Origin of the sequence: Pseudoalteromonas sp. SR45-6 (genome assembly GCF_014163545.1) — a bacterium.
GTDB lineage: Bacteria > Pseudomonadota > Gammaproteobacteria > Enterobacterales > Alteromonadaceae > Pseudoalteromonas > Pseudoalteromonas rhizosphaerae.
In genome coordinates, this window is the sequence record NZ_JACJDM010000002.1 from 111,788 (window position 1) to 213,195 (window position 101,408).

Genomic DNA, 101,408 nt, shown 5'->3' on the forward strand with positions numbered 1-101,408 from the left:
TATGTCTGCTATTTGGCGCATGCAGTATTATTTTATCAATTTTAAATTTATTTTGAACTAAAGTACCTTGGGGGCGTCTACTATTATGCTTGTTGTTGAATTGCAGTCAACGCAGGCATCATGTTGATTCCCTAGTTTTAGTTACTTATTTTAGTAATATTAGGCCAGCTCACCTTGAGCTGGCTTTTTTTATATTTCATTCTTTTACTTATCCCTTTAATAAACAATTGCTGTAATAGTACGTAATGTTTATTTTGCCTTTTTGTTTCTAAAATACTGTTATCTGGCCGCAATTGTTTGCGGATTAACCCATGAATACATTGAATGTTAATTTTTTGTTTCATTTTGATTTGGTTGTGTCTATTATAGAGAATTGGTTGTAATATCAATAGTTAGACACATACCTCATCATTCGATAAAAGGTAGTGAAAATGGCTTATTTAATTAATAAACATACAAGTGAATATTGTTTTTTATATGCGCATCATAGTTTTGGGCGCTTTCAATATTCTGTAGATACACTTGTCAACGATCTGAGTGTGTCGAAAATACACACTATTATTGAGTGGTTGAATGGTAAGTGGTATATCCGTGACTTAAGCCTGAATGGTACTTGGTTAAATCATAAGCGTTTGGTGAAGGATGACTCTGAAGAACTAAGTATTGGCGATAAAATTTATTTTGCCGGTAATTCAGAGGTCACTTATGTGGTTAAAGATCTCAGTGCTCCTACAGACCAATTAATCAAGTTAGATGACGAGCAAAGTCAAACAGCCGAGACAATTAAGCTTAATCATTACCACCTATTGCCTGAGCAGCAACCTGATAGCGTGGTTGTTTTTGAGCAAAGTAGCGGCCAATGGTTGTTAGAATCATTACACGATGATGAGTTTACGATACGAGAAGTCTTAGAAGATCATAGTATTATTACCTTAGGTGGTGAACAATGGGTGTTTCTTTCTAGTCATCTGGAAGTTGCAACCCAGATGAGCTCCGTACCACAATTGTATATTAGTGATTTAGACTTTATTTTTAACCTAAGTTTGGATGAAGAAACATCAGAATTAAAAGTTCAACATCACAATAATAATAAAGATTTTGATTTGCATGTTCGCTGCCATCACTACTTAACCTTAAATTTAGCGCGCTATAGAGCTTTAGATGCTAAAAAAGGAGTATTACCAGCTAACCAAGGTTGGGTAAATACGGAGCAATTAGTGAAAGATTTAGGTGTCGACATGCGCTATTTAAATATACAGATACATCGTGCTCGCAAGCAGTTTTCAGAAGTTTTAGTAAATGTTCATGATGCTGAAAATATCATCGAAAGACAATTGCGAAAAGTACGGTTTGCTGGCGCATCCTTTATGATTTATAAAGGGTGTGAATTAGAGAGTACCTCGGATGTCGTTAGAGCATGAAACAGTATTAAAATTTAATAAAGTCATCACTAACTATAAATTAATTAAACTACTTAACCAAGGAGGTATGGGAAGTGTGTATCTTGCAGAGGATACACGTTTAAAGCGCTATGTTGCGATTAAATTATTAAAGCCTACTGAGCACTCAATAGAACATAGCGACCCCTTGGTTGAAGCGCAGCTGCTTGCTCGTTTAAATCACCCTAATATTGTACAAATACATGATGTAATTTTATATGAGCAGCAAATTTGTATTGTAATGGAGTACTTAAAAGGCAAAACATTACAGCAGTTTCAACATCAGCACGTCACCACACTCTCCGAAAAGCTTAATTTATTAGCACAACTGTGTGCTGGTCTAACCCATGCCCATAGTCAAGATGTTATGCATTGTGATTTAAAGCCTAGCAATATTTTAATTGATAAAAATGAATTGAAAATCACCGATTTTGGTATTGCAACATTACAAAATAAGCCGCTTGGTGAGCAACGTGATGAATCCAGTTGTGGCAGTGCTAGTGCGATGTCGCCTGAGCAGCTTAATAAACAGCCGTTAGATTTTCGCAGTGATTTATTTTCTTTTGGTATGCTGGCCTATATGTTTATTAGTGGCCGTCATCCATTTGGTGAAGGATCTGCGCAAACGATTGCTAATAATATTGCCAACGGTAAAGCGTGTAATGCACATGAGATCATTCCCAAGTTACCTAATGAATTATGTGATTTACTAAATCAATTATTACAACGAAAAAAAGACCGCCGCCCTGTTGATGCTCAAAGTGTAGAGCGTAAGTTACAAGCCGTTATTATAGCTATTAAACAGCAAGAAATTTTGGCGCAAGACACAGTTCCACTAGAGCAACTCGCATTACAAAAAAAATCGCCTAAAAAGGCTGTTTTTTTAGGGACTTTGCTTTGTATTGCCGTGGTTGCAACAGGCTTAATGTATAAGCTGCAAGTGCATAAACCAGCAGAGCACTATGTTGCATTTTTACCTCCGGTGGTAAAATCAGCCGCACTGTTATCCGCAGATACAAATATGCTCAAAGCCACAATTGATGATGCTATTAGGCAAAGTATTATTAATAGTAAGCAGTTAAATCTTATTTCGCAGGATGAGGTTGCGCTCATTTTACAAAGCGGCAATGCTAAACTTACTTTTACAGATAAGTTACATAAATTAAAGCAAGCAACGGGTGCACAAGAAGTGGTGACCGCTGAGCTTAATTGCATGCAACCGCAATGCTATTTAACGTTAGTTCGGCTCGAGGCGCCAAATTGGACGGTAAAAGCGCGTAAGCAATGGCCCATTGTAATTGATAGTTATAATCAGATGTACCATTTAAGCAGTCAGCAATTAACAGCGCTTTTCCCTGATTTTGATAGTAAATATATTGCAATGGCGCAGCTTAGTGACAAAGAACAAATAGAACATATTGAGCTTTATCAAAAAGTGCAGCAAGTTGGTGATTACACTGATCAATTATTTATGCGTATTAAAGAGGCTATAGAACAAACCCCGCAGTTATATGCCAACTATGAGTTATTACGTGAAGTCGCCCTGAGTTTATATCAGCAATCACAGCAAGCAGAGTATTTAAATATTGCCAGTAAATTACTTTTTAACTCACCAACTGCGTATCAAAACACCCCTGCATTTGCTACAAATGCAATGCTAATCGCGGTTGCTAGGCAAGATTGGTTAACTGCGAAGCAGTATTTAGCTAAAGCTGAACAAGTTGGAGCAAGTTCTACCGCTCTTTATGAACTTAAAGGTTTATTATATTTACAACAAGATCAGTTGCCTGAAGCACAGCAGGCGTTTGAACTTGCATTAAAAATACGAGCAAATCCAATAATAAAGCAAAATTTAGCGCAAGTATTATGGTGGCAAGGTCAAATTGAAGAGGCAAAGCAGCTGCTTAATGAAGTTATAAGCTTAAGTTCTCAAAACTATATGGCAAATCAATTACTGGCAGATATAGCCCTAACAGAAGGTGATTTAGCCATTGCTATAAAGCAATATAAACAGGCAATTGAGATTAAACCTGATAGCATAGATTTAAGTAACTTAAGTATTGCTTATTCGTTACAAGGAGAGTTTTCGCAAGCATTAATAGTTGCCCAACAGGCGGTTGATATAAACCCAGAGCATATCAGCTTTCGCCTTAACCTAGCTGATATTGAAAAGGTTTTAGGACTTAGTGAGTCATATCCAGCTAATTATTTAAAGGTAGTTGAGCTGGCGCAAGATCAACACACCCTTGATAGTTATTTAGAAGTCGCACAAGCATACAGCCAACTCGGCGAAGCTAAACTTGCCTTGCAAGCACTCAATAAAGCAATAAGTATTGCGTCAGATCATAATGAATATGTGTTCACTGCAGCGCTTGTATATAGTGTGATTGGTGAATATCAGTCAGCGTTAATGTATATAGAAAAGTCATTAATGATAGGCTATCACCCTATGTGGTTTAATTTACCCTGGTTTAAACCTTGGTGCCAAAAAGAAGAGTTTATTGCGTTAATGCAACAATATGACTCTTCTTTTCGTTGTGCTAGTGCTTTATATTAGTATGTAGCACCAGGCCTACGAACAACAATTTTAGGATCTTGTGACATATAAATTTTGCCAGAAGGCACATGTTTAGCTGTATACCTAAACGAAATAGGTAAATACTCAGTTTCTTTGCCTTCGGTTACTTCAACAACTTTTTCAAGATTGTCTTTATCTACACCGTTAAATTCATAGGTCGGCTCTACTTGAGCAATTCTTAAAACTAAAGTGTCGTCATCAGTGATCTCGGTAGATATATTATATTGGCAATTGCTATCTGCACCACAATATTCAACACCATTCCCATAAAATTCCCAATCGGCAGCCACTGACGGATCTAGGCTGATAATAAGTTCTACGTATTGTCTTTTTTCAGTGCTTATGAGATCGTTTTTTCCTGCATTATTAAACAAAACACTCAGCGACTCAGTCGGATTTGTTTCGTTATTAAAAAATGTTAACCAATTTTCTTGTGTATGAGGTAAAACAGTCAACGTTTTAACGGAAAAGTAGTTATCTGCTTTACATTGCACTTCAATATTTGGGGTTTTGATATCGTTCATTTTTTCAGTCCTTGTATTGTTGTATAAGTAAAACCACTTGTTGGTTTTTATTATTGTTCTGAGTGTAGAATAAAATTGTTTATATAACTAATTAAGATGGGTCTTTTGTAATGCTCTGTAATGATTTTTAGAGTCATAAAAAAGTAAAAAAACCTATCGTGGTATTTTTAGATTGGCTATCATGAAGTGTCTTTTGGTTAATTAAAGTTTATTTATGTATATACAGTTACTTACAAACATTGATTGGGTAAGTGTTGGGATTGGTTTTAGTGTTGGCGCGGTGCTTTTTAGTGTTATTTATGCAAGTCGTGGTAAGCGACTAACAGCAGAGCTAAGTGAGCAGCAGCAACAACTAGCTTTATTGCAAACACAGTCCAATGAAAAACAGCAGCAATATACTGCCTTGATAGATGAACACGATTTACTTAAACAAAGCCACCAAGAACAACGCGACGAAACTCAGCACTATAAAACCCGCTTCACTGAGCAAGAAAAGCAAAGCCAGCAATACAACCATTATTGGCGCAAGGCTGAAGCTGATTTAACAACACTACGAAGCGAATACAATGCCCGTGATGTTGAGCTCAATAATATGCGCACTATGCTTGAGCAAAAGCAAAGCCATTTTGAGCAGCAGTTACAACATATTAAAGAAAGCAAAGAGCAACTTAAAAAAGAATTTGAAAACCTTGCTAATCAAATACTCGAAGAAAAATCGCAAAAATTTAAAGTCCTTAATCAAGAAAGTATTGAGCAGCTGTTAAAACCTGTCCAAGGTGAGTTAAAAGGCTTCAGGGATAAATTGGAATCAATTCATGTTGAAGATCTAAAACAACGTGAAGCTCTGAAAATAGAGTTATTACATCTACAAGCGAAAAGCCAAGCAATCACTGAGCAAGCAGACAGGCTCAGTAACGCATTACAAGGGCAAAAGAAAACCCAAGGTAATTGGGGCGAACTCATGCTTGAAAACGTGTTAGACAGCGCAGGGTTGCGCGCTGGTACTGATTATAAACGCGAGGTATCGTTTAATACCGAAGAAGGCCGCCTTCGCCCTGACGTGGTGGTGTATTTGCCTCAAGGTCGGCATTTAGTGATTGACGCTAAAACCTCGCTAAACGCTTACACCCGCTACGTAAATGCAGATAATGAACTGGAGTCTCAACAAGCAATTAGAGAGCATGTTGAGGCTGTAAAAGCGCGTATTAATGAGCTGGCGAGTAAATCATATGATCACTTACCAGGGCTTAACTCTCCTGAAGTGGTGGTGATGTTTGTGCCGATAGAATCAGCCTTTGTTGAAGCACTTAAGTATCAAAGTGATATTTATCAACAAGCGATAGAAAAGAATATTCTGGTTGCCACCCCCACTACCCTTTTAACCAGCTTAAATATTGTGAAACAGTTATGGCGCTTTGAAGAGCAAACTAAATACTCCAAAGAGTTGGCTAATCGCGCGGAGCGTTTTTATAGCAAGCTCAACGGCTTTTTAACCAGCATGGAAGGTGTTGGTAAACAGTTAGATAAAGCCAAAGAAAGCTACGATAAAGCGTTTTCGCAGTTATATCGCGGTAAAGGCAACCTAATAAAACAAGCCTCAGAATTTAAAGAGCTTGGTGTATCAGTACAAAAAGAACTACCCGCCGAAACCTTAGAGCGGGCGCAATTAGAGCTAGATGAATAAGGAAATTGTATGCAGATCATTCGTGGTAAAGAATTCACCGCAGCAAAGGCATGGGGAGCTAAAAATATTGCCAATATGAATGGCATCACTACCCGTTTACATTGGACTGATAAACCCTATAAATGGCATATTAATGATGGCGAAGAAGTCTTTGTGGTGCTTGATGGAGCCGTTGAAATGTTTTACAAACAAGATAGCGAGACGCACTCAACTGTACTGCAAAGTGGTGACATTTTTTATGCCTCAATAGGCACTGAGCACGTAGCCCACCCTATGGGTGAAGCGCGTATTTTAGTGATTGAAACGCAAGGTAGTGTTTAAGCTGCTAAAGTTTGATATTTAATTGCTGGGCTTTTTAGACCAGCTTGTATAACCTTTACGGCAGCTAGCCAGCTAGAATCGAATTGGATCAACAAATAATTATGAAAGATTTTATAAATAAAGGAATTGTTAAGCTAAAATCGACATCTAATAAAATGTTTGATGAATTAAATAAAGGCTATGTATTAGCAAAAGAAATGATTGAAGGTCTGCCTATTTTTATGTCATTTGAACGCTTTGGTACGCAAACCCCTACGTCATTTGATGAAAAGCATTATTTTGTAATTCCTTTCGCACTATCGGAACATCAATTCGCTTTACACACCATGCGTTATTTGCCAAACGGCGTACCTGAGATTAATAACTTACCTAAGCGGCGTATTTTTCATTTTCCTAATGAGCATGCTGAGGCCGGACTTCGCCATTACATGCTAAACAGTGCTGATGCAATTATGCGTGATCAAGCTGTCGGGCAAACTAATTCATTACAGTCGCTTGCTAATGATATTGATGCCTTAGATAAAAAGCTCACTTACGGAATGCTTTTGGTTGGTGGCTTAGCGGCTATTGCAAATCCATTGTTAGGAGCCAGCATTGCAGCTAAAGCTATGCTGCCAAGTATCACTGGCCTACTGAATAAATATGGTGTGCGTGCCTCTGCCGATAAATTGTCTCAATATCAACTTGAAAAAGAAATCAAAGCAGCCCAAAGCAATATAATTGCAGAGTTTGAGGCCGCAAATACGCTACAGTTGATCAACCCTATTTTACAAGAGTTAGAGTTAACTCTTAGAACGACTGAAGCTGAGCATGATCCTATCAGTTCTTTTAATTTAGCAGATGGCTCACTATCAGAGTTTAATGACGACAAATGGCGTGAGTTAACCGAAGTAGCGATTTGCCATGTCTATAAAGATGTTTATGATGATCCCTCATTACATAAACAAGCAAACTTAGATGCAAAAGACTTAAGGTGGTTAAAGTTAATGTTCGATGCAGAGGAAGCTAAGGAAAACACATTATGAATATTGCTATTTATATTTACGATGATGCCGAAGTGCTGGATTTTTCAGGGCCATTTGAAGTGTTTAGCACGGCAAAGCGTTTAGCAGACAATAACTGGCAGGTATTTTTTGTAGCCGAGCATGCCGGGCCGGTTATTGCCCGTGCAGGTTTTAGTGTAAACCCCCATTACAGTTTTGCTGATCACCCCGCTTTTGATGTGCTGATTGTTGTAGGTGGTTTACATACACATGAGCTTGAAAAGCCAGCCGTAATAAACTGGATCAGAGAAACCGCTGGCGCTGCTAGCAAAGTTGCCTCGGTGTGCACCGGCGCTTTTTTACTGGCCAAAGCGGGTTTACTTGATGGTTTAACGGTGACAACTCATTGGGAAGATCAGAGCGATCTTGCTGCCATGTTCCCAGCTCTAAATGTGATCGCAAATAAGCGTTGGGTGTCACAAGGTAAATTAACTACTTCTGGCGGTATTTCTGCGGGTATTGATATGAGCTTAGCCCTAGTTGCAGAGCTAATAAGCCCAGCACACGCAGAGCTAACAGCAAAGCAAATGGAATATCAGTGGCATAAAAATGTTTAAAGCCGCTGTTGAATAAATTCGTGCATGTAATCACGTAAACAAACCGCTTTTTTACTAAGTAAACGGCCGCTTGGCCAGATAGCATAAATTTCGCGATTATGGCTTTGCCATTGTGGCAGCACCCTGACAAATTCTCCCGTTGCCAGCTCGTTTATAATTTCAAATCGAGGTAATAAGCCGACCCCTTGATGATCTGCCACTTGGTACTTAACAAAACTAGTATCGTTATAAATACTGCTAAAGCGGCACATATGTGTATAGCTTGCTCGCGTAGTTATGTGGGTGAGTGGCCAGTTATTTCTCAGCGTTGTGCCAATTAAGCGATGTTGTTTAAGATCGCTAGGTTCAGTGAGCACGGGTGCATTGGTTAAATAGCTTGGGGTCGCTACTAAAATAGAGTCGGCTTCTGCGAGCTTTTTTTGCTGTAATAACGAATCAGCTTGAGGGCCGATCCTGAGCGCTAAATCAGCTTGGTTTTTAATAATATCGTCAAGTTGATTACTTAAAATCAGCTCCAACTGAATATCAGGGTATTTCTTGCAAAACGACAACCACATCGGCTTTAAAAAACCATGACAGATATTCAGTGGCGCGAGCACTTTTAGCTTACCACTAAGTTGTTCTTTTTGTTGATTAAGTTGATAACGAGTTTGTTCAAATTGCTCAACTAAGTTGGCATAACTTTGATAGTACACCTGTCCTTGTTGTGTGAGTGTGCATTGGCGTGCAGAGCGATGCAGCAGTTTTTGCCCAAGGCGAGATTCAAGGCGCTGTAAACGCCGCGTAACTGTTGCCGCAGGCAGCGATAAATACTCCCCCGCTTGAGACAATCCTCCTTGTTGTACTATGTGCACAAACAGCACTATATCATCTAGCATGATTCCACTTTTGCAATTTAAGTTTGATTAAAGCTTTGTATTTAACGTTTTTGTAAGTCTATATCATAGTGACTTAGTTTTCAGCAAAGGGTGACATTATGTTTTCAGCGATTGATTGGTTAGCAGTGATCGTTATAGGGAGCGGTGCAACCGCGATACTTGATCTGTGGGCGTTGCTACTTAGTAAATTTGGTATTAGCTCTTTAAACTTTTGTATGGTGGGGCGCTGGCTATGCTTTATGCGCTATGGCAAGTGGCAACACCTAGCTATTAATAAAGCCGCTGTGCAACCGAACGAATGCGCAATTGGTTGGTTTAGTCATTACTTTATCGGGGTTATTTTTGCGCTGCTATTTTTATTACTGATGCCAGATAACTGGCTTGCAGCGCCAAGCTTAATGCCTGCGCTGTTGTTTGGGCTGCTTAGCGTTGTTATCCCGTTTTTTATTATGCAGCCTGCGCTTGGGCTTGGCATTGCTGCAGCTAAAACGGCAAAGCCAATGGCTGCAAGGCTCAAAAGTGCACTATCGCATGCAATATTTGGTATTGGCATGTATTTAACTGCGGTTGCGCTGTTACAGTTGAAGGGGGGGGAATGCAGGCTGAATATTGGTTAAAGCGCTGGCAAAGCAATGACATTGGTTTTCATGACGGTAAAGTAAACCCTAGTTTAGATCGTTATTTTACTAACTTAAATTTACCTGCTAGTAGCCGTGTGTTTATCCCTTTGTGTGGCAAAACAGTCGACATTCATTATTTGCTTAATAAAGGCATGTACGTTGTGGGTGTTGAACTCAGTGAGCTTGCTGTTCGGCAGTTATTTATTGAGTTAGCGCTCACGCCAAAAGTAACTAAGCACGGTTTACTTAGCGCGTATCAGGCCCAGGGGATCTGCATTTGGGTGGGGGATGTATTCGCTTTAACTGCAGATCATTTAGGTCATGTTGATGCTATTTATGATCGCGGCGCATTGGTGGCGCTGCCATACGCTATTCGTAATCAATATGCTCAGCACATAATTACCTTGAGTAATGCTGCACCACAGTTATTGATCACTTGTGTGTATGATCAATCTAAGCGCTGTGGCACACCTTATAGTGTTTCAGCGGCTGAGATACAGAGTAGTTATGCAAAGAAGTACAGCCTAAAAATACTCAGCTGCGAGAAGTTAAGCCAAGGTATTAAGGGCGTGACCCCTGCCAGTATCGTGGTTTGGTTGATGGTATCTAAACCTTAATAAATGCACTTTAGCTGTGCATTTTTGTGGCTAGTTAATTTGGATTTGTGCGTGCATTATAATAACCACATTGATTAATTAAGGGGTTAGTATGCAACAAACAAATGTTTTCTTTTTATCTCATGGCGGCGGCCCATTACCGCTGCTTGGTGAGCCAAGCCATAAAGAGATGGTGACTTGTTTGCAATCAGTTGCCGCTAAAATTACTAAGCCTAGTGCTATTTTAATGATCAGCGCTCACTATGAAGCAACCCCTATTGCAATCACAGCCTCAGCAACACCTAAATTAATTTATGATTACTACGGCTTTCCCGAGCAGGCGTATCAGTTAGCTTACCCTTGTGCTGGTGAGCCAAAGCTTGCTGAACAACTGCAGCAGGCTTTAAAAAGCAATGGTATTGCTACCAACCTTGATACCCAACGAGGCTTTGATCACGGCATGTTTGTACCATTAAAAATTATGTTTCCTGAGGCAGATATTCCATGTGTACAAATTTCGCTAAATCCAACCCTTGATCCCGCAATGCACCTCAAAATTGGCCAAGTGTTGCAGCAAATAGAGTATGAAAATTTATTGATCATTGGCTCCGGCTTTACCTTTCATAACATGCAGGCTTTTTTTGCTAAACAAACAACGGCTATGCAAAAGCTCAACCAAAGCTTTGAGCAATGGTTAATTGATACTTTAGCAAGTCCTAAGCTTGCAGAGCCTGAGCGCACGCAACGTTTAACGAACTGGAAACTAGCGCCAGGGGCACAATTTTGTCACCCTCGAGAAGAGCATTTACTGCCTCTGCATGTATGTTATGGCGCGGCACAACGAAGGTGTGAAAACGTATACGAGTTAGAAATTTCAGGCAAAAAAGCCAGTATGTACCTGTGGCTGTAACTTTGCTTGCAGGCTTTTGGGTTTAACCTTATGCTTATTGCGACAAACGTTCAGATCTTATAAGTAATTTTTGCTAAAGTGTTGCTAATGCGACTTGTAAATAAATACACGCGCGCTAACCCCTTTTAGGATCACTACATGAAATTACTTAAAACCTCTGGGCTGGTTTTGTCGGTACTGGCTGGGCTGTCACTGTTTGGCTGCTCTGTAACACCTGATTCTACGGCTACTACAACAATGACACAAATTAGCAATCCACTGTCGCTTGAACAAATCTATAAAGATAAATATTTCAAGGCACAGCGTAGCACTTACTTTAAATGGCTTGATGATGGCACCGGTTATACAGTACTTGAAGAGCGTGAAAGCGAAAAAGATAAAAAAGACGACGCTGAGAATGCCAAAGCTGATGACGAAAAAGAACACGGCGTAAAAGGTAACGACATTGTATTTTACAATGCCGATGGCACGGGCCGTAAAGTATTAGTTGAGTTTGAAAAGCTACTGCCAGAGGGCGCAGACGAGCCATTTGCAATCGAAAGCTATCAATGGTCAAAAGACGGTAAATGGCTGATGGTATTTACCAATAGTGAGCAAGTTTGGCGCTCTCGTAGTCGCGGGGATTTTTGGTTACTCAATCTTGAGACCAATCAATTACAGCAATTAGGTGGCGCAGATGTTGAACCAACTAAATTAATGTTTGCTAAGTTCTCACCAGATAGCTCAAAAGTGGCTTACGTGCGCGATAACAACATTTATATGCAAGCGGTTGGTAGTAACGATGTAACAGAGCTTACCACCGATGGCAGCGCCACCATTGTTAACGGCAACTTTGATTGGGTGTACGAAGAAGAATTCACCATTGCTGATGGCTTTCGTTGGAGCCCAGATAACAAATCAATCGCCTATTGGCAGCTTGATACTAGCGATGTGAAGTTTTTCACTATGATCAACAACACTGATGAGCTCTACCCTACTCTTAAAGAGTTCCCTTATCCTAAAGCCGGTGAAATCAACTCTGCAGTACGTGTTGGTGTGGTGAGTATTGCCGACAAACAAACCCGCTGGGCAAAACTTGAAGGCGATAACCGCGACCGCTATATTCCTCGTATTAGCTGGGCAGGCACCGGTAAGGAATTAATGATCCAAGACTTAAACCGCCCGCAAAACCACAACAAGGTTTGGCTGTTCGATTGGCAAAAACAGCAATTGACCAAAATTTTAGAAGATAAAGACGATGCTTTTATCGAGTGGTTTTACAAAGCCAACTGGTCAAAAGATGGTAAGTTCTTTATTTGGCACAGCGAGCGCGACGGCTGGCGTCACCTTTATCGTGTATCTCGCGATGGTAAAACCATTATCGATTTAACCCCAGGTGATTACGATATTGTTGATATGCTGGCGCTAAACGAAGATAAAAACGTGATGTATTTTACCGCTTCGCCAGACAATGCAGGTCAACGTTATTTATTTAGTACGTCTTTGGATGGTAGTAGTAAACCTGTACGCGTAACGCCTGCTGAATTTCAAGGTTCAAACAGCTATTACATGTCTAAAGATACCTCATGGGCAATGCACTCTTACTCACAATTTGGCACGCCGCCAACTAAAGAGATCATTAAAGTAAGCGATCACAGTAATGTTAAAACCTTAGTTGAAAATAAAGAGCTGAAAGAAAAACTCGCAGAGCAAAGCTTACCAAATCACGAGTTCTTTAAAGTGAATGCGCAGGATGGCACTGAGCTTGACGGCTACATTATGTTCCCTAAAAACATGGATAACAGTAAAAAATACCCAATTATTTTTTACGTGTATGGCGAACCGTGGGGCTCAACAGTGCAAGACCGCTTTGAAGGCGACAGCTACTTGTATAAATCACTATTAACGCAAAAAGGCTTTATTGTGGCATCGGTTGATAACCGTGGCACGCGAGCACCAAAAGGCCGTGATTGGCGTAAATCGATTTATAAAAAAATCGGCTCAATCACAGTACAAGACCAAGTTGATGCGCTAGATGCCATGGCAAAACGTTGGGATGTAATAGATACCGACCGTGTTGGTGTATGGGGTCACTCAGGCGGCGGCAGCTCAACCCTTAACTTATTGTTCCGCCATGGTGATAAATTTAAAGTCGGTATTGCCTCAGCGCCGGTGCCAGACATTCGCTTGTACGACACTATCTACCAAGAGCGTTATGCAGGTAATCCTAATACAGACCCTGAGAGTTACGACAACACCTCGCCAATTACCTTTGCGAAAAACCTAACTGGTAAACTATTGCTTATTCACGGCACAGGCGATGATAATGTACATTACCAAGGCTCAGAGCGTTTAATTAACGAGCTTGTTAAGTACAACAAACAGTTTGAGTTTTTCTCATATCCAAATCGCTCACATAGCTTACGAGAAGGCAAAGGCACCACCTTGCACTATCACACCATGATGGCCGATTTTTTTGAAAAAAACTTACTAAATAAGTAATTACATTAAAAAAAGTTAAAGGCTAAAAAGCCACACGTTAACCATTGTTTGCGTGTGGCTTTTTTAATCAAAATGTAACGGGGGTTTACAGCTAAGGTAAAGCTTTTGACCAGTAGAGAGTTAATTTGAAGCAGTGTTAGTGAGCCCTTTAACTTTTTAGATTTCGTTTTTTAATGATTTTATTTTGCACTGGCTAAGTATTTCATCAACAGTATTTGCTATTACATTAGTTGGCACCAATTCCTGTTGATTAGAAGCGTTTAGTGCATTTAATGAAAGAGTGAACATCTCCTCGTCGCTTGCTGCTGACCAAAAGCCTATTAATCTATAATGCTCATTAAACGTAGCTTTCCAAATTGATAGCTTTGCAGTACGTTGCTCCCAAATATAGTTTTTAGAATGTAATAAAGTCACCGTATAAAAAAGCTCCTCTTCCCACATTTTTTCATATCTTTTGTGTGAGTCTTCCACAATTTCAATCTTCGATGCTTCTTTCGCTGAGTTTTTAAATAAAATAGAGTCGTGCTCAGGTCTTATAACTCCTACTGTAACGGTTATTATTTTATGTTCATCTATAAGCTGAAAGTCATATTTGAGGTCATTATCATACTTTTTCTTATTAATTGTGACTGCTTGGCCCTCGATAGAGGATATTTCGCAAAACATACTCGACTGGCTACGCCCATGAGCACTCAATGAAATGAGCAATAAAATTAAACAAAAAAAACTATATTTTGAAATATTGTGTATCACTAAACGATCCTTTTAAATAATTAGTACAAAGAGTTAGAGCTTACATCTGTCTTAATTATTATCTAAAAACTAGACGGAAAGAATAGCATTAGATAAAACCTACGAGCAACGAGGCAAACCATCTGAATTGATGTTTCACTCAGATCAAGGAAGCCAATACGGCGCAAAGAGGTTTTAGTAAAAGTTATTGCGTTACCGGATAAAAAAGCATGAGCCGCCGAGGGAATTGTTGGGACAATGCGCCGATGGAGCGCCTATTTAGAAGTTTAAAAACAGAATGGGTTCCCTCATTGGGTTATAGTAATTATCAAGACGCTGAAAAAGATCTTAGCTTCTTGATGAATTATTATAATTGGCGCAGGCCACATAGCCATAATCACATGGTGTAGCAGAAGAAAAACTTAATTCACTGCTTGGAATTAGTTGACCACAACAAACACAATCTTACCGTGCGTATTTTTAACCAAATCGTAACGGGGTTTACAGTGGGTGCTTAAATCGCCGGTAGTGTTACTGTACTTTATTACCTGATATGGTGATTAAGCTGAGCGATAAAATCGCGTTTTAGTAACGATTTAAACAGGAGTCATTAATGGCAACTACACTGGCGTTTGATGTATACGGTACACTTATAAACACTCATGGCGTGGTGTCGTTACTTGAAAATATGGTTGGCGATAACGCACACGCATTTTCAACTACCTAGCGTGAAAAACAGCAAGAATACTCATTTAGATGGAGCTTAATGCAAAACTATATGCCTTTTTCTGTGTGTACTGAGCATGCGCTTGATTATGCCTGTTTACTGCACAATGCCCGAAAAGACTTGGCAAGATCTTCAAACGTCGATATTGTCGTAAGGGCTTATCAGACTGTTTGGAAGTCATAGTCGAATACACAATAAAGATACAGAGTAGATAGCCATACCCTGTACCTTTGAGCGTTTATTCCCATCTTTTTAAGTAGTACTCACCCGCATCGTTCTCGTCTGCATATAAATTTTCTTCATATTCAAAGGTTAACGGGTCGGCATCGACTACCTTATACACTTCCCAGTAAACATGCTTAGCATCTTTTGAAAAACGATCGGCTATTACAGTGAAAGTGTTTGGATCTGCACCCTCAACTACAACATTATAATAAAAAACCTGAGATCCTATACGGACAAATATTTTTTCATCTTCATCAAGAATAACCACATCTTCAGGTTCAACACCGACAAGTTTATTATTTCTGCTATACACTTCGTTATTGTAAGCATAAAAATTATTTGTAATGTCTTCAACATCATCAGTAGGAACCAGAATCACCCGCGTTGGGCTTAAGTGAAGAGAATTCCATTTCCACATCTTCTCAAGCTCGCTGGCATCAGACCGGCTCACTTCTGCCACCGTTCTATTGTCAACAATATAACCGTTGTAGTAAACGTGCTTACCATCTTTGGCAACAGAATCATTTAATACTTTAAATGTAGATGGATCACTTTCTGGAATGGGTGTATTAAAATAGTACGCTTGATTTTTATCTTTTCTGTAGTAAGGCGTAATCACCGTAAAGCCATCGGCTACCATGCCTTCAACAACCTCACCATGTGAATAAACATGCTGTCCGTCTACGGCATACTCATCATTAATAATTTTAAAACGACTGGCTTCGTTACTAATTATTTTTCCCTGATAAATTACCTGCTCACCATGACGAATATAACGCTCGTTCGCATTTTTAATCGCTTCAGGCATTGTTTTACGTGGAAATTTGTCATCGATGTAGTAATATAAATATTCTTTATCCATGGCGTATGAGCCCAACAAATAAGAGAACGAAGCGGCGTCTGCACCTTCTATCATTTGTCCATAACAAAAAACTTTGCCACCACTAACAAGATAACCAGATTCATCTTTACTTGTATTAATACCCGATGTTATCAACTGAATTGAATTAGGATCAGCACCCTCAACCCGTCTTCCGTTGTAATAAACACTATTATTATCTCTAGCGTAAGACTGACTAATCACACTGAACGTATCAGGGTCAGCTCCTTCTACTGGAGAGCCTCCAATTTGGAAAAAATTGCCATCTAAAACATAAACAACTTTACCGTCTTGTAGGTAATATTGATTGCTAATTTTACTATCAAAAGCAGTCGCGTTATGCGTGCTAGGATTATTAACATATAAGCCAATAATAAGAGCAATTAAGGCACCAACAAGGGGGATGACTAAAAATATAATTCCAATCCATATGAGTATTTTCATTTATCTTTCCATAGCTATTAAATATATCAGCGGATAAAATAACATATTTATAGCGCCATGTTTAACGGGCTGCTAATGATTAACACAAGATGAAGAGGGCGTTCATAATTCTATGCCATAACATAGTAGGCAATTTAAAAGATCATTTCGAAAGAATGAATAACCCCTAATTGCTTAGTGTGAACTTACATAGAAACCCAGGGGAGCAAATATTGACTTCAGACATAATATTTATTGACTGACCCTTTATCCTTATTTTGCCTATTAGACAAAGTCTAAAGCAATAAGATAAATCAGTAACCCCCTACTTTTAGCTATTACTTAATTTGATTTATAACTAGCATTTATAAATTCAACAGCCCTTCTACCCATTCTAAAACTAGGCGTGTATCTCGGGTTTGAAAACGCTGTTTATTGGGTATGTAATAACAAAACTCAGATTCAACTGCTTGAGTATTAAAGTTTTTAAGTAACTCGGTGTTTAATAATCGTTGTACTAGCGTGGTTGAACAAAATACCAGTCCTGAGCCTGCCATAGCTTCTTGAATGCCAAATAGCTCTTGGTCGAAGGTTTTAATAATAAACAAAGCAGGATCTAAGTTGTTTTGAGTAAGCCATTGTTTAATTGGAGGCTCACTTAGCGCGTTGTTTTTCCATTTTGTGGTATAGAGCGTAACAGGGCCATTTTGCCATGGGATATCGGCGGCTTTGTATGAGCCAAACAGGTTAAAATGTTCGGTTTTTATAATGTCATCTGCGTTTATATTGCGCTGCTGGCCAAAGCGAATGGGTAATGTGTGCAATTGTTTGTCAATGGCTTCACTGGTTGATATATCTACCTCAAGATTGGGCTGACTTTTTGATAATTCCTGCAATGCGGGTATTAAGCGCAGGGCGGCCAGTGACGAGGTGGTGGTTATTTTAACTGTTGCCCCTGTGGCTTGCACAGTTGCCAGTGCTTGGTCGATGCGGTTAAAGCCGTCACTTGTGGCCGCACTTAAATATTCACCAGTGGGAGTGAGAGTGATCTTTCTTACTTGGCGGTAAAATAAATCCACATTTAAACGGCTTTCAAGATTATTTATATGGTGTGAAATCGCTGTTGGCGTGAGTGAGAGTTCATCAGCGGCGGCTTTAAAGCTGCCTAAACGCGCTGCAGCTTCAAAGGATTTAAGCGCTTGTAGTGATACTTGCATAAGTGATATTGGCAAATAATAAAATTGACTATAGATGAGTATAACTTATTTATAGCTGAGGTTAACTCGTTTGTGAAAAGCCTCTGTTAGTTGGATGATGACCGCACAATTACTAACAGGATAAACAGCATGACCACCCTACTACACATTGATGCAAGCATCAGAGCCGTTAAAAATGACAATCCAGATCACGATTCAATCTCTAAAAATATAGCTAAGCGTTTTATAGAGAGCGTTACTCAGCAGCAAAGCATAGATGAGTATATTTATCGTGATGTAGGTGTGAATCCGCCGCCTTTTATTACCCAAGACTGGATAGGTGCGGTATTTACTCCTGATGATAAAAAGACTAATGAGCAAAAGCAGTTACTGGCGTTGTCAGACTTACTCATTGCAGAAATTGCTGGTGCTGACATTATTGTGATTTCCTCGCCTATGTATAACTATGGTATGCCAGCGCAGCTGAAAGCCTGGTTTGATCTAGTTGTTAGGATCAACAAAACTTTTGATTTTGATCTGGCCCGTGGAAACTTTCCGCTGCTGCCTTTACTTGGCGGTAAGACTTTGGTTGTGATCACCTCAAGCGGTGAGTTTGGTTTTGAGCAATGTGGTATTCGTGAGCATATGAGCCATTTAGTGCCGCACTTACGTACGTTGAGCAAATATTTAGGCGTGAGCACAATTCATGAAATTGCCTGTGAGTATCAAGAGTTTGCCGATACTCGTCATCAACAATCACTAGAAAATGCTTACAGTCGAGCTAAAGAGCTTGCGCTGCATCTCAGTTATGTTGCTGCTTGAAAGCTCTTATTTAACGGCTTCCTGAAACTGCGCTAAGTCTAGCTTTGTTACGGCTATGTCTTCTTTGTTAACTGCGTAGCTTATAAATAAGCTTTTTTGCCAAAGATAACTTTTTGGGTAGCTGTAACCAATGCGTTTGTATTTACCTTGATACTGCATGGTCGGTAGAGTTTGTTGGTCACGAAAAGTCATAACCACGTTGTTTGCTTTATTGATAAACCAGCTAGGCTCTAGCTCATCGCTAACATATTTACTAAAAGGCCGGTTGTTAGGCTTTTAAATCCTGTTCAATAACGCCTTTTAGTGACGTGCCTGCTTTATTTAATACCGATTTAAACTCACCCCAATTTATGCCACCTTCACTTTGGCTATATAAAACATGTGTATTTGGGCCATCTTCGTCTTTTTTTGAGGATTGCATGAGGTAATTATCGTTATGTATCATTTCGATACTAGCAAGCCATTAACTCAGCGGCTACTGGGTTTGCATAAGCTAGCTTTAAACATTAGTTGCTTGTATTATTTTTACTCAAAACGTAATGGGGGTTTACAAAAGCGATCTTTGTTTACGTGTGGTAAATTCAAAAACTTATATTCTTAATGACAAGCTAACTACCACGCGGCGGCCAAATTCTTCAGCTTTGAGTAATGAACTGGCGCCGTCAGTTTTTGCTGTACGGGTGAGTGTTTCATTGGTGGCATTAAATAAATCTAAGCGCAGGCTGGCATTGGCTGAGTAAAACCAGCTAAAGCTTAAATCTGTGCTGGTGTAGCCTTCAACATAACTATTGGCATTATTACTAATGTCGTGTTGCTCCAAAAAGTCACTACGGTAATTAATATTAAATGCAGCTTGCCATTTATCATCACTGACCAAAAAGCGCAGGTTACCTGTCCAGTCAGAGACTCCTGCAACTTTTAAGTGATTGCCAGCTAAGGTGCTTACATCAGCTTTGTTTATATGGGTGATGCTTGCTGATAATTGGCTTTGTAAGAACCACTGGCTATATTGCGGTAATTGCCACTGGCTACTTGCTTGTAAGCCATTGACTTGAGCTTGGCCATCGTTAGTACGTTGCAAAGAGTTGTAATGCTGGCCTTGATAATTAAAGCTTGCTGCTTGCTCAACAATAAAGTTATTCATGTGGTGATTAAAGCCCAGCAATTGTGCGCTGACGCTTGGTTGTTGCCAGTTAACGGAGAGGGTACTAGTGTTGGCTATAACCGGTTGCAAATTGGGGTTACCAAGCTCTGCATAAGGTAGACCTCCTGAGTTTACATGCAGCTTTGGGTTTAAATCTGAGTAATTCGGCCGATTTAAAGAGCGGCTAAAGCCTGCCCGCCATTGCCAAAATTGCGAAGGCTGCCATTTTAAATTAACTGACGGTAACCAAGTGCTATCATTATTGCTGCTATTGATGGGCGCTAATTCCCCTGTTGTTGCATGCTGTGAGCCTTTTGTTTCACTTAATGTATTGCTGTATCGCAAGCCTGTACTTAACGTTACTTGCTCAAATTGCCACTTTGAAGAGATGTATCCTTCCTTTGATACAAACCTTACTTTGTAACTATTTAATCGGTCACTATCGCTCATTTCAGCGAACGATAAATCAATATCATAAAGTTGAAAAAGGTCACTTTTTGGGATTAGCCAAGGCTGTACATCTGCGTTGATAAACTCAGCTGAAAATTTATTAGTGATTGGTTCAAGCCAACGACCATCTAAATTAGGTAGTTGCTCTAAAGCCGAGGGCGATAAACTTATATCTTTGCGGGTGTAGTCATAATTTTGAGTTGAATGTAAAAAGCCGATATCCAGCGCTTGTAAGCCCCAATAATTTTCACGACTCCAATGACTATCAATGCCCCACTCGTCCACTTCATTAAGCACATTAATAGTGCGTTTGCTCATTTGATTAATATGTGAGTAGCTACTTACCAACCCTAGGTTGCCTGCAAAATTAAAGCTATCAACAGATTTATTTTGTAAAACTACGTTTGCCTGCATAGGCGAAATAGCCCCATGAACGCGAGAGATAGGTTCTTTGGTTTTACTGTTTGCTTTACTGCTACTGTAAAATGGCGAAAGCGTTAAGGGTAAATGCGCACTTGGTTGCCAGTTAGCATCAACTTGTATGGTTTGGTTGGCATAATATAAGTTGGATTCTTCACGGCTAGTTTTGGCATTTACATCGTTAAACACAAATTGGTTTAAGCTATTATTTTCATCGTTAACCTGTGCTTGAGCTGACTGACTTTGTGGGTTAATTGAAATACGGTGCTCATCAAACGAAAAGTCAGTATCTGATCTAAACCACAGAGTATTAAGCTTTAAACGCTCAGTAGCTTGCCAGGCTAAAGCGCCATAATATGTTGCGCGAGTGCGATCTTCGTTTTCTATGGTCAGTGCTAAGCCATCTGTAGGCACCAAGATGTTTTTATTAATATCAGGCCATTGGTAAGGCTGCGGTGCGCCGCCATTTTCTCCCCAGTGCCAGGTTTCAAACTGAAACTGACGTTGCAGACGGTTTTCATAGTTCATTTTTACCATCACAGCTAAGTCACCATCTGCTGTTTTGGCATTGCCTGTTAATCCAAAGCTTGGTTGAAGGTTTTGTTCACCTTCAAGCGCAGCGGTGGTGAGCATAACTTGTAGGTTATTGTCTTGATAAGCAAGGGGGTCATCGCTGAGCAAGTTAACTGTAGCGCCTACTGCACCACTAGGAAGGCTTGAGTTTGTGGTTTTATACACCGCGATATTTGAAAATAATCCTGCGCTAAATATATCAAAGCGATGTTGTTGCCCATATTGGTTTGAATTTCGAACGTTTTCGGTATTTGCAAGGCGATGACCATTAAATAGCGTTAATTGATACTCAGCACCCAATCCCATCGCATTAATATTGAGGGCTTCACCGCGATCGCGGGTAATGCTTATGCCGGGTACTGCTTGTAGTGCCTCGGCAAGATTTTCAGCTGGCAGTTGATTGAGCATTGCGCCTATTGCTATTTCGCTTTGCCCTACATAGTTACTCTTTATTTGTTGGGCGTAGTTAATTGCTTGTTGGTAATTGTGGTTATAGGCATCACCATTGGATGGTGTAGGTAATGACTCGGTTACTGTTACTTCTTCAATCACCTGCGTATTGTTAGTTTCGAGTATTGATATTGCCGTTGCTGGTACTGATGTTGCGGTTTGAAAAATAACGATGCCAGAAGCGGTTTTTTGCCAGCTTAATTGCCTAGGAGTCAGCCATAAATCAAGAGTTTGCTCAAGTGTGGTTTGAGTACTGGGCTCAACGGTTATGCCTGCTAGTAATGAGGTGTTGTATATTATCGCAGTGGAAAACCGTTTAGATAGGTCAGTTAATTGCTCTATTAAACTGGCCGTTGCGGCATCTGCTGCAATAGAAAAAATCGAGAGTGCTACACATAAAAAACTGCTTATACGTAACATCTATGAACGGCCTTGCTACTTCATTAATAAAACGACAGTGTGCAGAATATAAATGAACAATTTATGACAATGCCACCAACTGCAAAAATATGCTCAAACTAGTTTGTTGGCGACAATACAATACTGTCGTCAAAGCGATTAACCTCAAGCTGGTTTAATTGCGCGATTAAAGATGCCGCGCCAACGACATCGGTTGTTTTAAAACGACCGCTGACTCGTAAGTTAGCATCCACATTACTCAGAACTAATGGTTTGTCGGTATAGCGATTAAGTTGAAAAATAGCATCATTAATGGTGACATTTTCTAAATCAAGCCAGCCAAGTTGCCAATCAGGCTGCTGTGCTTTAAATGTACTTACAATAATATGATTATTATGAACGCGAGCTCGCTGCCCTTTTACTAATTCTACTCGCTGTGCGTTATCTGGTGTGGTTACCGCCACCTTGCCATGAAACACATCAATTGTGGTTTCGCGTAGGGTTTTATCGATATTAAAAGCGGTGCCTAATACGCTTATTGTTGCGTTACCGGTATTGATGGTGAACGGGCGATGTTCATCACGTTTTACTGAAAAATAAGCTTCGCCTTTACTCAGGGTTGCTTGTCTGGCTTTATCGTTTTCATTAAATTGCAAATTAGTGTGTGTATTTAATGCAACTTCAGAGCCATCTGACAAAGTAACATCAGTGGCTTCAGTGGCAAAATACTGTTGTGCAGCAACGAGCGAAGAAGCTTCAGGGGTTACCTCTGAGCTTAATTGCATAACGCCAACCACGGCCACAATAATACTGGCTGCAAGCGCACTTCCCCACAACCAAAAAGGCTTTTCTTGGCTAGGTTCTGCCTGTGTTGGCTGATTCACTTGTGTTTGTGAGTCTAATTTTTGTAATGCTGCAATGAGTGCGGCATCTTGCCAAATCGCTTGCTTAAGTGGATCTTTATTTTCATCGTCATGTTTGGATGAGGTGACCATGTTATTTCTCTATCTATCTCTATTATTGATATAACGACTTAACGTTCATTAAGGGGACACTTAGTCGGCAATAAATTCGCTGATTGCGTCTTTGAGCATATCCATCGCGCGGGAAATATGCTTTTTTACCGCTTCTTCTGATAACCCTAAGCTTTGCGCTATTTGTTGGCGGCTTTCGCCATGTAACCGCCTTCGAGTAAACACATCACGACGTAGCGCAGGCATTTGTGTGAGTACCTGTTGATATAAACGCAGTCGTTGCTCATGGTCGAGTAAGTTTTCAAGGGAAAGCTCTGTACTTAATGGCTCATGCTCTAGGCACTCGGGATATTTACTTTGCTCTTTGTGATGGTCAATCACTAAATGATGTGCCATCCGATAACCATACGCTAGTGGGTTATCAATATGATCGGTACATTCTATTTTTAATGCTTTGAGCAACAATTTTTGAAATAAATCGTCCGCATCGGCTTGTTCACCAACCGCCCGACGAAAGAAACTTTTTAATGCATCTTGATTCGCAATAAAACATTTAACCAATGGTCGATGAGATTGACTTTGCTTGCTTGCAAGCGATAGAGGCGGTTGTGTTTGCGATATCATTTTATTGTATTTACAGCATTTTCCTTTAATTAGGCGCCATACTAGAGCAAAAAAGTGGATATTGATGTGATCATTTGATGACATTTTTATGAGCGCGCTGTCGCAAAACCGACATAAAAACTTCATCAAATAAATACGTCCCCTATTAAATTTTTGCACCGTCATTAGAAGCGAAATCAATTTAAAGTCGTAATACATACAACAGGACCAACATGATGACTAAGCGAATTTTTACTCTATCACCGTTAGCATTAGCACTTAGCTCGTTATTTGTAGCACCAAGCTATGCACAAGAAACTGAAAAAGAAGATCAAGCGATGGAGCAAATCGTCGTAACCGGTAGTTATATTAAAAGCTTAGAGCAAGCGATTGATTTAAAACGTAGTAATATTGGCTTTTCTGATTCGATAGTCGCTTCAGATATTGCGGATTTTCCTGAGCAAAACTTAGCCGAAGCGCTACAGCGTATGCCAGGGGTGACTATTGAGCGTAATAAGGGCTTAGGTCAAAAGGTGAATGTACGTAGTTTACCGAGTGAATTTACGTTCGTATCAATCAATAATCTTGCTACGGCATCGGGCAGTGGCGGACGTGATGTTGAATTTGATATGTTTGCCTCTGAAATTATTCAAAGTGTTACTGTAAAAAAATCATCAACGGCTGCGGATGAAGAAGGCGGTATTGCAGGTTCAGTCGCAATCACAACAGCAAGACCATTTGATTATGACGGCCGTAAGTTAGTGGCATCGGTCGAAGGGGCTTATAACGAAATATCAGAAAAATCAGATCCTAAACTAACCTTTTTAGCCAGTGATACATTTGGTGATTGGGGGGCACTTGCCTCGTTTGCATTCTCTCAACGGACTAATCGTACTGATAGTAATTCAGGGATCGATTTTCGTCCCCTTTCTCGATTTTTAGAAAAGAAAGGCTCATCGCAATGGCAATCTGACCAAGCTGCGGACGTATTAGAGCGTGATACCGGTATAACAATTAATGATCGCTTTGATAGTGATGAAACAAGCCGCGTGGTGTTTTTAAATAAAGTAGGCGATCGTTCATACTTAACAGAGCAAGAAAAATGGGGTGCAACACTGTCATTACAATATAAACCTAGCAGCGAATTTAGCTTAACCTTTGATGGCTTACTGGGTAATTTTGATGATCATGAAGACGAATATGATGCATCCGCTTATGCCGCATCAAGTGTTAGCTCTTTAGAACGCATTAATCAATATGATAGCTCTACGCTAGGTGATTACGGTATCACTGTTCTAACCGACGTTGACTATGCGGCTACTCAACACGAATTTTTAAGTAAAGAACACAGTAGTGATACTGACTACCAACAATTTAGTATTGCAATGGACTGGGTTGTAGGTGACTGGGATATATACGGTTTAGTGGGTTATAGTGGCGCAGATAAAACAACCGAATCCACTAATTTAAAACATACAGCCTATCGTGCAACACGTTCACGTTATACCAGCACAGGCGCAGAGACTATACCAAGTAATAATCCTGATACATTTGATATGTATAACTCACCTGAGGCTTATTTATTTGACTATAACGAAGTTAATCTTGAAGCAATCTCAGATGATAAATATGCTGCTCAATTGGATTTCTCTCGCCAATTTAGCTTAGATTCCTTCCCTGCGTTAACCAAGTTGCAGTTTGGGGCGCGGTATACCGACAAATCAAAAGAGCGTAATTATGGTACTAACCGAGCAACAGGTCCATCAGTAGGTGATACCTCTTGGGTAGGCACGCGTACGTTAGCTGACAGTGAACTAACTAATATTTCAGATTTGGTTAATGGTGGCGAGTATCTATCTGACGTACCGTCTAAACAAGGTTGGAGTCAAATTTCTAATCGTTATGCTCGTAACCAACTTAGATATGAAGGCTTTGGTGTTGATTTCGAACCAGACCAATATTATCAAGTAGAAGAAAAAACCACGGCTATTTATGCAATGGCTGATTTTGCTTTTGATATTGGCGATATGCCCGCAACCTTGAATACCGGTGTGCGTTATATTGATACTAAAGTTGATTCATCAGGTTATCACCAAGTACAAAATGATGATGGCTCAACATCTTATACGTCAACACCAGTCTCTAAAAGTGGTGGTTACACTGAAGTACTGCCAAGTATTAACTTTACCCTTGAGCTTAATAATGACTTAGTTTTACGTGCTGCGGCATCACAAACGCTTATGCGTCCATCATTAACGGATATCGCTTATAAACGTACAGTGAGCTTAAGTGAGTTTAAATATCGCGATGGTAACCCTGATTTAAAACCAACCTATGCTGATCAATGGGAACTGGGCTTGGAGTGGTATTTAGAAGATGGCGGCTTATTAGCGGTTTCTTACTTTGAAAAAGAAATTGAAGGCGTCGTACGTGAATCACTCACTGGTGTTGTTAATGGCGTAACTAAGTACAATGATAATGGTACTGTTGACGGTGTTTATGATTTTGATGTTTATCAAAAAGTGAATGCCGAAGGCTCGTATGATGTTAGTGGTGTTGAGTTTATTGCACAAATTCCATTTGCTCGTTTTAGTAGCATGTTAGAAGGTTTTGGTGTCAATGCTAACTACACGACATTAAATAACTCCTTAACGGGTGCATCTGACTTAGGTATCCCTACCCCGCCAGAGGGGCTTGCAGATGAAACCTACAACCTGACTTTTTATTATGAAAATGAAAGCTTTGATGCGCGTATTTCATATAACTATAAAGACAAATACGTAGAGTACATTGAGCGTGATATGTATCCAGTTTATCGTGATGCGTATGGTCAAACAGATGTCTCATTTGGTTACAGCATTAATGATTCAGTAAAATTCACATTAGAGGGCATTAATATTACCGATGAAGCGACTAAAGGATATACATTAGATCCAGCTTTCCCATCAATGTATGAGTTCTCTGGAAGACGCTTTGCATTAGGTGTTCGCGCTATATTTTAATATATTATAAAGCTAATAACCGGAAGCATTTTGCTTCCGTTTTTTTGTTTAAAGTGTTCCAGTCACAGGATATTTAAAATGAAGTTTCTCATTTCATTGCTCATTTGTTTGAGCAGTACACCGCTTTTTGCTGCGCCGGCTACAAACACCCAAATAGCCTTTGTGCCCGACATTCACTTTCACGATATTTATGGGGACTTTTCTGATGCGGGGTTTGCGGGCATACCAGTCGATAAAGCAAAGGATGCGGTGAGCATTCGCAGCATGCAGGCGCAAATTCATTCAACTCGCTTATTTAATGAAAACTACTTTGCGTTAATCGCCACCCTTGATGATATTGCCGCTAAAGGCGTAAAACTAGTTGCCCTGCCTGGGGATTTTACTGATGATGGCCAACCTGTGCATCTTAATGGTTTAAAAACGATACTAGACGATTATGCAAAAAAGTACGGTATGCGTTTTTTTGCTATTCCAGGTAATCATGATCCGGTTCGGCCATTTAAAACCGCCGGCGGAAAATCAGACTTTTTGGGTTCTAAAGGTCAGCAAATTGGTATTTATTCAACCGATCATCCTCGTTGTGAACATGTAGCTAAAGATAATCACTCATTAGTATGCAGCGATAAAATCGCGCATGCTGGTTATCAAGAGCTTGTAGAGATAATGGCACCGTTTGGTTTGCAGCCAGATAGCCGCGACTTACTCTGGGAAACGCCATTTGGTGAGCAGGTATCGCTGGTTGAACGTAGTTATTCGCAATGCGCGAAGAATAATAAAGCACGTTGTAAACAAGTCCCCGATACCAGCTACTTAGTAGAGCCTGTCACTGGGCTTTGGCTATTGGCAATTGATGCGAATGTGTATGTTCCTGAGTTTAAAAATGGCACGTTAGTGTTTCAAGGATCTGGCAATGCGGGTTATAACAAAGTATTGACTGAAAAACCTTATTTGATGAAATGGATCACCAATGTTGTTAAACGCGCGAAAGAGCAACATAAAACCTTAGTTGCGTTTAGTCATTTTCCGATGGGGGAGTTTTACGATGGCCAAACGCAGTCGATTAAATCTTTGTTTGGTGAGTCTGCATTTCAGCTAGCTCGAGAGCCTGAACTTAATACCCGTAAGTTGTTAGCAGAAACAGGTTTAAAGCTGCATATTGGTGGCCATATGCACATGAATGACACTGCAATTATTGAAACTGAGCATAATACATTATTTAATATACAAGCCCCTTCGATAGCGGCTTATCGGCCTGCTTACAAATTAGTTACTCTCAATAACCAACTCGCTAAAGTCGATACAATAACGATTGATGATGTGCCTCATTTTGATACGTTATTTAGCGCTTACCAAACAGAGCATGACTATTTACAAAAGAATGCGCCTGCACAAGTATGGGATAAACGTATTTTAACGGCTAAGAACTATCAAAGTTTTAGTAAGCAACACTTACAAGCATTGGCGAGGTGGCGATTTATCCCTCGTGAGTGGCCCGCGGACTTTCGCGATAAAGTACAGAAAATGTCGTTATTAGAGGTTATTTCCTTACTGAGTGATGACAGTGGGCTATCAAAAGTACAACAGCAACAATTGCAGACTAAAACAGTGCTGGATTTTATTGCTGATTTTTATTTAGTGCGTAATGCCGGCTCACTGGCTTTCGCTGATATAAGTGAGTCCACACAACAGACTTACCAAACTATGAGAGAATTATTAAATAGCACGGCTGAATGTAAAAATAAATTGGCTAGAAAAAGTAATAATGACGGGACTCTTTGTCAGCTAAAAATAGCACTTACGCAAGCTTTCTCTATTTATAGTAATCTTAGCAATGCGCTACCTGATCAATGTCTAATCATTGATATGTCAAAAAAGACATCACTGCATGACTGCAAAGATAATTAAGTAATTCTGTTATCAAGTTAAACAAGCATAAAAAAGCGCGAGAATATTAACTCTCGCGCTTAAGTTATAAACTGTTTTTTTGCTCTAATTAAATATCAAAGCGGTCTGCGTTCATTACTTTCACCCATGCATTAACGAAGTCTTGTACAAAGCGCTGTTTGTTATCGTCTTGCGCATAAAATTCAGCAAGGGCTCGTAAAATAGAGTTAGAGCCAAACACTAAATCTACGCGGGTCGCGGTCCATTTTGTATTACCGGAGCTGCGCTCAACAATGTTATACGTGCTTTTACTTGCCGGTTCCCAGCGATAGTTCATATCGGTTAGGTTAACAAAAAAATCATTGCTTAATGTGCCTACATTATCGGTGAATACACCATGCTGGCTGCCACTGTGGTTAGTGCCTAGTACACGCATCCCACCAAGTAGTACTGTCATTTCCGGGGCTGTTAACCCCATAAGTTGTGCTCGCTCTAAAAGTAGCTCCTCGGCTGAAACGGCATAATCTTTTTTCTGCCAGTTTCTAAAGCCATCATGAATTGGTTCTAATACATCAAACGACTCTGCATCGGTCATGTCGTCGCTCGCATCGCCGCGACCTGCTGCAAATGGCACGGTGATATCGACACCCGCGGCTTTTGCAGCTTGTTCAACTGCAGCAGTACCGCCGAGTACAATTAAGTCCGCTAAACTCACCGGTTTGCTTAAACTTGCTTGTACTTTTTCAAGGGCCGTTAACACCTTAGCAAGTTTTTCTGGCTCGTTACCTTGCCAATCTTTTTGTGGGTTTAAGCGAATGCGTGCACCGTTGGCACCACCGCGATGATCAGAGCCACGATAAGTACGGGCGCTATCCCATGCGGTGCTGATCAAGTCACTGGCGCTAATGCCTGCATTTAGCAGTTTGTCTTTAAGCTCGCTAATTTCAGCATCAGATAAGGTGTAATCGACGCTTGGGATGGGATCTTGCCAGATCAAATCTTCGCTTGGTATATCTGCACCTAAATAGCGAGATTTAGGGCCTAAGTCACGGTGAGTGAGTTTAAACCAAGCCCGTGCAAACACATCAGTGAAATAGTCAAAATCATTATAAAAACGTTCAATAATTTTGCGATAGCTTGGGTCCATCTTCATTGCCATATCGGCATCGGTCATAATCGGGTTTAAGCGAATTGATGGATCTTCAACATCAACAGGTTTATCTTCCTCTTTAATGTTTACCGGTTCCCATTGGTTTGCACCCGCTGGACTTTTGGTAAGCTCCCATTCGTAATTTAACAGTAGATAGCAATAACCGTTATCCCATTTAGTTGGGTGAGTTGTCCACGCACCTTCAATGCCTGATGTCATAGTATCGCGGCCGATACCGCGTGAGTTGTGGTTATTCCAGCCAAGGCCTTGCTCAAATACATCTGCGGCTTCAGGCTCTGGGCCAACGTTCTCTTCGCTGCCATTGCCGTGGGTTTTCCCCACAGTGTGACCGCCAACGGTGAGTGCTGCCGTTTCTTCGTCATCCATTGCCATACGGGCAAAGGTTTCGCGCACTTGCGCTGCCGTTTTTAGCGGATTAGGCTCTCCATTGACCCCTTCAGGATTTACGTAAATTAAGCCCATTTGCACGGCCGCTAATGGGTTTTCCATGGTGTCTGGTTTTGCTACGTTGTCATAGCGTTCATCACTTGGGGCAAGCCATTCTTTTTCAGCGCCCCAATAAACGTCTTTTTCTGGATGCCAGATATCTTCGCGTCCGCCGGCAAAACCAAAGGTTTTTAAGCCCATCGATTCATACGCCATGTTACCGGCTAAAATAATTAAGTCAGCCCACGATAATTTATTGCCGTATTTTTTCTTGATAGGCCAAAGTAAGCGGCGTGCTTTATCGAGATTGGCGTTATCTGGCCATGAATTTAACGGCGCAAAACGTTGGTTACCTGTACCGCCACCGCCACGTCCATCGGCTAAACGGTAAGAGCCTGCTGAGTGCCACGCCATGCGGATCATTAACCCACCATAATGGCCCCAATCTGCTGGCCACCACGCTTGGCTTTGAGTCATTAGGTTTTTTAAATCTGTTTTTACTGCTTCAAGATCTAATTTTTTAAATTCTTCGGCGTAATTAAAGTCATCGCCGTAGGGGCTAGGTTTGCTATCGTGTTGATGAAGAATGTCTAAATTTAAGGCCTTTGGCCACCAATTAGTATTGGAATTAGACGTTTGTGTGTTGCTACCGTGCATAACTGGGCATTTGCCCGCACCTGAATTGCTCATTTTTAGCTCCTTTATCGGAATATAAAACTCGGTCTATAAATCGCTATGTTGAAAAGCTTAGTTCATAACAATTAACTTGCTACTGAATGTAATACTTTGATTGATAAACCTTGTTGAAGTTCATCCCTTATACCAATATAGAATATTAACGATTAAAAACTAGATCTAGATCAATACTTTAAAACGATTGCAGCCATCTATAAATTAGATGCAGTTTCCTAAAGTAAGTTAGCTACAGCCATGCAAAACCCTTTTTTAATGGTGGGCCCTTTTGAAAATTAACATCAGTACTTAAGCTATAAATATAGCGCGCTAATCAACTGTGGCAGTTTGCTTATAAATATTTAAAATTAATCCAATTGTTTAAATTAAAATGTTACTTTCTAAACAGCTATTAAAATAGGGTGGAAAATGCATGATTGACTTTATTGCTGTTTTTATTACTTTTTTTGCTGTTATTGACCCCATAGGCACGGTGCCAGTATTTGTTGCCGTGACCGAAAAGTACGATGCAAAAACGAAACGGCGCATTGCACTAATGGCTACATTGGCTTCGGCCGCAGTGCTGATATTTTTTGTCGTGATTGGCGAAATAATCTTAAAAGCCTTATCTATTCCCTTACCTGCGTTTCAAATTTCAGGGGGAATTGTTTTATTTTTATTTGCATTGAGTATGATATTTGGTGATAGCAAACCCGAAGAAGAGCTCAAGCTGCTTGTTAAATCGGATAAAGAAACCGCTATTTATCCGATTGCTGTTCCCTCGATTGCCAGTCCTGGCGCTATTTTAACGGCTGTATTGTTAACAGAAAACGCTATTTTTAGTATTTGGGAACAACTGCAAACAGCGTTAGTTATGCTATCTGTTTTGCTTGTGGTTTATATATTAATGCTGTTATCGGGCTATATCAGTAAAGTGATTGGCAGTAGTGGCGCCAGCGTTATTAGCCGTGTGATGGGGCTAATTTTATCGGCAATTGCTACAACAAATATACTCACAGGGTTTACAGAGTATTATAAATCGGTGGTAGTTTAATGTATGGTTGATATTAAAGTGTAACAAGGACTTATTGTGTACAAACTATTTTATTACCCGCTCAACGCCAGTATGGCGCCGCACTTTATCCTCGAAGAACTGCAAACTGATTTTGAATTAATTTTAGTGGATAGAAAAAACGAGGCTCATAAAGCAGCCAGTTATTTATCCTTGAACCCCGCAGGGCGAATACCTACATTATTGGACGGTCAACAAGTCGTTTTTGAAAGTGCCGCTATCTGTATTCATCTTGCTGAAGCACATCCTGCTAAGATGCTTATTCCGCAAATAGGTGAGCACAATCGAGCTGCGTGCTTGCAATGGATGATGTATCTAACGAATACCTTGCAAGCTGAGCTCATGGTCTAATCGATAGCAGTCATATCAGTGCCATTGTCGCTGCACAAGAAAAGCGAATTGCCGACATATTTGCTTTACTGGATGCCCAGCTGGAAAATCAAACATTCTTAGTTGGTGAGCAACTTAGCATCTGCGATTTTTACTTGTTTATGCTTGCGATATGGGCGGATGAACTAAAACAACCACCGCTTTCTTTTGAGTACCTCAACAAGTATTTACGTCGCTTAGCTAAGCGAGAGTCGATTATTAACGTGTGTAAAAAAGAAAATCTCAGTTTGGTTGATTATCAATAATAGGAATTACAATGAAAGTTTATGGAAGAACAACCTCGTTTAACGTACAAAAAGTACTCTGGTTTCTGGATGAGCTGGGCATGAGTTATCAGCATATTGAAGTGGGTGGTCGTTTTGGCGGCCTTGATAGTGATGACTTTTTAGCATTGAACCCGTTGCAAAAAGTGCCGGTACTTGTGGATGGCGATAATGTTATTTGGGAGTCGCACAGTGTACTACGCTATTTGGCGGCAAGTTATGGCACTACAGATTGGTATTATGCATCGCCCTATCAGCGTTCGTTATATGAGCGCTGGATGGATTGGTCACAGGTGATTTTTCAACCTGCTTTTATGGCCACATTTTGGGGCTATTACCGTAAAACGCAAAAAAACCGTTGTATGGAGCAAATCACACGGGACATACAAGAGTGCGAGCAATGCTTACAGATAATTGAACAACAGCTAAGCCATGCCCCCTATCTTGCCGGTGGTAAAATGACCCTGGCTGATATTTGTGTAGGAGCCATTTTACATCGCCTAACATCTCAGGGGTTAGCAATAACATTGCCGGAGCGAGTGACTCAGTGGTTTGAATTACTAAAAACCAGAGCTGGCTATCAAAAATGGATTATGAGTGATTTTACTGAGCTCCAAGGGCGCGAAGACTTTTAATTTTGTTTTAACGCTTTTAACTAAACAAGGATTATAGTGAAATATTTATTATTAGCTGCGATGCTACTTATCACTTTTAGTAGCGCGGCCGAACAGGCATTTGAAATACCCAGAAGCTCGGTGGTTAAACTTATCGATCAGCAAAGCAAGCTGAGCTATCCAGTATTTATAAAGCTCCCGCGAAGCTACAGTCGAAATAAGGATAAAACATACCCTGTTGTTTACTTGCTCGATGGCTCGTATGCGTTTCAAGTGGCATCGGGAGCGACACGTTTTCCTATGAACAGCGGTAAAATGGATGAAGCAATACTCGTTGCCATTGGTTATTCGCAAGGATCTAAAGGCTCATCAAGCCGAATACGTGATTTCACCCCAAGTAAAGCCAAAGATTGGCAGTTAGAGACCGGTAAAGCCGCGCAACATATCGATTTTATAGCTGATGTGGTGTTTGAACATATGAAAGCTAACTACCGAATAAAGCCAAAGCAACGTACTTTAGTGGGAAATTCTCTTGGCGGTTTATTTGCCGCTTATGTGCTTTTTACTCAGCCTAATATGTTTGAAAGTTACATTATCGGTAGCCCGTCGGTGTGGTTTGATAATGAGAGCATACTATCTCAGCCGATTACTAAAGCTAAGCAAAACGTTAGGGTTTACTTATCGGTAGGTAGTAAAGAGACACCTGAATTTGGCGAAGGGCAAGATATGGTAACGGGAGCGAACAAGCTTGCTGACAAAATACGGCAAAGTAATGATCAGCAGGTGCAATTGCAGTTTTCTATAATAGATGGCGCAAAACATGCGACGGCATTTCCAACCACGCTGATCCAAGGTTTAGATTGGCTTTATGCAAAATAGCGCAGACATTAAAAAGCCCACTGATAAATTAATATCAGTGGGCTTTTAATACGTTAAAACGTATTAACTAAAACAATCGTTTAGATACAAACGATGTTTTCAGCTTGTGGGCCTTTTTGACCTTGAGTAACAGTAAACTGTACACGTTGGCCTTCAGCTAGAGTTTTGAAGCCGTCACCGCTGATAGCGCTGAAATGAGCGAAAACGTCAGGACCTGACTCTTGCTCGATAAAACCAAAACCTTTAGCTTCGTTGAAAAATTTAACTGTACCAGTTGTAGTAGTAGACATAATAGATATCCTAGATATTAATAAAAGTGTGCCTAAAATCAGGCGGTTTAGCTGAAAAAACAAGTATTTAACTGAGGATAACGCGATGAATTATTACTAATAACAACGTGGTACGTACAAATAAACAGAATTTCTTTCAAACTTATAGTGCATTAACGGGTTATCACTAACCCATTAATTAAAAATTAGATGCAAACGATATTTTCAGCTTGCGGGCCTTTTTGACCTTGAGTAACAGTAAACTGTACACGTTGGCCTTCAGCTAGAGTCTTAAAGCCATCGCTTGAGATTGCGCTGAAATGAGCAAAAACGTCAGGGCCTGACTCTTGTTCAATAAAACCAAAACCTTTAGCTTCGTTAAACCATTTTACTGAACCAGTTGTTGTAGTAGACATAATAGAATCCTAAGAATTTATAAAAGTTCGCCTTAATGTAGGCAATTTAACAGGAAGAAAACAAGCATTTAACTGAGGATAGCGCGAAGGATTATTACTAATAACAACGTGGTACTTACAAATAAACAGGGCTTTCTATCAACCCGATGCAGAGCAGGATAACAGTAACTTAAACCATATAACAAGCTTTATTTACTTTTCTTTTTAAAGCCAAGTTAATTTTGTGAACATATATTGATTAAATAAGAACAGTCGTAGCCATGCTTACCGTCTCTGCATTCGCTTTGTTAAAGTGATCTAGGTATGGAGTGTAGACTTATTTTTAATTGGGGAAGTGCGAAATCCCACACTCCCCCCCACGAAAAAAAGGAACTCAGCGCTCATTTGAACAGCGACAGACTCCTTATTTATTCAGCAATTGCGATCGCTATTTCTACTTCAGTTGCGGTTTTATAATATTCATAGTCGCTGGTATAAGTACGAGTGTAACGACAATCATCTGAGCTAAAGTATTGCCAAATTTCACCCCATAAATCAATTATAGCGTCGGGCATTTCGCCTTCGCCACTAAAGACTAAATAACTCCCTGCGTGCGTTGTAACTGTTACTGAATCACGAAGGTTAATTGATTGCTCATCGCTACAGGCAATGACATCAAAATCACCGGTCACATCGCTCTCGTAGTTAGTGTAAACACCAAAGACTTTACTGTCTTTTGTGAGTTTTGAGGTATATTTTTCGCCAAATTTTTGCCAAAGCTCAGCTATCTTTGCTGTGCCAGTATTCATTTCATTGGCATTGCATGTTCTTACTTTTAAGCCGGTTAAGGTCTTACTTGCTAGCTGTTTTACTTCCATTGAGACTATCCTTTAGCATTAATACTCAGTATTAACTTAACAGAAAAAGCATGAAGTATTTAATAAATACGCTATAAAAAAGGTTTATTTTTTGTTGGTGATTAAACCTTTTGTTGCAACGACTTCACTTTTTTGCAAACAGTTACAGCCCAGCTTTGATCACCTCGATCACTTTACTCATTCGTTTTGCCAAAGGCCGATTACGGTGATAACACACATAAATAGATTCGCTGATCGGGTGCTGTAATGGATGGACGTTAATCAACTGTGGTTTACTAAATGCACTCACAGCATGTGCTGGTAGCACAGTAAAACCTAGACCAAGGCTGACAGGTTCAAGAATTAAATTAATTTGGTTTGAAAAACCAGAGCGCTTTATTTGCTCAAGGTGTTCAAATTCCGCGTAGTTTTCGCTTAATAATAATTGCGCATGATGCTTTGCATCAGGGTGAGCAATGAAGCCAAGTTCGCATAAGTTTTGCCAGCTTGGAGTTTGGTAATCGATTGGTGTAATTAATAATAGTGCATCTTGGCCGATTTTATGGCTGGTAACCTCGCTGAGTGTTGGGGCTTGAGTTAAAAAACCAATATCAGCATTGTGATTAGCAACGGCCTGTTCCACGCTTTCGTTTGGGGCAAAGCGATAATCAATAGTGAGTGCTTTATGTTGCCCTTGTAAATCAAGTAATTGATTATAAAACTTAAGCCCGCAACTGCCTGGTGATTGAATCTTTATATTGCCACTGTAGGGTGAGTCGTCATGCAGTTGTTGCTCTAAAAACTGCCACTCTTTTAGTAACTGACTTCCTTTTTGATATAAGCCTTGCCCTTGTGCGGTAAGGGTAAACTGCTTGCCATGGCGTTCAAGCAATGCGCAATTAACCTGCTGCTCTAACTTTTTAATGTGTTGGCTTACGCCTGACTGGGTCATATAAAGGCGTTCTGCAGTTTGGGTAAAGTGATTTACTTCCACCAAGGTGCAAAAGGTATGTAGCCATGTAGGATTTATCATTATAAAACGTACTCAAAATGATGATTAATGATAATTTTACTTAATACAGGTCGGTTCGTAAACTAACTCCATCAACTAAGCATAGTTAAACAGGAGCATTATTATGAGTCATACCTATCCACGTAGTTTTTCGCACATTGGAATTTCGGTCCCCGATGTTGAAAAAGCCGTTGAGTTTTACACCAAAGTAATGGGTTGGTACACCATTATGGAGCCGACTTTAATTACCGAAGACAAAAGCCCAATAGGCGAAATGTGTACTGAAGTATTTGGTGAACAATGGGAAAAATTTAAAATAGCGCACCTTTCAACGGGTGATCGTATTGGTGTAGAAATTTTTGAGTTTAAAAATCAAGAAAACCCAGCTGACAACTTTGAATACTGGAAAACCGGTATATTCCATTTTTGTGTTCAAGATCCAGATGTAGAAGGCCTTGCTGAGCGTATTGTTGAAGCTGGCGGTAAAAAGCGTATGGAAGCACCCCGTTACTACTACCCAGGTGAAAAACCGTATCGCATGATCTACATGGAAGACCCGTTTGGTAACATTCTCGAGATTTACAGCCACAGTTATGAGCTTATTTACAGCGCAGGTGCATACTAAATTAATTGGCATCAGTGTTAAATTGTAACAGCCGCAGCTTAGTTACTGCGGCCTCTGATACCGAAAATGCACTACTGGGTTAGTAGTGCTAAGCGTTATAACCACACATGTGATTTATTTGTTTTCTTATGCTGGCTCTTCTATGCTATTGCGAGCATTTGTGGTTAAGGCAACAAGCGCTTTTCGCACTGCTTGTGGTGTCTCGCACACGTTTTCAAAGCTAATAAAATAATTACGTTGTTGGCTTTGAATATAAAACCCCTGTGGCAGTATGCCACTCATAACCGGTGCATTATCTGATACGCAATAATGCTGAGCTAATATTAGAGCCATTGCATTTTGATGATCTTCATTCATGTGGGTGATCATGCTTTGTTCTTGATCTTCGTCCCAGCTTTTAGCAGCGCTTTGCCACTCATCTTTTTCAAGCCAAAATATTTTCCCAAAGCCGCCAATAAAGCGAACTCGCACAACATCTAATTGCCATAATTTAAAGTCGTGGGCGTTCCGATAACTGTCAGCTTCTGGGTATAACGCTATGTATTTGTTAAGCAGTATTTCGGCCTGAGGGCCTGCAACTTCACAACCATCGCCCACCAATGTGACTCGGCCATGCTCGTTTTGGTCGCCACGGTCAGCGGCATCAAAAATAGTTAAGCTCATTCGAGAATCGTGCTTTAAGTTTTTAGTGTGTTGGGCTATATCGCTAATAAAAAAGTAGATGCGGCCTTGCTCATCACACATATAAGGGGTTACCGAACCAAACGGATAACCTCTTAAGTTGTAAGAAATAGTCGACATAACACCAGCATGGGTTTTAAAAACCAGCTTTTGTGCATCGCTTAATGCTTGCTCTCTCATGAAAACTCCTGACGTTGAGAAAAAACCATGGGTGCATTGTTATATGGATGAAAATTAACATGCAGTTTCATGGCGTACATTTGTTGTAAATTAGATTCTGTAAGTACTGTGTTTATTGGCCCGCTATCGAGTATTTTTTGATCGTGTAATAAAATAGCGTCGGTTGCGTAAAGGCTGGCCAAATTTAAATCGTGAATGGCTATAATGGCACTGTTGCCCTGCTCTACAAATGCTTTAACACAACTCAATAGAGCATGTTGATGGCGCATATCTAGTGCTGATGTAGGTTCATCAAGCAGCATCAATTTAGGCTTGGTATGAGTAGAAAAAGCATCTAATTGAGCCAAAGTACGCGCCATATGAACGCGCTGTTGCTCACCGCCTGAAAGCTTACTGACACGGCGGGATAAGTACTGGGTTAAGTCCATGAGTGCGGCATACTTGTGGACTTTTTCAGCTTGCATTTTAAGAGACTCGGCATAGGGGTAGCGTCCCATTGCAATGAGCTCAAATACACTAAAATCAAAGCCAACAAGATTGCTTTGCATCATTACTGCTCGTTGAGTGGCTAAGTGTGCTTGAGACAATGTACTCAGAGGATAATTATTAAACCGTACTTCGCCTTTAAAGTCATAATGCCCGGCTAAAGCATGCAGCAGTGTTGATTTTCCTGCGCCATTTTCGCCTATCAGTGCTACTAGTTGAGCTTTTGCAATGTGCCCACTTATGTTTTTTAAAACACTGTGATTGCCAAAACCAACAGTTAGGTTATTAAAAGTAATCATCATTACCCTCGCTTAGTTTTAATGGTCAGATAAATAAACAAAGGTGCGCCAAGTAGCGCGGTAATAATACCAATGGGTAACTCTGCAGGCATAACAACTAAACGTGCTAACCAGTCAGAAAGCAGCAGCACAACAACGCCTAATAACATGCACAGCGGTAACATTTTACGTAAATGCGGGCCAACCATTAAACGGGCAATGTGTGGCACAACTAAGCCAACAAAACCTATCAAGCCAGTAAGTGCTACAACGGCACCAACACCTAATGCCACGAGTATAATTACATACAGTTTAAGCTTGTCTGTGTTGACACCTAAATACTGTGCTTGAGACTCGCCAATCAATAGTAAGTTCATCGGTTCTTTGAGTCGCCACAGACCAAGAATACTCAGTAGCAATAATGGTGTTGCTTGAGTTATGGCATCCCAATTGGCACCACCTAATGAGCCCATCGTCCAGTAGTTAATTAATCTAAGCGCACTATCGTCAGCGAAATAGCTTAATAAGCCAATAACAGCAAAGGATAAAGAATTGATCGCAACCCCCACTAAAATTAGTGTGGTTATATTGACCTGCCTATGCTGCTTAGCAATTAAATACACTAAAGAGGTCACTAACAATGCCCCTAAAAATGCGGCATAAGGTAAATAGTATTGAGCATTAAAATTAAACTGGGCGCTAAATGCTATAAAGGCGACCGCGACCATGGCTGCGCCTGCGCTAATACCAATAATTGATGGATCAGCCAAAGGATTACGACACAAAGCTTGCGTTGCAGCGCCAGTTTGGGCAAGCACTAAGCCAACCAATACAGCTAGTACAAATCGAGGTAGACGTATTTGCGTGACCACATTGATTTGCAGCGCATCAAATTGATTAAAATACTCTGGGGCAATCCATGCGATGGCTAAACGCCAATCCCAGCCTGCGGGGCCATATCCTATGCTCAGTAGTGCTAGAGCAAAAATACACACAGTAATTAGCAGCATCCACTTTTGGTTTGCAGTTATAGAAACAGGCTTAAAACGGCTCAAAGTTAATGTGTTCATAAGGTAGCTTTATAGTCGCTTAATTCTTTAATACCGGTGGCTATGCGCGGCGACATTCCCAGTGATAGCAGGCTATCCATCACCAATAATCGGCACTGCTTTGCAGCTGTTAATAAGCGCAGTGTTGGTTGATTACAAAAAGCCTCTTTACCGCCAAGGCTATAAACAACATGGGCTGGTGCGATTAAAAAATCGGGCTGTTTTACGGCAAGTACTTCGTTATTTATTACTTTAAAACCTTTGTGCGTAGCGCCTAAATTAGTGACTCCAGCATAATCAAGTAATAAGTCAGCAACCGTGTCAGTGCCCGCAGCAACAAGCCCGCGCTCATTAGCTGAGAGTAAAAATAAAGCGCTGTGTGTTTCGATGCTCGCTTTTGGAGGTAATGAATTTTTTATTTGGGCTATGAGGACTTGGGCTTTGTCGTTCGCATTTAAGTCTTTACCAAGGCGTTTAACAAGATTTAGTAAGTCATTAATTGAGTTGGGTTTTTTATAGTGGATAAGCTCTACACCAGTGGCTTCTATTTGTGCAAGCGCTTGAGCTCGTCCTGCTCCTTCAAGTGCTAAGAGTTTAGTTGGGCGCACCGAAAGTACACCTTCTGCGGCTAAATCACGGTAATAACCAATTTGATCGAGCTGTGTCGCTTGTTTTGGATATAGGCTCGATTGATCCACCGCGACAAGGGTATTTTGCTTATCTAAGGCAAAAATAATTTCAGTTAATGTACCGCCAGCACTCACTATACGCTCCTGCGCGCTTAGGGGGGGAACAGTCAATAAAATCAATATAAAAAGGTATCTCATAAAAAAACTCCAATCATTATTTTCGATTATTATACTCAACTAAATGCAAATGAAAATGATTATCATAAATAATTGATCTTGTTTTTAGTTAGTTGTAACATCCCTCCCCTACTAAATAACAACAATTATCATTTGGAGTTAATGTGAATTTTCCTTCTTTTCAACTTACTGCTTTAGCAACGTTACTACTTGGTTCGGGCTCTGCCATTGCCGAGGAGATAATTGGTGAGCATATTGTTGTCAGCGGTTCTCGGTTTGAACAAAAACTTGAAGACGTAACAGGCTCTGTAACTGTGATTACAGGGCAAGACATAGAACGTAAATTGGCTGTTGATTTACAAACAATGTTTCGTTATGACCCCAGTATATCAAGCACGGGCAGTGGTTCTGCGGCTCAAACGCTTTCAATTAGAGGAGTCGGTGGTAACCGCGTGGTGTTTATTAAAGATGGCCGTCGAACTAACGATGGTTATGCTGGCGGAGATGGCTATTTGGTTGGTCGTAGCTATTTTGATGTCGCTGGGATAAAGCAAGTTGAAGTCGCCAAGGGAGCCGCGTCTTCATTGTATGGTTCAGATGCACTGGGTGGTATTGTGGTTATCACCACTAAAGATCCGAGCGATTATTTATTAAACGAAAATAGTTTTGCTCAAGTGGCGCTTGGATATCAAGGTCAGAGTAATCAAATGTCGGTAGATATTACTGCGGCTAAAAATTTGGGAGATTTAGGTGTTAGTGCCGTTTATAGCCACCGAGATAACGAAGAAGTACAAAACTTTACTGAAAACCTACCTGGTTATGATGCTAAATCAGATTCGTTATTGGTTAAACTAGAGCAGCAACTTGATGAAAAGCGCACGTTAAAATACACCTTAGATTATTTTAATCAAACTACTGAACAAGTAATCACCAAAGCGAGCCAAGAAACTAAAGACGAAAATACTAATTGGTCGCTAGCACTGGATTACGACTCAAAAGCGGCCACAGCAGCGTTTGATCAATGGCATTGGCAAGTATCGTTTAGTCGTTATGAGCAGCAAAGTGATCAAATTAGTGCTACAGCAGCGCATACCGATTACAACAACTATGGCTTTGAACAAGATATTTTAGGGTTAAGGGCTGTATTTAATAAAAAAATAACCTTACAAGATGCGACCCACAACTTTGTTTATGGTGCTGACGTAGATATATACGATACAACACGTCCACGTTATAAAACACGCTTATTGGCTGATGGAACAGTCGATTTTACAGATCAAAAACAAAAAGCTTTTCCTGGCGCTGATACCTCTTTAGTGGGCGTTTTTATGCAAGACAATATTAAATTTGCAAATAGCGCGTGGTCTTTGATTGCAGGTGTACGCTTTGATTATTATTCATTAGCAGCTAAAGATGATGAGCTTTATAGCGATGCTGAGCTTGATGACATTACCGAATCTGCGTTTTCACCAAAACTTGGGATGATTTATCAAGTTAATGATAATTTATCTTGGTATGGGCAATATGTACGTGGTTTTAAAATTCCCCCGCATGATCAAGCGTATCAAAGCCATGGTGTTGAACCATTTTATCAAATATTACCAAACGCAGATTTAGCACCCGAAAGCAGCGACTCATATGAGCTTGGCATGCGCTTTTCTGGTAATGATATCAACGTTACTTTAAGTGCATTTTACGCCGCTTATGATGACTTTATCGATGTTGCAATTGCAGGTGTTGAGCCAACGTTCATACCGAATGTAAATAAAACTTTTTACCAATACCAAAATATTAGTGAAACACAGATCAGCGGAGTTGAAGCGAGCGTGTTGATGCATGTAAGCGATAATGTTTTAGTTGAGGCAAATGTTGCATATGTTGAAGGCGAAAACAAAGAAACAGACGAGCCGTTAACCAGTATCAGTCCATTTAACGGTTCAATACAGTTAACAACAGCACTTGGCGATATTGATTGGACCGCAGCATGGCGCTTTGCTAAATCACAGTCTGATGTAGTGCGAGATGCAAGTGGTGATAAAACAACGCAAGGATATGGTTACGGTATTGTGGATTTATACGCAAGTTATGAATGGCAAACATGGCAGCTAAATGTGGGCGTAATTAACCTGCTAGATAAAAAATATGTACCCTTTGAACTGATTGCAGGGCAATCTCAGGGGGCTGATTTTAGCCAATATACTCAGCCCGGGCGTAACTTTTCTGCCCGCGTAAGTTATCAGTTTTAAAACGTAATCAACGCTGCGCGTAAGTGCAGCGTTTTAAACTTACTACTTTTTTACTTATTCATTGAGTCTTTGCCTAGATGATGTAAAAAGAGTCGTGGTTTTAAAGTTAATAAAGACTGTAAAGGGGGTTAACAGTTGCTAAACAACATGCATCATATTTGGCGCATTAATACTTTGCAGGCTAGCGAAATTAATCCCTATTCTATGATGGCTGACTTTATGTTGCCCCATAACTAAAGTGAGACTGTCTTGGTTTATAAAAGTAGCTTTGAGTTATGTTGACTCGATTAATTATTACACTGGCGGCTATGTTTACATCACGTTAGTATAGTGCTTCAAATAAGTTACAAAATGATAATTACATGACTTTAAAAACCAATGCTTTAATTTATTTTTTAGCCTTTAGTAGCGGCTTTAGTATTATGGGAATAGAACTACTTGGCGGGCGAATTTTAGCGCCTTTTTTTGGTAGTAGTGTGCATATTTGGGGCAGTATTATTACTGTGTTTATGCTCAGCTTATCGTTTGGCTATTTATTGGGAGGAAAGCTTTCAATTCGCCAGCCTTCGTTAACCAAATACGGTTTAATATTTTTAGTTGCCAGTATTATGGTGCTGCCCATTGCATTATTTGCCCAGCCAATTATGGCGTATATTTTTTCTCACATAGAAGACAGCCGTTATGGCTCGTTATTGGCCTCTACAGCGTTGTTTTTTGTCCCTACTATTATTTTAGGCATGATTTCGCCTTACTCTGTGCGTTTATTAGTGACCGATAGCGAGCACAGCGGCCAAGTCGCTGGCGGCTTGTATTTTGTCAGCACCTTAGGCAGTGCCTTAGGGACTATTATTACCTCGTTTTACATGGTGCTAGCGTTTGATGTGAATACCATTATTTTGGGTTTCGCGACGACATTAGGGCTATTAGGTTTATTGGCAATTGGCGTAAATCAATTAGCTAACAAGGAGAAACACAATGTTTAAGTATTTACTCGTGACCTTACTGTTAATTGGGTTTAGCAGCCAAGCTAAGGTGATCCATCAAGAGCGGTCGCTTTATCGTAATATTTTAGTTGAAGAGACCGGCGATTTACGCTGTTTAAAGTTTGACGAAAAAGCCCGTAAAAGCAGTCAAAGTTGCATATATAAAAGCAACCCACAAAAGCTAGTGTTTAATTATACCAAACTCACTTTTGCCAGTTTACTACTGATAGACAATCCAAAAAATGTACTCATTATCGGGCTTGGCGGCGGCACCTTATCAAATGTGATCAGCGAGCTATATCCTGACGCAATGATTGAAAATGTTGAAATTGATCCCGCAGTTATAAAAGTGGCGCGTGATTATTTTGCTTTTAAAGAGAACGATAAAGTTACTTCGAAAGTACAAGATGGGCGTATTTTTATTAAACGCGCAGCAATCCAACAAGCCAAGTATGACTGGATTATTCTTGATGCATTTAATGGTGATTACATCCCTGAGCATTTACTTACTAAAGAGTTTTTTGCGGAAGTGAAAAGTGTACTGGCTGATGGTGGCGTAGTAGCGGCAAATACCTTTTCATCAAGCAAACTTTATGAGCATGAATCTGCCACTTATGAAGCGGTATTTGGTGACTTTATTAATGTGAGCACTGAGAAAAATAGTAATCGAATTATTTTAGCTGGCTTTAATAAATTTCCAAGTCCTGTGCAGCTAGCACAGCGAATAGAAAAGCTAACCCCGTTATTAGCCCCCTATCACGTTGATATCAAAGCGGTGAGCGAAGGGATGATTTCGACCAAAGATAATAAAGACTGGCCTAGCGATACAAAAGTACTCACTGATCAGTACTCACCCGCAAACTTACTCAATTTCTAAAGTTTACGCCCATTTGTTACTACACTTAGGCCAGCTTGCTGGCCATCAAAGCTAACTGCTAATTCCCCCTTTTTAAGTTAATACCCGATTAAATTTCTAATCGAGTCTTCCCTCATAGATTAGTTTAAGGTTTCTGCTGCTGCACTGATAGATAGTGTGCTTTGAGCGAAAGTTATAGTTAGGCTTGTCTTAAGTATTTCTTAAGAATTGCCTGCTATTGTTAAACTAATTATTTTTCTAGGTATTTTTAGGGGCTTAAAAAGTGGTGATTATTTCTCGGTCTGTATCACGGTTTATGCTTGTGACGGCACTTTTTACTGCTATGGCGAGTGCGCCAGTGTTAAGTAAAGAAACCGTTGTGCCAGTTATCTCCAGTCAGCAACAACTAACCGATAAGTTAGCAGAGCTTAAAGGCCAAGTGATATTCTTAGATTTTTGGGCTTCGTGGTGTACACCTTGTCGTAAGTCTTTTCCTTGGCTTAATGAAATGCAAACAAAATACCAATCGCAAGGCTTTACGGTGTTGGCAGTTAACTTAGATGTTGAGCATCAAGATGCGGTTGATTTTTTAGCACACACTCCCGCTGATTTTCCTATTATTTATGATCCTGATGCACTAATAGGCAAACAATTCGATTTACTCGGTATGCCAAGTAGTTATGTGTACGGCCGTGATGGCAAAATAAAATATCGCCATATTGGCTTTAAGAACAGTAAAAAAGCGCAATATGAGCAAGAAATAACTCAGTTATTAGCCGTTCAGCCTTAAGAAGAGGTAACGATGAAAAAATTAATAAAATAGCCTCCTTATAATGTTACTTGGTTCACAATTCCTCCCCCATTGGATTATTCGCTAATTTGCTCAACACAGTGATATTAAATCGTTTTTAAAGCCCTCTTTGCCGTTATTTTTTTAGAGCGTTTCAATATTTACTTAGCATGCTAAGTAATGTTAAACTAGTTAGCATGCTAAGTAACTAGGTACTATTATGATTTCATCACCTCCTTTTCATGAAACTTTAGATTTAAGTTTATGCGGTAGCATGGGGCGCGTTTTCCGACTCTGTCGCGATGCCGTTACTCTCGCTGTTGAGCCTTTAGGGTTAACACAATCTCGTTGGACTGCGATGATCCATATCCATCATTTAAAACAAGGTGTTACACAACAAGAACTGGCTAGCAGTTTGGGGATTGAAATGCCTTCGCTAACGCGAACAATTAAACAGTTAGAGCAACAAGCGATTATTGTTCGTCGCATTGATAGCGATGATAAACGTAGTCGTAAAATCTATTTTACTGAGCAAGGATTACTATTATTAGATGCGCTCAGAGATATTATGGCTGAGGTTAAAACACAACTTTATGCAGAACTTACAACGCAGCAGCTTGATACTATGGCCTATGGTTTAGTGCAAATGGAAGCCAATGCTCGACGTTGTATTAGCCACTTTTCTGGAGAGAAATAATTCATGACACCGGATCAAAAATTTGCCCGCTATGTAAAAATATCATTAGTTGGGTTTATTTTATTGTTCGCTTACTTTGTCGTTGCCGATATGTTTTTACCGGTTACTCCGCAAGCGCGCGTATATCACCCTGTAGTGCAAGTAACGCCACAAGTGAGTGGCCGCGTGAACCAAGTATTGGTGAATAATAATCAAGCGATTAAAACGGGTGAAGCACTATTTTTAATAGAAGCAGCTCCTTTTAAATTAGCACTAGAGCAAGCACAACTGGCTTATGCTGATGCGCAGTTGCAAAACCAGCGCTTAGACAGCAGTGTTAAAGCGATACAGGCTCAGCTAGCCGCTGGAAATGCCAAGCTGCATGAGCAACAGTTGTTATTTGATCGCAGTGAATCGTTATTGAAAAAACGGTCTATATCGGAGCAAGAGTACGAAACAATTAGCGCTAATTATCAATCAAGTAAAGCGAATGTCGCAGCTATTGAAGCACAGTTAACCGAGGCAAAACTGGCACGTGGGCAATTAGGCGAAGACAACCTAGCATTACGCCATGCGCAAAACCAACTGGCACAAGCGAAACTCAATTTATCATACAGCATAGTGACTGCTGATGCTGATGGTAAAGTCGCAAACTTGCAAGTAAGCACCGGAACATTTGCTAATAAAGGTCAACCGATGTTAGCTGTTGTGGCCAATAAAGCTGATTTAGTGGCTGATTTTCGTGAAAAGTCGTTAGTTAATATTAAAGTGGGCAGCAAAGCAAAAGTAACGTTTGATGCTCTGCCAGGCCAAGTATTTGCTGCTACAGTGAACTCTTTTGAAGCTGGCGTAAGTAATGGGCAGCTCAATGCTAATGGCTTATTAAGCAGTACTGAAAGCAGTAATCGCTGGGTTCGTGATGCGCAGCGCCAACGTATTCACATTGATTTAGAGCAAGCACAGCTATTAAGTAAACTACCTAGTGGTGCACGTGCAACAGTGCAGCTACTGCCTGAGTCAGTAATTGGGCAATGGTTTGGTGTCATGCAAATTCGCTTTATCAGTTTACTGCATTACATTTACTAATAAGGCTTTATTATGTCTGCATCAGTCCCTGTAAAACTAGACCAGAATGGCCTTCGGCAAGCATTACGTATCGCTGGCGGCAGCGCGTTAGGATTTAGTTTATGTAAATTGATGAATTGGCCAAATGGTATTTTCTTCACCGTTTATCCTATGTTGTTATTAGGATTAGTGCCGATTTTAAATGCACATATCATTCGTCAGTTTTTTGCCAGCGCGGCATTTAGTGGGTTATTTGTATTAATAGTACAGGGGTTATTTTCTCATTTACCAGTGGCGATGACCTTGCTGTGCTTTTTAGCGTTTGCATTTTTGTTTTATCAAATGAGCTGCGGTGCTAACTTTTTGTTTGGTGCTTTAAGTGTCGTTAGTTTATCTATTCAACTGCACTTTTCTAGTTATGTTGGTAATGGCACAAGTATTTATCCGTTGATCATCAGCAATGGTTTAGCAGTCGTAGTGACCGTGTTAGCGGCGGTATTAATGCACTTTGTATTTCCTGATGTTGCACCACGCCAAGGTCGGGTGATGCCAACAAAAGCAAAAGAGAGTATTCGCCACGAAGTACTGTTGTGCGCTACGGTTGCTACACTGTCGTTTGTGATTTTTCAGGTATTTGATTTACAAGATTCAATTTCAGCACAAGCGGCATCGATCTTAATTTTGTTTCCATTGTGCTGGAAAGCCGCTGGCATGGCTGGTTGGCAACGAGCAATTGGCACATTAATTGGTTGTAATTTAGCGTTAGTATCGCAGCTGTTTTTGTATAATCACACCGATATTCTGATTTTTCCGGCGCTGATCTTGTGGGTTTTAACCTTTATATTTAGCCGTTATCATATTTTAGGTGGCGGTATCCCTGGTGTTGGATTTGGGGTTATTACCACATTTGGAATTTTATTTGGTCAGTCTCTCGGACCTGGGCAAGACTTGGTTTACAGTGCGCTTTATCGGTTTTCGTCTGTATCGGTTGCGATAATCGTGAGTTTATGTGCGGTGTATATTATGCATCATATTCTTAACCGGTTTAGTGTCACCCGTCATCATACTTTCGACTAATATAATAACCGCCTTAGTCAGTTCCTTATGCACTAGGGCGGTTATTACTTTGTTATACTAACAGTGTTTAAATAATGATCACTTTAGGCGTGAGTTTATAAACCACTAATTAACACAATCGCTACTCAACGATGCGTTAAGCTGATTTATTGCGAGTGTTATTTTCGCGGGATCAACCATAAAGTCAGCGCGCCTAACAATATCCCCCAAAATGCCGAGCCAATAGAAAATAAAGTAAGATCAGAGGCGGTGACCAAAAAAGTGATCATTGCCGCTTCAGTGTAGTAACTATCAGACAAAGCTTGCTGTAAGCTCGAGGCAATGGTGGTGAATAAAGCAATCCCCGCCAAGGCTAAAATAAGTGCTTGTGGCAAACTTGCCACTAAACCCACTAGAGTCGCTGCTCCAATCGCCATCAGGATATAAAAGCCACCGCCCGCGATACTTGCCCAGTAACGCTTTTTAGGGTCGCTGTCGGCATCTTCACTCATGCAAATTGCCGCAGTAATAGCTGCTAAATTAATGGCATAACCACCAAAGGGGGCAATAAGGATATTACTAAAACCAGTGACATTGAGCGCTGCAGAGATGGGGGCTGGGTAATTATGTGCTTTTAACACTGCAATGCCTGGCAAGTTTTGTGAAGTCATAGTGACGATATAAAGCGGAATACCTACGCTGATCATCGCTTGTAAATTAAATTCAGGAGCGATAAACGCAAACTCGCTCATTTTCCATTGCCAACTGCTGGTATCTATTTGTCCTGTAACGCCTGCCATTACAAACCCGGCAATCAGTACTATAAGCATTGAAAAACGTGGCATTAAACGCTTACAGACTAAATAAACCAGCACCATCGCACCAATTAGCAATGGTTTTTCACCCATAAAGTTAAATACATCTATGCCAAAAGTCACTAAAACACCGCCAAGCATTGCACAGGCAATTTGACTCGGGATACGTTGCATTATTTTTTCAAACCAGCCAGTGATCCCTGAAATAAATACCAGTAAAGCACTGAACATAAATGCGCCTACAGCTTGATTTAAACTATAACCTTGGGCACTGGTAATGAGTAAAGCGGCACCGGTTGTTGACCAGGCAATTAAAATTGGGATTTTATAGTAGTACGATAAGCCAATTGAAGTGACACCCATCGCAAGACCTAACATAAGTACCCAACTTGCAACGAGCTCCGCTGTGCCACCTAGCACAATAACGACTTGGTAAATAAGTGCGATAGAGCTGGTAAAACCGATGATCACCGCAACTAAGCCCGCAGTTAAACGGTTTAATAGTTGATTTGATAGTTGCATGTGGTTCCTAAATCGTTGAATTCAATCGTTCTATTTATACACAAATATTACTTTGATGCTAGGGCGTGTTTATCTTTCAAGGTTACTTATGACTAAGGTCTTACTGGTTGGAGAAAGTATTTATGTTCTTAGGTAGTGATAAAGTGCTAGATTTGTAATGGCGACGGTGTAACAGTTTTCACACGTCACCAATGACAGCTTAGTATACAAAGCAATAGTCGTTATTTACGACTAAAATTTTACTGTACTACAGCGCTTAATTTGGGGCTTGGAGTTGGCTGTTCCATCGCTGCTTTACTGTCTTCATCCAAGGCTAAGCTTAAATTCTCTGGGCGGTCAAAAATACCCAAGCGAATGCGAATAAAATGCAAGATTTCACGAGCCACATTGATCCCCAGTGCAGCTTCTAAGCCTTCAAATCCAGGGCTTGAATTTGCTTCGCAAATTTTAAAGTGATTATCATCAAATAATAAATCAATACCAGCAACGTCTAAATTGAGTACATTAGCTGTTTGTGTAGCTAACCATTCAATCTCTGGAGTAATTGGGTGCGGTTTACCAGTGCCACCTGCACTCACGTTCGCTTTAAAGTTTTTACCGCCAGAGTTTCGCTCCATACATGCGACAGCACGGCCACCAATAGTGAGTACTCGCAAATCACGACCATGGCTAGATTTAACAAACTGTTGCAAGATGATATTAGCTTGCGGGTTGGCGGCTTCAATTAATTGCATTAAATCGTCAAATTCGCTTTTTGACTTTGATAAAAATACGCCACTGCCCTGCGAGCCTGAAAGTGTTTTAATCACCACTGGAAAGCCTATTTGCCTATCTACTAAGTCGATATTTACTGGAAATTTTACCAGCATAGTATTTGGTGTAGGTAAGTTACGCTCAGCTAAAATTTGCTGTGCAAACAGTTTATCTTTTACCGTCTCAATTGATTGTGAGCTATTAACGCAGTACACCCCTAGTCGCTCGAGATGGCGAATAATTGCTAGTGCAAAATAGGTGGTGCTGGCGCCCATGCGAGGAATAACAAAGTCAGGCAAAGTTGTGGTTACACCGTCAATTAGAATGCTTTTGCCATCTTCGCGGGTGATAGTTAAATCAAATTGATCGGGAGAGAAAACTTGTAAATCGATACCTTCTTCTTTTGCTGCGGCCAGTAAACGCTCTACTTCGTAGGTCTCTTGTTTTAGTAATCCAGCACTGTCTTTATAAATGATCCAGCCACGCATGGTATTTCCTCTTGAGTATTGATCCGCAGCTCACAGAAAAAATAGGCTCACTACGTTATAGATGTTCACAGTCACTTATGATGATGAGAGTCTGCGGCAAAAGACGCGGAGTATGAGGTTCATCTGATGTGCAGTAAAACAAATAAATTTTATCGTCACGATAATATTATTTTTCAGATCTCATTTTGGTTAATCAATAGTCGGTGTTTTTTTATTGCAATAAAGTATGTAACTGTAAAAGGTATAATTGATAAGTTAATGTTAACTTAAAAGGTTGTGTTATGAGGGTGAAAGTTAGCTTTTAATAGGTTTTGTTTGATGAAATTATTAACCATAAGATTAATATGATAAATATTTAAAAAGACTGTTTTTATTTTCGGTAACAAATTTATGCTTGCGCTTTAATTTACTCTGATGTAAAAATAACAATATATTAACTTTTAGATCTAAAAGAGAGACAAATGAAAAGGGCTATTGCATTTATAATTGTCGTTCCGATCAGCGCTTTTTTGCTATATGAGTTTGTTATCTACAAAGAAAGCAATGTCACCCATTCGGTTGCTGCGAGTGACGTTCAGTTATCGGGTATAGCGCCTAAGAAGCTAGCCGCTAAAGTATCAGCTGATATATCGTTGCCAAGTGTGTCAGCTACACAGCCAGCTGTAGTAGATCAAACGTATGATGAATTTGATGCTATTAATCGTCTCTCAGAGAAAGCAGAGCAAGTTCTCAAAGCCTCAGGATTATTGCCTACAGATTTACATAACGAAGCTTATATCGAGTTCGATTTAGTGGCGCTCAGAAAGCTCAAGCAAGGTGATAATTTTGATCTAGCTATTCCACAAACTGCTGAAACTTTTAGTGCAGAGGTGACTAATATTATTGCAGCAAGCAATGGTGATAAAAGTATTTTTGGCCGAGTGCTTGGTGCTGATGGGCGATTTCACACCACCGTAATGACTATTGGCGAAGACGCTATATATGGTCAATTAACTGCACCAAGCGGTAATTATGTATTTGAAAGTAAAGGTCAATATGGTTGGCTTGCGGCAAAGCGAGATCTTTATAAAAATCATATGGAACATCAAGTAACGAAACAACCAACCCCTCAACCAAGTAATGGTGAAGATCCATTTGCGCCAAAACCTACGGGTAATAATTTATAGAAATTTAGCAAAATAAATTTTTATAAGGCAATAAACACAACCAAAAAGGAACTAACATGAATAAACGACTAATTCCCTTAGCTGCATTTTGTGCATTAGGTATGACAGCAACTAGCCACGCTGCGACAATTGATATTGCGATTTTATATACAGATCAAGCGGCGGCTGCCACTGCAAACATTAATACTAAAATTAACCAGTATATTGCCTTTAGTAACCAGGTTTACAGTCAAAATGGTATTGATATTACGCTTCGATTAGTTGGTAGCGAAAACTTAGGAAATCATGCGATTACACCTTCAAGTAGCTGGTTAAATTCAGTCACTAACAGTAGCTATATTCAAGGCTTACGCAATAGCTGGGGTGCTGATATGGTCGCGGTACTTGGCACCGGTCAAAGCGCTGGCAGTAACTTAATTTCGTGTGGTATTGCGTGGGTTGGTAGTGGCAGTAACGGCAATTTATATAGCTCAGTAAGTAACAGTATGTACAGCATTACAGCGGTAGATTGTGGAGCAACAACCTTCGTACATGAATTGGGCCACAATCAAGGCTTAGCGCACTCTCGTAAGCAAGGCGATACCGCCGGTGGTGTTTATGTTGATGGTATGGGCCATGGCGTACAAAATCAGTTTGCCAGTATTATGGCGTACCCTCATGTGTTTGGAAGTGCCACGCAATACGATTACTTTTCTAACCCTAGCTGGGATGTTAATGGTATCCCCTATGGTGTAACTGGTGAGTCGTTTGCATGGCGTACAGTAAATGCCACTAAAGACAGTATTGCTAACTTTAAATAGCGTTTATTTTTAGTACATAGTTTTTTCCCTTTTGAGCGCATTTGCGCTCTTTTTATTATTTAATTAAACCAAACCTAATTATGATAGATTTATTACTCAAAGATCAGCTTAGTTAGTTTAAAGCAGGCCAAAGTGTTGCACCATCGCCATCGATTGCATTGAGCACTTTAATTCCCAGTACTTTGGCAATAAGTGGATATATATCTAAATTATTTACTTCATCGATTACTAATGAATTTTTAAATGCTGGGCCATTGGCAATAAAGGTTGCCGCCATATCTTCGCTATACGCATAGCCATGGGTACCTAAATAGCTTACTTTACCGGTATCAGCAAAACTTCTTGGTGCTGTGGTTTGTAAAATAATATCACCAGTTCGGCCATTGTTAGCATAGTGATAAAGCTTACGTTGTTCATCACTTAGCACGGTATAGCGCCCTTTTGCTGCTTTCGTTAAGTGTTGTTTATATGCTGTGATCTCAGCTTTTGTAGTGCCCTTATTAGCATAGATCAATACTCTCGGTCCGGTATTTTTAACCATAAACTTGTCGTCTTTCGGTAAGCTGCTGATAGCAATACTTTGGTTTGGCTCAACGGTACTCATACCATGATCGGAGACAATCACTAAGTTAACATTTTGCTCTAGTTCATTAAGACGTTGCTGTAATTGCCCCATTAATACATCTACTTCTTTTACCGCTTGCTTGGTTTGCTCAGCATCAGGCCCATATTCATGGCCCATACTATCTACCAGTGAAAAATAACTAACAACTAATTGCGGGCGCTGCGCTGCTGGCAATGTTAGCCATTGAATAATTTGATCAACACGATTTTGATAATCACTGTGTTTTGAATAATGGTAAAAGTAATCCGGCAGCATGCCATTAAATCGCGCATCCGATTCTGGCCAAAAATAAGCGGCTGATTTTAATCCCTGCATCGACGCCAAATTCCACAGTGGAATGCCATTGAACCATGTGCTGTCGTCTTTCCCTTTTCCCATGCTATAGCATTCATTTCTTTGTGTATCGCAAAAGCGGTTATCTACTACGCCATGATTAATTGGCAATAAACCTGTAATAATAGATATATGATTAGGAAACGTTTTAGTTGGATATACCGGGCGCATTTTAGTTGCGCGAACCCCCGATTTAGCTATTGCGGCTAAATTTTTAGCACCGTGTTTTTCGATGTAATCCCAGCGGAATCCATCAAGAGAAACAAGTACTACGGTATTACTTGCAGATTTTTTATCGTCTTTAGCGTGGCTAAAAGAGCTATAAATGAGCAATGCTAATAACAGAAAACTTAAAATAGGCTTCATTGTATTACTACCTTTGTTGGGCATTATTGGTAATCAGAAGATAAACAAATACGTTACGATATGCTTATGTTTAATATGCAGTGTACCGCTATTTTATGACCGTGATAATTATTAATAGATAAATTTATGTGCGAACAGCAGTCATGGATATTAATTTAGTAAACAAGCTGTTAGATTAAAAGTAGACAATAAAAGGAGCGTCTATGATCGATTTCAGCAAAAAAATAACGTCAGCGCGTGAGCTGCGCTCAACCCCTAATTTACAGATGGCGTTAGAAAGCGATCGTGGCCGTATCATCAATAGTGCTGCAATTCGCCGCTTACAACAAAAAACGCAAGTGTTTCCGTTGGAGCGCAATGCTGCGGTACGCTCGCGGTTAACTCACTCTCTCGAAGTACAACAAGTTGGGCGTTTTATAGTGCAACGCATCTTTGCGAATTTAACGGCCAAACAACAAGCTGAATATGGCCTAACAGGATTAGAGAGGCCGCTAGAAAGTCTGGTTGAAATGGCCTGCTTGATGCACGATATAGGTAATCCACCGTTTGGTCATTTTGGTGAAGCTGCGATTAATCACTGGTTTAACGCAAATTTAGCAACGCTTACCCCTCAGCGCTGCGCCGATCCACACACGGGAATTGGCTTAATATTTAAACATTTAGCACAAGATATTTGTAACTTTGAAGGTAATGCGCAAGGTATCCGTATTGTACACTCACTATTATCACTTAATTTAACCTATAGCCAAACGGCTGGTATTCTAAAATACACGCGTCCGGCAAGTATGGCGAAAGAAGATATACCGCGAACTAAAAATTATTTGATGAAAAAAGTAGGCTTTTACTACAGTGAAAAAAACTTTGTTGAAAGATTGCAAAAAGAGCTATTGATAGAGCCACAATGTCGCCACCCCGCCAGTTATATAATGGAAGCGGCGGATGATATTTCATATTGCTTAGCTGATATTGAAGATGCCGTAGAAAAGGGCATCATCACTGTTGAGTTATTATGCGATAAACTCAAACAGCATTATCAAAAAGTGTTAACTAATCTTACTATTGACGATGCAGAACATCAGCACGTGGTTGAAAAAGCAGTTAACTATGCCCTCGATAAGGCCGCTCAGCAACCTTATAACTTTAATAGCGAGTTTTTTATTTATTTACGGGTAACTCTACTCCACCCTCTGGTTAATTATGCGGCCAAACGTTTTATAGATAATATTGAAGCGGTTTATCATGGTGATTTTAATCAGGCCTTGTTAGAAGACCGCAGTCATTTACACGCTATAACCACCACTTTGAAACAAGTGGCGTTTGAATATGTGTTTTCACATAAGGAAGTCGGTAAACTTGAATTACAAGGCTATCGAATTATCAATGGATTACTTGATTGTTATAAGCCACTACTACTGCTAAGTCATGATGACTTTAAACGGGTGATCAAAGGGGATGGTCGTTTCTTAATTGAAACACGGTTACTCAAAAAGCTTTCGAAAAAGCATTTAAATAGCTATTTACAAGCCATTGAAGCGATGCAAGCAGAACCTGATCATGTACTCGCTTATGAGTTTTATTATCGCTGTCGATTTATTCAAGATTATATCAGCGGCATGACAGATCAATTTGCTTACGATGAATACCGTACCTTGATGGTAATTGATTAGCAAAACACACTGCTAGATAAATTTGCGCACAACTATTAAACTGGGTTTATTGTGTTATTTTGTTTAATAGATTTATGATGGCTCACGTATTACGACTTTGCTTATTTATTTTATTTACTTTTAGTTTCAATAGCTTTGCTAAATACAGTGAAGCTATGTGCATTTTGTATAAACAACAAATGCAGCAATACAGCGATAATACAAGTAGCCGTAGTTATCGAAATGCGGCAAAAGATTATAAAAACAACTGCAGTAACCCACCTCCAGCAGCGTCTCAAGCGCAACCAGCACCTGTAGTGGTTGCACCAAAAACACATGTTGATAATAAAATAAAATCTACATTAGAGACGCAAAACTCGACTGTAAACCCCCTTGACAGCAATTCGTCAGTAGCCAAAAATGAGCCAGCAGAAGTTCAAAGGGAGGCGTCTGTAATTGTTGAAAATGTTGAGAATGTCCAAAGTATTGAAGTTGAGCAAAAGAGCAGCGCAGAAACCACAGTCGAACAGCCGCTTGGGCAAAACAATGATGTAGTTGATGCTACACCCGAAGCAGTAATAATAAGCGAACCTGCGACGATAAAGGTAACAGCCCCAGAACCAGTGCGCACTGAGTCGGATTCGTTATTAATGCCAAGTTTATTGTTGTTAGTAGTTTTATTATTAGCTGCAATGTTGCTGCTGCGCTTACGCGCTAACAAAAAAGCAGCAGTTGAAACTGCACCGCTAATTCCTGCAACTGATAAGGCTTCAAGTACAGAAGCCGCTGAATCAAAACCAACCCCCGCAAAGGCTGAGCCCATAGCAAGCGAATCCACTGTTGCGCCAAAAAAAGCGGTTATAGCAGAGCAAGTAGTCATTGCAACTCCACAAACTGAAGTGATAAGTGCAGACGATGTAAACGTAAAAGTTGAGTTAACGCAGCGGCTTTTTAAAAATGAGCATGATTTTAAAGAGCCTGAAGTGCGTATGTTTGATCCTGATGCGCCATTACCAGGTCAGAAGCCACAACAACCTAAAAATGTCATAAAGCCTGCGACGATAAATGTTGAAGCTGATCTTGATACTAATTTAGAACCACACCAAACGACCACAACAGAGCTCGATAGCGAAGCTGAGCAATTACCTAAAATGGATGATGAAAACGTTATTCATTGCGCAACGAATGAAGTAGCAAATGAAATTGTCCATTCGGATGCTGTTAATAGTAGTGGCCAAGTGCTCACATCAGGCTTTTCGCAAATGAGGGAAGTTAAGCTATCAACGACCGTGGATGTTCAACCACAAGCTGATACTTTAACGGTAACTGACAGTGATGATGAAATAGCACAGGCGCTTGCGGCATTAAACGATGAATTAGCAGCAGAGCAGCATAGTGCATCAGAGCACGATGAAAGAGATGATATATCTGGCGCATTTGTAGCAGATCCAAATCAGAGTAAAGCTAACCCATTTGCTAATTTATCACTCGACCCTACTTGGGATCCAAATTCAAAAGAAAAGCCGACGATTGTCCCGAAAAAAACAGTGCCAAAATCAGCCAAATTAATTGCAGCACAAGAGCGTGCAAAACAGTTAAAAACCGACGATTAATTTATTAATTGTCGCTGGAGATTGATTCTCCAAAGCTCAGACTATTTCGTTTAGTAGCAGCCTGCTCTGGGCTGTTACTTGCTGCTATAAATTACTTTATTGGTATGAGTTAAGATTACGAACCGCTTCACCCTTTTAGCATGTCGCCAACTAAAAAATAAAATCACAACGGTAATAAACAAACAAATACAGACAATCCCCATTAATGAAGAAGCATGTTGTAATAAGCTTGTTTGGGGGAGTGACTTTACGTTTTGAGTAGCTAAACTAATCGATTGCATGCCTTTTCTGGGTAGGATGATTTCATAGACATGATCATTAGGTTGTACTTCGGCACGTTGTAAGTTGCCCGCTGTTTGCCATTGTAATTCAAACTGTTGGCGTTTTTTTCGCTGATGCTCCGTACACCAAAGTGCATTAATGGTGGCGTTTTCTTTAGTTTTACAGCGCGCTGGCAACTCATAAAAATTGCGCCATGCAGTCTGTTTTGCCGTGTTGTTATATGAGTGTAGATAAAAACCAGCTGTTATTGGTGATTCAATTATATTCGCGAAGCTGTCTTTATCGGTTGATGTTGTGATGTTTTCTCTGCGATTACAAAAATCAGCTAGTCGAGTTAATAGTGTTGTGTCAGGTTGTTCTAATTGCGGTTGTGTCAAAGGGGAGTAAACAGCGGATGCAGTACATAGCGGGCTGAAACTGAGGGAGATTAATATAAAAATCCATTTTTTCATTAGTTACGTCCTGTAAAAGATGAACTTACAGCCTACCATTATTTTTTGTTATTGCAAACTTTATAGGTACAAAAAAATAAGACGGTAACCGTTAAAAGCTTATATTTGGCTTGAAAGCACATGAAAAAATTATTATTGATTCTAAGTGTGTCAGTACATTGTTGTTAGTGGGATGATACACAATCCCAAGTAATGGTGGTTTTATTAGACCTAATACGAATCTATTTGGTTAGGGTAAGATATTGAAAAATAAAGTGTCAATATTAAAACCGTTAACCAGCGTTGGGTAAACGGTTTTAAAAATGCTTTAATGCATGTCTAGGAAGTAATAGAGCATTGTGAAAGGTAAATTATTAGTTTACGTTTAGCGTTTTTGTGCCACATAACCACTAAAGCCAAGTGTTTTAAAATACAACTTGCCACTATTGAAGCCTGTTTCATCGAGTAAGTCGGCAAGACGAATTCTATCAAGTGGGAAAAACTCATGCTCAAAATTATGCTGCATGCGCTCTACCCCTGTTTCAGTTAAGCCTAATTGTTTGCTGAGTATCAATTGGGCATCACGCTCAAAAAGTGTTTCTGGACGCATTAAATCGGCTAAATATAATTGCCCATGTGCTTTTAGCTGTGTGCTAATTGCTTGCAACATGGCTTTTTTATCGCCGTTATCTGCCACAAAGTGCATCACTAATAAGCATAATGCGGCATCCGCTTGTTGTTTAAGTTCGGATGGCGAGCCTAAGTGTAAAGTAACCCGCTCACTGATCCCAAGCTCAACAAATCGTTGCTTTGCGATATCGAGCATGTCTTGTGAGGTATCTTGTGCAGTAAAATGCCATTTAGGCTGCAAGGCAGCAAGGAGGGCGACTTCTTTACCGGTACCGGCGCCTATTACCAATATATGTGCTTCATCGCCGAGCGTTGCTTGTAGTTGCGCTGCGGTACTGTTGTGCAGTAATTCATACCCCGGTACTAAACGAGGAATGCGAGAATCATACTGCGTTGCTTCGTCTTGTGTAAATGTTGGCATTACTATTCCTTAAATAATTGTAACAGTCGAATAGCCACCAGGTTTCTTGGCGACATGAACTTGGGTAGCAACCCGTTCTGTCATTTGAGATACATGGGAGATCACGCCCACTTTGCGCCCCTGCGCTTGTAATGAATCAAGTGCATCCATGGCAATGCTTAATGTTTCACTGTCTAACGTACCAAAGCCTTCGTCAATAAACAAAGAGTTAATACTTACTTTATTGGATGACAAAGATGCAAGGCCCAGCGCAAGTGCCAACGAGACTAAAAACGACTCGCCGCCGGATAAGGTATTAACTGAACGTTGCTCATCGGCCATGTCCTTATCAACAATGGCGATATCCAAGGTTTGCTCAATAGCTGTAAGTTCATAGCGTTTGTTTAACGTTCGTAAGTGGCTGTTTGCATAGTGTAATAATATTTTTAGCGTTTGCGTTTGTGCTAAGTTACGCATGGTTTTACCCGTTGCATCACCCAACACTTTATTAAGTACATGCCATTGCTCGACGTGTTTTTGCAAGGTTGCCAATTCAGTTTGTTTGCCTTGCAGCGCCTGACGGTTTTGATTGTGCTGTTCAAGTACAGTATTGGTTGCAAGCTGTGCTTTGTGCTGCGCAGCTTGCTGATCGTTTAAATTGGCTAACTGTTGAATAAGCTCAGCATGGCTTTGCTTAGGTTTATTGCTGTTTTGATGCTGTAAGTAAGCGTGTTTGTGCTGCTTTAACGCGGCATTTTCATCTATTAAAGCTTGCGCTAATTGTTCATGTTGCTTTAAATGCGTTTTAATTTCATCGCTACTTAGTGTTAGTAAAATTGCGACCTGTTCGTGGCTTGTATCGCTGTAGCGGCTTTTAAATTCAGCAAACCATTGATTATAGCGAGTATCGAGGTCGGCTTGTTCTTGCGCATTTTCAAGTAGCCGTTGCTCGAGGCCTTGCAGCGTTATCGCGTGCTCGTCGCGTTGCTTTATCGCGTTATCGTGCGCTTTTTGGCTGTGTTGAAGCTGTGCTTGGCATTGCTCTTGTTGAGCAGCTAGCTTCGTTTGGTAGTCGTCAGCACTAATGTGTTCATTATTAAATAGCGCTAAGCGCTCACTTTGCGAGCTGCTATGTTGTTGCTGTGCTTTGGCTAAATCATCATTTAGGTTTTTTAAGATCAGCTCCGCATCACTGATCAGCGGTGTAAACTGCTGCATCTGTTGGTCAGCGCTATCGAGTTGTTTTTGCGCTTGCTCAAGCTGCTCTTGGTTGTGCTGATATTGCTCAACTTGCTGGTTTAACTCAGTTAAATCAAGCGTATTATTTTGCAGTTGTTGCCAAAATTGAGCCTCTTGAAATTGTGAATTAAGGGTCGCGGTTAGCTCATTAATTTGTGTGCTTAGCTCACTTAGCTTGCTATTGAGCTGGCTTTGTTGATTGCTTAGTTCAAGGTGGCGTGTATGTAACTGTTGTTGAGCTTGCTGCTCATTTTTAAAGATACTTTGCAGTTGGTTTACCTGCTCTTGCAAGTTGCGCTGTTGTTTTTGTGTTGCATAATACTGTGTTTTTTGTTCATTGAGCGCAATGTAACTGGCCTCCAATTGCTCTGAGGTTAAGTCATTAAGTTCAGTGCGGGCCGCTTGCATGGTATGTTTTATTTCAAGCTGTTTAGTCTGTGCAGCCTGTACCGCTTGGCTGTGTTGTGTGTGTTCAGCAACGAGCACAGCATGCTGAGTTTGATGCGAGTGAAGCTCTGCTAGGGCATTTTCGTAGTGCTGTTTTGCAGTTTTATAGTCATTTTCAAAAGCAGCGATTAAGTTAGTTAATTGCTGATCTGCGAATGGGTGTTCGGTTGCTCCACATACCACACAAGGTTCATTTGGCGTAAGTTGAGCACGTAAATGTTCGACACTTTCGCTGGCACGCAAGCGAGCTTGATTTAGTGCGTATTCACTGTGTGTAAGCGTTTGTTCTCGTGTTACTAGGTTCTGGGTTAGCGTTGTTTGTGTTTGCTCGCCCTGACTTAGTTTGCTTGCAATAACGCTTTGTTGTTGCGTGCTTTGCTTTAGCTCTTGATTAAACTGTTTGTAACGCTCGCGTTGCTCTTTTAAGTAATCGATATTTTTAAGTTTGGCATCACATTGCTCAATATTAAATTGGCCGTGTTGCTTATTGAGTTGATCAAGCTTTTGTTGTTCGCTTAAAAGTGTTTGTTCGCTTAGCGTCAGTTTTTTAGTTTGTGTTTCCAGCTGCTCGTTTTGCCGTATAAGCTCAGCTGCTAACTGTGTACTTTGTTCAGTCGTTGTTGCAAATTGCTGCTTAGCGTGCAAAAACTGATTAAAGCTATGCTGATAGTAATTCCAATCACTCGCTAGTTGCTTAAGTTGACTATGCTGGGTTAGCCATTGCTGGTGTTGCTCGGAATGTTTTTTTGCTTGTTGATGACTTGCTTGGCTTTGTTTAAATTGCTGCTGTAAATGAGTAAGTTGTTTTTGCTCTTTTTCATTTTGCCTTGTAATGCTGGTTATTGTTTGTGTTTGCATCGCAAGTTGATTGTCGAGTTCACGCGCTTTAGCAATGATTGGTTCTGCGCTTTTTTGCTGTTGTTTCGCCGTTTGCAAGCTCTCGTTGTGCTTTTCAAGTGCGCTGGCAAGATCAGTAATGAGTGCCGCGTGATCGATACTCTTTAAATCATTTACCTTGGTATTTAGTTCATTATTTTGCGCCGTTAAGCTTTTAAAACGATTGCGATTGTCTTTAATTTCCAGTGCACTTTGCGCTTGTTTAGCCTGTTCACTTTGTGTTGCAATGGCTTTAAGCGCTGTACTGGCTTGTTGTTGATTTTGTTGTGCTAGATTCAGTGCTTGCTCTAAGCTATTGGCTTGCTTATACCAGTTTATACCCTGCTCGATGCCAGCTAAGGTTTTTGTAGTATCTTCAATTTGCTGTTTTAAATCATCAAGTAGTTGAGTTTTCGCGGCAAGTTCTTCGTCGGTGAGTAAGGTATAACTGGCTAAACTGGCTTTGAGCAATTCGAGTTTATTTAGCTGTTCTTTATGGCGCTCAAAAATACGTTTACCAATCAAGCTAAATTTATCTGTGCCAGTTAAGCATTCTAAAAGCTGGGCTCGTTCATCACCCGTGGCCTTTAAAAATGCAGCAAACTCATGTTGCGCTAATAATACCGCCCGCGAGAATTGTTCAAAGTTGAGCCCTATTTTACTTTCGACTTCTTTTATGGTGTTGCTTTTATCAGCTATTAGCGTTTCGTCTGGCAAAGTATAGAGGCTGTGCTCAGCTACTTTTAACTTGCCGGTTATTTTTTTATGAGTTCTTTGAATGGTATAGCGCGCGCGATAGAGCTGTTTATCTTGGCCTAAAAAATCGACCTCGGCAAAACCTTCCCATTTACCCTTACGTAATAAGTTACGTGGGTCATTTAACTTTATACTGTCGCCATTAAAATCTATTAAGTTACCTTTATCACCTCTTAATCGAGCTGTTTTGGTATAAAGGGCTAAGCAAATCGCATCTAAAAAAGTGCTTTTTCCTGCACCGGTGTCGCCCGTTATGGCAAATAAACCAGCATCCCTTAACGGTGCTTTGGTAAAGTCGATTTCGGCGTCAACAATTGAGGCTAAGTTATGGATGCGTACTGCGGTTATTTTCATAGTTGTTCTTGCTCCGCAAGTTCGCTTATTACATCGTTTAAAAGGGTTTTTAGCTCATCCGGGACAGCTTGCCCCGCCATGTCTTTGTTATTGGCAAACGCTTGCTCTAATAACATTTGCGGGTTGAGCATCTCGACTTGGCTTAAATCTTCAAAGACAGTTAAACGCTGCTCTTTATTTTGCTGACGAACGCGTTCTATGCCACAAAAGCGCACTTCTTTGTTCTCTAGTGCTTTTTCAATTTGCTCTCGAAAAGTTGTATCGGTATCACCTGCACTAAGCTTTACTCTTACATACGGAGCTTGGCTATATTGGCTTAGGTCTAGGCTCGATAGTTGTTGGCATAATTGTTCAAGAGGTACGCACTCTCCTTCAGGTAATAAAATCACTTCTGTTGGGCGAGGAATGTAAAGGGGGTTTACAGTCACTGCAATCGTATCATCAGTGGTGGTTGTAAACTCAGCAACACATACTTGGTGTTTATAGTTGCGCTCTGAAAACGACATCGGCATTGGTGTACCGCTATAGCGGATTGTCTCGGACTTTGCGACTATTTGCGCTTTATGCAAGTGGCCCAGGGCAACGTAATCAGCATGATTGCTAAACACGTTTGCTGTGACTGATTCTTCTCCGCCAATTATCAAATTTCGCTCAGAATCACTAGAGATATCGCCGCCCTTGGCATGTAAGTGCCCCATCACTATTAGCGGCGTTGTTGCAGGCTTATCAATGAGCGCATGCTCAATACTTAGCTGGTACGCCTTAGCTATGCCTTGAGCGTAATCGTGACCGTTTTCAGTGTGACTAAGTGAACTAACATCACTGGCACGTAAAAATGGCATTGCAACGATATGAGCTGTTACAGGGTTGCTATTTAAACGCAGTACCACATCTGCTGGACTATTCGCATCAAAACGGCCTACGACCTGAGTATCAAACTGAGCAAGCAGCGGCTGGGCGGCCATTATGCGATTTGCAGAATCATGATTACCGGCAATAAGCACTATTTGTAATGCAGGGCAGTGTTTTTTGGCATCTTTTATAAATTGGTAGAGTTGATTTTCACTGCTAGCAGGCGGGGTAGCTGTGTGATAAATATCACCAGCGACTAACAGCAGATCTATTTGTTGTGTGATGAGCGTGTCTATGAGCCAACTGAAAAACACCTGATGCTCTTGGCAGCGATTGTGTTCGTAAAATTGTTGGCCTAAATGCCAATCTGAGGTATGTAAGACTTTCATGTCACGCTCTTAAAAAACAGTTAAGAGCGTCAATATACCCAAGCTAAATTAAGATGCAAGGGCACAAGCTGAATCTTTAACTTGTTAGGTTATACCAAGCAAAGATCACCATGGGTAAAGCTAACAATGCCAGCACTAATGGTACTTTGAGAGCTTTGGTTTGTTTGGCCTGCAGTACTTTTAACGCATTCGTTTCGTTACAGGCAGCTACTTTATCAATATAAAAATAACCTGAATCTAAATACTGTTTACAACTTTGTTCATCTGCTGGAATTGCAATTACTTCTTGTTGTTTTTTTAGGATATAAAAATCCATATGCCCACCGCATTTTACTAGTATGTTGAAACACTTTTGAGGAAAAAAGCGATGCTTTTAACCCCCTCAAATCAAAAAAGTGGGCGATTTTAAATACAAATGACTATAAAGGTCAACTAAAGAATTCATTATTTAGCCATTAATACAAAAATAGCCGAAATTAAGCTAAAAGTTATGCTTATAACCACCAAACTACTGCATAAAACAAGCCACTTTTTACGTTTTTTACTATGTTTTGGAAAGCGAGCGAGTGCGTCGTTTTTATCGCAAGCCGCAACGACTTCAACAAACTTAAAGCCCCGCTTTTGATATTCATTTAGTTGCTTAGTCTGAGCTGGAATTGCCGCAACACTATTATCTTTTTTTACAATGTAAAATTTCATCGGTTACCCCTGCAAGCTGTCAGCTAACTTATTCAATACTATGGTATGAGGGTTTACTACTCATCGTTTAGGTTAACGTGTTTACAAACTGTAAAGCTAACTGTAATTGACTTGCATTAATTAAGCCTGAATTTCGTACAAAAGTTGCTGTAAACCCCCTTTACAATAATTGCCTTGTTGTTAATCATCAGTATTTAAGAATAAGTTATTTTTTACCCTATAAATGCGGCGGTTTATCGCTATTTCATTGAATATATCTCACTATTTTGACAAAGTATGCTTACGAAAAATTAACAGGATTAATTATGAAAAAAGCAGTTGTAACTTTAGGGGCTATATTTTTACCGTTAGCTCTCTCAAGTACTGTTATGGCTTCTGCAGTTGAGCAAACAAAAGGCAGTTATGTTGATAAGTTTCGCCAACTTGATGAAGTGCTGCCTACACCGAATGTTTATCGTAGTGCAGCAGGTGAGCCTGGTGAAAAATATTGGCAGCAGCATGTTAATTACGACATCGATGTAAAGCTTGATGAAAATGCACGTCGCTTAACAGCAAGTCAAACCATAGAGTATAAAAATAATTCACCGCACACACTCAAGTATTTATGGTTGCAACTCGATCAAAATATTTTTAAAAGCGACTCTATTGCAGAACGTACTGCTACATTTAACGGCTCTGCCCTACAGGGAGATCCACAACCAAAAGCAACTAAATTAAGTTTAAGTCAGTTACGTCGTCAACAATTTATGAGTGACAATGAACTTGGCTTTACAATTGCTAATGTTAAAGATGATAACGGTAAAGAATTAAAAGTCACAGTTGTTGATACACTAATGCGTATTGACTTAAATGAACCACTGAAACCAGGCAAAGACACTGAATTCAGCATGGACTTTGCTTTTAACATCGTCGAAGAAGATGCCGTTGGCGCTCGCTCTGGTTACGAGCATTTTGAAAAAGATGGCAACGACATATTCTTACTTGCTCAATGGTTTCCACGTTTAGCTGCTTATACAGATTACGAAGCATGGACTAATAAAGCCTTTTTAGGCAGTGGAGAGTTTACGCTAGAATTTGGTGATTATGATGTTGAGATCACTGTTCCTGCCGATCATATCGTCTCTGCAACGGGTAAGCTTGATAATGCTAGTAGCGTGCTGACCCGTACTCAGCGAAACCGTTTAGAACAAGCCAAAAATACAAAGCGCCCAGTATTTATCGTTACTGAAGATGAAGCCTTAGAAAATGAAAAAGAAGGCACAGACAAGACCAAAACATGGCACTTTAAAGCTGAAAATGTGCGTGACTTTGCATGGGCGTCGTCGCGTAAATTTATGTGGGATGCAAAAGGTTATCAACAAGGCGGTAATGATCAGCCATTAGTGATGGCTATGTCATTTTTCCCCAAAGAAGGTGGCGATCTATGGAAGAAGTATTCGACCGAAGCAATCGTACATACAATGGAAGTTTATTCACGCTTTTCATTTGATTATCCATACCCTGTTGCGCAGTCAGTCAATGGTCCAGTAGGCGGTATGGAATATCCAATGATCACATTTAATGGCCCTCGAACTGAGTTACAGGATGACGGTTCGCGTACTTATTCACAAGCTGAAAAGCGCTTTTTAATTGGCGTGGTGATCCACGAGGTTGGTCATATTTATTTTCCTATGGTGGTGAACTCTGATGAGCGCCAATGGACTTGGATGGATGAAGGTTTAAACAGCTTTTTAGATGGTGTTGCTGGGCGTGAATGGGATCCAACTATTCCATGGGGGGTTGAACCACGTGACGTTGTTGCCTACATGAAGTCTGAAAATCAAGTGCCGGTAATGACTCAGTCAGACAGCGTACTGCGTTTAGGGCCTAATGCTTATACCAAACCTGCGGCCGCACTGAATATTTTGCGTGAAGTGATTTTAGGTCGTGAGCTGTTTGATTTTGCGTTTAAAGAGTACGCCCAGCGTTGGAAGTACAAGCGCCCTACCCCTGCTGATTTTTTCCGTACTATGGAAGAAGCATCAGGTGTTGATTTAGATTGGTTCTGGCGTGGCTGGTTCTATAGCACTGATCATGTTGATATCTCGCTCGATAAAGTCTATCAATTACGTTTAGATACTAAAAATCCTGATATAGATTTTAATCGCCTACGTGATATTGAAGCGGCTAAACCTATGCCACTATTTGTGGAACGCAATAAGGCTGAAGCTAAAAAGCTATGGGTTGAAGAAAACTCCGACGTAACTGATTTCTACGATGAAAACGACCGCTTCACTGTTACTAACAAAGAGCGCAACTCGTATAATAAATTCTTAAAAGGCTTAGAGCCATGGGAGCGTAAAGTACTCGATCGCGCAGTTGCAGAAGATAAAAACTATTACGTGCTTGAATTTTCGAATTTAGGCGGCCTAGTAATGCCAATTTTACTTGAGCTTAGCTATGAAGATGGTACTAAAGAAGATCGTATGATCCCTGCCGAAATCTGGCGTCGCAACCACAAACATGTGCAAAAACTTATTATTACTGATAAGAACAAGCCTTTGGTATCAGTAACGGTTGATCCTCGTTGGGAAACTGCAGACGTAGATGTTGAAAATAATAACTACCCTCGTCGTATTATCCCTTCACGTATTGAAGTGTATAAAAAAGAGCAAAGTAAAGCCAAAGTCAGCCGCGATATCATGCACGATATTAAAACTGAGCTAAAAACAGGTGACGAAAAAGACAGCGATAAGGAGCAAGAATAATGCGTTTTATGCTTATTATTCTTGCTTTTATAGTTGCTATGCCAGCGATGGCGCATCAACTTAAAGCATCAGTAACTACAGTTTTATTTAATAAACGTACTAGTAATATTGAGCTAATGCATCGTTTTTATTTACATGATACCGAGCATGCTGTGGAGCATTTATTTGCCGGTGGTGCAGATATTATTAGTAATAAAGAAGATCAACAACGCTTTGTAGATTACATCGAATCACATGTTGCTTTACAAACACTCGATGGTGAGCCGCTAGTGCTGAAGGAAGTGGGTGCGCAAGTTGATGGTAAGTTTTTTTGGGTTTATCAAGAAGCACCGATCCCAAAGGATATTAAAGGTATCCGTATGAGTCACGGCGCGCTGCGCGATTTATGGCCTGCGCAAGTGAATATGGTTAATGTTGAAGGTAAAGGCAAAGTGAAAACACTGCACTTTACCCAAGATGACACTTGGCTAGAAGCGCGCTTTGAACCAGCTAATACAGCGGTAGAGCAAACAAAGTAGGCAAATTTAAAAGTCCCCCAACCGACGCGCACAGTAGTTTTGTGCGCGTTTTTTATTAATTTTTATATTAAATACGAATATGTTCCTTTTCATATCTAATTGCGTAAACTATCTTAAAGTAAGTAATTTGGATGAAAATTAAATCATATACAAGGAGTGGTATGAATATGTATCAAAGTACAGTAGCTGGGGTAATTTTTGATTTAGATGGCACCTTAGTATCATCTGAACTTGATTTTACTCTTATCAAAGCTCAAGTTGGTTGCCCTGACGAGCATGATCTACTTAGTTTTATTGATGGTCTTCCTTCGCCTTACATGCGTGAGGAAGCAATGAATATTGTCCATCAGCATGAGCTTATTGATGCTCAACATGCAACGTTGTTACCCGGTGTAGCGCAAGCTATCGCGCGTTTAAAAGAGCAAGCAATACCAATGGCAATCGTGACACGTAATTACGACCGCGCTACTGCGCTGAAATTAAAAAATAATCCGTTGCCAATTCAAACTGTACTCACGCGTAGTGATGCCCCCCCTAAGCCAGATCCGAGTGCTTTGAATGCAATTGCAACGTTATGGGGAATAGATCAGCAACATATACTTTATGTTGGTGATTATCTTTATGATATCCAGGCTGCACATAATGCCAATATGCGTGCTTGTTTATATGCACCGAGTGATGTTCCTGCATATGCAGAACAAGCTGATTATATTCTGCACCATTTTTCTGAATTACCTAAGTTAATAAATAATTTAGGGCAAACACGACAATCTCGACTTATAAATGCTTCAGTTTAAGTAGAATTTTAGTATTATGTTAAATGGCGTGTTGTTTAACTTTTGTAAGCGTAGTTACTGTTAAACGAAATGTCATAATTGTGATTTTGCAGTCATTTAATCACTAGCTCAATACTGCGCAAGTTGTTAAAATGTTGCCAATATCGAGTTTCCAATAGAGGCATAAGATGGGCAGAGCATTTGAAGTACGTAAAAGCTCCATGGCGAAAACAGCCAATGCTAAAACCAAAGTTAATTCTAAGTACGGTAAAGAAATTTACGTAGCAGCAAAAAATGGTGAACCTGATCCAGAAGTAAACCAGTCGCTAAAACGCTTAATCGAACGCGCGAAGCGAGATCAAGTACCAGCACATGTCATCGAAAAAGCGATAGAGAAAGCTGCTGGCGGAGCTGGTGAAGATTATGCAACAGCCCGTTACGAAGGCTATGGCCCAGGTAACTGTATGGTGATTGTTGACTGTTTAACAGATAACCCAAATCGTACTATTAAAGATGTTCGCTTACCGTTTACTAAAACTGACTCAAAAATAGGTACACCAGGCTGTGTAGCACATATGTTTGATCATTTAGCTGTACTTGGTTTTAGTGGTGACGATGATGAAGTGGTACTTGAAGCTTTAATGATGGCTGATGTTGATGTAACCGATGTAGAAGTTGAAGATGGCAAAGTATCGGTTTTTGCTCCACATGCCGAATATTACAAAGCAAAAACAGCATTAGAAGAGGCGTTTGCAGGTATTATTTTTGAAGTTGACGAAATCACCTTCGTGCCACAAGTGCATATAGAAATTACTGATGCCGATGTTATCGCTAATTTTGATAAATTTATTGCAATGTTGGAAGATTGTGACGACGTACAAAACGTTTATCATAACGCCACGGTAGTGAATTAGGCTGAAGTTATAAATTTAGCCAGTAGTAACACTAGTTTCGAGAAGATACAAAAGCGCATTTCATTGCTGGAATGTGCTTTTTTGTTGTTGATGGCTTATTTTTCTGAATGCTGATTATTCAGCAAAGTTATGGTTAAAGGATAATTTAAGCAAAAAAAACCAGCCCGAGGGCTGGCAATATGACACTAACAAACTCGAAGGGGAGTTATTGTTGCGCTTTATATTTTATACGAAACGCATGCAACAATGGTTCAGTATAACCACTGGGTTGTTTAACTCCTTCTAATACAAGGGCTAATGCCGCTTGATATGCAATACTTTGTGCTAAGCTTTGCACTGAATCAGCCATATTAACATAAGCCGGATCCCCTTCATTTTGGCTATCCACTACTTTTGCCATTTTCGCCATAGTAGTTTCTATTTGTGCTTGCGTGCATACCCCATGCTGCAACCAGTTAGCCATATGTTGGCTTGAAATACGCAGTGTAGCCCTATCTTCCATTAATCCTATATGGTTAATGTCAGGCACTTTAGAACAGCCTACACCTTGATCAATCCAACGTACTACATAACCTAAAATACCTTGAGCATTGTTATCCAGCTCTGCCTGAATATCTTCTTTGCTCAAACTATTAGGATCAACCATCAAAGGCGGAGTTAATAGTTCTGTTAAACTAGCTTGTTGACGCTGGGCAATCGCTTTTTGACAGGCAAACACATCAACGTCATGATAGTGCATAGCATGTAAGGTGGCTGCAGTAGGGGAGGGCACCCAGGCTGTATTAGCGCCTGCTTGCGGATGGGCAATTTTTTGCTCCATCATCAACGCCATTTTATCGGGCATTGGCCACATACCTTTGCCTATTTGTGCGCGACCACTTAACCCGGTTTGCAAACCGATATCGACATTTCTGTCTTCATAAGCATTGATCCAAGGTTGTTGTTTAATGGCTGCTTTTGGTAATACTACACCTGCTTGCATTGAGGTATGAATTTCATCACCTGTACGGTCTAAAAAGCCAGTATTGATAAATACCACACGTTGTTTAGCAGCATTAATACAGGCTTTTAAGTTCACCGATGTACGGCGCTCTTCATCCATAATGCCCATTTTGATGGTGTTTTTGGGTAACTGTAAAAGCTGTTCAATACGACTAAATAATGTATTGGTAAAAGCAACTTCTTCAGGACCATGCATTTTCGGTTTGACGATATTGATACTGGCTGCAGTTGAATTTTTTACCGGGCTATTGCCATTTAAGTCATGCAGTGCGGCAGTGACCGTGATCATTGCATCCATGATACCTTCAAATACGTCGCGGCCTTGGCTATCTTGAATCGCAGGGTTTGTCATTAAATGGCCAACATTACGCACAAACATCATACTACGCCCTTTTAGACTTAGCGGTTTCCCATCAATACCTAAATAACTGCGGTCTTTAGCGAGTGTACGCTCAACCGTTTTGCCATCTTTTGTGAATGACTCAGCGAGAGTGCCTTTCATTAAGCCTAACCAATTTTGATAAACTTGCACTTTATCTTCGCCGTCAACGGCGGCAACGGAGTCTTCACAATCCATAATGGTGGTAAGTGCAGCTTCGAGGAGGACGTCTTTTAAGCCCGCTTTGTCGGCTGCACCAATGCTATGATTATGATCTATTTGTAGCTCTATATGGAGGCCATGACTGAGTAATAAAATTGCCCTGGGGTTTTGTGCTTCACCTTGAAAACCAATAAGTTGCGCTGGTTGTTTTAAGCCTGTTTGTGAGCTATCACGTAAGGTGATGATGAGCTGGCCATTAACTACCGAATAATTAGTACTTTCAATATGTGAGCCATTTTCAAGTGGTAACGCTTTATCTAAAAACTGCCTTGCGTAGGCCATTACTTTAAAACCGCGAACAGGATTATAGTTGCTGCCTTTTTCAGCGCCATCTTCTTCGCTAAGTACATCAGTGCCGTATAAGGCATCGTATAACGACCCCCAGCGTGCGTTAGCGGCATTAAGTGCAAAGCGTGCATTACTTACTGGCACAACCAGCTGAGGGCCAGCTGTGCGGGCTATTTCAGGCTCAACATTTTCTGTCTCAATGCAAAAATTATCGGGCTCAGGGACTAAATAACCAATGTCAGTTAAAAACTGTTGGTATTGCGCTGCATCCCAGTGTTTATTTGCTAGGTGATAGCTATCAATTTGGTGTTGTAGGTCTTCACGCTTGACTAATAATGCACGGTTAAGCGGACTAAGATCATCAATAATTTCAGCAAATCCTTGCCAAAAGTGTTGTTCGCTAATACCTGTACCGGGTAGCAGTTGCTGGTTAACAAAATCGGCTAATTGGTTATCTACGGTTAATCCAAATTGGCTGTGAGAGAGTGTCATAATCGATATCCTTTTAAACGGTCGCGGTGCAATTGACTGCATGTGAGCAATCTTTTGTTAACCATAACCTAAAAATACGCAATAGGTGTTCTTTTAGCCATTCACTAAATATATAGCCAGCATAACAACTATAAATTTACTAAATCCAATAAATCGGCCTAATGTTGATTTAAGCGCTACAGAGCATTAACTCTTAGCCTCTCACACAACCATATAAATAAAATTTAGTTTTAACCCGTTCAGAGGATTTTTTATTATGACTACTTATCAACGTGAAACCGATACTTTAGCTACACTTTGTCAAGCACAAGGTAAAACATGGCAAGCAATTAATCCTGAATACGCAAGTCGTATGCGTTTGCAAAATCGTTTTCGTACGGGATTAGACATCGCTCAGTTTACAGCTGACATCATGCGTGAAGATATGGCTGCATATGATGCTGATACCAGCCAATACACACAATCGCTTGGTTGCTGGCATGGTTTTACTGCCCAACAAATGATGATGGCGATTAAACGTCACCAAAAAACCACTAAGCGTAGCTACGTATACCTAAGCGGTTGGATGGTTGCTGCGCTGCGCTCTGAGTTCGGCCCACTACCGGATCAAAGTATGCACGAAAAAACCTCAGTACCGGCGTTGATTGAAGAAATTTATACTTTCCTAAAACAAGCCGATGCTCGTGAACTTGACCATTTATTTAAAGACTTAGATAACGCCAAAGCAACTGGTGGTGATGTACAAGCGGTACTTGATAAAATAGATAACTTTGAAAGTCATGTGGTACCGATCATCGCAGATATTGATGCTGGTTTTGGTAATGAAGAAGCAACCTACTTACTCGCTAAAAAAATGATTGAAGCGGGGGCATGTGCTATCCAAATCGAAAACCAAGTTTCAGACGCGAAACAATGTGGTCACCAAGCAGGTAAAGTAACTGTGCCACACGAAGACTTTTTAGCAAAAATTAACGCCGTGCGTTATGCCTTTTTAGAACTGGGTATTGATAACGGTATTATTGTCGCACGTACTGACTCACTTGGTGCTAGCTTGACCCAAAAAGTGCCGGTATCACAAACACCTGGCGACCTTGCTAGTCAGTACAATGCGTTTTTAGAAACCACGCCAATTAACGGTGTTGAAGATTTAAATGAAGGTGATACGGCAATGAAGCTGAACGGCCAACTATGTAAGCCGACTCGCCTTGATAATGGTTTATACCAATTTCGCGAAGGCACAGAAAAAGACCGTGTTGTACTAGATTGTATTACCAGCTTGCAGTCGGGTGCTGATTTACTGTGGATTGAAACTGAAAAACCACATGTAAAACAAATTGCTGAACTGGTTAATCGGGTTAAAGAGCAAGTTCCTGACGCTAAACTGGTTTATAACAATTCACCTTCTTTCAACTGGACATTGAAATTCCGCGAGCAAGTTTATCAACAGTGGTTAGACGAAGGCAAAGACTTATCTGCTTATCCAAGTATTGATGATAATAAGGCGCTAATGGCACCAGAGATGGATGCAACTGAACTTGCAGTCGCAGCAGATGAGTTAGTACAAAACTTCCAACGTGATGGCGCGCGCGAAGCTGGTATTTTCCACCACTTAATTACGCTACCGACCTATCACACGGCTGCATTGAGCACTGATATTCTGTCAGAAGGCTACTTTGGTGACTTAGGTATGCTGGCTTATGTACGTGATGTGCAGCGTCAAGAAATTCGCCGCGAACAAGCATCCGTTAAGCATCAAGACTTAGCAGGTTCTAACATGGGAGATACCCATAAAGAGTACTTCTCAGGTGAAAATGCGCTTAAAGCTGGCGGCGAAGCAAACACTATGAACCAGTTCTAACATAACAGTCCAACTCAACAATGTTACAAAGGGCCGTAAGGCCCTTTTTTTGATGCTAGCAATTACACAGGATATACAGCTTTACACCTGCTAACTTTACCGCTCAGATCAGATTTTAACTAAGGCTTGGATCAGTATTTAACTAGCATCAGATTTACTTTCAATTTTTGGATCAGATTTTTATCAAGTAAATTTTTTTGCGGTATTTCTTATCAATTTAGCGATTTAATCAGCTTTTAGCTCTTTGGAAAGGGGGGATTTTGATAAAAATGGCCGTTATTAGCCATTAATCAGAAAATATAAACCGATTTTTTACCAACTCTAACCGACTACAAACCACTTTTTTACCAACTTAAACGCCATAAACAGTGACTCAAACCGATTTTTTACTAACTCAATGACCAAAAAATGTCATAAACCGAAATTTTACTAACTCGATTTTTTACAAAGTCCGATATTTGTGTAAACTTTAGAATATGTGAATGAGCACTCACTTTTTGTAAAGGGGGTTTACAGGGGATTTGACTAGTGACAAATTAGCGAGAGTAAAAGTTGTTAAGGACCAAGCTACGGTTTCTAGCTTCACACTTGCAACTTGTTAACTTTACTCTCGCCGCTAACTAATTTCTATTTACTATGCTTATCAAACCACCATTGAATATAAGCGACTTTAGCCATCAAGTTTGACGGCCGTTTTGTTATGCCATGTGATGCATCAGGAATACGTACCATTGCTGTATCAACTCCTTGTAGCTTTAATGCTTGATAGAATTGCTCGGTCTCAGAAATAGGAGTGCGGTAATCCGCTTCACCAGTGAGTAGCATGGTTGGTGTTTTAACATTACCAACATAGCTAATTGGCGAGCGTTTCATATAATGCTCAATATGATCCCATGGCTTACCTGGGAACCAGTAATCGGCAAAGAATGGGTAGAAGTCAGCAGTTAGTACAAAGCTGATCCAATTGATCACCGGCTTGGCAACAACAGCGGCGGCAAATCTGTCGGTATGGCCAACAATCCACGCCGTAAGTACACCGCCACCAGAGCCACCGGTTACAAATAGTTTTGACTGATCAATAAAACCTTTGCCAATAAGCGCATCAACGCCAGTCATTAAGTCATCAAAATCGTTACTAGGATAATTGTGATGAATAGTTTGCGCGAACTCCTTCCCGTATGAATCACTACCACGCGGGTTCATATATAAAACCACATTACCTTTAGCGGCAAATAATTGTATTTCAGCGCTAAAGTGTGGACCGTAGTTAGCGACAGGGCCGCCGTGTATTTCTAAAATAAGGGGATATTTTTTACTACTATCAAACCCAGGAGGGTAGGCGACCCAACCTTGAATTGGTAAGTCGTCATAACTTGATTTCAGCCAAATTTCTTCTACTTTTGCCAGCTGTTTATTACCAAGCGCGTCGTCATTTAATTTTGTTAAACGTTGTGTTTTACCATTTTTAACTATTGCTATATCAGCAGGACGTTGGGTATCAGCAAGCGTGATTGCCACATCACCATCGTCGCTTATATCAAAGTCACCACCAGAATAAGGGCGACCGAAGGAAACACTCCCTATTTTTTGTGTGATCACTTTTCGTTTGCCGCTACGTGGTTGATAAGCGAGTGCGGTTTGGCCTTCACTGGCGTAACTAAAATAAAGCCCTCTAGAATTATCAGCCCATTTAATTTGCTCGACACTGCGGTCAAAATCAGCGGTTAAACTTGTGGTATCACCCGATTTTAAATCGCGAATATATAGCTGGGTATTTTCATAATTGGTACGTTTATCATCATAACCGGTATAGGCAAGATAACGCCCATCTGGTGATATTTGCGGTTGCTGATCAGGACCTTCTCGGTCGGTAAGCGCTGTTATTTGTAGATCATTTAATGTCAGCTGATATATTTCAGAATTTGTTGGTTTGAGTTTAAAGTCAGCATGGCGATTAGCCGAAAAATAAAGGCTGTTACCATCTTCAGAAAAGCTAACTGGCCCGCCATGATCAAAGTCGCCAGAGGTTAACTGACGGGCATTACCGCCATTGGCATCAATAGTAAACAAATGACGAAAACCAGGCTTGGTATAACCGCCGCCATCGGCACGATAATATACGTCATCAATAAATTTAGCAGGCTCTGCCCAGCTGGCACCTTCAGGCTTGCCTGGTAAGTTAATAGGAGAACTAACTTTACTCGGTACAAATTGGCTAAACAGTAATTGCCGACCATTAGGTGACCACTGCAAACTTGCAGGGCTTTGAGTAAGATTACTAATTTTTGCAACAGCGCCTGTTTTTAGCCATTTTACATAAATTTGGCTACTGCCATCACGAGTTGAAATAAACGCTAAACGTGATTGGTCTGGCGACAAGACAGGGGAGTAATCCATATGTACACCCGATGTAAGCGGTTGTAATTGCTTTGAACTACTGTCGACAGACCAAATATTACTAACTTTACTATCTGATTTAATGTCCATCCGATTTCGAACAAAGTAGACGGTTTTACCGTCGTTAGTCATTTCAATTTGATTGGCATATTCAAGGTCGAATACATTTTCTAGTTGAAAAGTTTGCAGGTTATCATTGGCTAATACTGAAAAACACAGCGAGGTTAGGAGGGCTGCGGGGGCAATCAATTTCATTTTAATTCCTTGTTATTAATTATCGCACCTAACCGTTATAGAATAACAAAACCCAAAGGTACACCATCATGCGATGAATACCTGATTGATTATTAGTGGCTACTTGCCGACATTAGTATTTTTGAGTGGTTGAGCTGCGATAGTAAATTCACACTCGGTGAGTACTACACTTTTATTACATTGATAGAAAACGGTTACGTAAGTGTCTTGAGGCACTTGCTCTGCGAGCGATTTAGTAATTTTAAACTGCAATTGTTGCTGATTAAAAGCAATTAGCTGTGCAGCTTCAAAACCAAAAAATTGCTTTACGCTTGGATATAGTGCTTTAAAAATACTTTCTTTTGCTGAAAAAATGACGGTTAATGGATGTGAAAGCTGCCCAGCCAATCGCCTAAAAAGTGGATATTCATCAGGATGCAAAATTTGCTTTTGTAGCTCTAGCTCTTGTTTGGCACTCATTAGTTGCTCTATATCAATACCAATTCCAGTGATATCAGTGTGCTGACATGCCATGGCCATTGCGATCCCTTGCGTGTGGGTAATGCTACCAATAATGTTTTTAGGCCATATGGGCGCGCGATCGGGGCCTGAGATAATATCAAAACAGGGGATATTGAGGGCGGTTAACACCTGTTTTGCGCAAAAACGGCCGGCGAGGTATTCAGCTCTTCGTTTAACAACAGCCTTTTGTAGTTGTTGCGGTAACACAATCTGATAATTTAAAAAGTCACTGTCAATAAAACTGCTACTGTCAAACTCACAACAATAACTATTATGACTAAGTTGTGGGCTCAGTTTAGTATAAAGAGAAAAATCCATAACATTTTGCTGTTTTGTTTAGTGTCATTAGTAAGACTTTGATAATACGCTAATAACTTCATAAATAAAGTAAAGGCTATGACTATTTAAGCTGAGCTTTGGTTAAGAGATTTACTAACATATTTATTTTAGCATTAATATTATTTTCAGTTGCAAATGGTCAACTACTGGGTAGTTGGTCAACAGGGAAAAACATTGCTCGTGATATTGCAATATCAGCAAACGGTCAGTTAATAGTGGTAGGCTATCGTAGCTGTGAAGCTGATGTGATCAACTCTCTAACGAAGCAAAATACGCTATTTCAAGTTCATCGCCTTGATATTAATTCTGTAGCACTATCTGCAGATGGACAAACAGCATTAAGCGGTTCAAGCGATAAGTTTAGTTATTTATGGTCAACGAAAGATGGCACTATTTTAAAAGAGTTCAAATTAGCGACTCGTGTTAATCATGTCAGTATAAACGAAAATGCAAGTTTAGGTTTTGCGATAGATTCTGTTGATGATCGTATATTTCTTGATTTAAACACCGGTATTAAAAAAGCTGAGCTAAATATATTTACTAATTTTATAGAGTTTAACCACTCGCGGTTTGTAAATGATGATAAAAGGTTTTTTACCGGCTCACCGAAAAGCACGATACAATTATGGCGTGTAAAAGATGGTACATTATTGGCTGAGTATAAAGCGACACAACTGCGCATTCGTGGCTCAGTTTTAGCTGTAGCGTATGATAAAGAAAATAAAACAATTGTCAGCGAAAGCAGTGATGGAGTACTAGAAGTTTGGCCGTATCAGTCTAAGTAAGCGAAAATTTAATTGGATTTTAAAAGCCGTGTTTACTTAACAAACCCGGCTTTTATAATTACCACTTAGCGCTATTAATAATCAAACTTATGTTCAGTAAATAAGCTCTGTACTTGTTGCCATATTTTCCCTGGTTTGCCATCAGCGACCAGTTGACCGTTGAGTTTTACGACTGGGCCAACTTCTTTTGTGGCACTGGTGATCCATACTTCATCGGCTGCAAATAGTTCCTGCTTAGTAATAATACGTTCTTGAACTTTAAAGTCACTGTGGCTGTGTAATATCGTTAAAATTAACCAGCGAGTGATACCCGGTAAAATTTGGTTATCCAATGGGGGGGTGCTGATCACGCCATCTTTAACAATAAACACATTACTTGAGCTTGCTTCGGTAAGCTCATCTAAGCGATTGTATAAAATGGTTTCTTTATTGCCAGCCGCCGCACCATTCTGGTAATGAATCACGTTGCCGAGTAATGCGGTTGACTTGATGTGGCAACGCTGCCAGCGCTTATCTTGCTCAACGGATACAGTATAAGTCGTGGCGTTGTCGATATCACTAACGGGTTGTGCTGGAATTTCAAAGGCGTAGGCAAATACCGTTGGCGTAATACCACTCGGGTAGGCATGAGCACGCTTAGTATCAGCGCCACGGCTAACGTGCAAATAAATACCAAGGTTTTCACCGTGATTTTTCTCACACAGCTGCTGGCAGATTTCACGCCATGTATCAGCTGTATAATCGAGTACAATTTCCAGTTCATTTAAACCATTTTTCATGCGTTCAATATGCGCTGCAAAGCCAAGCATGTTGCCATTATAGGCAGGGATCACTTCGTAAATACCATCGCCAAATAAAAAGCCTCTGTCCATTGGCGATATTTTTGCGTGCTCTGCGTTCATATAGTCGCCGTTTAAATACACCGTACTCATTATAAATCCTCATTCTGATTGGCAACATCGCTAAGCTGACGTAGTCTTGCGATGAGTTGTTGGCCATGCATAGCATGTAAGCCATCTTCGGTTAATTCGTTTTTGTGAGTAACGCCATCTACACTGCCACGTTCACTCAAATATTGCAGGATTGCTAAAGTATCGACTTCTGCGAGTAAGTCTTGGCTATGCCAGCGGCTTAAAAACGCAATAATGCCGTAAGCTGCCCAGTTTGATACATCCGCTAACAGCAGTTCATCGCAGCAAGTAAGGCACGGCATAATGCTCAGCTCAGTCATATATTGTGATAAATTGCCCATCCCTATTTCGTTACCGCCATCACCAATAGCTACCGTTGGGCAGGAGGCTTGGCTGACAAAAAAATCAAAACAACCACAATCAGCCGAAATATCAATACCACGCATATTGTAATATTTATTGCCGTGACACAGCCCGGGGCGCTCGATAGACAATACGCAATCTGGCTTTAATTCAGCCAGCGCAGCTTTGCTAAAAGCCATTGCATCAGTAAAATTATTCAGTGGCAATTCAAAACAGTTAAATTCATTTTTCAGTGCACTGTAAAGGGGGTTTCCACAGACTAAAATAGGATTTTTACCTAGCGTAATTAAAGCATTGTATAAAGCAATGGCGCCAACAGGGCCATCGGTTTCAAAGGTTTGCTTGACGGCAAAACCGGTACCAATGAGTACCGTACTTTTGGCATCAAATAACGACTTTGCAGCGCGCAGATAAGTCCCTGTCTGTTGATAGGCATAGAGATTTTGCATACCACGTAGGTTTTGTTCTACCATCATGGTTTCGATTGCTTGACTTAATTGTTCATCACTTAACGAGTGTGGCATAACGCTTTGATCTCTTGAATTAGGGCAATGCCTGCTGCGTTATCGCCATGCACACATAAACTGTCGGCGTGTAAAGGCAGTTGGTTGCCCGATTGTGTGGTTACGCAGCCGGTGGCGAGTAACTGTTTAACTTGCGCTATTAGCGCAGGTTTATCATGCACACTACCAGCAATTTTCCGTGATACTAATTGACCGTCATCGGTATATTGGCGATCAGCAAATGCTTCTAAAATTAATTCAAGGTGATATTGTTGAGCAAGTTGTTGATGTTGCTCTGCTTTCGCAGTGGCGAGAAGCATTAGTTTTAAAGGGCTCGGGTAACTGGCAACAGCTTGCATCACCGTGGTCAAAATTGTTTTATCGGCCATCATATCGTTATATAACGCGCCATGTGGCTTCACATACTCTAAAGTGAGGCCTTGTACTCTTGCCATACCTTCAATTGCGGCTATTTGATAATGCAGGCAATTGCTTAGCTCTTGTGGTGTTAATGCCATGGAGCGACGCCCAAAGCCCTGTTTATCAGGATAGCTGGGGTGCGCGCCTATAATGACATCATGTTGTTTAGCAAGCATCAGGGTGCGTGCTAGAACATCACTATCACCGCCATGAAAACCACAAGCAATATTAGCCATATCAATATGCGGCATTACCTCTTCATCAAGGCCCATTTGCCATGCACCAAAGCTTTCCCCTAAATCACAATTGAGCTTCATCATTATTCCCGTTTAAAAAGCCGAGATATGGGCGTTTTGAATGTCGGTGATCAGCATATGACCTGGGCTATGTGTAATGCAAAAATCAGGCGCAGCATTAGCTATGGCTACTTGCGGCGTGACACCACAGGCCCAAAATACCGGTACTTCACCGTCTTTAATGGTGACAGATTCACCAAAGTTAGGGCGATTAATATCTTTAATACCTATTGCAGCTGGATCCCCAAAGTGAACTGGCGCTCCATGCACATCTGGAAAGCGGCTACATATTTGGATTGCCCGAATCGCATCTGCCGGCTTCATCGGTCGCATACTAACGACCATGTTAGCATGAAATATACCGGCGCTTTCGCAAGGAATATTAGTCATGTACATAGGTACATTTTTATTTTCCGTAATATTACGTATTTCTAGGCCCGCCAACTTTAACGACTCTTCAAATGAAAACGAGCAACCAATTAAAAAAGTGACCAAGTCGTCGCGCCATTGCTCTTTGATATTCGTTACTTCTTCAATCAATTGGCCATTTTTAAAAATACGATAGCGAGGTATGTCAGTCCTAATATCTAAATCATGCGCAACATTTGGAATGCTGGTAGCTCCAGGCGTGCGGCTACTTGCTACAATTGGGCACGCTTTTTTGTTTGCTTGGCAAAATTGTAAAAAATCAAACGCATAGCGCTGGGGCAAAATCACTAAATTAGCCTGTACAAAGCCGGGAACAAAGCCCGATGTACTACCGGTATAATCTTCATTCCTGATCATATTACGAATAGCGTAAGGCGTAGTAAGTGATGCGTTATGTTGCATAGTATCCTCGTAAACTTTTAGTTGTTGTTAATGCCACTGACGGTAACAGGCAAAGTACCTTGCGCTGGCTTTTTACCAACTAGTACTTTTGCAAGAGCAGTAAAAGCTGGCCCTGCTACTTTAACATCATTATCTACATCTATGTTATACGCATAAGTTGCTAAAATTGCATCCGCATATTGGCCAAATGTGGCAATATCGTATGGTGCTCGTAAACTAACAAAAACGGTTTTCTTATCAGCTTGTTGCGCTTGCTGAAGCAGTTTTTCAAGTGCCGGACCTTGCGCCGATTTTGCAATTGCAAATGCAGGGTTATCAGCAAGGTCATCCATGCCGCCAATTTCTACCGCGCTTTGGTTTGGTGATGCATTGCCTGCAATGATGATATCCGCTTCATTGATTGCTTTTAACGTCGCTGTGGGCTCAAAGCCTTGTAAACTGGTGCAGCTAAATGCAAGTGGTTGTTGAGTATTTTCTGTAATTGCCTGTTGTAGCGCCAAACACTTGCGGGTATCAGGCATGATGATATGTACTTTACTATTTGTCGTCAGTTTAATCGGTAAAGTGTGCTGGTCATTTTTAACTTGGGTAATGGCGGCAAGAGCCAGCTCTGCTTCGACTTTGCGATGATTATCATCACCGAGAATAAGTTGTGCTTTTTGCATTGCTAACGATTCGTCAAGCTCTGTGGTCAGTTTAAATTTACTTTTTAAATTGATGATGCGTTGAGCAGAGATAGCGACTTCGTCGGCTTGTAAATTACCTTTTTCAACTTCGCTCACTAAGCGGCTGATCAGTTTATCTAATACGACTAAATCTTTTGGACTACGAATTTCAATTGGCATCAAAGCAATATCAACCCCGGCAGCAAAGGTATTTACAACGGCTTCAATTGGTTCGAAAAAGTGGCTAATACCAGCCATATCTAGCGCATCGGTGATCACTACACCTTGATAGCCCATTTCATCGCGTAATAATTCGCTGATGATTTTATGCGACATCGTCGCAGGTTTGATCATGGTTTTGCCATCTTTACTAACAAATGTGCTGCTATCCAGTGCTGGGTACTGAATATGCGCAGTCATGATCATGCCAGGGTTTTGCTTTTTAATAATAGTTTGAAACGGAGGTAAATCTTTTTCCCAGATAGTTTCTTTATCGTGCATTACTTTTGGCAAGCCAGTGTGGCTATCAACGTTTGTATCACCATGGCCTGGAAAGTGTTTCAGTGAGGTAATTACGCCATTACCTTCAAAGCCAGCAACTTGTGCGCCACCTAAAATACTCACAAGTGTTGGATCTTCACCGTATGAGCGCACATTAATAACCGGGTTATCAGGGTTCATGTTTACATCAACAGTTGGTGCATAGTTAACATTCACACCAATGGCTTTTAATTCATCAGCAATCACTTGTGCAGATTGTGTAGCAAACTTGGTGCCGTGAACCGCATAACTTGCGCCAATCGACATATTACCAGTAAATGAAGTGGCAATATCACGAGGAATACGTGCAACACGTCCGCCTTCTTGGTCAATTGAAATAAATAATGGTGCGCCTAAGCTCGACTTTGCCGCAGCTTGTTGCATAGCATTATTTAATTTAACAATTTGCGCAATATTATCGATATTTTCAGCAAATAAGATCACCCCACCAATATTATGTTTAGTGATCACCTTGGCTAAATCTGCAGGTAATTCAGTGACTGCATTACGGCATTTTTGCTCAGGTGTGTTCTCGCTGTCTTGCTCACAATAATAACGAAAATCGAGCATCAGCTTTTGGCCAAGCTGTTGCTCAAGGGTTAAATTGGTCGCTGCAAAGGTCGATTTCATTGGTAATAAACACCCTAGTCCAAAGAGAATTGATGATATGGCAAACTTATTTAACACAGTAGGCTCCAAAGCTGAATTGCTTATTTTATTTATGAATATTTTATTCCTGATGGTAATGCCATTTTGGATTAAAATACAACATATTTTTGTCACATTAACGTTTTTTTTGCAGAACTGCAAAAACCACCGACGAATCACATGCTTGCCTGATCATTACATAAATATTAAGAGTTAATAGTTATTTAGATGAAAAAAAATAATATTAGACGAGCTTTTATTAATGGTAATTCGCTCTTATTTCAAGTAATAATATATTCCATAATGCTTGGTGGGTCGCCAAGCGAGTAAATTAACAGAACGCAAAGGGGCAAATAATGGCAACAGCACTGACACTATTTCAACAACAACTCAGTGATAAGCTGCCTGCCTCGGCGTTTATTGAAGATTACCCTAGGCGCTATGCTTTTGGCACTGATGCCAGCTTTTATCGTTTAGTGCCGCAATTAATAGTACTGGTTGCTGATCAGCAACAAGCGCAACAGGTCATCAGTGCCGCTGCAACATATAAAGTTGCCATTACTTTTCGTGCCGCCGGTACTAGCCTATCAGGCCAAGCAATTACAGATTCTGTATTAGTGCTGCTTAGTGATTGCTGGTCTGGTTATCAAATTGAAGATAACGGCGCTGCCATTCGGTTAGAGCCAGCTATTATTGGTGCTCGTGCCAATGCCGTACTTGCGCCTTTTGGCCGTAAAATTGGCCCTGATCCCGCTTCAATCAATAGTTGTAAAATCGCTGGCATGGCAGCCAACAATTCATCAGGTATGTGCTGTGGCGTGGCACAAAATAGTTACCATACAGTAAAGGACATGACCTTAATCTTCGCTGACGGTACAGTGCTTGATACACGCAGTGAGCAAAGCCGTTCTAAATTTTTACATAGCCATCAACCGTTTATTAACGATATCACTGCGCTTGCCCAGCAGGTTACAAATAATCCTGAGTTGGCACAGCGTATCGCTCATAAATACCGCTTAAAAAATACCACGGGTTATGGTTTAAACGCGCTAATTGATTACACTGATCCGATTGAGATCATTAAGCATTTAATGATTGGCTCTGAAGGTACGCTGGGGTTTATTGCTGATATTACTTACCACACGGTGATTGATCATGCTCATAAAAGCTCAGCGTTTATTATTTTTGATGACATAAGCCAAGTCTGTGAATTAGTAAAGCAGCTAGCAACGCTTGATGTAGCGGCGGTTGAGTTATTGGATAAGCGCTCGCTCCTGTGCGTCGCGCATCATGACATCATGCCTAAAGATGTTCATAACTACCCAGCAGATAGTGCAGCATTATTAATCGAAGTACGTGCAGAAGACGCAACACAATTAGTTAATTTACAACAACAAGTGGATCAGCTTGTCGCACATTTTAGCGCCCATCAATTAGCGATTATGGCGTTTTCAACAGATGCTAAGCGCAATGCATCATTATGGAATATTCGTAAAGGTACGTTCCCGGCAGTCGGTGCAGTGCGCGAAAATGGCACCACTGTGATCATTGAAGACGTGGCTTTTGAGCTGGATGTATTAGCTCAGGGTGTTAAAGCTCTGCATCAATTATTTGATAAATACAGTTACGATGAAGCGATTATTTTTGGCCATGCCTTAGCGGGTAATTTGCATTTTGTATTTACCCAAGCATTCGATACACCAGCGCAAGTAGCGCGTTATGAGCAATTTATGCGGGACGTGTCGCAACTGGTGGCGGTTGAACTTAATGGCTCATTAAAAGCTGAGCATGGTACTGGGCGAAATATGGCGCCGTTTGTGGCAACTGAATGGGGCACTGATGGCTTTGCTGTGATGCAGCGTATTAAACAATTGTTTGATAAAGACCACATTTTAAACCCAGGAGTGATCATCAATACCGATGAAAACTGCCATATTCAGCATTTAAAAACCATGCCTAGCAGCGACGATATAATCGACAAATGTATTGAGTGTGGTTTTTGCGAAACCGTATGCCCATCAAAAGGACTCACCTTAACGCCGCGCCAACGTATTACGCTGTGGCGACGTCGCACTGAATTGGTTAATCAACTTAGTAACACCGGTGATATTAGCGAAAAACAGCACATTAATCGTCAGCTCAGCAGTATCGAAAAAGATTTTCAATATTTAGGTATTGATAGCTGTGCAGCAACCGGGCTGTGTGGCATGAAATGCCCCGTTGGTATTAACACCGGTGAATTTATAAAATCCCTGAGGGCAAAAAAGCAACTCAATGCAAAAGTGGCGCCGCGCATAGCCAGTTTTGCGGTCAAACATTTTGCGGTATTAGCAAATACAGCACGCTTTGGTTTAACCAGTATGGCGATGGTGCGAAACATCATTGGTGCACAGGCACTGCGTACTTTAACCAAACCTACTAATAAGCTGATTGGCACCCCACTTTATTATTCAGCGTGGCCAAGGGGGGAGCAGCCAATTAATCACAGCATAGTACATGCACAACAGCCTGATAAAGTGGTTTATCTTCCCAGTTGTGCCAGCAGGGTGTTTGCAGCCGATGAGCAAGCGGATGACCGCCGCTCAATTATGCAAGTTATGCATAGCCTCGCGACTAAAGCGGGAATTGAACTGTTACTGCCGATGCAAATTAATGAGCTATGTTGTGGCATGCCCTTTGCCAGTAAAGGCTTACCTGAACAGGCAAAAAGTAAAGCTGAGCAGTTACTCGATATCGCGCAGCAGGTGTCTGAAAATGGTCGTTACCCGATTATTTTTGACGCCAGTCCATGTGCATTAACAAGCAATGATGCAGCGCAACAGCGCGGTTTAACAGTACTCGAAAGCGCTGAGTTTGCTTATCAATATTTATTGCCTAAGCTGACCATCACAGCCCAACCAGAGCCGGTTATGTTACATGTTACCTGTAGTAGCAAACGCCGTGGCAGTGAACAACAACTTGTTGCCGTAGCTAAAGCATGCAGTGACGAAGTGATTATTCCGGCTGATATTGAATGTTGTGGCTTTGCCGGCGATAAGGGCTTTAACTTGCCAGAGCTAAATGCTAATGCATTAAAAACGCTGCGTAACCAAGTGCCTCAAAATTGCAGTAGCGGTATTTCTAATAGCCGCAGTTGTGAAATTGGCTTAACTCAGCACAGCGGTATTAACTACCAATCTGTGCTGTATTTATTAGATAAAGTGAGTCAAGCAGCCTCTTGATGAGGCTTAGACATTATACTTTCCAAAAAATCCCGCGTTTATAGCACTTTTTAAACTTGTATCAGCCACTGGGATCATAATTAAAATACGCGCTACGATGCCAGCAAACATAAAGAACAAAATAGCGTTAGCGCCAAACACTAAAAACGGCGCACTCCACAAGCGAACTTTACGAATATCGAGAATATAGCTACACAGTGCATAGCATAACATCGCTAGTCCTGAGCTGATTATTACATAGCTTGGTGTCCATAGTGCTTTGTTTATTGGTATTAAAAGTGAAAGTAAGCACCCGCAAACAATGCTTGTAATAGCCACTAGGGTAAATATTCTGACTTGTTTGCCAAGGTTTTTTTCAGTGCTTATATAGTATCCGCAAATATTCCTGATAATTCCTTTTGCCTGGATTGCATTAACCGATAGTGTGATCGACATCCCAACACTAAAAATAAAAAATGGGAAAATTAAATCAGTGGGTATATAACCAATTCCCTGGGTTATTGACTAGAATCATCGCAGTGATAGTGAACCCTCGCAGTACATCTAAGGCGAGCAAACGATGACTGGGTAATTGTGATAATATATTCTGGCAGTGATGTTTAACCATAACGTTCTTTTATTTGTTATTTGTCTTTTAATTGTAATAATTTATTCATTTTGCGCAAGGTAAATTTTCTTCGCTTATTTTGTTAAAAGCGCAAACAGATAAATTGATTTTTCTATGGGGAAACAGCAATCGCTTAGCGCAAGCTCAGCAACAAATTGTTGCATAAGTTCAACTGGCATGTAGTGAAAATTCAAATAATATTACAAGTATTTGAATTTAAAATTTTTATGTCGCGAGAGCCAAGCTGAGCGCGGTCTAAAAATTGCATAGAAATAAATTATTAGCCGTTGGGAACAACAGAAATAAGTACTTTACGAGCTTTTAGCTGGATCGTATGGGAGCTATTTGCTATCATTTATCGTTAGTATAATTGCCAAGGAAATACAAGGCCAGCATAGAGAAGTAAGTATTTTGCTAGACCGTGTTAATATCAATCTTGATTTAAAAAAGTTAATCTTATTTTTAGCTATTTCAGTGACTGTGATCACCTTTCTAAATGGCTTTTATTCCAGCTACCAAGTACAAAAACAGCAGCTACAATCGCAAACCTTAAAAAACCATAATGCGTATGCCGCTAAACTTGTCTCTGCCACTGACCGGTTTCTACTGGCTGCTCAGCAGCAACTCGCTTATTCAGCAAAAATCCTTGCTATCCAATTTAATGATGCAAACACTCTTGCGCAAGAGGCGCAGCGACTTAGGTTGCAAACTGATAGCTTTAACTCAACGGTTGTCGTTGACAAAAATGGTGTGGTATTAGCCCATTCACCATTGAGTCTAAAGCTAAAAGGTCAACTTTTAGAAAGTGATGGTGCAAAACAAGCACTAGCGAATAAAAAGCCAATGATCAGTGAGCCTTATATTTCTGCGGTAGGGAACCTCGTGATAGTTATTTCGCATCCGATATTTAACTCTCAAGGTGAATACCTTGGCTACATAGGAGGGACATTATATCTAAAACAAAAAGGGATTTTACACGACTTACTGCAAGTACATTTTCATAAAGACGGCTCATATATCTATGTTATTGATAAGAATAGGCGCTTACTTTATCACCCTGATGTTGCTCGGATCGGTGAACAAGTTTTTGGCAATCCAGTGATCGAAGCGGTGCTAAGAGGTGAAAGCGGCACTAGGCAGTTAATTAATAGTCAAAACATTGTCATGCTGGCAGGTTATGCACCATTAAAAAGTGCCTCTTGGGGCATTGTCACACAACGACCATTAGACGCTACATTTGCGCCATTAGACGATTTAATGATGAATGTTTTATATCGAACCCTGCCAGTAGGGTTGGCAACCTTTATATTTATTTGGGTGCTAGCTCGGTTAATTTCAAAGCCGTTAAGGCAACTTGCAGAAACGGCTAAAACACTTGATAACCCGTCAACTTCGCAACAGTTAAAGCAAGTGCGGTCTTGGTATTATGAAAGCTCTGAACTGCGTTTAGCTATGCTAAAAGGAGTCGGCTTATTACAAAACCAGATTGGTCTATTACAGCATGAAGCACAAACAGATCCACTTACGGGCTTACATAACAGACGTAGCCTGGAGCTCATGTTAGATCAATTAACTTTACAGCAAACACCCTTCACTGTGCTTGCTATCGATATTGATTTTTTTAAGCGTGTTAATGATGAGTTTGGCCATGATATTGGTGATATTGTTTTGCAATCGTTGGCTACAATTATTGTTGATGTAACCCGTGAAAATGATTTTGTTGCACGTACGGGGGGAGAAGAGTTTATTGTTATATTACCAAATATTAACGCCAAATCAGCTTATCAACTTGCGGAACGATTACGTATGCGTGTATCAGAAACAATCATCGAACCAGTAGGAAGTATCAACATATCAATAGGTATTTCTGGCTGGCCACTGATGCAATTGAGTGTTGAAGAGATACTCAAACAAGCGGATCAGACTTTATACAAAGCGAAAAAAACGGGTCGTAATCGGTGTATTATTGATTCTCAGTTTATCCAATCTGATGATTCTCAGTTTATCCAATCTGATGATTCTCAGTTTATCCAATCTGAACTTGTCGAGCAGGAATAATTTATTGGCAATGGCTTTTAACTATGCAATATTAATAGCCTGTTTTTAATGTTATAAGCTACTACAATGTTGTTAAATATCAGTTTTAAACTAATGTCACTGCTTGGAGTGTATGCTTTAAGCAGTGCAGCAATTGCCCATGACGCTAACGCTACATATTCCGACCCAGCTCAAAGCTATCGTAGTGAGTTTGTTGATGTTGCAACGTTAATACCGACCGCATTATTTGATATTCGCTATTTTAGTGGGCAAAACTTTGTTGGTAAACCAATCGAAGGTTATAACGCGCCTAAATGCTTATTGCATAAAACGGCAGCTGCAGCGCTGGTAAAAGCACATTCTCAGGCGGAGCAAGCAGGTTATAATTTTAAAATTTATGATTGTTATCGACCACAACGAGCCGTTGACCACTTTGTGCGTTGGGTTAACGACGCAACTGACACAAAAACCAAAGCAGCGTATTACCCTAATTTAGGAAAAGATCAGTTACTCGGTGATTATATCGCAGCTAAATCAGGCCACAGCCGTGGTTCAACAATTGATTTAACTTTGACAGATAGTCAAGGCAAAGCACTAAATATGGGCTCACTGTTTGATATGTTCGATACCATCTCAAATACCGATGATCCGCGTATTACTCAAGACCAACAAGCAAACAGATATAAGTTAAAAAATATCATGTTGGCCGCTGGATTTTCGCCTTACGCAATGGAGTGGTGGCACTTTACCTATCAGCCGCAAGCCTACCCGAATACCTATTTTGACTTTGTGGTCGAGTAATTAAAACTGCTCCTCAATGGGTGAATAATTAATTGCGATTTCAATAGTATCAATAACGGTATATTGCTTTAAATCACTTATTGTTGATTTCAAGTCGGTATTTTTATCGACTAGGAATTGATAGGTGTGCTTGGTAATTTTTTTTGTGTTGTACGTACTTTTGAGTGCTAGCGGAATATCATCGCTTTTCAAGGTGATAAACACGGCTCCAGTGACAATTCCTTGCTCCGATGTCGCGTGATTATGGACAGTTGTTCCTTTAAGCAATTTATCCGTTTTATAGCTAATCTTTTCCCCGTTATTATTAATTGAATTGCTAACTAAAAGTGTTGTTTCTACATTCTTTAGTTTTTGTGAAGTATTTAAAGCTACTTCTTGAGCTTTTTCATTACTAGCATTGATGCTATTTTCGGCACTGTCAGTTAGCGTTTCATTTTTTTTACATCCACTCATTAGTGCAATTGCAATTATAACTAGCTGTAATTTAAAGTTATTTGACATATTTGAAATTCTCTCATTTACCTTTGTTTACATTTTGCTTTCTTTGGTTAACATCATTAGTGTACATTGTTCTTGGTTATGAATGTTAACCAAATTAAAATTATAACAACAGGGGATTATTAATGTATCAATTTAAAGTAACGGCCGTTGCTTCGATGGTTACGGCTATTTTGGCATCGACTCAAGTACAAGCTACTGAGCAAACTCGATTTTTTAATGCGCCAAGCGTCAGCTCTCAAGTTCAATTTAATCCACAAATAACCCAGCAACGTGCATTAGCTGAACGTAGAACAGTATCGGGGCATGATTCAATTTTTGATGCTCAGCTTGGCAAGGCAACGTTTCTTTGGCAAGCCGTTGGTCAAGCAAAACCTAATATGTCAGTTGTTTTACCTGAACAAAGAAATGCATACGCTGCAGATTTTTATTTAAATGCTTTAACCGGTTTCAGTACTAGTAAAAAAGGGACGTCAAACGCAGTTCTTGCAGATTTATCTAAACAAAAAAGTGGTTCTGTAACGGCTAAATATAAACAACAAGTTCATGGCGTTGAAGTTTTTAATCGTGAATATAACCTTATCATGGATAAGGAACATAACTTGGTGGCAGGATCAGGCTATTTTGCTAACACAAGTGCAAATACTAAACGTTCATTAGCACCATTAGCTGATTTTGTTGGTGCTGAGCAGAGCATTAAACAAGCGATTAAAAAGCTAGCAGATATTAATGTATCCCTTACAAAATCAACTGAACAAGGCGATTACGTTAAATACACTGTAACTAATCAAAGTGGTGATAAAGTTGTAGTTGGCCAGCCGCGCGCTAAAAAAGTATTCTTTGAGGTTAATGGTCAACTTGAATCAGCTTATTATGTTGAAGTTGAAGTCGCAGATAAGAGCAGTTTAGAAAGTGACTACTTCAGCTATGTTATTGGTGCAAAAAACAGCAAAGTATATTTCAAAAAAGACCTGAAAGCGCATGCTGCTGATTTTAACTACCGTGTCTGGGCTGATGCAGATGGTTACCCATGGGAAGGCCCACATGGTGATGTTATTCCTGCTGACGGTCCTGATCAAACAGATGAAACCGAAATCCTTGATGCACCGATAGTGAGCCTTTCTTATTACAGTAAGTTAAGCACCATGGATCCATGGCTTACTGATGATGCTACAACTACATCTGGTAATAACGTATTTGCATATGCCGACGTTATAGCACCACAAGGTTTCACTGAAGGTGACTTCACTGCTGAAACAACCTCAGATTTTACATTTGATTACCCCTATCAAGTTGATCAAGTCGCAAACAGTTACGACAATCGCAAAGCGGCAATTGTAAACTTATTCTACATGAATAACTTTTTGCACGACTTCTTCTATGATCATGGTTTTGATGAAACTTCGAATGTAGCTCAGCTCTCTAACTATGAGCGCGGTGGCATTGAAGGGGATCCAATTGAGGCTCAAGCGCAAGATAATAGCGGTTTAGATAATGCTAATATGGCAACACCAGCTGATGGTGCAAGTCCACGTATGCAAATGTATTTGTATAATAGTAAAGACGCAAAAGTAGGCACAGACTTTGGTGTGGTTGTAACCTCTGACGCAACTATTGGAGTTCTTGAGTCTTCTAAAGTCTCGGGCTTTGGGCAATTCCAATTTGCTGATGTTACAGCTGAAGTTGTACGTTTGGTTGATGGTAATGACACTGATTCAGATAGCGTTTTCGATGGCTGTGAGCCTGCAACTAATGGCGCAGAGTTAGCTGGAAAAATTGCCCTAATTGATCGTGGTTCGTGCAACTTCACAGCAAAAGTTTTACATGCTCAAGAAGTTGGAGCAATAGGCGCAATTGTTGTAAACAACGTTCCAGACACTGATGAGCCTGCGGCTATGGGCGGTGAAGATGATGCTGTGTTAATTCCTAATATGGGTCTTAACTTTGCTGATGGTCATCTGATGTATGACTCTATAAGTGCTGGTAATACAGTTACTGTTAATATGTTCAATAATGCCAAGTTAAAAGATGGCACACTTGATAACGGTATTATTGCTCATGAATGGGGCCACTATATTAGTAACCGTTTAGTTGGTAACTCTGCGGGTCTAATTAACTTCCAAGGCCGTGCAATGGGTGAAGGCTGGGGTGATTTCCACTCCCTGATGTTTATTGCTAAAGCTGATGACATCAACATCACAGGTAACGACAAGTTCCAAAAAGCATACGGCAGTGGTACGTTTGTTGAAGACTTCTACTATGGTATTCGTCGTGTACCATACTCTACAAATAAAGAAGTTAATCCGCTTTCATTCCGTCACATTACTGAAAATGCAGGTGCAGATGTAGGCATTTCACCAACAAGTGTAGCCTCTCCACATGCTGCGGGTGAAATTTGGGCGACTATGCTTTGGGAAAGTTATGTAGCATTAATCAATGAACATGGTTTTGAAGAAGCACAAAATCGCATGGCTAACTACCTTGTTGCAGGCTATAAACTAACACCAATTGCGCCTTTATATACTGAAGCACGTGATGCGATATTAGCGGCGGCATACGCTGTTGATACCAAAGATTATGAGCTGATTTTAGGTGCATTTGCTAAACGCGGCATGGGTTTAGGTGCTGTAGCGCCAGATCGTTTCAGTGAAGATTTAACGGGCGTTGTAGAATCTGACAAGATGGAACTGGCTAGCTTTAACCTCAAAGATGTGGCTATTGATGCAAACTACAATGGTGCAGAGCTAGGCTTTTGTTCAAATGACGGTATTGTCGATAAAGGTGAAACGGCCACATTAACTGTGAGTATTACAAATACTGGTAGTAAAATGCTTACTGGTACGCAAGCTCAACTGACTGTGGTCAGTGATCATGATGTGACATTTGAAAATGATGGTTTAGTTACATTTGCTGACACAATGCCATTTTCGACTGCAACGAGTTCACCCCTTAAGTTTACCTTAAATGAATCAGGTACAGCTGAAAACTTAGAAATTGAAGTATCATTCCCAGAGTTATCTGCTGACGATGAAATTGTTGAAGCTGCCACTGAAAAAGTTACTTATTCGGTCAACATGGCTTTTAAAGAAAAACAGCCAGTCGGCGCGCAAACTATGGATAACATGGAAGTAGCGAGAGCATCATTATATGATCTAAAAGAAAATGTAATGATCGGTGGTGATTTAGCTAAAGGTACACAAAGTATGGCAGCTGATGATAATGTTGCCTTTTTCAACAGCTTTGGTTTTGAGCTTGGTGAGCAAACGATGTTCTTGCAGAACAACGATTTCCAATCAGATGTAGCGATAGAAACTAAAGGATTTGATATTGGCTTTGCAGGTGACTTTGAGGTGTCATTCTGGCATTTTTATCGTATTGAAAACGAGTGGGATGGTGGTGTTGTTGAAATTAGCGTCAATGGTGGTAGCTGGGTTGATGTGACTGAAATGGGTGGTACATTTAATCGTGGTTACGATGGTCCGTTAATTGAGAATGACTCCCAAGCTATCCAAGAGCGTGATACGTTTACAGGTAACAACATCAATCAGGATAACGTATACGGTAACTACGAAACAATTAATTTTGGTAGTGAACTCAATGGTAATAGAGCAAAACTACGCTTTCGCCTTTCATCAGATGGCGCTGTTGGTGATTTAGGATGGTGGATTGATAACCTTACATTTAACAATGTAACAACGCCAATCTTCTCAGCAGTAATTGCTGGCGATGCAGTCGCATGTGATAACGCAGCTCCTATAGTAACAGTTACCGGTGAGTTAGGTATTAAGGAATCAGTAACCAGTACTTTAAATGCTGTAGCCACGGATAGAAATGCAGATGAACTCACTTATGCATGGACACAAGTAAGTGGCACAACCGCAACACTATCTAATGCAGATACTGCGGTACTTAGCTTTACTCCAGGCGCAATCACAAGCGACGAAGAAGTCGTGTTCGAAGTTGCGGTCAGTGATGGCACCGTATCGGTTACCGAGCAAGTAACGGTTGCCGTAAGCAACGAAGCAGAACCTGTGGTTGAAAAGCCCAAATCGAAATCAAGTAGCGGTAGTCTAGGCTTCTTGATGTTATTACTTACTCCATTAGCAATATTTGGTCGTCGCCGTAAGCGTTAATCATAATATTAGTAACGATTAAGAAAAGCCCTTGCAGTTAGCTGCAAGGGCTTTTTTATTGGTCGTATTTACAAGCCATTATAAAAACGCATGTTACCGCTGCGTGCTGTTTTTTAGTTTTGAATTTACTACAGGTTGGCTCATGACTGTGTATTTATATATTAATTAATAAAGGTGTTGACATAACTTATTAACCCTGTATAGTTTGCTGCAGCTAGAAAGAAAGCATGAAAGCTATAAATCTCCATTTCGATGTTGTATAAGTAATACTTGTAGTACCGTCCTGAAGTTTTTAAAGTACCATCTCATTTTTTGCTACACCGCTCATTAGAGCAATTATTTTATTTTTATATCAGGATATTACAATGTCTAACATCGTATCAGGTACAGTTAAGTGGTTCAACGAGTCTAAAGGTTTTGGTTTCATCGAGCAAGAAAATGGCCCAGACGTTTTCGCACATTTCTCAGCAATCAAAAGCGAAGGTTTCAAAACTTTAGCTGAAGGCCAACGTGTAGAGTTCACTCTTTCACAAGGTCAAAAAGGTCCACAAGCAGAGAACATCACTGCTGTATAATTTTACCTTTTAGGTAGAATAAAAAAAGCAAGCTTAGGCTTGCTTTTTTGTGTCTGAAAATTGACGTAACTTGCTCCCCCTCCTATTCTTTATCTATTATTATTATTCTGTAACGAGATAGATTATCTACCGATTACTCATCCTAGTAATTAGCCTTGGATTCACATTTACTTGCATTGCAAAGCCAACAATTACTATTTTTACTGAACAGTTTCCCCCTTATAATTTTTCGAATAAAGGGCAGCTGCAAGGGATTAATTTAGATATTGTGCGTACGTTGTGTGAGCTTTCACAAGTGGAGTGCAAATTTGAGCTGTTGCCTTGGGCAAGGGCATACGATTTAGTGCAAAAAAATCAGCTCTCAGGGCTAGTATCAACCGCTCGCAGTGCTGAGCGAGAAGATTTATTTTACTGGGTTGGCCCGCTGGTTTCTTCGCGTACATTTTTTTATCGCCTTCGTGATAACAAACACATTAATCCAACTGATATTACTCAAGTTAGTGCATACACCTTAGGTGTCGTTAGAGGCAATATTTATGAGGGGGTAGTGGAGAGTATTGGTTTCCAACAAGATAAAAACTTATTAAAAGTAGCTCATCACTATGAGTATATGAACTTATTTTTTAAAAATAAAATCGATTTAATTCTCGGCTCAGAGTTTGCCTTAGATTACCAACTACAGCAATTTGGTCACGGTGGTAAAGAAGTCGTCCAACTTGTTGAGCTGCCAGTAAATACATTACAGGGTAATTATTTAGTTTTTAATAAAGAGATGCCTATCGAGATAGTTGAGCGCTTCAATGAGCAGTTAGAAAAACTCAAAGCGGTGGATAACTTTGATGCTTATCGGCATCGTTATGTAAAATAGCTAATTAATTAGCCGTTATTAATTGACGGTATTTTTCAGTATTTTTAACCTTTAAAAAAGCCTGCTGCAGTGCCTTTATAATATCTTCATCAGTATTAATATTTGCAGCTAAGTAACCAGCTACTGCCAGTCCTTCTATGGCATGTACGAACGTCAGTGCGTTAGCATTGATCGCTAGCTGCTCACTCATTGAAGCTAGATAATTAGCATCGTCTACTACCAGATCAACTTTTCTTGCTAGTAGTAACTGATATGACTTTTGAATATCAGTGGTCAGCAATACTTCGAAACCACGTTTTACTAATACTTGCGATGCAAGGTCATGGCGCTGTACGGCAATTTTATATTGCTTGGCTTGCTCTGTATTATCAAAGTTAATATCACTGCGCTCAGAGAGTTTTACAAAGCCCATTTCAAACTGTGCTACTGGCCCAATCCAATGAAACAGTGTTTCGCGCTCCGTAGTGCGTGCCATACTGTAAATTAAGGTGTTGCTATTATTAACCGCCATTTTATAAGCACGTGCCCAAGGGTACATGTTGATTGGGGCATTGAGCTTAGCCTCTAAAATAATCATATTTACTAACTCAGTACTATAACCAGTTACCTGATTATTCAGCAAAACTTGATTCGGCGGTGACAACTCGGTCACAACCATTAAGTTTTGATTTGCAGTACTATGGACACTGATACAAAGAAGTAGCAGGTTAATAAATAGCCGCATTTATTTTCTCTTTTTGACGATAGAACTTTGAGTATAGCAATAACTAGGAAAAGTATTATGAAAGTAAACAGTGAATTAAAAACGATAAAAGGGCCATAAAGGCCCTTTGTGAAGTATCGTTCAAGTAAGATAAGTCTTTAACCCCTTAAAGGCTTATCCTATTGTTTTGCAACTAAGGTTCATCTCAAAGTTTCTAAGCTAGCGAGAGGAAAAAACCTGCAATTGCGGCGCTCATAAGGTTAGCCATAGATCCTGCTAACACTGCTCTGAGCCCTAAGCGTGCGATATCCTTTCGCCGACTAGGCGCCATACCGCCTAATCCACCTAGTAAAATGGCTATCGATGATAAGTTAGCAAACCCACATAACGCGAATGTGACAATCGCTTGTGTGTGCGCACTTAACGTATCGCGATAATTCATAAAGTCTAAATAAGCAACAAACTCATTGACTACTATTTTTTGACCAATAAAGCTACCGGCTATAACTGCTTCACTCCACGGTACGCCAAGTAACCAGGCAACCGGAGCAAAGATATAACCTAAAATCATTTGTAACGTTAAAGAGCTTATCCAAGCACCCGTGCTATTTAGCGAATCACCAATGGAGTTAAATAAACTTGCGATTCCATCTATTACCTCCCAGTCACCAGCAGTTTTATATAATAAATGACTGAAGTTAATTGACCAACCGCCGATGCTAGCCAATAAACCTCCAATGCCGCCAAACAAACCATTTAATAAAGCTATTAAAGCAACAAATGCTAATAGCATTGCACCTACATTTAGTGCTAAATGCATACCGTTTGCTGCCCCTGATGCTGCTGCATCAATTACGTTAACCGGCTTGTCTTCGTCAAGCTCTAAATCAGCTAAAGTATCTTTTGGTGTTTCGGTCTCTGGCACAATCATCTTGGCCATTAAGAAACCACCCGGCGCTGCCATAAAGCTGGCTGCAATTAAATATTTAAGCTCTACACCAATAATCACGTAACCGGCCATAACTGAGCCTGCTACGGTGGCTAAACCACCCACCATAACAGCAAACAACTCTGACTTAGTCATGGTTGCTATAAATGGTTTTACAATCAGCGGCGCTTCTGTTTGGCCAACAAAAATGTTCGCAGTCGCTGAGAGCGACTCAGTGCGTGAGGTTTTTAATAGCTTTTGTAAACCACCGCCTAATATTCTTATTATCCAATCCATAATGCCAATGTGATAAAGCACTGCAACCAATGCAGAGAAAAACACAATAACGGGTAAAACTTGTACGGCAAAAATAAACCCTAAGGCATCTTGGCTAGCAAGCGGACCGAATAAAAATGCTATTCCGTCATTTGCAAAACCAATTACCGATGATACGGCTTTTGACATGCCAACTAATGCATTTTTGCCTGCGTCTGAAAACAGGACAAAACCACCAATTATAAATTGCAGGGCAAAAGCGATACCGACAGTTCTTAAACTAATTGCTTTGCGATTTGTCGAAGCCGCAAATGCAATGCCTAGCAGCATACACATGCCGACTAAGCTCATAAATGTTGTCATCTTTGCTTATTCCCGTTGTTATTTTTGCAGTAAATATTTTATTTTACTTTTAATTATATCAATCGCAACACGATTCATACCACCACGTGTAACCACTAAATCAGCATTGTGCTTTGAAGGCTCAATAAACTGATAAAACATCGGTCTCACTGTAGCTTGATATTGTTCAACAACGGACTGTAATGTTCTGCCTCGTTGCTCCATATCACGTTGCATACGGCGCATCAGGCAAATATCAAGCGGTGTATCAATAAACACTTTGATATCAAATTCTTTACGTAGCGCTTTATCACTAAGCAATAAAATCCCTTCAACTATGAGAATTTCTGCTGGCATCACAGTGCGTGTTTTGTCACTGCGAGTATGCTGCGCATAATCATAGGTAGGTACTTCTACCGCTTCGCCATCACGTAACTGTGTTAAATGCTTACACATTAACTCATGTTCAAACGCATCAGGGTGGTCGTAATTCGTTTGCGTACGATGATCAAACGGCAGATGCGATTGGTCTTTATAGTACGCATCTTCTTCAATCACGGCGATGGCGCCTGGTTCAAGCTCATTTACCAATTCATTGTAAATTGTTTGGCTAAAAAGAGATTTGCCAGACGCAGAAGCGCCAGCAATGGCTATTATTGTTCGTGTCACTAAAGTTCTCATCCACACAGAAGGATACATTGTTGGTAGATCACAATAGCAAAAAAGACACGAATAATCTCTCTTGCTTCGCTTTAAGGGGTGAAATTTATAATGTTTAGGTTTTATGAAACAGGACTTATGTCCTGTACGTTAAAAAGCACAAAAATATAAAGTAGCTACATTGGATAATCGAGGTGAGTATGGCAAGAGCAATTATATTAATGGCAGATAGCCTAGGCATAGGTGCAGCACCAGACGCTGATAAGTTTGGCGACGTGGGCGCAAACACTTTTGCACATTTGCTTAAAGCATACTTTGAAGAAACCGGCGAACGGCTATCACTACCTAACCTATCGTTATTAGGTTTAGTTGATGCATGTGAAGCTGCAGGCAACGAACCATGCCTTGTTAGTGACCGCCAAACACCGATTGCTGCTTGGGGTTACGCTAAAGAGCTTTCTAGCGGTAAAGATACCCCATCAGGTCATTGGGAAATGGCCGGTGTACCGGTGTTATTCGATTGGGGATATTTCCCTAAAACACAACCGAGTTTTCCACAACAGTTAATTGACGAGCTGATTGCTCGTACCGGTATCCCAGGGATTTTAGGCAACTGCCATGCCTCGGGTACTACTATTTTAGAACAGCTAGGTGAAGAGCACGTAAAAACAGGTAAACCAATCTGTTACACCTCAGCTGATAGCGTGTTTCAAATAGCCGCGCATGAACAAATTTTCGGTCTAGAAAAACTTTATCAGGTCTGCGAAATCACACGGGCGCTGCTTGATGAAATGAACATAGGACGAGTGATTGCGCGGCCATTTTTGGGTTCCAATAATCAAGACTTTGCCAGAACGGGCAATCGTCGAGATTATTCAGTGTTACCGCCAGCGCCAACATTGCTAGACAAACTAGCCGATGACGGTGGTGAAGTGATTAGTATAGGGAAGATATCTGACATCTATGCACATCAAGGGATCACCCAAAAACACAAAGCCCCAGGCTTACAAAACTTGTTAGCAAAAACCACTGAGGTAATGGCATCAGCGCCAGATCACAGTTTGATATTTACTAACTTAGTTGATTTTGATGAAAAATTTGGTCATCGCCGCGACCCTGTTGGGTATGCAAAAGCGCTTAAACAGTTGGACGATTACTTACCAACGATACTTAAGCAGCTTAAAGCCGACGACGTACTAATTATTACGGCGGATCACGGTTGTGATCCAACATTCCCGGGCAGTGAGCACACCCGCGAATATGTGCCTGTACTTGCTTATCAGGTAGGGCTTGAAAATACCCCGCTTGGTGAACGTGCTAGTTTTGCAGACATAGGTCAAACACTTGCCCAGTGGTTTAACTTATCTGCACTTGAATATGGCGATGGCTTTATTGATAAGCTTAACGCGCTAAAAGTAAAAGGAAACGAATAATGAGTACTCCACATATTGACGCAAATAATGGCGATTTTGCACAAACGGTATTAATGCCGGGTGATCCATTACGTGCGCAATACATTGCTGAAAATTTTCTTGATGATGCTGTAAAAGTAACCGGCGTTCGTAACATGTATGGTTTTACTGGCACTTATAAAGGTAAACCAGTAAGCATTATGGGTTCTGGTATGGGCATTCCATCAATGTCGATTTATGCACGCGAATTAATCGTCAGCTACGGCGTTAAAAACCTAATTCGTATCGGCACCTGTGGCGGTATTGGTAGCGACATTAAAATTCGTGACGTTATTTTTGCACAAGGCGCAAGCACAGATTCAAATGTAAACCGTGCGCGTGTACGTGGTTATGATTTCTCAGCAATTGCTGATTTTGATTTACTATTAAACGGCGTTAATGCAGCAAAAGAGCTAGGTATTAAAGCGAAAGTGGGTAACGTATTTACCACCGACACATTTTATCAAGCCGATAACAGCTTTTATCAAGAACTTGATAAACTAGGTATGTTAGCGGTAGATATGGAAACAGCCGGTTTATACGGCGTTGCTGCTGAATATGGCGCAAAAGCCATGGCATTATTTACCGTGAGTGACCACGTGATCACTGGTGAAGCAACCCCAAGTGAAGAGCGTCAAAGCACCTTCAATGAAATGGTTAAAATTGCCTTAGAGTCAATCTAAGCGTAATAAAAAAAAAGTTCCTTGGTAACGTATTCACTCGTTTGGAGACACGCCCAAATACAGTGAGACTAACCTCCAAAGCCGCCTAGTTAAACTAAGCGGCTTTTTTTGTGGGGAAAAGTTAGCGAGGGTAAAGTTAGCGAGGGTAAAGTTAGCGAGGG

At 40.4% G+C, this 101,408-nt stretch carries 85 protein-coding genes and 2 pseudogenes; 46 read left to right on the forward strand and 41 right to left on the reverse strand.

Translation table 11 applies throughout. The features are described 5' to 3' along the window. Nucleotides 1-431: 431 nt before the first annotated feature. On the forward strand, nt 432-1,421 hold the full coding sequence (locus H5158_RS01660; RefSeq protein WP_182739316.1) for an FHA domain-containing protein: 990 nt from the start codon (nt 432-434) through the stop codon (nt 1,419-1,421). After that, complete coding sequence (locus H5158_RS01665) at nt 1,405-3,996, forward strand: serine/threonine-protein kinase (protein WP_182739317.1); 2,592 nt, start codon at nt 1,405-1,407, stop codon at nt 3,994-3,996. The genes H5158_RS01660 and H5158_RS01665 overlap by 17 nt, the downstream gene beginning before the upstream one ends. Here H5158_RS01665 and H5158_RS01670 read toward each other — a convergent pair. Beyond that, the gene (locus H5158_RS01670) at nt 3,993-4,541 is read right to left on the reverse strand and encodes a hypothetical protein (protein ID WP_182717285.1); all 549 of its coding nucleotides are present in this window, start codon (nt 4,539-4,541) and stop codon (nt 3,993-3,995) included. The two genes, H5158_RS01665 and H5158_RS01670, sit on opposite strands and share 4 nt — an antisense overlap. Before the next feature lie 214 nt (nt 4,542-4,755). Between H5158_RS01670 and rmuC the strand changes: the two genes are divergently transcribed. The 4 genes from rmuC to H5158_RS01690 all read left to right on the forward strand — a co-directional run bounded on the left by rmuC (nt 4,756) and on the right by H5158_RS01690 (nt 8,146). Beyond that, nucleotides 4,756-6,225 carry a DNA recombination protein RmuC gene (rmuC, locus tag H5158_RS01675; RefSeq protein WP_182739318.1) on the forward strand — a complete coding sequence of 490 codons (1,470 nt, stop codon included), beginning with the start codon at nt 4,756-4,758 and terminating at the stop codon, nt 6,223-6,225. A gap of 9 nt (nt 6,226-6,234) precedes the next feature. Beyond that, a complete protein-coding gene (locus tag H5158_RS01680; protein ID WP_182739319.1) occupies nt 6,235-6,546 on the forward strand; it encodes a cupin in 312 nt (103 codons plus the stop codon). 101 nt (nt 6,547-6,647) lie between these two features. Next, the gene (locus H5158_RS23240) at nt 6,648-7,571 is read left to right on the forward strand and encodes a hypothetical protein (protein WP_259399402.1); all 924 of its coding nucleotides are present in this window, start codon (nt 6,648-6,650) and stop codon (nt 7,569-7,571) included. Next, a complete protein-coding gene (locus H5158_RS01690; protein WP_149980394.1) occupies nt 7,568-8,146 on the forward strand; it encodes a DJ-1/PfpI family protein in 579 nt (192 codons plus the stop codon). Before H5158_RS23240 ends, H5158_RS01690 begins: the two co-directional genes overlap by 4 nt. Here the strand turns inward: H5158_RS01690 and H5158_RS01695 are convergent. Next, on the reverse strand, nt 8,143-9,024 hold the full coding sequence (locus H5158_RS01695) for a LysR family transcriptional regulator (RefSeq protein ID WP_182739320.1): 882 nt from the start codon (nt 9,022-9,024) through the stop codon (nt 8,143-8,145). The genes H5158_RS01690 and H5158_RS01695 overlap by 4 nt on opposite strands. A gap of 98 nt (nt 9,025-9,122) precedes the next feature. Here H5158_RS01695 and H5158_RS01700 point away from each other — a divergent pair, with 98 nt between their 5' ends. The 4 genes from H5158_RS01700 to H5158_RS01715 all read left to right on the forward strand — a co-directional run bounded on the left by H5158_RS01700 (nt 9,123) and on the right by H5158_RS01715 (nt 13,631). Further along, nucleotides 9,123-9,641 (forward strand): DUF2938 domain-containing protein, encoded by a 519-nt coding sequence (locus H5158_RS01700; protein ID WP_182739321.1) that lies wholly within the window; start codon nt 9,123-9,125, stop codon nt 9,639-9,641. Beyond that, nucleotides 9,620-10,261 carry a thiopurine S-methyltransferase gene (tmpT, locus tag H5158_RS01705; protein WP_182739322.1) on the forward strand — a complete coding sequence of 214 codons (642 nt, stop codon included), beginning with the start codon at nt 9,620-9,622 and terminating at the stop codon, nt 10,259-10,261. Before H5158_RS01700 ends, tmpT begins: the two co-directional genes overlap by 22 nt. Nucleotides 10,262-10,352: 91 nt before the next feature. Next, nucleotides 10,353-11,150 carry a class III extradiol ring-cleavage dioxygenase gene (locus H5158_RS01710; protein WP_182739323.1) on the forward strand — a complete coding sequence of 266 codons (798 nt, stop codon included), beginning with the start codon at nt 10,353-10,355 and terminating at the stop codon, nt 11,148-11,150. Between the two features lie 138 nt (nt 11,151-11,288). Then, nucleotides 11,289-13,631 (forward strand): S9 family peptidase, encoded by a 2,343-nt coding sequence (locus tag H5158_RS01715; protein WP_182739324.1) that lies wholly within the window; start codon nt 11,289-11,291, stop codon nt 13,629-13,631. A gap of 156 nt (nt 13,632-13,787) precedes the next feature. Here H5158_RS01715 and H5158_RS01720 read toward each other — a convergent pair whose 3' ends face one another. Beyond that, complete coding sequence (locus H5158_RS01720) at nt 13,788-14,384, reverse strand: hypothetical protein (RefSeq protein ID WP_182739325.1); 597 nt, start codon at nt 14,382-14,384, stop codon at nt 13,788-13,790. A gap of 85 nt (nt 14,385-14,469) precedes the next feature. Here H5158_RS01720 and H5158_RS23245 point away from each other — a divergent pair. After that, nucleotides 14,470-14,811, forward strand: a pseudogene (locus H5158_RS23245) (integrase core domain-containing protein); the annotation flags it as partial. A 165-nt stretch (nt 14,812-14,976) separates the two neighbouring features. Then, nucleotides 14,977-15,195 (forward strand): annotated as a pseudogene (locus H5158_RS01730) (haloacid dehalogenase type II); the annotation flags it as partial. A 133-nt stretch (nt 15,196-15,328) separates the two neighbouring features. Here the strand turns inward: H5158_RS01730 and H5158_RS01735 are convergent. Continuing rightward, nucleotides 15,329-16,639 (reverse strand): DKNYY domain-containing protein, encoded by a 1,311-nt coding sequence (locus tag H5158_RS01735; RefSeq protein ID WP_182739327.1) that lies wholly within the window; start codon nt 16,637-16,639, stop codon nt 15,329-15,331. Between the two features lie 344 nt (nt 16,640-16,983). Further along, complete coding sequence (locus tag H5158_RS01740) at nt 16,984-17,835, reverse strand: LysR family transcriptional regulator (RefSeq protein ID WP_182739328.1); 852 nt, start codon at nt 17,833-17,835, stop codon at nt 16,984-16,986. Between the two features lie 129 nt (nt 17,836-17,964). Between H5158_RS01740 and H5158_RS01745 the strand changes: the two genes are divergently transcribed. Next, nucleotides 17,965-18,636 (forward strand): FMN-dependent NADH-azoreductase, encoded by a 672-nt coding sequence (locus H5158_RS01745; RefSeq protein ID WP_182739329.1) that lies wholly within the window; start codon nt 17,965-17,967, stop codon nt 18,634-18,636. Between the two features lie 6 nt (nt 18,637-18,642). Here H5158_RS01745 and H5158_RS01750 read toward each other — a convergent pair whose 3' ends face one another. The 5 genes from H5158_RS01750 to H5158_RS01770 form a co-directional block, all read right to left on the reverse strand. Beyond that, nucleotides 18,643-18,828, reverse strand: a complete 186-nt coding sequence (locus tag H5158_RS01750) for a hypothetical protein (RefSeq protein WP_182739330.1) — start codon at nt 18,826-18,828, stop codon at nt 18,643-18,645. Between the two features lie 76 nt (nt 18,829-18,904). Then, nucleotides 18,905-19,057 carry a hypothetical protein gene (locus H5158_RS01755; RefSeq protein WP_182739331.1) on the reverse strand — a complete coding sequence of 51 codons (153 nt, stop codon included), beginning with the start codon at nt 19,055-19,057 and terminating at the stop codon, nt 18,905-18,907. 168 nt (nt 19,058-19,225) lie between these two features. Then, nucleotides 19,226-22,093 carry a TonB-dependent receptor gene (locus H5158_RS01760; protein ID WP_182739332.1) on the reverse strand — a complete coding sequence of 956 codons (2,868 nt, stop codon included), beginning with the start codon at nt 22,091-22,093 and terminating at the stop codon, nt 19,226-19,228. Between the two features lie 98 nt (nt 22,094-22,191). Continuing rightward, nucleotides 22,192-23,067 (reverse strand): FecR family protein, encoded by an 876-nt coding sequence (locus H5158_RS01765; RefSeq protein WP_182739333.1) that lies wholly within the window; start codon nt 23,065-23,067, stop codon nt 22,192-22,194. Nucleotides 23,068-23,127: 60 nt separating this feature from the next. Beyond that, a complete protein-coding gene (locus H5158_RS01770; protein ID WP_182739334.1) occupies nt 23,128-23,670 on the reverse strand; it encodes an RNA polymerase sigma factor in 543 nt (180 codons plus the stop codon). 212 nt (nt 23,671-23,882) lie between these two features. Between H5158_RS01770 and H5158_RS01775 the strand changes: the two genes are divergently transcribed. Both H5158_RS01775 and H5158_RS01780 read left to right on the forward strand, forming a co-directional pair. Further along, on the forward strand, nt 23,883-26,651 hold the full coding sequence (locus tag H5158_RS01775; protein ID WP_259399403.1) for a TonB-dependent receptor: 2,769 nt from the start codon (nt 23,883-23,885) through the stop codon (nt 26,649-26,651). A 78-nt stretch (nt 26,652-26,729) separates the two neighbouring features. Further along, nucleotides 26,730-28,556 (forward strand): metallophosphoesterase, encoded by a 1,827-nt coding sequence (locus tag H5158_RS01780; RefSeq protein ID WP_182739335.1) that lies wholly within the window; start codon nt 26,730-26,732, stop codon nt 28,554-28,556. Between the two features lie 88 nt (nt 28,557-28,644). Here H5158_RS01780 and katG read toward each other — a convergent pair whose 3' ends face one another. Beyond that, complete coding sequence (gene katG / locus H5158_RS01785; protein ID WP_182739336.1) at nt 28,645-30,822, reverse strand: catalase/peroxidase HPI; 2,178 nt, start codon at nt 30,820-30,822, stop codon at nt 28,645-28,647. Nucleotides 30,823-31,237: 415 nt separating this feature from the next. Between katG and H5158_RS01790 the strand changes: the two genes are divergently transcribed. The 5 genes from H5158_RS01790 to H5158_RS01805 all read left to right on the forward strand — a co-directional run bounded on the left by H5158_RS01790 (nt 31,238) and on the right by H5158_RS01805 (nt 34,022). Beyond that, nucleotides 31,238-31,858 (forward strand): MarC family protein, encoded by a 621-nt coding sequence (locus tag H5158_RS01790; protein WP_149980324.1) that lies wholly within the window; start codon nt 31,238-31,240, stop codon nt 31,856-31,858. A 36-nt stretch (nt 31,859-31,894) separates the two neighbouring features. Then, complete coding sequence (locus H5158_RS23250; protein WP_310736692.1) at nt 31,895-32,227, forward strand: glutathione S-transferase N-terminal domain-containing protein; 333 nt, start codon at nt 31,895-31,897, stop codon at nt 32,225-32,227. Nucleotides 32,228-32,307: 80 nt separating this feature from the next. Further along, on the forward strand, nt 32,308-32,511 hold the full coding sequence (locus H5158_RS23255; protein ID WP_259399406.1) for a glutathione binding-like protein: 204 nt from the start codon (nt 32,308-32,310) through the stop codon (nt 32,509-32,511). An 11-nt stretch (nt 32,512-32,522) separates the two neighbouring features. After that, the gene (locus H5158_RS01800; RefSeq protein ID WP_149980326.1) at nt 32,523-33,164 is read left to right on the forward strand and encodes a glutathione S-transferase family protein; all 642 of its coding nucleotides are present in this window, start codon (nt 32,523-32,525) and stop codon (nt 33,162-33,164) included. A 36-nt stretch (nt 33,165-33,200) separates the two neighbouring features. Continuing rightward, on the forward strand, nt 33,201-34,022 hold the full coding sequence (locus H5158_RS01805) for an alpha/beta hydrolase-fold protein (RefSeq protein WP_310736693.1): 822 nt from the start codon (nt 33,201-33,203) through the stop codon (nt 34,020-34,022). A gap of 80 nt (nt 34,023-34,102) precedes the next feature. Here the strand turns inward: H5158_RS01805 and H5158_RS01810 are convergent, their stop codons facing one another. The 4 genes from H5158_RS01810 to H5158_RS01825 all read right to left on the reverse strand — a co-directional run bounded on the left by H5158_RS01810 (nt 34,103) and on the right by H5158_RS01825 (nt 36,576). Further along, nucleotides 34,103-34,312 (reverse strand): cold-shock protein, encoded by a 210-nt coding sequence (locus H5158_RS01810; RefSeq protein ID WP_016706518.1) that lies wholly within the window; start codon nt 34,310-34,312, stop codon nt 34,103-34,105. Nucleotides 34,313-34,497: 185 nt separating this feature from the next. Continuing rightward, nucleotides 34,498-34,707 (reverse strand): cold-shock protein, encoded by a 210-nt coding sequence (locus tag H5158_RS01815; RefSeq protein ID WP_149980327.1) that lies wholly within the window; start codon nt 34,705-34,707, stop codon nt 34,498-34,500. Nucleotides 34,708-35,114: 407 nt separating this feature from the next. Continuing rightward, the gene (locus tag H5158_RS01820; protein ID WP_145238947.1) at nt 35,115-35,564 is read right to left on the reverse strand and encodes a GyrI-like domain-containing protein; all 450 of its coding nucleotides are present in this window, start codon (nt 35,562-35,564) and stop codon (nt 35,115-35,117) included. A 142-nt stretch (nt 35,565-35,706) separates the two neighbouring features. Next, a complete protein-coding gene (locus tag H5158_RS01825; protein ID WP_182717314.1) occupies nt 35,707-36,576 on the reverse strand; it encodes a LysR family transcriptional regulator in 870 nt (289 codons plus the stop codon). Between the two features lie 103 nt (nt 36,577-36,679). Between H5158_RS01825 and H5158_RS01830 the strand changes: the two genes are divergently transcribed. Further along, entirely contained in the window at nt 36,680-37,180 is a 501-nt protein-coding gene (locus H5158_RS01830) for a lactoylglutathione lyase family protein (protein ID WP_149980329.1), read from the forward strand. Nucleotides 37,181-37,306: 126 nt separating this feature from the next. Here H5158_RS01830 and H5158_RS01835 read toward each other — a convergent pair whose 3' ends face one another. Genes H5158_RS01835 through H5158_RS01850 form a run of 4 tightly spaced genes read right to left on the reverse strand, consistent with a single transcriptional unit; the run spans nt 37,307 to nt 40,681 of the window. Next, entirely contained in the window at nt 37,307-38,041 is a 735-nt protein-coding gene (locus tag H5158_RS01835) for a HugZ family protein (protein ID WP_182717315.1), read from the reverse strand. Continuing rightward, nucleotides 38,038-38,829 carry a heme ABC transporter ATP-binding protein gene (locus H5158_RS01840; RefSeq protein WP_259399404.1) on the reverse strand — a complete coding sequence of 264 codons (792 nt, stop codon included), beginning with the start codon at nt 38,827-38,829 and terminating at the stop codon, nt 38,038-38,040. The genes H5158_RS01835 and H5158_RS01840 overlap by 4 nt, the downstream gene beginning before the upstream one ends. Further along, entirely contained in the window at nt 38,829-39,875 is a 1,047-nt protein-coding gene (locus tag H5158_RS01845; RefSeq protein WP_182739337.1) for an iron ABC transporter permease, read from the reverse strand. Before H5158_RS01845 ends, H5158_RS01840 begins: the two co-directional genes overlap by 1 nt. After that, entirely contained in the window at nt 39,872-40,681 is an 810-nt protein-coding gene (locus H5158_RS01850) for a hemin ABC transporter substrate-binding protein (RefSeq protein ID WP_182739338.1), read from the reverse strand. The genes H5158_RS01845 and H5158_RS01850 overlap by 4 nt, the downstream gene beginning before the upstream one ends. Nucleotides 40,682-40,824: 143 nt before the next feature. On the opposite strand from H5158_RS01850, the gene H5158_RS01855 reads away from it, so the two are divergent. The 7 genes from H5158_RS01855 to H5158_RS01885 all read left to right on the forward strand — a co-directional run bounded on the left by H5158_RS01855 (nt 40,825) and on the right by H5158_RS01885 (nt 48,353). Beyond that, nucleotides 40,825-42,906, forward strand: coding sequence for a TonB-dependent hemoglobin/transferrin/lactoferrin family receptor (locus H5158_RS01855; RefSeq protein WP_182739339.1), 2,082 nt, complete (start codon nt 40,825-40,827; stop codon nt 42,904-42,906). 362 nt (nt 42,907-43,268) lie between these two features. Continuing rightward, a complete protein-coding gene (locus tag H5158_RS01860) occupies nt 43,269-43,889 on the forward strand; it encodes a fused MFS/spermidine synthase (protein WP_145238924.1) in 621 nt (206 codons plus the stop codon). After that, nucleotides 43,882-44,766: a spermidine synthase gene (locus H5158_RS01865; protein WP_182717319.1), complete on the forward strand. Its 885-nt coding sequence runs from the start codon at nt 43,882-43,884 to the stop codon at nt 44,764-44,766. The genes H5158_RS01860 and H5158_RS01865 overlap by 8 nt, the downstream gene beginning before the upstream one ends. Before the next feature lie 295 nt (nt 44,767-45,061). After that, nucleotides 45,062-45,535 (forward strand): TlpA disulfide reductase family protein, encoded by a 474-nt coding sequence (locus H5158_RS01870; protein WP_179959137.1) that lies wholly within the window; start codon nt 45,062-45,064, stop codon nt 45,533-45,535. A 220-nt stretch (nt 45,536-45,755) separates the two neighbouring features. Next, nucleotides 45,756-46,232, forward strand: coding sequence for a MarR family winged helix-turn-helix transcriptional regulator (locus H5158_RS01875; protein WP_182717320.1), 477 nt, complete (start codon nt 45,756-45,758; stop codon nt 46,230-46,232). Nucleotides 46,233-46,235: 3 nt separating this feature from the next. Continuing rightward, a complete protein-coding gene (locus H5158_RS01880; protein ID WP_149980335.1) occupies nt 46,236-47,297 on the forward strand; it encodes an HlyD family secretion protein in 1,062 nt (353 codons plus the stop codon). A 12-nt stretch (nt 47,298-47,309) separates the two neighbouring features. After that, nucleotides 47,310-48,353 carry a DUF2955 domain-containing protein gene (locus H5158_RS01885; protein ID WP_149980336.1) on the forward strand — a complete coding sequence of 348 codons (1,044 nt, stop codon included), beginning with the start codon at nt 47,310-47,312 and terminating at the stop codon, nt 48,351-48,353. 158 nt (nt 48,354-48,511) lie between these two features. Here H5158_RS01885 and H5158_RS01890 read toward each other — a convergent pair whose 3' ends face one another. Both H5158_RS01890 and H5158_RS01895 read right to left on the reverse strand, forming a co-directional pair. Continuing rightward, nucleotides 48,512-49,669: a benzoate/H(+) symporter BenE family transporter gene (locus H5158_RS01890; protein WP_182717321.1), complete on the reverse strand. Its 1,158-nt coding sequence runs from the start codon at nt 49,667-49,669 to the stop codon at nt 48,512-48,514. A 239-nt stretch (nt 49,670-49,908) separates the two neighbouring features. Continuing rightward, a complete protein-coding gene (locus tag H5158_RS01895; RefSeq protein WP_149980338.1) occupies nt 49,909-50,910 on the reverse strand; it encodes a RimK family alpha-L-glutamate ligase in 1,002 nt (333 codons plus the stop codon). A gap of 461 nt (nt 50,911-51,371) precedes the next feature. Here H5158_RS01895 and H5158_RS01900 point away from each other — a divergent pair, with 461 nt between their 5' ends. Then, on the forward strand, nt 51,372-52,076 hold the full coding sequence (locus H5158_RS01900) for a hypothetical protein (protein ID WP_149980339.1): 705 nt from the start codon (nt 51,372-51,374) through the stop codon (nt 52,074-52,076). A gap of 56 nt (nt 52,077-52,132) precedes the next feature. Then, on the forward strand, nt 52,133-52,876 hold the full coding sequence (locus H5158_RS01905; protein ID WP_149980340.1) for a zinc-dependent metalloprotease family protein: 744 nt from the start codon (nt 52,133-52,135) through the stop codon (nt 52,874-52,876). A 112-nt stretch (nt 52,877-52,988) separates the two neighbouring features. On the opposite strand, the gene H5158_RS01910 is transcribed toward H5158_RS01905, so the two are convergent. Next, the gene (locus tag H5158_RS01910; RefSeq protein ID WP_182739340.1) at nt 52,989-54,200 is read right to left on the reverse strand and encodes an ectonucleotide pyrophosphatase/phosphodiesterase; all 1,212 of its coding nucleotides are present in this window, start codon (nt 54,198-54,200) and stop codon (nt 52,989-52,991) included. Nucleotides 54,201-54,403: 203 nt separating this feature from the next. Between H5158_RS01910 and dgt the strand changes: the two genes are divergently transcribed. After that, complete coding sequence (dgt, locus tag H5158_RS01915; RefSeq protein WP_182739341.1) at nt 54,404-55,867, forward strand: dGTPase; 1,464 nt, start codon at nt 54,404-54,406, stop codon at nt 55,865-55,867. 74 nt (nt 55,868-55,941) lie between these two features. Then, nucleotides 55,942-57,459, forward strand: coding sequence for a hypothetical protein (locus tag H5158_RS01920; protein ID WP_182739342.1), 1,518 nt, complete (start codon nt 55,942-55,944; stop codon nt 57,457-57,459). A 74-nt stretch (nt 57,460-57,533) separates the two neighbouring features. On the opposite strand, the gene H5158_RS01925 is transcribed toward H5158_RS01920, so the two are convergent. The 6 genes from H5158_RS01925 to H5158_RS01950 all read right to left on the reverse strand — a co-directional run bounded on the left by H5158_RS01925 (nt 57,534) and on the right by H5158_RS01950 (nt 64,814). Beyond that, complete coding sequence (locus H5158_RS01925; RefSeq protein WP_182739343.1) at nt 57,534-58,193, reverse strand: hypothetical protein; 660 nt, start codon at nt 58,191-58,193, stop codon at nt 57,534-57,536. 364 nt (nt 58,194-58,557) lie between these two features. After that, on the reverse strand, nt 58,558-59,223 hold the full coding sequence (locus H5158_RS01930; protein WP_149980345.1) for a class I SAM-dependent methyltransferase: 666 nt from the start codon (nt 59,221-59,223) through the stop codon (nt 58,558-58,560). 9 nt (nt 59,224-59,232) lie between these two features. Continuing rightward, a complete protein-coding gene (locus tag H5158_RS01935) occupies nt 59,233-62,874 on the reverse strand; it encodes an AAA family ATPase (RefSeq protein WP_182739344.1) in 3,642 nt (1,213 codons plus the stop codon). Further along, nucleotides 62,871-64,115, reverse strand: a complete 1,245-nt coding sequence (locus H5158_RS01940) for an exonuclease SbcCD subunit D C-terminal domain-containing protein (RefSeq protein WP_149980347.1) — start codon at nt 64,113-64,115, stop codon at nt 62,871-62,873. The genes H5158_RS01935 and H5158_RS01940 overlap by 4 nt, the downstream gene beginning before the upstream one ends. Before the next feature lie 76 nt (nt 64,116-64,191). Beyond that, the gene (locus tag H5158_RS01945) at nt 64,192-64,431 is read right to left on the reverse strand and encodes a hypothetical protein (RefSeq protein WP_145238872.1); all 240 of its coding nucleotides are present in this window, start codon (nt 64,429-64,431) and stop codon (nt 64,192-64,194) included. Between the two features lie 128 nt (nt 64,432-64,559). Next, a complete protein-coding gene (locus H5158_RS01950) occupies nt 64,560-64,814 on the reverse strand; it encodes a hypothetical protein (protein WP_182739345.1) in 255 nt (84 codons plus the stop codon). Nucleotides 64,815-65,119: 305 nt separating this feature from the next. Between H5158_RS01950 and H5158_RS01955 the strand changes: the two genes are divergently transcribed. From H5158_RS01955 to H5158_RS01970, 4 genes are all read left to right on the forward strand, one after another. After that, nucleotides 65,120-67,561 (forward strand): M1 family metallopeptidase, encoded by a 2,442-nt coding sequence (locus H5158_RS01955; protein ID WP_149980349.1) that lies wholly within the window; start codon nt 65,120-65,122, stop codon nt 67,559-67,561. Further along, nucleotides 67,561-68,079 carry a DUF6702 family protein gene (locus H5158_RS01960; protein WP_149980350.1) on the forward strand — a complete coding sequence of 173 codons (519 nt, stop codon included), beginning with the start codon at nt 67,561-67,563 and terminating at the stop codon, nt 68,077-68,079. Before H5158_RS01955 ends, H5158_RS01960 begins: the two co-directional genes overlap by 1 nt. 161 nt (nt 68,080-68,240) lie before the next feature. Beyond that, nucleotides 68,241-68,876 (forward strand): HAD family hydrolase, encoded by a 636-nt coding sequence (locus H5158_RS01965; protein WP_182739346.1) that lies wholly within the window; start codon nt 68,241-68,243, stop codon nt 68,874-68,876. A gap of 167 nt (nt 68,877-69,043) precedes the next feature. Further along, on the forward strand, nt 69,044-69,769 hold the full coding sequence (locus tag H5158_RS01970; RefSeq protein ID WP_182739347.1) for a YebC/PmpR family DNA-binding transcriptional regulator: 726 nt from the start codon (nt 69,044-69,046) through the stop codon (nt 69,767-69,769). Nucleotides 69,770-69,974: 205 nt separating this feature from the next. Here H5158_RS01970 and H5158_RS01975 read toward each other — a convergent pair whose 3' ends face one another. Next, a complete protein-coding gene (locus H5158_RS01975; protein WP_182739348.1) occupies nt 69,975-72,152 on the reverse strand; it encodes a malate synthase G in 2,178 nt (725 codons plus the stop codon). Between the two features lie 256 nt (nt 72,153-72,408). Between H5158_RS01975 and H5158_RS01980 the strand changes: the two genes are divergently transcribed. Further along, the gene (locus H5158_RS01980) at nt 72,409-74,010 is read left to right on the forward strand and encodes an isocitrate lyase (RefSeq protein WP_145238853.1); all 1,602 of its coding nucleotides are present in this window, start codon (nt 72,409-72,411) and stop codon (nt 74,008-74,010) included. 627 nt (nt 74,011-74,637) lie between these two features. Here the strand turns inward: H5158_RS01980 and H5158_RS01985 are convergent. Together H5158_RS01985 and H5158_RS01990 are read right to left on the reverse strand one after the other, a co-directional pair. After that, a complete protein-coding gene (locus H5158_RS01985; protein WP_182739349.1) occupies nt 74,638-76,662 on the reverse strand; it encodes a S9 family peptidase in 2,025 nt (674 codons plus the stop codon). A 99-nt stretch (nt 76,663-76,761) separates the two neighbouring features. Then, nucleotides 76,762-77,481 (reverse strand): 4'-phosphopantetheinyl transferase, encoded by a 720-nt coding sequence (locus tag H5158_RS01990; RefSeq protein ID WP_182717336.1) that lies wholly within the window; start codon nt 77,479-77,481, stop codon nt 76,762-76,764. Nucleotides 77,482-77,579: 98 nt separating this feature from the next. On the opposite strand from H5158_RS01990, the gene H5158_RS01995 reads away from it, so the two are divergent. Next, the gene (locus H5158_RS01995; RefSeq protein ID WP_182717337.1) at nt 77,580-78,287 is read left to right on the forward strand and encodes a WD40 repeat domain-containing protein; all 708 of its coding nucleotides are present in this window, start codon (nt 77,580-77,582) and stop codon (nt 78,285-78,287) included. Between the two features lie 74 nt (nt 78,288-78,361). On the opposite strand, the gene H5158_RS02000 is transcribed toward H5158_RS01995, so the two are convergent. Genes H5158_RS02000 through H5158_RS02020 form a run of 5 tightly spaced genes read right to left on the reverse strand, consistent with a single transcriptional unit; the run spans nt 78,362 to nt 83,446 of the window. Then, complete coding sequence (locus H5158_RS02000; RefSeq protein ID WP_182739350.1) at nt 78,362-79,219, reverse strand: aminotransferase class IV; 858 nt, start codon at nt 79,217-79,219, stop codon at nt 78,362-78,364. Beyond that, nucleotides 79,219-80,085 (reverse strand): glutamate cyclase domain-containing protein, encoded by an 867-nt coding sequence (locus H5158_RS02005; RefSeq protein ID WP_182717338.1) that lies wholly within the window; start codon nt 80,083-80,085, stop codon nt 79,219-79,221. The genes H5158_RS02000 and H5158_RS02005 overlap by 1 nt, the downstream gene beginning before the upstream one ends. Then, nucleotides 80,070-80,801 (reverse strand): 5-oxoprolinase subunit PxpA, encoded by a 732-nt coding sequence (locus tag H5158_RS02010; protein WP_182717351.1) that lies wholly within the window; start codon nt 80,799-80,801, stop codon nt 80,070-80,072. Before H5158_RS02010 ends, H5158_RS02005 begins: the two co-directional genes overlap by 16 nt. 12 nt (nt 80,802-80,813) lie before the next feature. Beyond that, the gene (locus tag H5158_RS02015) at nt 80,814-81,611 is read right to left on the reverse strand and encodes a putative hydro-lyase (RefSeq protein WP_149980357.1); all 798 of its coding nucleotides are present in this window, start codon (nt 81,609-81,611) and stop codon (nt 80,814-80,816) included. Between the two features lie 17 nt (nt 81,612-81,628). Beyond that, nucleotides 81,629-83,446: a glycoside hydrolase family 3 protein gene (locus H5158_RS02020; RefSeq protein ID WP_182717339.1), complete on the reverse strand. Its 1,818-nt coding sequence runs from the start codon at nt 83,444-83,446 to the stop codon at nt 81,629-81,631. Nucleotides 83,447-83,820: 374 nt separating this feature from the next. Between H5158_RS02020 and H5158_RS02025 the strand changes: the two genes are divergently transcribed. Further along, the gene (locus H5158_RS02025; RefSeq protein ID WP_182739351.1) at nt 83,821-86,685 is read left to right on the forward strand and encodes an FAD-binding and (Fe-S)-binding domain-containing protein; all 2,865 of its coding nucleotides are present in this window, start codon (nt 83,821-83,823) and stop codon (nt 86,683-86,685) included. 6 nt (nt 86,686-86,691) lie between these two features. On the opposite strand, the gene H5158_RS02030 is transcribed toward H5158_RS02025, so the two are convergent. Beyond that, the gene (locus H5158_RS02030) at nt 86,692-86,898 is read right to left on the reverse strand and encodes a hypothetical protein (protein ID WP_182739352.1); all 207 of its coding nucleotides are present in this window, start codon (nt 86,896-86,898) and stop codon (nt 86,692-86,694) included. A 739-nt stretch (nt 86,899-87,637) separates the two neighbouring features. Between H5158_RS02030 and H5158_RS02035 the strand changes: the two genes are divergently transcribed. After that, on the forward strand, nt 87,638-89,350 hold the full coding sequence (locus H5158_RS02035; protein ID WP_259399180.1) for a sensor domain-containing diguanylate cyclase: 1,713 nt from the start codon (nt 87,638-87,640) through the stop codon (nt 89,348-89,350). Nucleotides 89,351-89,416: 66 nt separating this feature from the next. Further along, the gene (locus H5158_RS02040) at nt 89,417-90,130 is read left to right on the forward strand and encodes a M15 family metallopeptidase (RefSeq protein WP_182717341.1); all 714 of its coding nucleotides are present in this window, start codon (nt 89,417-89,419) and stop codon (nt 90,128-90,130) included. Here the strand turns inward: H5158_RS02040 and H5158_RS02045 are convergent, their stop codons facing one another. Further along, complete coding sequence (locus H5158_RS02045; protein ID WP_182739353.1) at nt 90,131-90,631, reverse strand: hypothetical protein; 501 nt, start codon at nt 90,629-90,631, stop codon at nt 90,131-90,133. Nucleotides 90,632-90,753: 122 nt separating this feature from the next. Here H5158_RS02045 and H5158_RS02050 point away from each other — a divergent pair, with 122 nt between their 5' ends. The 3 genes from H5158_RS02050 (at nt 90,754) to H5158_RS02060 (ending at nt 96,204) form a co-directional block, all read left to right on the forward strand. Next, a complete protein-coding gene (locus H5158_RS02050; protein ID WP_182739354.1) occupies nt 90,754-94,761 on the forward strand; it encodes a rhombosortase-dependent M36 family metallopeptidase in 4,008 nt (1,335 codons plus the stop codon). Between the two features lie 365 nt (nt 94,762-95,126). Further along, a complete protein-coding gene (locus H5158_RS02055) occupies nt 95,127-95,336 on the forward strand; it encodes a cold-shock protein (protein WP_058559473.1) in 210 nt (69 codons plus the stop codon). Nucleotides 95,337-95,532: 196 nt separating this feature from the next. Continuing rightward, complete coding sequence (locus tag H5158_RS02060) at nt 95,533-96,204, forward strand: transporter substrate-binding domain-containing protein (RefSeq protein ID WP_310736217.1); 672 nt, start codon at nt 95,533-95,535, stop codon at nt 96,202-96,204. 4 nt (nt 96,205-96,208) lie between these two features. On the opposite strand, the gene H5158_RS02065 is transcribed toward H5158_RS02060, so the two are convergent. From H5158_RS02065 to udk, 3 genes are all read right to left on the reverse strand, one after another. Beyond that, on the reverse strand, nt 96,209-96,928 hold the full coding sequence (locus H5158_RS02065) for an ABC transporter substrate-binding protein (protein ID WP_182739355.1): 720 nt from the start codon (nt 96,926-96,928) through the stop codon (nt 96,209-96,211). Nucleotides 96,929-97,121: 193 nt separating this feature from the next. Further along, nucleotides 97,122-98,474 (reverse strand): NupC/NupG family nucleoside CNT transporter, encoded by a 1,353-nt coding sequence (locus H5158_RS02070; RefSeq protein WP_182739356.1) that lies wholly within the window; start codon nt 98,472-98,474, stop codon nt 97,122-97,124. Nucleotides 98,475-98,492: 18 nt separating this feature from the next. Further along, on the reverse strand, nt 98,493-99,122 hold the full coding sequence (gene udk / locus H5158_RS02075) for a uridine kinase (RefSeq protein WP_149980367.1): 630 nt from the start codon (nt 99,120-99,122) through the stop codon (nt 98,493-98,495). A gap of 191 nt (nt 99,123-99,313) precedes the next feature. On the opposite strand from udk, the gene H5158_RS02080 reads away from it, so the two are divergent. Together H5158_RS02080 and deoD are read left to right on the forward strand one after the other, a co-directional pair. Beyond that, a complete protein-coding gene (locus H5158_RS02080; protein ID WP_182739357.1) occupies nt 99,314-100,546 on the forward strand; it encodes a phosphopentomutase in 1,233 nt (410 codons plus the stop codon). Next, nucleotides 100,546-101,247, forward strand: a complete 702-nt coding sequence (gene deoD, locus H5158_RS02085; protein ID WP_145238795.1) for a purine-nucleoside phosphorylase — start codon at nt 100,546-100,548, stop codon at nt 101,245-101,247. The genes H5158_RS02080 and deoD overlap by 1 nt, the downstream gene beginning before the upstream one ends. Nucleotides 101,248-101,408: the final 161 nt, after the last annotated feature.

Bases quoted from the DNA above. Each gene is read 5' to 3' on its own strand.
- H5158_RS01660 (WP_182739316.1), top strand. From the start codon at position 432: ATGGCTTATTTAATTAATAAACATACAAGTGAATATTGTTTTTTATAT.
- H5158_RS01665 (WP_182739317.1), top strand. From the start codon at position 1,405: ATGTCGTTAGAGCATGAAACAGTATTAAAATTTAATAAAGTCATCACT.
- H5158_RS01670 (WP_182717285.1), bottom strand. From the start codon at position 4,541: ATGAACGATATCAAAACCCCAAATATTGAAGTGCAATGTAAAGCAGAT.
- rmuC (WP_182739318.1), top strand. From the start codon at position 4,756: ATGTATATACAGTTACTTACAAACATTGATTGGGTAAGTGTTGGGATT.
- H5158_RS01680 (WP_182739319.1), top strand. From the start codon at position 6,235: ATGCAGATCATTCGTGGTAAAGAATTCACCGCAGCAAAGGCATGGGGA.
- H5158_RS23240 (WP_259399402.1), top strand. From the start codon at position 6,648: ATGAAAGATTTTATAAATAAAGGAATTGTTAAGCTAAAATCGACATCT.
- H5158_RS01690 (WP_149980394.1), top strand. From the start codon at position 7,568: ATGAATATTGCTATTTATATTTACGATGATGCCGAAGTGCTGGATTTT.
- H5158_RS01695 (WP_182739320.1), bottom strand. From the start codon at position 9,024: ATGCTAGATGATATAGTGCTGTTTGTGCACATAGTACAACAAGGAGGA.
- H5158_RS01700 (WP_182739321.1), top strand. From the start codon at position 9,123: ATGTTTTCAGCGATTGATTGGTTAGCAGTGATCGTTATAGGGAGCGGT.
- tmpT (WP_182739322.1), top strand. From the start codon at position 9,620: ATGCAGGCTGAATATTGGTTAAAGCGCTGGCAAAGCAATGACATTGGT.
- H5158_RS01710 (WP_182739323.1), top strand. From the start codon at position 10,353: ATGCAACAAACAAATGTTTTCTTTTTATCTCATGGCGGCGGCCCATTA.
- H5158_RS01715 (WP_182739324.1), top strand. From the start codon at position 11,289: ATGAAATTACTTAAAACCTCTGGGCTGGTTTTGTCGGTACTGGCTGGG.
- H5158_RS01735 (WP_182739327.1), bottom strand. From the start codon at position 16,639: ATGAAAATACTCATATGGATTGGAATTATATTTTTAGTCATCCCCCTT.
- H5158_RS01740 (WP_182739328.1), bottom strand. From the start codon at position 17,835: ATGCAAGTATCACTACAAGCGCTTAAATCCTTTGAAGCTGCAGCGCGT.
- H5158_RS01745 (WP_182739329.1), top strand. From the start codon at position 17,965: ATGACCACCCTACTACACATTGATGCAAGCATCAGAGCCGTTAAAAAT.
- H5158_RS01750 (WP_182739330.1), bottom strand. From the start codon at position 18,828: ATGACTTTTCGTGACCAACAAACTCTACCGACCATGCAGTATCAAGGT.
- H5158_RS01755 (WP_182739331.1), bottom strand. From the start codon at position 19,057: ATGCAATCCTCAAAAAAAGACGAAGATGGCCCAAATACACATGTTTTA.
- H5158_RS01760 (WP_182739332.1), bottom strand. From the start codon at position 22,093: ATGTTACGTATAAGCAGTTTTTTATGTGTAGCACTCTCGATTTTTTCT.
- H5158_RS01765 (WP_182739333.1), bottom strand. From the start codon at position 23,067: ATGGTCACCTCATCCAAACATGACGATGAAAATAAAGATCCACTTAAG.
- H5158_RS01770 (WP_182739334.1), bottom strand. From the start codon at position 23,670: ATGATATCGCAAACACAACCGCCTCTATCGCTTGCAAGCAAGCAAAGT.
- H5158_RS01775 (WP_259399403.1), top strand. From the start codon at position 23,883: ATGATGACTAAGCGAATTTTTACTCTATCACCGTTAGCATTAGCACTT.
- H5158_RS01780 (WP_182739335.1), top strand. From the start codon at position 26,730: ATGAAGTTTCTCATTTCATTGCTCATTTGTTTGAGCAGTACACCGCTT.
- katG (WP_182739336.1), bottom strand. From the start codon at position 30,822: ATGAGCAATTCAGGTGCGGGCAAATGCCCAGTTATGCACGGTAGCAAC.
- H5158_RS01790 (WP_149980324.1), top strand. From the start codon at position 31,238: ATGATTGACTTTATTGCTGTTTTTATTACTTTTTTTGCTGTTATTGAC.
- H5158_RS01800 (WP_149980326.1), top strand. From the start codon at position 32,523: ATGAAAGTTTATGGAAGAACAACCTCGTTTAACGTACAAAAAGTACTC.
- H5158_RS01810 (WP_016706518.1), bottom strand. From the start codon at position 34,312: ATGTCTACTACTACAACTGGTACAGTTAAATTTTTCAACGAAGCTAAA.
- H5158_RS01815 (WP_149980327.1), bottom strand. From the start codon at position 34,707: ATGTCTACTACAACAACTGGTTCAGTAAAATGGTTTAACGAAGCTAAA.
- H5158_RS01820 (WP_145238947.1), bottom strand. From the start codon at position 35,564: ATGGAAGTAAAACAGCTAGCAAGTAAGACCTTAACCGGCTTAAAAGTA.
- H5158_RS01825 (WP_182717314.1), bottom strand. From the start codon at position 36,576: ATGATAAATCCTACATGGCTACATACCTTTTGCACCTTGGTGGAAGTA.
- H5158_RS01830 (WP_149980329.1), top strand. From the start codon at position 36,680: ATGAGTCATACCTATCCACGTAGTTTTTCGCACATTGGAATTTCGGTC.
- H5158_RS01835 (WP_182717315.1), bottom strand. From the start codon at position 38,041: ATGAGAGAGCAAGCATTAAGCGATGCACAAAAGCTGGTTTTTAAAACC.
- H5158_RS01840 (WP_259399404.1), bottom strand. From the start codon at position 38,829: ATGATGATTACTTTTAATAACCTAACTGTTGGTTTTGGCAATCACAGT.
- H5158_RS01845 (WP_182739337.1), bottom strand. From the start codon at position 39,875: ATGAACACATTAACTTTGAGCCGTTTTAAGCCTGTTTCTATAACTGCA.
- H5158_RS01850 (WP_182739338.1), bottom strand. From the start codon at position 40,681: ATGAGATACCTTTTTATATTGATTTTATTGACTGTTCCCCCCCTAAGC.
- H5158_RS01860 (WP_145238924.1), top strand. From the start codon at position 43,269: ATGACTTTAAAAACCAATGCTTTAATTTATTTTTTAGCCTTTAGTAGC.
- H5158_RS01865 (WP_182717319.1), top strand. From the start codon at position 43,882: ATGTTTAAGTATTTACTCGTGACCTTACTGTTAATTGGGTTTAGCAGC.
- H5158_RS01870 (WP_179959137.1), top strand. From the start codon at position 45,062: ATGCTTGTGACGGCACTTTTTACTGCTATGGCGAGTGCGCCAGTGTTA.
- H5158_RS01875 (WP_182717320.1), top strand. From the start codon at position 45,756: ATGATTTCATCACCTCCTTTTCATGAAACTTTAGATTTAAGTTTATGC.
- H5158_RS01880 (WP_149980335.1), top strand. From the start codon at position 46,236: ATGACACCGGATCAAAAATTTGCCCGCTATGTAAAAATATCATTAGTT.
- H5158_RS01885 (WP_149980336.1), top strand. From the start codon at position 47,310: ATGTCTGCATCAGTCCCTGTAAAACTAGACCAGAATGGCCTTCGGCAA.
- H5158_RS01890 (WP_182717321.1), bottom strand. From the start codon at position 49,669: ATGCAACTATCAAATCAACTATTAAACCGTTTAACTGCGGGCTTAGTT.
- H5158_RS01895 (WP_149980338.1), bottom strand. From the start codon at position 50,910: ATGCGTGGCTGGATCATTTATAAAGACAGTGCTGGATTACTAAAACAA.
- H5158_RS01900 (WP_149980339.1), top strand. From the start codon at position 51,372: ATGAAAAGGGCTATTGCATTTATAATTGTCGTTCCGATCAGCGCTTTT.
- H5158_RS01905 (WP_149980340.1), top strand. From the start codon at position 52,133: ATGAATAAACGACTAATTCCCTTAGCTGCATTTTGTGCATTAGGTATG.
- H5158_RS01910 (WP_182739340.1), bottom strand. From the start codon at position 54,200: ATGAAGCCTATTTTAAGTTTTCTGTTATTAGCATTGCTCATTTATAGC.
- dgt (WP_182739341.1), top strand. From the start codon at position 54,404: ATGATCGATTTCAGCAAAAAAATAACGTCAGCGCGTGAGCTGCGCTCA.
- H5158_RS01920 (WP_182739342.1), top strand. From the start codon at position 55,942: ATGATGGCTCACGTATTACGACTTTGCTTATTTATTTTATTTACTTTT.
- H5158_RS01925 (WP_182739343.1), bottom strand. From the start codon at position 58,193: ATGAAAAAATGGATTTTTATATTAATCTCCCTCAGTTTCAGCCCGCTA.
- H5158_RS01930 (WP_149980345.1), bottom strand. From the start codon at position 59,223: ATGCCAACATTTACACAAGACGAAGCAACGCAGTATGATTCTCGCATT.
- H5158_RS01935 (WP_182739344.1), bottom strand. From the start codon at position 62,874: ATGAAAATAACCGCAGTACGCATCCATAACTTAGCCTCAATTGTTGAC.
- H5158_RS01940 (WP_149980347.1), bottom strand. From the start codon at position 64,115: ATGAAAGTCTTACATACCTCAGATTGGCATTTAGGCCAACAATTTTAC.
- H5158_RS01945 (WP_145238872.1), bottom strand. From the start codon at position 64,431: ATGGATTTTTATATCCTAAAAAAACAACAAGAAGTAATTGCAATTCCA.
- H5158_RS01950 (WP_182739345.1), bottom strand. From the start codon at position 64,814: ATGAAATTTTACATTGTAAAAAAAGATAATAGTGTTGCGGCAATTCCA.
- H5158_RS01955 (WP_149980349.1), top strand. From the start codon at position 65,120: ATGAAAAAAGCAGTTGTAACTTTAGGGGCTATATTTTTACCGTTAGCT.
- H5158_RS01960 (WP_149980350.1), top strand. From the start codon at position 67,561: ATGCGTTTTATGCTTATTATTCTTGCTTTTATAGTTGCTATGCCAGCG.
- H5158_RS01965 (WP_182739346.1), top strand. From the start codon at position 68,241: ATGAATATGTATCAAAGTACAGTAGCTGGGGTAATTTTTGATTTAGAT.
- H5158_RS01970 (WP_182739347.1), top strand. From the start codon at position 69,044: ATGGGCAGAGCATTTGAAGTACGTAAAAGCTCCATGGCGAAAACAGCC.
- H5158_RS01975 (WP_182739348.1), bottom strand. From the start codon at position 72,152: ATGACACTCTCTCACAGCCAATTTGGATTAACCGTAGATAACCAATTA.
- H5158_RS01980 (WP_145238853.1), top strand. From the start codon at position 72,409: ATGACTACTTATCAACGTGAAACCGATACTTTAGCTACACTTTGTCAA.
- H5158_RS01985 (WP_182739349.1), bottom strand. From the start codon at position 76,662: ATGAAATTGATTGCCCCCGCAGCCCTCCTAACCTCGCTGTGTTTTTCA.
- H5158_RS01990 (WP_182717336.1), bottom strand. From the start codon at position 77,481: ATGGATTTTTCTCTTTATACTAAACTGAGCCCACAACTTAGTCATAAT.
- H5158_RS02000 (WP_182739350.1), bottom strand. From the start codon at position 79,219: ATGAGTACGGTGTATTTAAACGGCGACTATATGAACGCAGAGCACGCA.
- H5158_RS02005 (WP_182717338.1), bottom strand. From the start codon at position 80,085: ATGCCACACTCGTTAAGTGATGAACAATTAAGTCAAGCAATCGAAACC.
- H5158_RS02010 (WP_182717351.1), bottom strand. From the start codon at position 80,801: ATGAAGCTCAATTGTGATTTAGGGGAAAGCTTTGGTGCATGGCAAATG.
- H5158_RS02015 (WP_149980357.1), bottom strand. From the start codon at position 81,611: ATGCAACATAACGCATCACTTACTACGCCTTACGCTATTCGTAATATG.
- H5158_RS02020 (WP_182717339.1), bottom strand. From the start codon at position 83,446: ATGAAATCGACCTTTGCAGCGACCAATTTAACCCTTGAGCAACAGCTT.
- H5158_RS02025 (WP_182739351.1), top strand. From the start codon at position 83,821: ATGGCAACAGCACTGACACTATTTCAACAACAACTCAGTGATAAGCTG.
- H5158_RS02030 (WP_182739352.1), bottom strand. From the start codon at position 86,898: ATGTTATGCTATGCACTGTGTAGCTATATTCTCGATATTCGTAAAGTT.
- H5158_RS02040 (WP_182717341.1), top strand. From the start codon at position 89,417: ATGTTGTTAAATATCAGTTTTAAACTAATGTCACTGCTTGGAGTGTAT.
- H5158_RS02045 (WP_182739353.1), bottom strand. From the start codon at position 90,631: ATGTCAAATAACTTTAAATTACAGCTAGTTATAATTGCAATTGCACTA.
- H5158_RS02050 (WP_182739354.1), top strand. From the start codon at position 90,754: ATGTATCAATTTAAAGTAACGGCCGTTGCTTCGATGGTTACGGCTATT.
- H5158_RS02055 (WP_058559473.1), top strand. From the start codon at position 95,127: ATGTCTAACATCGTATCAGGTACAGTTAAGTGGTTCAACGAGTCTAAA.
- H5158_RS02065 (WP_182739355.1), bottom strand. From the start codon at position 96,928: ATGCGGCTATTTATTAACCTGCTACTTCTTTGTATCAGTGTCCATAGT.
- H5158_RS02070 (WP_182739356.1), bottom strand. From the start codon at position 98,474: ATGACAACATTTATGAGCTTAGTCGGCATGTGTATGCTGCTAGGCATT.
- H5158_RS02080 (WP_182739357.1), top strand. From the start codon at position 99,314: ATGGCAAGAGCAATTATATTAATGGCAGATAGCCTAGGCATAGGTGCA.
- deoD (WP_145238795.1), top strand. From the start codon at position 100,546: ATGAGTACTCCACATATTGACGCAAATAATGGCGATTTTGCACAAACG.